The organism is Streptomyces sulfonofaciens, assembly GCF_014656295.1.
GTDB lineage: Bacteria > Actinomycetota > Actinomycetes > Streptomycetales > Streptomycetaceae > Streptomyces > Streptomyces sulfonofaciens.
In genome coordinates this window covers 111,716-226,120 of the sequence record NZ_BNCD01000015.1, presented here as the reverse complement: position 1 = coordinate 226,120, position 114,405 = coordinate 111,716, and the positions used below count along the sequence as shown (strand labels likewise).

The window sequence follows — 114,405 nt, the reverse complement described above, 5'->3', positions numbered from 1 at the left end:
GCGCCGGTCTCGGTCTCGCCATCGTCCGCGGCATCGTGGAGGCGCACTCCGGAAGCGCGGACGTGCGCAATGTGGCGGGCGGCTGCCGGTTCGACGTGACCCTGCCCCTCCCGCCCGGCGACCGGCACGGATCGGATCACGTCAGGCAACCGTAAGCACTGAGCGCCTGCCGCCCGCCCGGTGCCCGGACGTACGCTTCCGGCACTGGCCCCGGCCGCGGACGCATCGCGGACACCATCGCGGCGCACGGCATCGCGGGCGGGCCTGCGGACAGGCGTGCGGACGACGAGGCGGGAGCGGCCATGGGGAAGAAAAAAGCCATGCAGGGGGCCGGGAAGGGCGGGGCCCGTCGGAAAGGCGGCGAGCAGCCCGCGGACGCGGCCGCCGCGGCCGCGATCAGGGCGGCGCGTTTCGGGCGGCTCCCCAGCCGGGTCGAACCGTCGCAGATGGTCGAGGAGACCCCGGCGCAGGCGCCGCACGACCCCGACTTCGGCCGCAATCCGGAGAACGACTGGATGATCCGCTACTCGGCCGGATGAGCCGAAGCCCGACCGGGGGTGAGCCGGAGCCCGGCCGGGGAGAGCCAGAAGCCCGGCCGGGGTAAGCCGAAGCCCGGCCGGGGTGAGCCGGAGCCCTGCCGGGTGCTCCGGCTGCGGCCGCCCGGCGCACCCCGTGCATCGCGCCCCGGCGCCCCACGCGCCGCGCCCCGCGGAGACGGTCCGCGGGGCGCAGTCGTCGTCCGTGCGCCTACCCGTCGCCGTCCGCCCGCCGTCGCAGGACGCTCACGCCCTCGGGACGGCCGGAGCCGGTCCGCCTCGGCCACGGCCCCGGCGAGGGCCCCGGGCGGCCCCTCCACGAGCCCGTCCGGCGGCGGTCACGAGTACTCCTTGCGCATCCGGCTCAACAGGGCCCTGCTCTCCGCGGTGGAGGTCAGCAGCGACATCCGGTTGTGGGCTTCGAGGTGGGCGACCACGTCGGACCGCTGGTCGAGGTACATGGATCCGGACAAAATCTCCGTGTAGACGATGTCCGGCAGCTCCGGTTCCTCGAACCGGAAGTAGGTGAAGGGCGCGAACGCACCGACGTGGGCTCCCGCGTTGAACGGCACCACGTCGACGCTCACGTGAGCCAGCTCGGTGGCCTCCAGGAGCCGGTCTATCTGCTCCCCCATCACGCCGGGGCCGCCCACGGCCCGGTGCAGGACCGCCTCCTCCATCACCACCCAGAGGGTGGGCGCGTCGGGCCGCTCCAGCAGGCCCTGGCGGCGCAGGCGCAGGTCCACCCGGCGTTCGAGGTCCTCTTCGGTGTCGTTCGGGAACCCGGCGCGCAGCACCGCGCGCGCGTACGCGTGGGTCTGGAGCAGGCCCGTGACGTAGTGCGGCTCGTAGGTGCGCAGCGTCTTGGCGCCGGTCTCCAGGCTGACGTAGGCGGTGAACCACGCGGGCAGGACGTCGCGGTAGGGGTGCCACCAGCCGGGCTCGTTCGCCTTCTCCGCCATGGCGATGAACTCGTCGGCCTCCTGCCGGCCGACCCCGTAGGTCTCCAGCAGCTTCTCCACGTAGAGGATCTTGAGTCCGACCTCCGCCTTCTCCAGGCGGCGGATCGTCAGCGGCTTCACGCGCAGGGCCGCGGCCGCGTCCTCCAGCGACACACCGGCGCTCTGCCGCAGGTCCCCCAGGCGCCTGCTGAGGATCATGCGGAGGACGGTGGGACCACTGGCGCCCGGACCCGTACGGGCATCGCTCACGGCCAAACCTCCTGAGTGGCTGTCACGAGCCGGAGTGTGCCAGGTAGTTGGTGACGACACCAGATGGATATCGGCTTGTTGAAATTATCAGGAAGGAGCTTGCAGCTTGATTGCGGCAGCAAGCATAGTGGCAGCGTGACCGATCTCTCCGACCGCCAGGTCTCCGTCAACGCCGCACAGACAAAAGGAACTTGGCGTACCCCCACGGCGGAGATCGGGCATCCGCTCATGCTCCGTCCGAGCCCCGCACCGGCCCGCACTCCGGTACAGACGGCTCGCCCCCCTCTCCCCCTCGCACCACCCGTCCCCCGGCGGAAGGCGACAACCGTGCCCCCTCTCACCTCCCTGTCCTGCCCCCAGCTCCTGGGCGGTGACCGCACGGACCGGGTCCACTGGCTCGACCTCCCGGCCGTTCAGGCCGGGGTCGGTGAGGCCCGCCGTACCACCACCGAGAAGCTGCGCTCCTGGCGACTGCCCGAGAAGACGCTCGACGACGCGGTACTGATCCTGTCCGAGCTGGTCACCAACGCCATATGCCACACCCCGAGCGCCCGCATCCTGTGCTGCGTCGGCCTCACCACCGATCGGCTGGTCCACCTGGAGGTGCACGACTACGGCGGCACGCCGTGCAACCTGCTGCCGTGCACCCCCACCTTCGACGACGAAAGCGGACGCGGGCTGATGCTCGTGGAGCACATCGCCAAGGAGTGGGGGGTGGAGCGCTCCGCGTTCACCCGCGGGAACACGGTGTGGGCGGCTCTGGCGAGCGGCCTGTCACGCTTCGGCGCCGCCCCCTCCGGAGCCTGACGCACCACCTTCCGCACCCGCCACCGCCGGCCCCGACGGCCCACCCCGGCGAAGGGAACGGGGGGTTCCGGCGGAGGACTCCGGGAGATCTCGTGAACGGCCATCACGTAGATCCGGCCAGCGACAGTCGCGTACGGCGCGTTTTCGCTGGTCGGCGCGCCGAACTCGACGCAGGACGCCATATATAGCGACACGCCGGGCGTCGTGACCGGATGAAGAAAACACCGCCGTCCATTGATGATGCACATGCACATGCAGGGCGCACATGCCGATCGGCGTGCGCCGGCCATCAATGGAGGAACGCGATATGGACACGTCCAAGCGCCGGGTCGTCGTCATAGGCGGCGGCTACGCGGGAGTGAAAGTGGCCCGGGAGCTGGACGAGTTCGCGGAGGTCACGCTCGTCGACGGCAAGGAGGTCTTCTTCCACAGGATCGCCTCCCTGCGGGCGAGCGTCGACGACACCTGGACGACCGCGCCCTTCATCCCGTACAGCTCGCTGCTCAGACACGGACGCACGGTGCTGAACAAGGCCGTCGGCATCCGCACCGCGGAGCGTCTGGTGGTCCTCCAGAGCGGCCACCGGCTCGCCTACGACGTCCTGGTCCTCGCCTCCGGAGCCGACTACCAGGAGCCCGCGAGGTTCACCGGCACCACGGTCGAGGAGGCGGCCGAGTCCTTCCACGCCCACCAGTACCGCGCCGCCCGCGCGAGGAACGTGCTCATCGTCGGCGGCGGCCCCTCCGGAGTCGAGCTGGCCGCCGAGCTGCGCCGGGTCAGACCGGACGCCCAGGTGACGCTGGCGCACTCCGGGTCGTACCTGCTCTCCAGAACCCTAAGCCGCGGGCTGGGCCGCAGGGCCCGGTCCTGGCTGGAGGCCCACGACGTACGGGTCCACCTGCGCACCGTCATCTCCTCCACCGGGGGCGGCTCCAGCAGCCTGCGGGACCAGAACGGCACCCCGTTCGACGCCGAGGTCGTCTTCTGGACCACCGGCACCACGCCCAACACCCTGTGGCTGCGGCTGGCGGGCCGCGGCGACTGGCTCGACCCCAGCGGTCATGTGAAGGTGGACGACCATCTGAGGGTCATCGGCAGGCAGGACGTCTTCGCCGTCGGCGACGTCAACGACGTCTCCGAGGCCAAGCTCTCCCCCACCGCGATGGCGCAGGGCTCGGCGGCGGCCCACAACATCCGCGCCTACCTGGACCGCAACGGCAGGCACGGCAGCCAGCCCCGCCCCTACCGGCCTGCCCCGCTGCGGGCCTTCTCCGTGCCCTTCGGACCCGATGCCGGCGCCACCCTCCTCCCGATCCTGGGGCGCGGCACGGCCATCCTCGGCAACCGCGCGACCGCCCGCCTCAAGAGCCGGACCCTGGCCCTGCCCTACGCAAACGACCTCCTCAACCGCCCCCGCACCTGAGCACTCGCGGTCGGCCGACACACGGTCGGCCAACTCTCGGTCGGCCAACTCGCCGCGCTCATCCGGCTGCCGGGTCGTCGGAGAGGTACGCCCGCACGATGTCGTCGAAGGACTCTTCCGCGCTCAGACCCAGCCGGTGCGCACGGGGGGTGTGGAACCGCGCGGGCCAACCGCGCACGATGGCACCGGTCTCGGGGTCGTCCCTCCAGTCGATCAGCCCGCTCGTACCGGCCCCCGCCACCCGGTCGAGGGCGGCCGCCATCTCGCGGGGCGTGGTGGTGAGCGCGGGCAGGTTCATCGCGGTGCGGCTGCCCCACGAGGCGTCGTCGGCCGAGGCGGCGCGCAGGATGCCGTCCAGGGTCCGCCGGGGCGAGGACAGCGCGACGGGGGTGTCGGGCGGGACCGGGCACAGCGCACGCTCGCCGGCGAGCGGTTCGCGGATGATTCCGGACAGGAAGCCGGACACCGCCGCGTTGGGCCTGCCCGGCCGCACGGACACGGTCATCAGCCGCACGGAACGGCCCCGCACGAAGCCCTTGCGCGTGTAGTCGGCGACCAGTTGCTCGCCGATGAACTTCTGGATGCCGTAGCTGGACTGCGGCCGGGGCAGGGTGTCGTCGTCGACGCCGCCGACCGGCCCGATCGCGGGATCGCTGCCGAAAACGGCCAGCGAGCTGGAGAAGACCAGGACCGGCGGCACGCGGTGCCCCCTGGCGTACTCCAGCAGCGCACGCGTCCCGTCGACGTTGGTGCGCAGGCCGAGGTCGAAGTCCGCCTCGGCGGCACCGCTGACCACGCCGGCGAGGTGGAACACGGCGTCCGCCCCGCCGAGTCCGCCGAGCACCGCCGCGAGCTCGCCCGTGACCGCCCGCACCTCCTCGCGGGCGGCGAGGTCGGGCGGCGGCGGGGCCAGGTCGACCAGGACCAGCTCGCCGACCCTTGCTGCCGCACCGCCGCCCAGGACGACGGGGGCCGCCAGCAGACGGCGGGCCAGGAGCGAGCCGAGGAAGCCCGCGCCCCCGGTGATGACGACTCGTACGTCCGTCACGGGACCATCCCTTCTCCCGACCCCTGGGGCCGGGAGGCCGATTCCAGCCTTTCGATCACGTCCGCCAGCGCGTCCTCGTCGCCGACGTTCCCGGCGAAGACCACGTACGGCAGGCCCGCCGCGGGGCCGGAGACCGGTTCCCACAGCGACACGATCCCGGGCAGCAGGGAGCCGCGGGCCCAGGCCCGCCGGATGCCCAGCGCCCCGGTGGCCACGTCCGAGGAGGTGATACCGCCCTTCGCCACCACGAACGCGGGACGGCGGGCCGCCACCACCCGGCGGGCCGTCCGGGTGAGCGCGGCGCTCACCCGGCGTGCGATGTCGAGGCTGGACCCCTCGTCCGCGCCCTCGACCAGGTTCCGGGAGGTGCTCAGCACCACGAGGTCCTCGCCGAGGGCCGCGGCCGCGCGCTGCACGGCACCCCGGATGTGCTCCTCGGCGCGCTCGTCGTCGAGGACGGCCGGCACGTCGAGCTCCACCCCGACGAACCTGCGCCGCTCGGCGAGCCGGGCGAGCTGGCCGCTCGTCAGCGCCACGTGGGAGCCGACGACGACGAGCCCGTGCGCGCCGGCCCCCACCAGGCCCGCGAGTGTTCCGCGTCCGACGGGCGGCTGCGCCGCCTGGCCGACGCGCGCCCGCACGAAGGAGGGGCCGATGCGGTAGACGAACGAGGACCCGCCCCGCTCGGCGGCCAGGATCGCGAGGACGGCCGCGCGGAGGTCGTCGTCCTCCGCAGCGTCGAGCGCGACGACACGGCCGCCGTGCGTGCCCGCCAGGCGCTCGCGCAAGCCGTCCGTCGTGCCGCCCCGCAGGTCGTCGAGGGTCAGCTCGACGACCTCGCCCGCCGGGATGCGCCCTCCGCTCTTCTCGGCTGCCCAGTCGGCGAGCCTGGACGAGCGGTAGCCGAAGGTGGCGTCCCGGGCGAACTCGCTGTCCGCCACGGGGAGCAGCCCGCCGGCGGAGCGCAGCCAGTGCACGCCGCCGATCGTGACGCGTCCGGCGTCGACGTAGGCGGGCGCCAGCACGACCGCGTCGACGGTCCCGCCCCTCTCCGCGATCACCTCGCCGATCACGTCGGTCTCCAACGGGAAGTGGCCGCGGAGCGTGGAGTCGCTGCGGCTGGCGAAGGCGAGTGCCACCCCCTCGCGCCCTGCCGCCGCCAGGCACGCCTCGACGACGTCGCGGTCCCGGGCCGCGGCCTGCCCGGGCGTGAGGCTGCGCGTGTTGGTCAGCACGAAGAAGCCCGGCGTTTCACGGCGCAGCGCCCAGCGGACGTCGTCGACGCTCCAGCGGGTCAGCACGGGCAGGTCGCGGACGGTCTGCGTGCCGGTCGGGTCGTCGTCGAGGAAGACCACCCGGCGTGCTCCCGCCAGTGCCCGGCGCACCTGTGCCGCGGCCACCTGCCGGATGGGGGGCAGCGGCCCGGGGCGTGCCGGCGGGTCCTGCCCGGGCGCCGGGGCGTTCGGGGCGTTCACCGGACGCCGCCGGCTGACGGCAGCGTCCGCATGCGGTGCGCGGCGAACCCGATCGCGTCCGGGTGCGTGATCGTCCGACCGGGGCCGCGGCACGGGAGGCCCGCGCACGGGTCCTCGTACGGCGGCCCCCCACGGGGCGGTTCCTTGCTCATCGCCGGCTTCCTTCCTCCGCCCCGGCGGTCCCGTCGAGCGCGGTCCTGAGCGCGGGGGCCGCGTCGGGCGGTGCCGGCGCGGGGAGGCGGTCGCCGGGCACCCCGATCCCGACCGGTACCGGCGCCCCGGACGGTCTACCGCCGTCGCGGACCGCGGAAACCACGGACCGCCCCGGAGCACGGCGGACCGCCGGCCTCGGACACCTGCCCGGTTTTCGAACGAATCTTCAGTTGTTAAATTTTAAACTATGGAATCCTGCCTGGTCTACCAGGCCGGAGCATCCCGAGCCAGAATCGCAGTGCACGGAATCTGCAGACCGCTCCGTCACGTGTGCCCGAACAAGGCGCACCGGCCGGTGTGCGGATGGGGCACTTTTCGGCTGGTGAGCCGTCAATCACTGAGGCGGAGGTTGCGTGATGACGCCCGGTCCAGCGCGCGAGCCACAGGCTCGGGGCGGTCCGGAGGACGGGGTTCCACATGAGGACGGGGTTCCGCGCTGTGAGGACCTCGCCGCCGTCGTGGCCGACATGCCGACGCTCGGTCGCGTGGGCGACCTCGCGCTCTTATTGTCGCGGCTGCCGCAGCACATGCCGCTGGTGCTCGATGCGCACGTGCGTGCCGCCGAGGACGGCGCGGACGGCGCGTACACCGTCACCCCGCGTCTCGTCGACGTGGTCCTCGACGGGGGCACCGACTCCGCCCGCGCCGGAGTGGGGCTGCAACTCGGCATGGTCCTCATGCGCGCCGGCCTCGACGAGGGCGCCCAGGCCGACCTGGCCGGACGCCGGGACCTGCCACCGCGGAACGCCTTCGAGCGCGCCCGCCACCTCATCGACCGCGGGCACCTCCGGCAGGGGCTCACCGCACTCGCCGAGGTCCAGGAGTACATCAGCGTCCTTCTGGACTGGGAGACGGCCAGGTGGCTGGAGAACGGGGACCTGACCGACTCGCTCGGCATCGAGGCCCTGCGGGCCGGGCACACCGCCGATCGACTGCACGCACTCGCCGGGCAGATGCCGCGCTGAGCCGCCGGCGGCACGCGTCGAGCCGATCCGCAGACGGCGCACGTCGACGCGGACCCGCCCGCGGCAGGCGGCGCTCGTCGACGCGGCCCCGCCCGCGCGCACGCCGCGGCCGGGCCGCGGCACCACCCCGGGGCCGGCCGTCGGCGCCGCGCGCGGACCGGGCCGCGGGCGCCCACGTGGGAGCGGAGCCGTCAGGCTTTCAGATGGCCGCCGAGCCGCCGCCCTGGGCGCCGGAGCCGGCCGCGCCGCCTGCCGCCGGATGCACCGGCAGGGGCGCCGAACCGGTGCGCACGCGGTCCACGTCGAGGTCCAGGTTCTTCACGACCCTCGGCACCGCGAGCGCCGGCAGTAAACACTCCCACGCCTCCACGACCCGCCCGGGCAGGTCGACGCGCGCCGGCCCGGACTCCATGCTGGCCTGCAACTGCGCGCCGGTGCAGGCGTTCACCAGCAGCCTCGCCGTCCCCTGCATGTCCACCCCGGCACGCAGCTCACGCCGGCGCCGCGCGGCCAGCAGCGACGCCATCACCACTTCCGTCCACTGGGCGTGGGAGTTGAAGTCGTCGGACCCCTTGATGAAGTCGCCCTGCTCCCCGACCAGCCGGGCACCGGCCAGCAGGACCGGGTTGTCCACCATCTGGCAGGCCCAGGCGAGGGTGATGTCGATCAGGTGCTGGAGCCCGACGGCGGGCCCCTGCACCTGTACCGCGCCCGGCTGACCGCGCACGATCAGCTCGGCGAGTTCCTTCTTGCCACCCGGGTAGTGGTGGTACAGCGACCCCGTGGAACGGTCGGCCCTGCGGGCGATCCGGTCGACGCTGGCCCCTGCGTAGCCGTATCCGGCGAACTCGACGGCGGCCGCGTCCAGCAACGCCGCTCGGGTCTCCGCCGCCCGTTCCTCACGTGTCCCGGCCTGTCCCATGTCCCACCTGCCCCGGTCGTGCTCAAGCTGCGAGGACGACCTTACGTTCACGGCGGTCCCGGGGGACAGAGCCCCCGGCGGTACTCCGCGGCGCTCCGCGGCAGGTGCCGCTACGCGGTGCGGGCGACCGTCTCGGCCATGATGCCCGTTCCCGAGAACCCGGGGCCGACCCCTACGACCACGACTTCCTCGGCGTGCGCCGGTGCGCCCTCCAGACCGCGGCGGATGGCGTCCAGCACCGTCCCCCCGCCCTGGTTCCCGCCGTCGAGGTAGCTGTCCCAGGACGTCTGTATCTGCTCCGGGTTGCAGCCGAGGCCGGCGGAGATGGCCGGCAGGATCTTCGACGAGCCGGGATGGGCGTACACCCGGTCGGGACTCCACCCCGGATCGTCCTCGCCGAGGAGTTCGCGCCACATGAGCCGGATCACCTCCGGCACCATCCTGGGTGCCGAAGGATCGCTGTCGAAGAGCTGCCCGTCCCCTCCCGTGGTGAGCGTGTACTTGCCCGTCGTCCCCGGCACGGTGTGCGTCCAGCACTTCTTGACGACGAGACCCGGGCCGGACCTGCCACGACTCGTCTCCCCCCGGGCGAGGCCCTCCACGACACACGCGGCCGCGAGGTCCCCGTAAATCAGGTCATGGACGATCTGCCCGGGTTTCTTCGCCGCCCCGCGGTACACCGTGTGCAGGCACTCGCTGACGCACACGGCCACCTTCCTCCCGGGCTGTCCGGCCACGAGCTGTGCCGCCAGCGCGAGCGAGTGCACACCGCCCAGGCACCCCAGCTCCGTCATCGGGATGATCCAGGTGTCCCGCGGGAGGCCGAGACGCGTGATCCAGTGCTGCGCGGGTCCCGGCGTCCGAGGAGTCGTCGAGTGGCTGACGACGAGGCCGAATATGTCGGAGGGCAGGCAGTCGGCGTTGGCGAGGGCGTCCTGGAGCGCCCTCTCGCCCATGTCGACCATGGCTTCCACGGCGGGCTCGTTCCGCTCCTCGAACGTGCTCGTGGCGGACACCTCGCTGAGCGGCCTGGCCCAGTACCGCCGCTTGATCAGCGTGTTCCTGGCCAGGCCCTCGACACGGTCCGCCAGCCTCGGATCGTTCCTCCCGTTGGGGACCCCGATGGCACGTTTGAGGGTCTCGACGGTCTCCTCCATCGAGACCTCGTAGCGGCCCCGTACGGACGCCGGGCGGTGCACGTAGGCGAGGGACATGGCGAACTCCTATCCTCTGTCCCGGGCAGTGGGCGAAAAGTCGGTCCCGCGGGCACGCGAAGCCGCACACGGCGGCGCACCGCGCTACGGGAGGTACGGGATCAACTCGACGTGCGGGACACGGGGACCCGGGTGGAGCGCCGCTCCGCGAACTCGGCCGCCCGGGTGAGGAGGCCCAGGATCCCGGGCGGCTCCGTCCCGTCCAGGTGGCTCTGCTCGACACCCGCGAGGACCACGAGGCGCTCGGGCAGGGCGAGGTGGCCGTAGCGCCCCTCCGCCAGTATCGACGCCGCGGTGTCGAGCACCGACAGCCCGCGCCCGTGCGCCTCGTGGATGCGGTCGCGCACATACCGCAGATAGGCCGTGTACTCGCGCAGTGCGGCCGGTTCGGCGACCGGGCCGTGCCCGGGCACGATGACCTCGGGGGCGAGGGCGAGGATCCGCGCACAGGCGTCCAGCACCCGCGCGATGGGCCCGGCCCAGTGCACGGGGTGGTCCTTCAGGAAGACGATGTCGCCGGTGCACACGACGCGTTGCCGCGGCAGGTGGACGATCGCGTCGCCGGCGGTGTGCGCCGGCCCCACCTCGATCAACCGCAGTTCCGTCCCGCCCACGGTGACGGCGAGCTCCCCCGCGAACGAGCGGGTCGTCGGCGCGAGGGCCAGGCCGCTGAAGTCGAAGTGCCCGAAGTGCCGGCGCAGATACCGGACGAGGGGGCCGTCCCGGCCCGGCCCGTGGACCAGCGCCTGCATCTGCTCGGGCGTCGGGTCGCGGTGCAGGTGCTCCTGGCTGGAGCGGGTGCCGATGACGTGCGCGGCCCCGAACTCGGCCGAGGTGAAGGTGTGGTCGCCGTTCGCATGCGTGTGGATGATGGTGTCGACCACGGCGTCCGGGCGTACGCCGCCCATCGCGGCCATCATCCGGGACCGCATGAGCGAGGTGTAGGGCGTGTCCACGAGGGCGGACACACCGCCGTCGCCGACCACCATCGTGCAGTTCGCCAGTCCCCAGCCGCCTTCGGTCGATTGGGACCATACGTACACATCGTCTGCGGCGGTCCGTAATCCCGAAGTCGTTGTCATGGAATCATTGTGAGGCCGTGGCACCGGTGCGGGATACGGGTGCAGATCTACCGAGGCCGGTCGGGTGCGGGTAGTTGCCGCATTCGGGACAGAGGGGTCCACGATATGAAAAGCGCGCGGGCCCCCTGGGAACCGAGCGGTTGCGCTGCGCCGGCCCGCATCACACCCACGACTCCCGTTCTGGCGTGAACCATAAGACGGTGGGTGTTGTCGGGATGAACGTATGGATCCAGGTAACCCCTGTACAAAGGACCGAGTTCCGGGTGGTTTTCGACCTCCGCGGCGAGTTGCCGGAGCGTCCGGTCATGCGGATAGGCGTCCAGGGAACGGCTCAGTTGGGCCAGCGCCGGGCCCACCCAGTCCCTTTCCCGTTGCAGCGTGAGCGCCCTGCTGCGCTCCTCGGGAGGTAATCCGAGCATCCAGCGCATCATGTTCGCCGGCATTGCCCCGAACAGGTCCTCGGCGACGGAGTTGCAGTACACGACTTCCCAGCAGCGGTTCGACACATAGGCCGCCATCGAGCTGGACCGCACAACCTCCTTCCATATTCCGGGTATGTGCAGACCGGTGTCGGGCCTGAGCGACGCGGGCTCCCCCGCCCCGCCGTACATCGCGGCCCACAGCGCCCGCCACTGCTGGTCCCCCATGCGCAGGCCCTCGGCTATCCGCCGCAGCCGGTCCTCGTCGGGTGCGAAGCGGCCCCGTTCGATGCGTGCGTAGAGTCTGCCCACATCGGCATTCGGGGGGTCGGTGGGTCTTCTGATCTTGAGACCCATTTCATCCTGGCTGTAGTACTTGACGCGTCGGCCGCTGCCGATGCCCCGCGGCCCCAACCCGTAGCTTTTGCGCAGGTCGTGCAGCTCGGGGTCGTTGTCCGCGTCGGTCTGCCTGCGCGCCTCGAACATGATCGCTCTTACGCGTGCGGGGTTCCGGACTCTCCTCGCCCCCATGCCCTCTTCCGTCTCGGACGAACCCTCAGTAGTTCAAAATTGAACCACGCCATCGTGCCTGGTCCATTGAACACGCCCCGTCGCTACCAGAATCGCGACGCGCGGAATACGCAGACTGACATACGACCCGTGCCCAGGAAAGCATGCCGCGCCGAACGTGAGGAAAGTCCGGCCCATGCGCGCGGCACGGGAATTCACCCGGCACGATGGTGCAGAAGGCTGCCGGGAGGAAGTAATGCGCGCCGGCAGGGGCACCCGTATCACCGCTGCCGGCTCCCGCCGCACGGCCCATGCCGCCGGCTCGGGGGCCCGGAAGCGACCGCCGGCCGCGGACCCCGTCCGGGGCGGGCGCGTGCACCCGGCCCGGGACCGCCACCGCCGGTCCCGACAACGACCTGGTCAAGGCCCTGCGGCCGGGCCGCTCGGCCGCCCTCGACGCGCTACGGCCCCTCGACCGGCCGCTCGTCGCCCCACAGGCGCACCGGTCGGCCGCTGCCCGCGTCGAAGACGGCGATCGCCTCCATCGGGCACAGGGACACCGCCTCGACCAGGTCCGCGGACGCGGGAGCGACGGGACGGCGGGGCCGTGACTTCCCGTGGCCGTCCACCTCGAACTCCTCGGGCGCCACTCCGGCGCACATGCCGGCGCCCACACAGCGCGTCCGGTCGACGCGCGCCCGCAGTGCGGCCGGCAGCGGCCCGCCGCTCACCAGAGCACCCGCAGGCGCTGCGGGCTGCGCGTGGTGGTCCTGTGCCATTCGATCGCCCCGACCGGTTCGGCGAGCCGCAGGCCGGGCAGGCGGGTGGCGAGTCGCTCCAGGGACAGGTGCATCTCCATCCGGATCAGCCAGGACCCCAGGCAGTGGTGCGGACCGGCGCCGAACGCCATGGTGGGCGCGTCCAGCGGCGCGAACAGGTCACCGGGGTGTTCCGGCGGGAAGACCTCCGGGTCGCGGTTGGCGCTGCCGAAACTCACCGCGACGACGGAGCCCGCGGGAATCGTCACGCCCCCGACCCGCACATCGCTGACGGCCCGCCGGGTACCGCTCTCCTCGTCGCCCAGCGGGATGCGGTGGATCAGCCGCTCGGTAGCCACCCGGGCCCGCTCGGTGCAGGCCAGCCGGGGCCAACTCGTTCGCCGCTCGCTCAGCAGGTACACCACGGCGTTGCCGATCGCGGCAGTCGCGCTGTCGTTGCCTCCCGCGGCCAGGCCGCACACCAACTGGACGAGTTGCTCCTCCGGGATGCCGCCCTCCTGGTCGGCGGCCCGCACCAGGCGGCTCACCAGGTCGTCCCCGGGCTCCCGCCGCCGCTCGGCCAGCAGTCGGGCCGCGAACCGCCCGAACTGGGCCCGGGCCTCGGCCGCGTCCTTTCGGGAGTCGGAGCCGTCGGCGAACGCGTAGGAGGCCCAGTGGCGCAGCCGCGCCGGTTCCAGCCCCTCCAGGCCCATCAGAGTACTGATCACCGCGAACGGCAGCGGACGCGTGAACGAGGCGACCAGGTCCGCGGGCGCCCCCGTGTCCACCAGGTCGTCGAGCAACCGCTCCACCACCGAGGCCACCCAGGGCCGCCAGCGCCCGACGGCCCGTGGTGTGAACGCCTGTTGCACGGTACGGCGCAGGCGCAGGTGGTCCGGGCCGTCCTGGTTGAACATGGACTCGGGCGTGTCGGCCACGTTGGGAGTGCCGCTCGTCCGCGGGGCGTCCTCGGTGTACAACTGCGCGCGGCTGAAGCGCGGGTCCGTCAGCACCTGCCGGACGTCCTTGTACCGCGTCACCAGCCAGGCCGTCCCGCCGTCGGGACGGCTGACGGGACGGGGCCGGGCCGCCGCCGCGAACTCCAGCCGGTGCAGCGGCGGCAGAGCACCGGCCCGGGGGCCGTCCGGAGCGGCGTCGCCCCGGGGGCCGCCCGGCTCCCCGTCGTCGCGGGAGCCGTCCGGATCGCTGACGAGAGACATGGCACCTCCAGGCCCGCCACCACGGCGCCGCCGGGGCCTCCGCCCGCAGCGACGGCCCGTGCCCGCATGCACGGCCGTGCTCGCGTGCACGACCGTGCACGCGACCCCGCTGCTGGAGCGGGGTCGACCGGACGCCGTAATGCCCGCTGAATACTAACTTCTGCTATTCACAGGTGAATTGTCGGCTACACTGCTGGATGTCTGACCCGCCGTGTTCCGGGACGCGGAGACCGGTCCCGCCCACATCTTCGCCATGCGCCGCCGCATCGGATCCGCCCCTGTCCGATCCGCGAAAGACCGGACAGAAGGCCCCGGTGGCCGCAGCCGTCGCGGCGGCCCGCCGCGCAGGGCTCCCACGCCGGCCACCGCGTCGGACCACCGATCGGCGCGCTCCCGGCACCGACGCGACCAGGTGAGGAGCTCTCGTGGAGATCTCGAAATGGGTGGTGCGCGAGCACGTCCCCGGCGTGCCGGACGTCGACCGGATGTACCGGAAGGTGGTGGAGGACGTCGACGTCGTTCTGGGGGACGACGAGATGCTGCTCAGGACCCGGTACGTCTCCGTCGACCCCTACCTGCACGGCATCGCCCTGGACACCCCCCTCGGAGACCACATGGGCGCCGACTCGATCATGGAGGTGCTCCAGGCCGGGCCGCGGGCCGCGTTCGCCGTGGGCGACCTGGTCCAGGGATTCGGCGGCTGGCGCAGCCACGTCGTCAGCGACGGCCGGTCGAGGCCCTGGCAGACGGGGGCCTTCCCGATGGTCTTCCCCGCCTACCGCAGGCTCGATCCGCGGCACTACGACGACGTGCTGCCGCTCTCCACCGCCCTGGGCATCATGGGCGGGCCCGGCATGACGGCCTGGGGCACGCTGACGAAGTTCATGACCATCAGCTCCGGTCAGACGGTCGTGGTCAGCGGCGCTTCGGGCTCGGTCGGCTCCCTGGTGGGACAGTTGGCCCGCCGGGCCGGTGCCCGCGTCGTCGGCACCACCAGCTCACCGCGCAAGGCGCGCCTCCTGGAGGAACTCGGCTTCGACACCGTCCTCGCCTACAAGCACGGCGACGACGCCGACCGGGTGGCGGACGCCGTCCGGAAGGCCACCCCGAACGGAGTCGACCGGTACTTCGACAGCCTCGGCGGCGCCCTCACCGACGCCGTGTTCACCAGGCTCAACGTCGACAGCCAGGTCGCGGTGTGCTGGCAGTGGGCGAGCCAGGTCGGCCGCGACACCACGGGCCCGCGCCTCCTGCCGTACATCATGTTCCCCCGCACCACCATCCGCGGCGTCTTCTCCCTCGAATGGTTCACCGAGCCGAACTGGACGGCCCTGCACACCGAGCTGGGCGGCATGGTCCGGCGCGGCGAGATCGTCCACCACCAGACCGTCCACCACGGCTTCGACCGCATCCCGACCGCCTACCGGGACCTGTACACGGACAGCGCGGCCCATGTCGGCAAGGTGCTGGTGAAGCTCTGAGGAGGCGGGGCGTCCTTCGCTGGGCGCGACCGGTGGCTCGCACCCCGGCGGCGGACGCCGCGCCGGCCGCCGCGCCGCACACGCCGGAAGCCCGATGAGCCCTCGCGCATGGCCGGGCGCCGGGGCCGCCGTCAGGAGCCGGGCCGCGCCTCCAGGGTCTGCTCGGCCCAGATGGTCTTGCCGGTACCGGTGTGGCGCGTCCCCCAGCCGCGGGTCAGTTGCGCCACGAGGAGCAGGCCCCGGCCGCCCTCGTCGTAGGTGCGTGCGCGGCGCAGGTGGGGCGCGGTGCTGCTGGCGTCGGAGACCTCGCAGATGAGGTGCCGGTCGAGGATCAGCCGTAGTTGGATGGGGGCGTCGGCGTGCCGGATCGCGTTGGTGACGAGTTCGCTCACCAGCAGTTCGGTCACGAAGGCCACCTCGGTCAGGTGCCATGCGTCGAGCCTGTCGGACACCAGGGTGCGGGCCCGGGAGACGACGGCCGGATCGGCCGGCAGGTCCCAGGTGGCGACGTGGTCGGCATCGAGCGCGCGGGTGCAGGCGACGAGCAGGGCGATGTCGTCGGTACGGCGTTCCGGCGGCAGCGCGTCGACCACCGTGGCGCAGATGTCCTCCAGCCGGGCGGCGGGCCGGGCGAGCGCCCTGTGCAGCCGGGCGATCCCCTCGTCGACGTCCTCCTGGCGGGACTCGATCAGGCCGTCGGAGTACAGGGCGAGCACACTGCCCTCGGGCAGCGTGACCTCGGTGGCCTCGAACGGCAGACCACCCAGCCCCAGCGGGGGGCCGGCCGGCACGTCGAGGATGTCGACGCTGCCCTCGGGGGTGATCACCGCGGGCATGGGGTGGCCGGCGCGGGCCAGCGCGCACACCCGGGAGACCGGGTCGTAGACGGCGTACAGGCAGGTGGCGCCGAACCCCACGGTCAGCTCGGCGTCCTGGTCCGAGGGGGCCATGCCGTCGGTGTCGTCCGCCGAGAGGTGCACGACCAGGTCGTCGAGGTGGGTGAGCAGTTCGTCGGGGGGCAGGTCGATGTCGGCGAGCGTGCGGACGGCGGTGCGCAGCCGCCCCATGGTGGCCGCCGCCTGGACGCCGTGCCCGACCACGTCGCCGACGACCAGGGCGACTCTGGCGCTGGACAGCGGGATCACGTCGAACCAGTCGCCGCCCACTCCGGCCAGCGCGCCGGTGGGAAGGTAGCAGGAGGCGACCTCCACCGCGGCGTTGCGGGGCAGCCGCTGCGGCAGCAGGCTCCGCTGGAGCGCCTCCGCGGTGCTGCGCTCGCGGGTGTAGCGGCTGGCGTTGTCGATGGAGACCGCGGCCCGGTCGGTGATCTCCTCGGCGAGCAGGAGGTCGTCCTCGCTGAAGGACTCGGTCCACTGGTGGCGGAGGAAGATGGCCACTCCCAGCATGGCGCCCCGCGCGCGCAGCGGCACCGCCATGATGGAGTGGACGCCGAAGGCGCGCACCGCCGCCTCCCGGCTCGGGTGGCCCACCGACCAGTCGGTGTCCTTCGGGTCGTAGTGCGCGCGCAGCACCGCCTCCTCCGTGGCCAGGCACTCCGCGATCAGGGAGTCGGCGGCGAAGGCGTCCACGTCGCCGAGGGGGACGACCGCCTCGGGGGTGCCCGGGAACACCGACTGCTGGGCGACGCGGCGCAGCCGCACCGGTCCGCCGCCGACGGACCCCGCGGGGGCCGTCGACCCCGCCCCCGGGTCCGTCGCGCCGGCGTCGGAGTCGGTGGCGGAATCGGTGTCGGGGAGCAGGTCCACGATGGCGAAGTCGGCGAACTCCGGCACGGCCACGTCCGCCAGCTCCCCGGCCGTGCGGGCCACGTCGAGGGTGCTGCCGATACGCTCGTTGGCGTCGTTGAGAAGCTGCAACCGTTTGCGCGCCCAGTACTGCTCGGTCGTGTCGTGCGCCGTCAGCCCCACGCCGCACAGGGCGCCGTCCTCGTCCCGCAGCGGGTAGAGGTAGTTCGACCAGGAGTGCTCCCGGGTCTCGCCGACCACCCGCAGGTAGTTCTCCACGAACTGCGGCTCGCCGGTCCGCAGCAGCCGGACCATGGCCCGCTCGATCTTGTCGGCCCCCGGGAGGTCCCAGATCTCCGAGAGCCGCAGACCGCGCATCTGGTCGTCGGTGAGGTCCGCGGCGCGGCGCATGCTCCCGTTGGCCCGGCGCTGGCGCAGGCGCATGTCGAACACCGCCGTCGCGCAGGAAGGCGACTGCTCGAAGCTCCGCGCCGCGAGCGCCGCGTCCTCCGGGGAGGTGGCCGCACCCGTGAGCGGGGAGACCAGGAACCAGTCGAGGCCCTTGTCCCCGTCCATCCGGTGGTGGGCCAGCACCCAGACCTCCACCCGGTGGCCGTCCCGGTGCCGCAGCGGGACCGTGCCGTGCCACCTCGGCAGGGCCAGGATCTCGCGCAGCGTCCGGTCGGGAGCGTCCTCGTCGAGCAGGCGGGCGACGGGCTTGCCGACGATCTCGTCGGGCCGGTAGCCCAGCAGCCTCCGTGCGCCCTCGTTCCACTCCAGCACGGCGCCGTGCTCGTCGATGTTCGCCCTGGCCGTACGCGCCTCGTCGAAAACGTCGCCATGCACCCCCGGTTCGAGGTCGGGGGTGCGCCGCCGTTCCATCGCCGTCTCGCTTCCTCCAGGGTTCGGAGGTCCGCCGCCCGGCTGAGCCGCGCGAAACGGGCCCACATCTCCATACTGCTACAAACCAGGAAATAACGCGCTGTGTGGCCATTCCTGCCGTGCGCGTACCGCCCGGCCCTTCCGTTGCCGCCGGGCCCTTCCATCCCGCCGGGCCCGTCCGCTCCCCGGCAGGGCTGCTCCCCCGCCCGGCCCCGCAAGCCGAGCCCGGGGGGAGCCGCGCAGCGCAAGTGGGCCCTGACCGGGACTTTCGCCCTGGTCAGGGCCCACTTGGCAGACGAGTCGGGCTGTACGCCGGGTTCTGTGCCCCGGAACCTCGCGGTCGTCGGGGCGACGGCCATCCATCTAGGACCGGTGTTGCCACCGGCCTCCAGCGGTCTACCCGCGGACTCGGGCGGGCCGCCCTCGATCGTCCGCGCAGGGCCGCCTTCTCAGGCGGCCCCTCTTGACCTTGCTCCGGGTGGGGTTTACCTAGCCGCCTGGGTCACCCCAGGCGCTGGTGGTCTCTTACACCACCGTTTCACCCTTACCGGGGACCGAGGTCCCCGGCGGTCTGTTTTCTGTGGCACTGTCCCGCGGGTCACCCCGGGTGGTCGTTAGCCACCACCCTGCCCAGTGGAGCCCGGACGTTCCTCGGGGAGCTCCCCGGTGGGGGAGGACTCCACGCGGCCGTCCGCCCGGCTCGTCTGCCGTGCTGACCATGGTACCCGCCGCGCCGGTACGACCTGGCCGGCCTGCGGTGCCGCGGTGCCCGCCGCGAGCGCCCCGGCCGGTGCGGCCCCGGCCTCGGCGGCGCCGGGCGGGGCTGCCGGATCGCCCGGGCGGGCAGGGCCGTCCGGGCGGGTACGGCCGGGCCCGGCTGCCGCGCCGGTCTTGCGCGGCGCGGCGGTGGCCAGGAAGGAGCCCAGCAGGATGAGGGCGAAGGCGGCGAGGACGCCCGCGGTGAGCGGCTCGTCGAGGAGGGTGACGCCCGCGGCGACGGCCACGGCCGGGTTGACGTAGGTGATGACCACCGCGCGGGTCGGCCCCGCCTCGCGTATCAGTTCAAGGAAGCCGACGAAGGCCAGTGCGGTGCAGATGACGCCGAGGCCCACGAGCGAGGCCCACACCTGCGGGGCGGGAGCGCTCGCCGGGTGGTCGGCGAGTGCGGCGGGAGCGTAGACGAGGGCCGCCAGGGTCAGACAGGGCGCGATGAGCTGGAGCGTCGGCACCGGTCGGAGGTGGCGGGCGACGATCAGCGGCGCGATGGCGTAGCCGACCACGGTGAGCAGCACTTCGACGAGGGAGCGGGCGTCGGCGCCGGTGAGGTGGGGAGCGGTCAGTACAGCGACGCCCGCCACGCCCAGGCCCAGGCCGGCGCGGCGGCGGGCGTCGAGGTGCTCGCGCTCGCCGAACGCGCGGGCCAGGACGACGCCGAGGATCGGCACGGCGGCGATCAGCAGCCCTGCGGTGGAGCTGGAGAGCCGGCGTTCCGCATCGGTCAGCGTCCACCAGGGGCCGATGATCTCGGTGCAGGCGAACGCCGTCATCGGGCGCCAGTGGGCGCGCACCACCCGGACCAGCCCGCCCTGCCGGAGGGCGAAAGGCAGCAGCAGTACGGCGCCGAGCGCGCAGCGGGAGAAGACGACGCCCGCCGGGGACACCCCGTCGACCGCCACCTTGATCATCAGATAGGGGACGCCCCAGAGGACGCCCAGCAGGGCGAACAGGAACCAGCCGCGTGCAGTCATGCCGTCAGCTTCGGACGGTCGGCGCCGGATGTCTTGAACGGGATTGCGGGGCGGGCCGCGGGGAGCGCCGCCGCCCCGCCGCCCCGGGAGCCCGTGGCGCATTCCGCGCCCTCCGCGCGCTCTACACACTCCGCGCCCGCCACGCGCCCCGCGCGGGCGGCAGCCGACGGGAGGGCCCGTGGTGGTCGCGGGCGAGGGGATCCGACCGGGGCGCGGGGCGGCTCCTCGTCGGCGCCGCTGCGAGCGCTCACCGGCGCCCTCGGACCGCGGCCGCCCGCACCACCGCGCGGTACGCCGCCGGTGTGACGCCCAGGACCCGCCGGAACCAGCGGGTCAGATGGGACTGGTCGGCGAAGCCTACGAGTCCCGCGGCCTCTGCGGGGCGGTGTCCGGCGTCCAGCAGGGCGCGGGCGCGCGCCACCCGGTACTGGGCCAGCCAGGCGTACGGCGGCATGCCCATGGTGTCCCGGAAGGCCCGCAGCACCTGGTACCGGGAGAGACCGAGGCAGGCGGAGAGCTCCGCGAGCGAGGGCGGTGCGAGGAGTTCGTCGGCGAGCCGGTCGCGGACGGCGTGGGCGATGCGGCGCGCGCCGGGCAGCGCGTCGTCCACCGGGCGCGCGGTGCCGTGCCGCCGGGCCAGCGCGGTCAGCAGCCAGGGCAGCCGGCACTCGGTCTCCAGGGGGTCGGGAGACCCGACGGCACCGGTTCCCGCGGCGGGCGCGGCCCCGGAGCGCGCCGGGCCCGGTCCCGGAGGGACGGCGGGCGGGGGCGCGTCCGGTACGGGGCCGGGATCCCGCGGTGCGCTCGGCACGGGGCCGGCGGTCAGCTCCGTGTGGACGGTGCGCAGCGCGGCGGCGAGTTCGGGGTCGTCCAGGAGCGGTTCGCGGAAGTGGGGAAGCCCCCTGGTGCCCTCGCTGAGCAGGGGCAGCGCGGGGTACATCGCCCGGTACGCGTACCCGGTGGAGTGCGCCGGCCCTCCGGTGTGCGGCTCGCCGGGGCCGAGGACGACGATGGAGCCCGGCCCGGCGTACAGCTTCCCACCGCGGTAGTCGATGATCTCCGAGCCCCCGACGCAGACGCCGACGGTGAACTCGCAGTGGCTGTGCGGTGCGTAGCGGTGCTGGTCGAAGCGTGCGGTCAGCAGGTCGAGCGGCGGGCCGCCGCCGAGGTCGGTCCTGCTCCACACGGCGTGCTCCCGCGCCGCGCCCCGCGGTCCCCCGCCCCGCGAGCGCTCCCCCGCCGTTCCGTCGGCCACGGCCCACCTCGCCTTCCGCCCCGTTCGTCCCGTCAGGATGCAACACGCGCGGGGTGGTCGGGCATGCCCGCGCCCCGGGGCGGTGCCGCGTTCGCGGTTCGGGTCCCGCGCACACGCCCGCCGGGCGGACGCGGCGACCGGGCGGACGCGGCCGTCGGACGCACGCGGCCACCGGGGGACGCGGCTCACGCAGTGGCGGCGCGGTGCAGCGTGAACCAGAACGTCGGCACCGGGTTCGTGCCGGGTGTCACGTCGGCGAGCCGCCACCCCGCGAACCTGGCAATGAGTTCATCGGCGGTGACGCCGGAGATCGGGTCGTCGAACGCCTCGGGCCCGTAGCCGAACATCAGCAGTCGTGCGCCGGGGGCGGCACGCTTCGTGAGGCCGGCCGCGTAGGCGTCGCGGCGGTGCGGGGGGATCCCGCAGTAACAGCTCAGGTCGAAGAACAGGTCGTACGGGCCGGGCACGCCCACCTCGTCGAGTCGGGTGGCGTCCCCGCACAGCACCGTGACGTCCGCTCCCGCCGCGGCGGCCTTCTCCCTCGCCTGCCGGACCGCGCGCTCGACCAGGTCGACGGCTGCCACCCGCCAGCCGTGCCTGGCCAGGTGCACCGCGTTGGTCCCGGTGCCGCAGCCGAGTTCGAGGGCCTGGCCCGGCGCCAGTGCGTCCGGCCCCTCCGTCAGGGCCACGAGCTCGGGCGGGGTGACACCGCTGTCCCACGGCGGCCTGCCGTCCCGGTAGAAGTCCTCCAACGCACGGCGCACAGCAGCCTCTTGATCGAGCTCCGCAGCCGTCCGAGTCCCGCCCATCTCCACCCCTCCAAGAAATTAGAGTTCAGCTCTAACTACTAACTCTAGAGATAGACTCCCCCCATGGATGCGGTCAAGGGATCGGACGGAAGCGTCAAGCGCCCCGGCAAACGCCCCGACAAACGGGCCGAGCGCTCGCGGCGCACCCGCGAGAAGATCGTCGCGGCGGCGCGGGACCTGTTCGTCGCGCAGGGATACGGCGCGACAAGCCTTCAGGAGGTCGCGGATCGCGCGGGCGTGGCCGTCCAGACCGTGTACTTCGTGTTCCGCAACAAGCGCGCACTGTTCAAGGACGTCGTCGACACGTCCGTCGCGGGCGACGTCGAACCGATCGCCACGATGGACCGCGACTGGTTCCGCGCCGCGTGCGCCGAGCCCACCGCGGCCGGTCAACTGCGCGCCCACGTACGGGGCGTACGAGAGATCCTCGCCCGTGTCGCCCCGATCATCCCGCTGATCGCGGCCGCGGCGGCCACGGACCCGGAGATCGCCGCGCAGTGGCCCACCGACCCCGACCCGCGCTACACCGTCCAGCACGCCGCGGCGAGGGCGCTGACCGCCAAGCCCGACGCCCGCCCCGACGTCGACACCGACCGCGCCGCCGACCTGCTGTACGGGCTGCTCAGCCCGGAGCTGTACCTGGTCTTCGTCCGCGACCGGGGCTGGTCCCCCGAGAGCTGGGAGGAGTGGGCCCGTGCGACCCTCACCGCCCACCTCTGCACCGATCACGAGTAGGGCCCAGCCCTTCGGCGACGGCCCCCGAAGCAGTGCGGGCGCGGGACGCCGAAGGCCCGGCACCGTGCGGTGCCGGGCCTTCGGATCTTGCGGGCATCACCCGCGGACGTGACGTCAGGCCGCGTGGGCCGGGTCCGCGGAGCCGGATGGTTTGCGGTGGCGACCGCGCGGGGCCGCCTCCTCGCCTTGTGCGGATGGTGCGGATTGCGCGGACACGGGGCCGCGGTGCTTGCCCGGCCCGGTCGGCTGTTCGGCCTCGTGCGGCCAGGTCGTCGGCCAGGAAGCGGCGTCCGTACTGGCTTCGGTCATCGGAAGGTCACCCCGTCAGAAGATCCTTACGGTATAGCCGGGCGAGTCTAACCGGCGGCTCCCTGCCCGATGAGGGGGGCCTCCCGCAACGGGACGGGACGAAAGGCCGCGAACTCCCCCGCCGCACCGGCCGGTCCGCGCCCGCCGCCCGGCGCCGCGGCCGCCGCCGGGGCCCCCGGCGCGCTCCGGGCGGACGCCCCCGCCGGGCCGGGGCGCGCCGCACCGCTGCCGGGCGCACCTGCGGACGGCGCTGCCGCGGCCATGGCCCGCACCCACGCCCCGGCCACCGCCCGGGCGCCGGTCCTCGTGCCCGCCGCGGTCCCACGCGGGTCGCGGGTCGGCGGCCGCGCGGGACCGGGTCCGTGCGGGGGCGCGGGCAGACGGGCCAGGCCGCAGGGGACGGCACGGGTCGCGTACGGCAGGTGCAGGGTGCCTTCCCTGGTCCAGGCCCCGCACCCGGTCAGCCAGCCCTCCGGGGCGGGCACGTGGTGCAGGGTGCGTTCGGCGGGGCGCCAGATGCCGAGCCAGGTGCCCGCCACCCCGTCGATGCGCAGCGCGACGGCGCACCGCTCCGGCGTCAGCGCCTGCCCCGGCTGGATGGCGAACGGCGTGATCGCGCAGTCCGGCAGCCGCAGGCACTCCGGGAAGCGGACCGGCAGGGTGCCGCCCAGCACTCCCCAGGCGAGCCGCTCGTGGCCCGGCGAGGGGGCGTCGGAGCGGATCAGCAGCAGGCCGCTGTCGGGGTCGGCGAGCAGCAGCCGGTCGGTGCTGCCCTCGGTGATCTCCAGCAGCGGTGACACCGCGCCGCCGCGGCCGAGGTCCACCGTCACCGTCTTGGTACGCCCTTCGTGCTCCTGGTCGACGGCCAGCAGCCGGCCGGTGCGCTCCAGCCAACTGCCGCCCGTGCAGCGGCCGGGCAGTTCGGCGACCGCGCGGGGCGACGAGAAGCCGCCCGCCACCAGCCAGACCGCGGTCGACCGCGGTCCGACGGCCAGGGCGTACGCGCGCCGGCCGCCGGGCGGCGGTGGCAGCAGCCGGACCGCCGGGCAGTCCAGGTCGCCCGGCCCGTCCGGGGCCGCCGGGCAGTCCATCGAGCCCAGTGGGATCTCGCGCGTGCCGGGGCTGGTCGGGTGCAGCAGGGCGAAGACGTGCCGCCGGCCGAGGGTGCGGTGGATGAGCACCCGCCCGTCGCCCATCGGCAGCACCTCGCTGCCCTGCTGCTCGGGCCGCCGGGCCGGCAGCGCCACCCGGTAGGGCTCGGGGCCGTCCAGCGTCCAGCGCTCCGGGATCCAGTACGGGACGCCCCCGCCCCCCGGCGTGCGCTCGTCCCGCGCGAAACCCTGCCGCTGCGGTCCGCCGCGGCAGGCCGCGTCACGCGCGGCACCGGCCCGCTGGAACCCGTCCCGTACCGGTCCGCCCCGTACGAGCCGCGCCGCATAGGTCCCGTCCGCGGAGAGCGTGCACTCCGCGGACGGCCGGCGGAACGGTTTGTCGTCGCTCCCCGCCGAGACCTCGATGGCACAGACAGTCATTGCTCGGTCACCTCCGGTGACAGAAGCTACGTTTTTGTCGGCATGGTCGGGTCGGTCGGCCGCGGTCCTTCACTCGGACGGATGGCACCACTGCCGTTTCCCGGTGGATGGCGCGGTCCCTGTGCTGTGAGGCGGTCGGCGGCCGCGCACACGTGCCGCACGGCCGCCGGCGGGCCCGGGAACGGGCGGCTGCGGCAGTGGTTCGGCCGGGGGGAAGGTCCAGGTAGCCTTGCACCCGTGCCCCGTCTGTCTGAAGTCATCGCCGCGCTCGACACACTGTGGCCCCCAGGGCACGCAGAGGAATGGGACGCGGTCGGCACGGTCTGCGGCGATCCCGACCGGACGGTCTCGCGGGTGCTGTTCGCCGTCGATCCCGTGCAGGAGATCGCGGAGGAGGCGGTGCGGCTCGGCGCCGACCTCCTCGTCACGCACCACCCCCTGTACCTGCGCGGGACGACCACCGTCTTCGCGGGCACGTTCAAGGGCCGTGTGGTGCACACCCTGATCAAGAACGGCGTCGCCCTGTACGTCGCCCACACCAACGCCGACCGTGCCGACCCGGGCGTCTCGGACGCCCTCGCGGGCGCGCTCAGCCTGCGGGTCACCGGACCGCTGGTGCCCGACCCCACCGACCAGCACGGCCGCCGGGGCCTCGGCCGCCTCTGCGCGGTGGAGCCCGCGTTGAGCGTGCGCGAGCTGGCCGCCCTCGCCGCGGACCGGCTGCCGGGCACCGCCCAGGGCATCCGCGTGGCGGGCGACCCGGACGCCCTGGTGCGTACCGTCGCGGTGAGCGGCGGTTCCGGCGACAGCCTCTTCGACGACGTCCGGGCCGCGGGCGTGGACGCATTCCTCACCGCCGACCTGCGCCACCATCCGGTGTCCGAGGCCCGCGAACAGGGCCCGCCCGCCCTGCTCGACGCCGCGCACTGGGCCACCGAGTGGCCCTGGTGCCAGTTGGCCGCCGCACAGCTCGACCAGGTCTCCGAGCGGCACGGGTGGGGCCTGCGCAGCCATGTCTCGGCCACGGTCACCGACCCCTGGACCGCGCACGCCGCCCAAGCACCCGCCCGGCCCGCGCAAACCGTTCCTGTCCCCGGCGCGGCCGTGGCCGCCGCCGCTTCCGACGATGCATCTGGAGCCCCCAACTGAACGCCGCGCCCGCCGATCAGATCCGACTCCTCGACGTCCAGGCACTCGACGTACGCCGGCAGCAACTGGCGCACCGGCGGAATTCACTGCCCGAACTCGCCGAGATCGAGACGCTGCAGAAGGACCTCGCGCAACTGCGCGACCTGCTGGTCGCGGCGCAGACCGAGGAGAGCGACTGCGCCCGCGAGCAGACCAAGGCCGAACAGGACGTGGACCAGGTGCGCCAGCGTGCCGCCCGCGACCAGCAGCGGCTGGACTCGGGTGCCGTCACCTCGCCCAAGGACCTGGAGAACCTCCAGCACGAGATCGTCTCACTGGCCAGGCGCCAGGGGGACCTGGAGGACGTCGTCCTGGACGTCATGGAGCGCCGCGAGTCCGCCCAGCAGCGGGTCGCCGAGCTGACCGAACGGCTCGCCTCGGTGCAGGCCAGGATCGACGACGCGGCCGGCCGCCGCGACACCGCGTACGAGGAGCTGGACGGGGAGATCTCGTCCGTCGGCAAGGAGCGCGAGGTGATCGCCGCTTCCGTCCCGGCCGACCTGCTGGGGCTCTACGAGAAGCTGCGCGGGCAGCAGGGCGGCATCGGGGCGGCCAAGCTGTACCAGCGGCGCTGCGAGGGCTGCCGGTTGGAGCTGAACATCACCGAGCTGAACGATGTGCGCAGCGCCGCCCCCGACACGGTGCTGCGCTGCGAGAACTGCCGCCGCATCCTGGTCCGTACGGCCGAGTCCGGTCTGTGAGCGGTCCGGAGGTCTGATCATGCGTGAGCTCATCGTCGAGGCGGACGGCGGTTCCCGGGGCAATCCCGGGCCGGCGGGGTACGGGTCCGTGGTGGTGGACGCGTTGACCGGCGACGTCCTGACCGAGACCGCCGAGTACATCGGGGTGGCCACCAACAACGTCGCCGAGTACCGGGGCCTGGTGGCCGGTCTGCTCGCCGCGCACGCGATCGACCCCACGGCGCGGGTGCACGTCAGGATGGACTCCAAGCTGGTCGTCGAGCAGATGTCCGGCCGCTGGAAGATCAAGCATCCCGACATGAAGCCGCTCGCGGCACGGGCCGCTGCGGTGTTCCCGCCCGGCCGGGTCAGCTACGAGTGGATGCCGCGCGAGCAGAACAAGCGGGCCGACCGGTTGGCGAACGAGGCCATGGACGCCGGGAAGCTGGGCAGGGCGTGGGCACCGAGGACGCCCCCTCCCGCGGCTCCTGACGAGCCGGCGGCACCACCCGGCGACGCCGCGGCCGGCGCCGCCCGGGCCCGTGCCGCCATCGCCGCGCCCCGCGGCCGCACCAGCGGCTCCGCCGCACGGACCGCGCCTCCCGCGGAGGGCGGCGCGGGCGCCGGGCGCGCCGCCGACGCCCGGGCCGCGCGCAGCGTGGCGGAAGGGGGCGGGCAGGCCGGCAGCCGCAGGGCGACCCCGGCCGTCGGCTGGGCCCCCGCGGACCTCGGCGCACCCGCCACCTTCGTCCTGCTCCGGCACGGCGAGACCCCGCTGACCCCGCAGAAGCGCTTCTCGGGCAGCACCGGGAGCGACCCCTCGCTGTCCGCGGCGGGCCGGGCCCAGGCCGAGCGGGCCGCCGAGGCGCTGGCCGCCCGCGGCACCGTCCAGGCCGTGGTCAGCTCCCCGCTCGCGCGCTGCCGCGAGACCGCCGCCGTCGCCGCCGCCCGGCTCGGCCTGCCGGTCACGGTCGAGGACGGCCTGCGCGAGACGGACTTCGCGGCCTGGGAGGGCCTGACCTTCGCCGAGGTCCGCGAACGCCACCCGGACGACCTCGACGCCTGGCTCGCCTCGCCCGCCGCGGCCCCGACCGGCGGTGGCGAGAGCTTCGAGGCCGTCACCCACCGCGTGGCCGCGGCCAGGGACAAGCTGCTCGCCGCCCACGCGGGCCGCACCGTGCTCCTGGTCAGCCATGTCACGCCGGTCAAGATCCTGGTGCGCCTCGCCCTCGGCGCCCCTGCCGAGTCCCTGTTCCGCATGGAGCTCTCCGCGGCCTCACTGTCCGCCGTCTCCTACTACAGCGACGGCAACACCAGCCTGCGCCTCTTCAACGACACCTCCCACCTGCGCTGACCGGGCGCGGCGCGGGCAGCGCCCGGGACGCACGGCGGCAGGCGTCAGCCACCCGCCGCCGTGCCCCCGGCGGCCCGGGCGCCGCCCAGCGGCCCGGAGCTGGCCCGTACCGTCAGCTCCGGCGTCAGCAGGCCGACCTCGTCCGTGGGCTGCCCGGCGAGCTTGGCCACCACCAGCTCGACCGCCCGCCGCCCCATCTCCTGTGCGGGGATGGCCACCGAGGTGAGCCGTACCGACGCCTGCACCGCGACCTGTTCGGGGCAGACGGCCACCACGGACACGTCCTCCGGCACGGCCCGGCCCTGCTGGCGCAGCAGGGTCAGCAGCGGTTCCACCGCGTACTCGTTCTGGACGACGAACCCGCTGGTGCCGGGCCGCTCGTCGAAGATCCGGGCGAGCGTCGCGGCCATGGCCGCGTACCCCGGCTCGCAGGGCCGGTGCAGCACCCGCACGCCCAGTTCGCCGGCCCTGGCCCGTACCCCCTCCAGGGTCCGTACGGCGAAGCCGGTGTGCCGTTCGTACACCGCGGGCGCCTCGCCGATCACCGCAAGCTCACGGTGTCCCAGCGCGGCCAGATGGGTGACGCAGAGCGCGCCGGTGGCCTGGAAGTCGAGGTCCACGCAGGTCAACCGGTCCGTGTCGGCGGGCAGTCCGATGAGCACGGCGGGCCGCCGGCTCTCCCTCAGCAGCGGCAGCCGCTCGTCGTGGAGCTCGACGTCCATCAGGATCATCGCGTCGGCCAGCGCACTGCCGGTGACCCGCCGCACCGCCTCGGGCCCCTCCTCGCCGGTGAGGAACAGCACGTCGTAGCCGTGCCCGCGGGCGGTGGTGGCGACCGCCATGGCGATCTCCATCATGACCGGCACATAGAGGTCGGTGCGGAGCGGCACCATCAGCGCGATGATGTTCGAACGGCTGCTGGCCAGGGCGCGCGCTCCCGCGTTCGGGTGATATCCGAGCTGCCGGATGCTGTGCTCCACCCTGGCCCGGGTGGCCGCCGAGATGGACCGTTTGCCGCTGAGCACATAACTCACCGTGCTCGCCGAGACTCCGGCATGCTGAGCGACCTCGGCAAGAGTGACCATGTACGTCTCCAGGACAGGCAGGGCGGCGGGACAACCGAAACGTACCGGCCGGGCCGCCGGTGTCCCTCGGCCGGGCCGCCGGTGCCCACGCGGCCGGGCGGCGCGGCCGGGTGCCGGGCCACCGGGCCGGCCCGGGTCACCGGGGCCGTCCGGCAGCCGTCCCGGCGGCCGTGGAGCGGGCCCGGACGCGCACTCGCCCCCTGCCGCGCACTCGTCCTGTCATATTGCATGATGCGCAACGGTCTTTGCAGTCCGTGCAGGAGCAGGGGCAGGATGAGCCCATGACTTCTCTGCCTGCCTCCGTGCTCGACCTCGCCCCCGTCATCCCGGTCGTCGTCGTGGAACGCCTCGACGACGCGGTGCCGCTGGCCCGGGCTCTGGTCGACGGCGGTCTGACCGCGATCGAGGTGACGCTCAGGACCCCGGTGGCGCTTTCGGCCATCCGCACCCTCGCGGAGGAGGTGCCGGAGGCGGTGGTCGGCGCGGGCACGGTGGTCTCCCCGCGGCATGCGGACGAGGCGGTGGCGGCCGGAGCGCGCTTCCTGGTCAGCCCCGGCTCGACCCCGGCGCTGCTGGACGCCATGGAGGCGTCCGGTGCGCCGTTCCTGCCCGGGGTCTCCACGGCCTCGGAGGTGATGGGGCTGCTGGAGCGCGAGGTGCGGGAGATGAAGTTCTTCCCGGCCGAGGCCGCCGGGGGCCTGCCCTTCCTGAAGTCCCTGGCCGGGCCGCTGCCCACGGCCCGGTTCTGCCCGACCGGAGGCGTCACGCACGCCTCGGCGCCCGGCTACCTGGCGCTGCCGAACGTCGGTTGCGTGGGCGGTTCGTGGATGCTGCCCGCGGACGCGGTGTCCGCTGGGGACTGGCAGCGGATCGCCTCCCTGGCGAGGGACGCCGCCGCCCTGGGCACGGCCGGCAGCGAGTAGCGGCAACAGCCCGACGACCGTACGGGCACCGGCCGTCCCTCCGCGGCGACCGCCGTGCCCACCTGCGGGACCGGCTCAGCTCGACGAGACCCTGAAGCTGTTCGTGGTGAAGTCCAGGCCGCCGGGTGACGAGGTGATCTCGTAGCCGAGCTGCACGTCGCCGACGGTCTCGCCGTGCCACCAGCCCTGGCCCTCGATCCAGTCCAGGATCGGCAGGATGTTGACCGTGCCGGAACTGGAGTCCGAGATGCGCAGGAACGAGAAGACCTGGTTGGAGCCGTTGTCGCCCTTGTGGACCGTCCACTGGCTGCCGCCGAGCGACACGGTGCCCTGCTGGCTGCCGAGCGGGCCGACGGCGCCGTTGTGGTTGACCCAGAGCATTATCTCGTAGTCGTAGTCGGTGTCCCAGATGTCGTACGAGGTGTTGTACGAACCGCCGGACGGCACCGAGACGTTGTAGCCGCTGGTGAGCGTGCGCAGCGACGACAGCGGCTTGTTGACGACCTTCTTCGCGTTCGGGTACGACTTCACCCCGCCGGTCGCCGGGTGGTCCGCCGTCACGCCCCAGGTGCTGGAGGAGTCGGCCCAGATGGTCTGGGTGCCCGCGCCGGAGCCCCAGATGTTGTTGTACAGCGTGTACCCGTCGGACGTGGTGTAGGTGCCCCACTGGTCCGAGGACGTCCACGCGTGGGCCGCGGCGGGCGCGGCGGTGGCCTGGACGGGTGTGATGAGGAGGCCGGCCAGGGCGGCCCCCGCGGCGGCGGGGGCGAGCAGGAACCGGCTCAGCATGCGACGTGCCATGGTTGTCCCTTCCATGGTGCGGGGGATGACGCCGCGCTCCTGGACGGGGCGCGGAGGTGCCGGCCGTGCGGGTTCGTCCGGGTGCTCGGGACATCGGGCGCGCCGAGTAGTGAAGCGATTCGACGCGCTGCACGAAGGCCCGTGGTCTGGTGCCGGTCCTCCGCGCGGAGCCGTGCTCGACCGTGCTGAGGTGCGGCGACGGTGTCAGCCGGAGCCGGGAGCCGCCCGGGGGTGCGGGGTGAGCCGATCCGGAGCCCTCGGGGAGCCGCTCGGCGCCGAAGCCCTGTCGAAGCGCTTCGAAGACGCCTGTGAGAGTAGGGGAAGGTGCCTGGCGGCACAAGGGAACCGGGCGGAGTGGTGCAGGGGCCCCGGGCCGCCGCAGGCCACGGGCGGCGGGACCGGCCACCGCCGACGGATGCCGCCCGCGTCAACCGGCTGCGTCGAGACGACGGTGCGCGTCCGCCGGTGCGGCACGGCACCGCCCGCCCGCCGCCGCGGCGCGTCCACCGCGGCGACACGTCCGACGGCACGGCGCCGGTGCACCACCGCAGGCGGTCGCTGCGGCTCCGCCGGTCAGTGCACCTCCGTCACCACCACGTCCAGGGCCCACGGCCGCCCGGCCGCGCCGGGTGCGGCCACCTCGACCGTGAAACCGAGGTCCCGCAGCGTCTCCACGAGAGCGGACGGTGTCTTCGGCGCGGCTCCCGCGGAGAGCAGGCTCCGCACCAGCCGGCCCTTCGTGGCCTTGTTGAAGTGGCTGACCACGGAGCGCCGTTCCCGGCCGTCGACCACCTCGGAGTGCAGCACCCGCACGGTCGCCGTGCGCTCCGCGACCTCGCCCCGGGGCCGCCAGGCCGCGGCGTACGCCGACGACCGCAGGTCGAGCACGAGGCCGGAGGCCGCCGTCTTCGGCAGCACCTCGGCCATCACCGGCCGCCAGTACGCCCCGAGCGCACCGATCCCGGGCAGTCTGACGTTCATCGGGCACCGGTACGGCGGGATCCTGTCGGTCACCCGGACAGCACCCCACAGCCCCGAGAACACCAGCAGCGAGCGCGCCGCCCGCCGCTTCGCGCCCGCGTCCAGCGACGACAGGTCCAGCGCGTCGTAGAGCACGCCCGTGTACAGCGCGCCCGCCGGACGTGTGCCCGCCGTCAAAAGCGCCGCGTTCTTGGCCACCTCGCCGCGCTGGCCCTCGCTCAGCCCGAGCACCTCGCGGGCCTTCTCCCCGTCCCCCGCGCACAGCTCGACCAACGCGTCCAGCACGTCCTGCCGCGCCTCGCCCAGCCCCGGCGACGACAGCTCCTCCAGCTTCACCGGCGCACCCCGCCCGGAGGGCGCCTTGCCTTCGGACGGCGGCAGCAGCACGAGCACGATCGGGTCTCCTTGGTCGGTCCTCCACGGGGCGGGGCGCCCGGGGCCAGGGTACGGGGTGGCACTCGGCGCACCGGTCCGCGCCGCCGCACGGCCGGCGCGGGCCCCGACCCCGTTCATGAGCCACGATCGGGGGAAAGGCTCCCCATCCCGTGGACGGTTGATCACCGATGCCCGACTCTGGCAGGCGACCAAGGAAGGAGCGCGACATGACGGCCGTGCCGCACGAACCCCTTACGCAAGCGGAGGTCCTGTTGGACGGCTTCCTGGCACTGGACACGCCAGAAGGCTTCCGGGCCGAACTGATCGAGGGGGAGATCGTCGTGACACCGCCGCCGGACGGAGACCACGAGGACTGCATCGGGTTGATCGTGGACCAGGTGACCAGGCAGTCCCGAACCCGTATGCAGTTCGCCGGGACAAAGGGGCTGAGACTCCCGAGCGCGGGCCCCTGCCCGGATGTCCGCGTCGTCCCGGACGCCACCTTCGCCCCGTACGATCTGCGGCTCTTTCGCGGCGCGGAGGCGTGGACGCCCCCCGGCGGCGTCGCCCTCGTCGTCGAGGTCGCCTCCGCCAGGCCGCTGAGGGACCGGGAGGACAAGCGCCGCTGCTACGCGCGCGGTGACATCCCGCTGTACCTCCTCGTGGATCGTCAGTCGTCCTCCCTGAGCCTGTTCGGTGAACCTGACGGCGACGACTACCGGCAGCAGTGCACCATGCCCTTCGGCAAGCCGCTGCCCTTCCCCGAACCCTTCGCGTTCGAGCTGGAGACCTCGGAGTTCCTCTGAACCCCGGCCGGGCCCTGCCGGGTGGGACATTTGTCCTGCCGGACTCCGTACACGCGCGTCTGTCGAACGTTGTTCCGCGGTTCCTACAGTCGTGGGCATGACGACGACATCAGGCACCGCCGCCGCGACCGCACAGGGCGCGGCGCCGGCGGTGTCCTTTTCGGGGGCGGTCAGGACCTTCGGCGCCGTGCGGGCCGTCGACGGTGTCGACTTGGAGATCACACGCGGCGAGACGGTGGCGCTGCTGGGCCGCAACGGCGCCGGCAAGTCCACCGCCATCTCGCTGCTGCTCGGGCTGGACGACCCGGACGCCGGGACCGTGCGCCTCTTCGGCCAGGAGCCCGAACGTGCCGTGCAGGCCGGACTGGTCGGGGCGATGTTGCAGGAGGGGCGTCCGGTGCGCCGGGTCACGGTGCGGGAGCTGGTCACCTTCGTGGCCCGGCAGTATCCCGCGCCGATGCCGGTCGCCGAGGCCCTGGAGCTCGCGGGCATCACGGAGTTGGCGGGACGGCGCGCGGACCGGCTGTCGGGCGGGCAGACGCAGCGGGTCAGGTTCGCCGTGGCGCTGGTGGGCGATCCCGCGCTGATCGTGCTCGACGAGCCGACGGCCGCCCTGGACGTCGAGGCACGGCGGGCGTTCTGGGCGTCGATGCGGGCCTATGCGCGGCGCGGCCACACCGTGCTCTTCTCCACGCACTATCTGGAGGAGGCCGATGCGCACGCCGACCGGATCGTGGTCATCGACCACGGCCGGATCGTGGCGGACGGCAGTGGCGACGAGCTGAAGCGGGCGGCGGGCGGCAACCTCGTCTCGTTCGACCTGGCCGGGCACGGCACCGAGGGCCTGGCGCGGTTGCCGGGCGTTCTCGCGGTGGAGGTGCGCGGGGACCGGGCGCTGCTGCGCTCGGAGGACTCCGACGCCACGGTGATCGCACTGGCCGAGCGCGGCGCGATACGCGGCCTGGAGGTCACCGCGGCCTCGCTGGAGACCGCGTTCCTCGCGCTGACCTCGTCCGACGCCGCCTCGGACGGCACCCCGGCCGGCGCCCGAGCACCTGCCGCACCGCACTCGGCCGCGGCACGGCGCCCGGCCGCCGCGGAGCACCAGGCCGCCGCGGGCGATCGGTGCACCGAGGATCCGCCCGCCGTGGATCGGGCCGCCGAGGAACCGGCCGCCGACGCGGCAAGGGAGACGGTGTGATGTTCGACTACCTCGTGCTGGAGGTCCGCAGGACCCTCCGCGACACCGGCTTCGTGATCTTCGGCATCGGGATGCCGGTGCTGATGTACCTGCTGTTCACCAACATCGGCGACGACGTCGGCGGCAGGTGGAGGACCGCGTCCATGGTCGGCATGGCGGCGTACGGAGCCCTGGGCTCCGCGCTGAACACCGGCACGGGCGTCGCCGAGGACAAGTCGATCGGATGGCTGCGGCAACTGCGCATCACGCCGATGCGGCCGCGCAGCGTGGTGATCGGACGGGCGCTGACCGGCTCGGTGGTCGTGCTGCCTGCCATCGTCGCGGTGCTGCTGGCCGGCGGCGTGGTCAACGGGGTGCGGCTGGCCGTGTGGCAGTGGGTGCTGGTCGCCGTGCTGCTGTGGCTCGGCGCGTTCCCCTTCACCCTGCTCGGGATCGGCAACGGCTACCGGCTGACCGCGCAGACCACCGGCGTGGTGAACGTGGCGTGCAACCTGGGCATGTCCATCGTGGGCGGCCTGTGGTTCCCTGTGGACCTCTTCCCGGGCTGGCTGCGCTCGCTGTCCTCGTACACGCCGACCAACCGGTTCGCCGAGCTGGGCGTGTCGGCGACCGAGAAGGCCGCGCCGGGCTTCGGCACCGTCGCCGTGCTGGGGCTCTGGATGCTGGTCTTCGGCTCCTACGCCGTGTTCTCCTACCGCAGGTCCGCCCGCACGGTGTGACCGGCGGGCCCGCTCCCCTGCCCGTGCTCCGCCCTGCCCGCTCGCCCGCCCCACCGGGGCCCCGAGCGGCGTGACAGGAGGCCCGATGTCCTCGAAGAACGACCCGACCACCGCCACCTGCACCGGCCCGGCGGAGCCCGGGGCCGGACGGCTGCGGTGCCGGCGGGCCGGGCGCAAGCCCGAGGCGGTGGGCCCGCCGAACGGTTTCGCCCTGCTGCCCTGGCTGCTGATGGGGATGGGGGCGGTGTCCAACCTGGTGCGCGGCGAGACCCCGCAGCCGTGGGTCGGAGCCTTCGGCCTGCTGGTCTTCAACTCGCTCTACGTCTTCGTGGTCTTCCGCGCCTTCGACAAGCAGCGCCGCGAGGCGCGCTCCACCCGGTGGGTACTGCTCGCGATGACCGTGATCGCCGTGGGCCTGGCCGCGGGCTACGGCGGCACTTGGCTGGTTTTCTACCCACTGCTCGCGCTGGCCGCGGGCTCGGTGCTGCGGGGGCGGGCAATGGGCCGGGTGATGTTCGCCCTGACCGCCCTCGCCGCGGTGACGGCGGCGCTGCGGGACGGCTGGGACGCGGTCGGCTTCGCGTACGGAACGTTCATCTCCGGTATGGTCACCGCGGCGATCATGGCGCTCTCCGAGACGGTCAAGGAGCTGCGGGCCACCCGCGAGGAGCTGGCCCGCACGGCGGTGGAGCGCGAGAGGTTGCGGTTCTCCCGCGATCTGCACGACCTGCTCGGCCACACCCTCTCGGTGGTCGTGGTCAAGGCGGAGGCCGTCCGGCGGCTCGCGCCGCGCGATCTGGACGCCGCGCTCTGCCAGGTCACCGACATCGAGTCGGTGGGCCGCCAGGCGCTCACCGAGATCCGCGAGGCCGTCACCGGCTACCGCGAGGGCAGCCTCACCACCGAGCTCGACCGGGCGCGCTCCGCGCTGACGGCCGCGGGCATCGAGCCGGTGATCCAGCAGTCGGGCCCGCCGCTCACCGCGCAGCAGGAGGCACTGCTCGGCTGGGTGGTCCGCGAGGCCGTCACCAACGCGGTGCGGCACAGTGCCGCCGACCGGTGTGAGATCACGGTCACCGGCAGCGGGGAACGGGTGCGCCTGGCGGTCGGCGACAACGGCCGGGGCCGGCCCGCCGGCCCGGGGCAGCCCACGCCCGGCGGCGCGGCAGCCGGCGGGACCGGGTTGAAAGGGCTCACCGAGCGGCTGGCGTCCGCGGGCGGCACCCTGGTGGCGGGTCCCGCACCGCGCGGTGGCTTCCTGGTGACGGCGGAGCTCCCGGTGGAGCCGGTCCCCGCGTCCGCCGGGGGCGAGGGGCCCCTCGCCCCCGGCGGACGCGGCAGGACCGCCGAACCGGCTGCGGCCGGACAGTGACGGCGCCGCCGTGCGGGATCCGGGCGCCGGTGCCATGCTGAAAACGTGAGTGCACCGGTCACCGCCCGGCCGCGGCGGCCGCCGATGAGACGGCGGGTGGGCGTCCTGCTCCGCTTTCCCGCCGGCATCGCCCTGGTCACCTGGCGCTACGTCTGGCGCGTCACGGCACTGCACCGCACCGAGGCGCGCGGTGACCGGAGCGATCTGCCGGCGCCGCTGCCGCCGGAGCTCGTGGACGAATGCAGCAAGCTCCTGGCCGACGGCGCGGGCCCCCTGTTCCACCGGCGGTTCACGGTCCGCGTCGAGGGCAGCGCGATGGCACCCGAGCAGCTTATGTCCGCGGTGGCGGCCGACGTGAACCGTGCGGCTCCGTCCGCCGCCGCGGTGTTCCACAAGACGGCGGGAAGGCCCGGCACGGCGGAGGTCGGCGACGAGTACCGCGTCCAGATGCCGGGCCCCTGGGACGGTCCGGTGCGCGTGGTGCACCGGGACGCCACGTCGCTGCGCTTCGCGACGCTCCAGGGACATCTGGAGGCCGGGCAGATCGAGTTCCGCACGGCCGCCGACGACGACGCGCTGGTCTTCGAGGTGGAGGCATGGTCGCGCGGCGGGGACCGGTGGGCCGACCTGCTGTACAGCAGGCTCAAGATGGCCAAGGAGATCCAGTTCAACATGTGGGTGCACTTCTGCCTGCGGGTCGCGAAGTTCTCCGGTGGCCGGACGCGGGGCGGGGTCACCGTCGTCACGCGCGCGATCCCCGAGAGCTTCTGCCGCGCCGCCACCGGCTGCTGAGGTGCGGGGCCGGGGTGAGGAGGTGCCGGGCCGGGGCGACGGCGACGCCTGGGTCGCCCGGCACGGTCTCCACCCGGGCGGCGGGCGCGCCGTGCAGCTCGGCGTGGACCAGCCGGCACAGGCGTTGCGCGGCCGCCCGCAGGAACCGGTGCTGGGTCGACCGGCCGAACATCACGAAGCCCAGTCTGACCAGGGGGTTGGCGATCGGGGCGCGGCGCGAGCGGCCGGTGATGCGGAACTCGACCTCTCCGCTGCCCAGGTGCTTGACGACCAGGTAGGTCAGCTCGCCCTCCTCGAGGTGGCCCTCCAGGGTCTGGTACCCCCAGCCCCATACGCGCCGGGCCGCCGCGCCCGAGCCCTGCGTCCCGTCGACCAGTGACGTGACCCGGACGCCCATGTCGAAGCGGAGTCCCAGGAAGCGCCCCTCCAGCAGCATGTCACGGCCCGGCAGCGCATCGCCGCGCCGGTAGAGGGCGCGCAGGATGCGCGGCTCCGCGAACTGGTAGTCGTGCACGAGACGGCAGGCGATCTCCCAGGCGCCGCCGGGGACGGGGGCGCCCGGTGGCTCCCTGGCCACCGTGCACCGCAGCTCGTCCAGGCTCCAGCCGGCGTTCCAGGACGGCGCGGGCCCGGTCGGCGGAGCGTCGTTGACGTCGAGCAGGGCCAGGGCGCGCAGGGCCTCGGCGGCACGGGCGCGGTACAGACGGCGCTCACGCAGCATGCGCCCGCCCCCTCGGCGGCGCGCCGCGGCCGCTCGGGAAACCGCAGTACGTCACGGCGGGCCGCGCGGGCGGCTACTCGTACTCCGCCACGGACTGGCCGATGAGCCAGAACATGGGAGGCCACAGACCGACGAAGAGCGCACGGCGCTCGGCGTTGCCGCGCTCGTCCTGGTCGTGGCCCTTGGCCCTGGTCCAGAAGCCGATGCACAGCAGCACCGAGCCGAGCGACGCCATGTGCAGGTGGTTGCTGCGCACCCCCGCCCGGTGCAGTGCCTCCACGACCCGCATACCGACCTCCCGCAGCGCCCGCGTGTACGCCTGCCCGCCGCCGGCGACGCTCCACCGGTACGAGCAGGTATCTCCGGTATTGAGGAGCATAGGCCAGAAATGTTCGCTCGGCGCCCCGAACGGACGGCGATCCGGCCGGGACGCCGGACGGCGCGGCGGCACGGCGGCGCGGCGGCACTAGGGGCGCGGCGGCAGGGCGGCCACGTACGGGACGTCGGCGTGCGGGGCGGCAGGGGACGGCGGGAGGACACGACAAGCGCGAGGGTACGGCGGCAGACGGCACGCGGGTTCCACGGCAGACGACACGGGGCTCCGCCGCAGACGGCACGCGGGTTCCGCCGCAGACGGCGGGGTGCGGCGGCAGACGGGTTCGCGGCGCGTGGGCCGCGTCGTGGTGCGGGTGCCGGGCGAGGCGTGGCCCGAGCGGCGCCGCCCCGAGCACCCCGCCGTACCCTCTTGCCCATGACCGCCCATCCGCCCGGGGACTCCGGCGTGCGACGTACGAGGGTCCTGCTCGCCGAGGACCAGGGGATGATGCGCGGCGCGCTGGCCCTGCTGCTCGGGCTGGAGGACGACATGGAGGTCGTCGCGCAGGTGGCCGCCGGTGACGCGATCGTGGCGGCAGCGGCCCGGGAGCGGCCTGACGTGGCGCTGCTGGACATCGAACTGCCCGGGTGCAGCGGTCTGGACGCGGCGGCGGAGCTGCGCACGGCGTGCCCGCAGTGCCGCGTGCTGATCCTGACGACGTTCGGGCGGCCGGGTTACCTGCGGCGGGCCATGGAGGCGGGCGCGGCGGGCTTCCTCGTCAAGGACGGCCCGGTGGAGGAGCTGGCCGCGGCGATCCGTCGGGTGCTCGCCGGCGAGACGGTGGTCGACCCGGCGCTGGCCGCGGCCGCGCTCAGTGCGGGCCCCAATCCGCTCACGCCCCGCGAGCGCGAGGTGCTGGTCGCCTCGGCGGACGGTGCGACGGTCGCGGATGTCGCGGCGAAGGTGCACCTGTCGGAGTCGACGGTGCGCAACTACCTGTCGTCGGCCATCGGCAAGACCGGTACCCGCAACCGGATGGAGGCGGTACGGGAGGCACGCCAGCAGGGGTGGCTGTGACGCGGGATCCGCTCAGGCCCGCCGGGGCCGCCTGACGCACCGGCGCGACCGGACACCACCGGGCGCGACCGGAGGCCGGCGGACGACCAGGGGATCACCGGCGAGCCGGTGCCCGACGCCGCCGCATGGCTCGGCCCGGCCGCACCGCCCGGTCCCCGTCCGGGAGACCGGGCACCGGCCGGCTCGGCACCACCCGGCGCGGCACCGGCCGGGTGGTGCCGGGCGGCGGCCCGCTGGACTACTCCGTACCGACCTCGCCGGCCGCCGCCGGGTGCTGGGTGCGCCGCGGCATCCAGAGCAGCATGACGAGTGCCGAGGCGACCAGGATCACGGCGGCGCAGCGGAAGGCCAGGGCGTAGCCCGCGGTGAGGGCCTCGGGATCGGAGCCGCCGGCCGTACGGGACGCCGCCACCGTGGACAGCACGGCGAGGCCGATCGCGCCGCCGAGCGTGCGGGAGCAGTTGACCAGGCCGGAGACCAGGCCCGCGTCGTCCGGGTCGGCGCCGGAGGTGGCCAGCGCGGCGAGCGGGGTCGTCGAGAGGCCCGCGCCGAACATCATCACGATGCCGGGCAGCAGGATCGAGGTGGTGTACGAGCCGTCCGCCCGCATCGTCGACTGCCAGGCGAACCCGACCACGGCGACCAGGATGCCCAGTACGGCGACGTCCCTGGCCCCCAGTGCCCGCATCAGCCGGGGCGCCGCCTTGGAGCCCACGATCACGCTCACCGAGCTGGGGACGAGGGCGATCCCGGCGTCCAGCGGGGTGTAGCCCAGGACGTTCTGGGCGTACAGCGTCATCAGGAACCACATGCACACCATGCCGGCGCCGCAGATGAACATCACGGCATTGGCGGCGGCCACCGACCGCAGCCTGAACAGTTGCAGCGGCATCAGCGGCACCCGGGTGCGCCCCTCCACCAGCAGGAACACGGCGAGCAGCAGCGGTCCCGCGATCAGCGGTACCAGGGTCGCGGGGGCCGTCCAGCCGGCCGCTTCGGTCTGCACGATGCCGTACGCGAGTACGGCGGTGCCCGCGGTGACCAGCACCGCGCCCGGCAGGTCGAGGCGGCGGGTACCGCCTGCCCTGCTCTCGGTCACCCAGCGGGCGGCCCCGGCCAGTACCAGCGCGCCGACCGGCACGTTGATCAGCAGCACCCAGCGCCAGGACAGCGTCTCGGTCAGCAGCCCGCCGACCAGGCCGCCCGCGGCGCCACCGCCCGCGCCCACCGCGCTCCACGTCGCGATCGCGCGTGCGTGCGCCGGACCCTCCGGGACGGCGGAGGTGAGGATGGTCAGCGTGGCCGGCGCGAGCACCGCGGCGCCCAGGCCCTGGGCCGCGCGGGCGGCGAGGAGCTGCCAGCCCTCCTGGGCGAGACCGCCCGCGAAGGAGGCCAGCGTGAACAGCGCGAGTCCCACGAGGAACATGCGCTTGCGCCCGAAGACGTCGCCGGTACGGCCGCCGAGCAGCATGAAGCCCGCGAAGGCGATGGAGTAGGCGTTCACGACCCACTGGAGCCCTGACGCGCTGAGCCCCAGGTCCGCCCGCATGGAGGGCAGCGCCACGTTGACCACGGACACATCGAGGACGACGAGGAACTCCCCCGCGCAGGCGGCGAGTACGACAAGCCACGTCGGGGCTGGAGTGCGGTGGGTGAGTGGGGGGGCTTCAGCGACTCTGAGCATGCGGGTCATGTTTGCACGGGCCTCAGGACCCCCGTCGGGATTTCGCCGTATGAGTGACGACCTGTCTGCCCCGGTCCCCCACCGGCCTCGAAAGTCATACGACACACCTCCAGACTCACCCGCACCATCCCTCATCGCAACCGCCGGCCGCGGTGCGCGCCGACCAGCGGTGCACCCGCTCGGGCCCGGACCGGCCCGCTCTCCGAGTGCCATGCAAACCCCCGCATACGACGGACCGGAGTGTCACGAACAGGTCAAGATTGGTGTTCGTACGATGTTCCTCGGAATATGGCACGGCGCAGGTAAGTTCATGTGCCACGTACCGCCGCGCGTCCCGGTCGCACAGCACAGGGCCGCGCCGGGCGCACGCACGAACCCGCGGGACCGCACCGGCCCCGCACGCCACGGCAGCGGGCGCGCGACCCCGCGGGCACCGCGGCCCGCGGCGCCGAACCGCCGCAACCCGACGACCGACCGCACGACCGACCGCTCCGCGCCATCCGGCGTCAGCCCTCCCACTCCTGCCCTGGAGGCCGCACAGAATGACCCCGACGACCGACCAGCACCCCGGAACGGCGGCCCCCCTGACCGCCGTTCCCGTGTCCGGACTTCCCGAGGACCCGGGGAAGCACCGGGACGGCCGCGGCGGCATCGTCCCCGTCCTCGCCTTCGCCGGCATCACGGTCGCCGTGATGCAGACGCTGCTCGTGCCGGTCATCAAGGACCTGCCGACCCTGCTCAGCACCTCGGCGAGCAATGCCACCTGGGTCATGACCTCCACCCTGCTCGCCGGCGCCGTGGCCACCCCGATCATGGGCCGTCTCGGTGACCTGTACGGCAAGCGGCGCATGCTGCTCGCCAGCCTCGCCGTCATGGTGATCGGCTCGCTGATCTGCGGTTTCACCGACCAGCTACTGATCATGATCGCCGGCCGTGCGCTCCAGGGCTTCGCGATGGGCGCGATCCCGCTGGGCATCGGCCTGATGCGGGACGAACTGCCGCGCGAGCGGCTCCCCGGTGCGATGGCGCTGATGAGCTCCTCGATCGGCGTCGGCGGTGGCCTGGCGCTGCCGGGTGCCGCGCTGGTCGCCCAGCACTTCGACTGGCACGCCCTGTTCTTCACCGCCGCCGGGCTCGGCGTGCTGGCGATCCTGCTCACGCTGCTGATGGTGCCGGAGTCGGCGGTGCGCGCCCGCGGCAGGTTCGACCTGGCGGGCGCCCTCGGGCTCTCCGCCGGCCTGATACTCCTGCTGCTGCCCGTCACCAAGGGCAGCGACTGGGGATGGGGTTCGCCGACGACCCTCGCCCTGTTCGGCGCCTCCGTCGCGGTCCTCCTCCTGTGGGGCCTGATGGAGCTGCGGATGAAGGCCCCGCTGGTGGACCTGCGCACCACGGCACGGCGCGAGGTGCTGCTGACCAACCTGACCTCGATCATGGTCGGCGTGGCCTTCTACGCAATCTCGCTGGTCCTGCCGCAGTTGCTCCAACTGCCCAAGGCCACCGGCTACGGCCTCGGCCAGTCCATGGTGGTCGCCGGTCTCTGCGTGGCCCCGCTCGGGCTGACGATGATGCTCACGGCGCCGCTGTACGCGAAGCTCTCAAGGGCCTACGGGCCCAAGATGTCGCTGCTCCTCGGCATGCTCGTGATCGGCATCGGCTACGGCGCCGGGCTCGGCCTGATGAGCGAGGCATGGCAGACCGTCGTGATCTCGGTGGTGGTGGGCGCGGGCATCGGGCTCGCGTACTCCTCGCTGCCCGCCCTGATCATCGGTGCGGTGGACCCGTCGGAGACCGGCGCCGCCAACGGCCTCAACGCCCTGATGCGCTCCATCGGCACCTCGGTCTCCAGCGCCGTCATCGGCATGGTGCTGGCCCGTACGGCGAACGTGACGCCGGACGGCATCGCGGTGCCGACGATGCACGGCTTCCGGGTGTCGTTCCTGATCGCCACCTGTGCGGTCGCCGGCGGTCTGGTCCTGGCGGTGTTCCTGCCGTCCCGCCGCCGGGTGGCCCCGCAGCCGCACCTGCGCGCCGCGTCGGACGACACCGCGGTGCCCGGCGCCACCGGCACCGCCGCGCCGCAGCCGGTACCCGCGGCCGCCTCCGTCGCGGCTCCCGGGGCGCAGGTCGGCGCCGTGCCCGTCCGCACCGCGCCGCACGCCGCGGACACACGGCCGGCCTCGGACGTCCCGCGCCGCGGAAGCTGCGGCTTCCACGGCCGGGTGCTCGACGCCGCGGGCTCGCCCGTGGCCCGCGCGAAGGTGACGCTGATCGACGGCCGCGGCCGCCAGGCGGGCGCCGCGCTCACCGACACGGCCGGCCGCTACGTCCTCACCGTGCCCGCCCCCGGCCCCTACGTGCTCGCCGCGACGGCGGGCGGTCATGCGCCGCGCGCCTCCGCGGCCACGTACTCGGGCCACGCGGGCCCCGTGGAGGTCGACCTCCCCCTCTCGGCCCTGGTCCCCGCACCCCGCCAGGAGGCCGCCGCCACGCTCGAACGTCCCCGCAGCGGCTCCTGAGCAAGGGCCGCGGGCGCCCCGGGCCACCGTCAGGCCCGGCCCGGGGCCGGCCCCGCGGCTCGTGCGGGTGAGCGACGCGCAGCCGCACGCCACGGCCGGCCGCCAGGCCCCTGACATGACCGCGGCCGGCGGTCGGCGGTCGCGGTCGGCGGTCGGCGGCTGCGAGCGCACCGCCTTCCGGTGAGTCCACCGCCGCGGTCCTGACCCGGTGCACCCGGGCCTGACGGGCCGTCCCGCGAACGGAACGGTCAGCCGGTGATCCTCATCAGGCCGATCCGGTCCCCCTCGACGATGAAGGCGAAGTCGGAGGGGCCGTTGAAGCCGCTCCCGCCGACCTGGGCGCTGACGGTGACGGTGTCGCCGTCCGCCCGGGTGCCGGTGATGTCCAGGGTCACCTGCTTGCCGATGAACTCCTCGTCGCTCCAGCCCCGGATGGCGTCGTGCCCGCGGAACTCACGTCCCCAGTCGTTCACCGCGCCGTCCTCCGCGAAGGCGGCGAGGAACGCGTCGGTGTCCCCGTTGTTGGCGGCGTCGACGGCCCGGCGGACGGGGGCGGGCAGGGAAGCGGTGGCCATGGGTCTCTCCAGGTCGTGCCGGTGGAACACGACCGTCCCACAGGTGGCACACCGACACTAGGCCAGGGCCCGCGCCGCCGCATCCGGAGCCTGCCGACCGCGCTCGCCGCCCTGGCCGGACTCGCCCTCGCCGCCCTCGGCCCCGTCCAGACAGCCGCGGCGAGCGGTGCCGCGCCCGCCGCCACCGGTCTGCACATCAGCGGTGGCAAGCTGGTCGAGGGCAACGGCAGCGCCTTCGTCCTGCGGGGCGTCAGTGCCGCCCACGCCTGGTACGCCGACAGGACCACCCAGTCGCTGAAGGACATCAGGGCCCTCGGCGCCAACAGCGCCCGCATCGTGCTGAGCACCGGCGCCCGCTGGACCCAGAACAACGCGAGCGACGTCTCCAACATCATCGGCCAGTGCAAGCTGAACAAGCTCATCTGCATCCTCGAAGCCCATGACACCGCCGCCGGCTCCCGGCCCGGCCGTCCGCCGCGCCACGCCCCCGCCGCCACCGGCCGCGGGAGCGTACGGCAGCATGGGCGCGGGCCTGCGCAACGGGCGCAACCGCCCGTGCCGACGTACGCCCCCGAGCTGGAGGAACCCATGGCCGTCGAGCCCGCGCCGGTGTCCGAGCGGCCGGTGCACGCTCCGCCGGCACCCGTGCCGCACCCCGCGCCGCAGGTGCTCGCGGCCTTCGAGGCGGCCAAGGGCTTCATGCCCCTCGACGAGGGGCTCGCCCTGTACGCGGCCGCGTGCCGGGCCGCGGCGCTGGGGCTCCCGCTGCTGGAGGTCGGCACCTACTGCGGCCGCTCCACCCTGCTGCTGGCCGACGCGGCCCGTGCCGCGGGCGTCACCGCGGTCACGGTCGACCACCACCGGGGCAGCGAGGAGCAGCAGCCCGGCTGGGAGTACCACGATCCGGAGCTGGTGGATCCGGATCCCGGGGTGGGACGCATGGACACCCTGCCCGTCTTCCGGAGGACGCTGTTCAAGGCCGGTCTGGAGGACCACGTGGTGGCGGTCGTGGGCCGTTCGCCGCAGGTGGCGCGCCTCTGGCGGGCGCCGCTCGGCCTGGTCTTCATCGACGGCGGCCACACGGACGAGCACGCGAGGGGCGACTACGAGGGCTGGACGCCGCATCTCGCACCGGGCGGCCTGCTGGTCATCCACGATGTGTTCCCGGATCCCGCGGACGGCGGCCGGGCCCCGTACCGCATCTACCGGCGGGCCCTCGACTCCGGTGCCTTCGCCGAGGTCGCGGCGGTCCGCTCGCTGCGCGTGCTGCGCACCGCCGAGCAGGCGGCCGGGGCCGCGGTCTAGAGTCGGACCGTGTCCCCCATGAGTCCCGGCCGCGATCCTTACGGGGCCGACGGCTCCCGTCCGCCGCGGCGTGCGCCGGCCGTGGCGGTGGCTGCGCTGCTGTCCGTGGCCCTGGTGGGCTGGCTCGTCTGGCGGGCCGTGGACGGACCGGCGCCGCACGGCACGCCCGCGGACGGCCCCCCGCCGAGCGCCGCCACCGCGCGGAGCGCGCCCGGTACGCCCTACGGCGACCGCGGTCCCGGCCGGGCGTACGGCAAGCCCCCCGCCGGCGCTCCCGGGCACACGGCCGCGCGACCCCTGGCCGGCAGGGTCGTCGTGATCGACCCGGGCCACAACCCGGACAACTACCGGCACCCCGACGAGATCAACCGCAAGGTGGACGTCGGCACCGGCACCAAGGAGTGCGACACCACGGGCACGGCCACGAACGCCGGATACCCGGAGGCCCGGTTCACCCTCGACGTCTCACGACGGGTGCGGGCGCTGCTGGAGGAGCAGGGCGCCGAGGTCGTCCTGACGCAGGACGGCGACCGCGCCTTCGGCCCCTGCGTCGACGAGCGGGCCCGGATCGGCAACACGGCGCACGCGGACGCCGCGATCTCCATCCACGCCGACGGCGCCCCGGCCGGGGACCGCGGCTTCCACGTCATCCTGCCCGCGCCGGTGCACGAGGGCCGGGCGGACACCCGGGCGATCACGGGGCCGTCCCGCGAGCTCGGGGAGCGCGTCGCCGGCCGTTTCGCCCACGCCACCGGCAGCGCCCCCTCCAACTACATCGGCGGCGGCACCGGCCTCGACGTCCGCGCCGACCTGGGCGGGCTGAACCTGTCCCGGGTGCCCAAGGTGTTCATCGAGTGCGGCAACATGCGCGACACGCACGACGCCGCCGAGGTGACGAGCGGCGCGTGGCGGCAGAAGGCGGCGCAGGGCATCTCTGAGGGAATCATGAGTTTCCTGCACGGGTGAGGTCACAAGCCCATGACCGGGCAGACACCTTCACCATGATGACGATAGTGTCGCCCCTACGATGGGGGGCCACCCCCGCGCTTCGCAACCCCGCGGCCACCGCAGTCCCCCGAGACCTGCCACCGCGAGTGACGAGCGACAGCGACGCCCACCAGCGACCGATGAGACGACTGACGAAGGACCTGAAGTGAATTTCCGCTCCCTCAAGCGAGGCGACGGCGTGGTGATCGCGGCAGCGGTGTTGCTGTTCATCGCCTCGTTCCTCGACTACTACTCGGCACCCTCGGGCTACAGCGGCGACGTCCCGAACGCGTGGGACGGTCTGGGCAACGGCCTCGGTGTCTACATGGGCGGTGTCATCGGCGCGGCACTGATCGTCGTGAGCCGTTCCCTGCCCCAGCCGCGGAAGGTCGCGGGCCTGGAACTGGGTCAGCTCGGCGTCGGGTTCACCATCCTGGTGGCGTGGGTGATGTTCTGGACGATCGTCGACCTCGACAACGTGGACGCCGGTGCCGGTCTCATCCTCGGTCTCATCGCCGCCCTGGTCCTCGCCGCCGCCGCGGTCGCCACCCCGCTGGTCGCCGCCCTCCAGGCGCCGCTGACCGGCGCCCCGCGCCCGGTCAGCGCCCCGTACGGCATGCAGCCGGGCGCCGGGTACGGCTACCCGGGCGGCCCCCAGCCCTCGTACGGCGGCCAGCCGGGCCCCGGACAGCCGCAGCCCTACGGTGCGCAGCCCCAGCCGCAGGGTGCGCAGCCGCAGCCCCAGCCGCAGGCCCAGGGCCAGGCCCAGGCCCCGCAGCAGACGCAGGGCGCCCCCTCCCCCGGTGACTTCTCGCCGTTCTGGTTCGCGGTGCCGGTGCAGCGCCCGCTCTACGCGGAGGACGGCTCGCCGACCCCGATCGCCGAGCTGGCGCCCGGCACCTGGTACCTGGCGGTGGAGCAGCGCGGCCCCGGCCTGGTGGCGCAGACGCAGGACGGCCGTCGCGGCGTGCTCCAGGACACCACAGGCATCCAGCGCGGCTGAGTCCGGATCGACCGGGCTCCGTCCGCCGCGCGGCCGGAGCGTCCCGTCGCCGGCGTCCTGTCGAGAGCGCTTCGGCCCCCGTTCCCCGGAACGGGGGCCGTGCTCGTGTGCGGGTCCGCGCGGTGACCGGGCGTCAGGGTTTCGCCCCGCGGGGGCGGGCAACCCTCATGTTCATGTCTAGATATCGTAACGGCTCGGACCAGGCGGGGACGGTCATAGCGATCATTGCGGACGTCTTCGCCCTCATACTCGGTCTGTGGATCCTGATGTACCTGCTGGACGCGAACCGCGGCAACGACCTGGTCCAGCTCGTCCGTGAGTCCGCGAACTGGCTCGCGGGCTGGTCGCACGACCTCTTCACGTTCGACGAGGCATGGGCGCGCGTGGTCGCCGGCTACGGCCTTGCGGCCGTGGTCTACCTCTTCGTGGGCCACGCGGTCGCCCACCGCCTGCACCGCCACCGGCACTGACCGCACCGGCGCGCGCCGCGGGCCCTGCTCTCGGCGCACGGCGGCCTGCGCCGGCGCGTGTCCCGGTGCACCCGGGCGGCCCGGCGGTTCAGCCGTCCGGGACACCCTGCGCGCAGCACTGGGGGTCGAGTCCGGCCGGCAGGTCCGCGCCGCCGAAGACCGCGCAGGTCGCCTCGTCGCCACCGAGTGCGGCGACGGCGAGCAGCACGGCTCCCGCGGTCCAGGTGGTCAGCTCCTCGGGCCACACCGCCTGGTCCGCGTAGACGTAGCCCGTCCAGTACAGGCCCGAGGCCGGGTCGCGCAGGTGCCGGATCGAGCGCAGGATCTCCACGGCGCGCGCCGGCTCGCCCATCGCCCACAGCGCCAGGGCGAGTTCCGCGGACTCGCCGCCGGTCACCCAGGGGTTGGGCACCACGCAGCGCACGCCGAGGCCGGCGACGACGAAGCGGTCCCACCCCTCCGCCATCCGGGAGCGGGCCTCGGCCCCGCTCAGGGCGCCGCCGAGTACGGGGTAGTACCAGTCCATCGAGTAGCGGCCCTTGTCCAGGAAGTGCTCCGGGTGGCACCGCACGGCGTGCCGCAGCGCGCCCACCGCGAGCTCCCAGTCGGGCTGCGGCTCGCCGCGCTGCCCGGCGAGGGCGAGGGCGCAGCGCAGGGCGTGGTGGATCGATGCGGAGCCGGTGAGCAGCGCGTCGGTGCAGGCGCTCCCGTCCGGCTCCCGCTTCCAGCCGATCTGCCCACCGGGCTGCTGGAGTTCCAGCACGAAGGAGACGGCGGCGCGCACCACGGGCCACATCCGGTCCAGGAACCGCTCGTCCCCGGTGGCCAGGTAGTGGTGCCAGACGCCGACGGCGGGGTACGCGCAGAAGTTGCTCTCCCGGCCGTGGTCCGCCACCTCGGTCGCGTCGCCGTCGGCATAGGCCGCGTACCAGGAGCCGTCCTCGTTCTGGTGCCGGGCGAGCCAGTCGTAGGCGCGGGCGGCGGCGCCGTGCTCGCCCGCCGCGTCCAGGGCCATGGCCGCCTCGGTGTGGTCCCAGGGGTCGAGGTGGTGGCCGCGGAACCACGGTATGGCGCCGTCCGGGCGCTGGACGGCGAGGAGGGCGCGCACGGTGGCGGCGGCCTGCTGCCCGGTGAGCACGCCGGGCAGTGCCAGGCGCTCGGTCTTCTCGGGCCGGCGCACCGCGCTCACACCCCGGTGTCGGGCAGGTGCGGCTTGGTGGCGTAGGCCACGAAGCTCTTGCCGACGACCGGGTTGAGCAGTTGCTCGGCGAACCGCGTCGCCAGCGGCTTCTTCATGATGTCCCAGACCAGCAGCCTGTGGTACGCGCGCACCGGCAGGGCCTTGTCGTTGTCCACCCCGAACGCGCACTTCAGCCACCAGTACGGCGAGTGCAGCGCGTGCGCGTGGTGGGTGCCGTAGGGCTTCAGACCGGCCTCGCGGATCCTGCCGAGGAGTTCGTCGGCCTTGTAGATGCGGATGTGGCCGCCCTCGACCTCGTGGTAGGCGTCGCTGAGCGTCCAGCAGACCTTCTCGGGGCCGTACCGGGGCACGGTCACGGCGATCCTGCCGCCGGGCCGCAGGACCCGCACCATCTCCGCGAGCACACCCTTGTCGTCCGGGATGTGCTCCATCACCTCGGAGATGATCACGACGTCGAAGGACTCGTCGGGGAAGGGCAGCGCGAGCGCGTCGCCCTGCATTGCGGTGGCGGTGGCGCCCGCCGGGGCCTCGCCCGCCTCCTTCATCGCCGCGAACCACGAGGCGACCTCGCGGACCTCGTCCGCGCTGCGGTCGAGTGCCACCACGCGCCCCCCGCGCCGGTAGCACTCGAAGGCGTGCCGTCCCGCGCCGCAGCCCAGGTCGAGCACGCGGTCGCCCGCGGCGAGCGGGAAGCGGGTGAAGTCGACGGTCAGCATGAGTGGTTGCTCCCGGAGGGCGTCCCGGTGGCCGCGGGACGGCCGGAGTCGGTGTGGGGGTGGGCGGGGGCCGGCTGGACGGCGGCGGGCTGCGCCGGCCCCGCCCGCCCGGCCGCGGAAGCGGGCGGCTGCGGGACGCGGGGCCGGACTGGGCGGGCCGGACCGGAGCGCTGCGCGGGGTGGACCGCGCGCGACGACCGTCCGGCGGCCGCGCGGTCCATCGCCTCCCGGTAGCGCTCCACCGTGCCCTGTGCGGCGCGCGCCCAGGTGAACCTGGCCAGCACCCGGGCGCGGCCCGCCGCGCCGAGCCTGGCGCGCAGCCCGGCGTCGTCCAGCAGCCGGCCGAGCGCGGCGGCGAGCGCCGGCGCGTCGCCGGGCGGCACCGCGAGGCAGGTCTCGCCGTCCGGTCCCGCGACCTCCGGGATGGCGCCGCCGGTGGTGGCGACCAGGGGGGTGCCGGTCGCCATGGCCTCGGCGGCGGGCAGGGAGAAGCCCTCGTAGAGGGAGGGCACGCAGGCGACCTGGGAGCCGCGGATGAGGTCGGCCAGCTCCTCGTCGGTGATGCCCTTGACGAAGCTGACGGCGTCCTTGAGGCCGTACCGCTCGATGGCACCGGCCACCGGGCCGTCCTCGGCGCGCTTGCCGACCACGACCAGATGGGCCGCGGGGTGCTCGGCGCGGACCTCGGCGAGTGCCTCGACGAGGTGGACCAGGCCCTTCAGCGGGACGTCCGCGCTGGAGGTGGTCACGATCCGGCCCGGCACCTGCGGCACCGAGGGATCGGGCGAGAAGCGGTCGGTGTCCGCGCCGATGTGCACCACGCTGATCCGCTCAGGACGTACGCCCAGGTGCTCGACGATCTCCTGGCGCGAGGACCCGGAGACGGTCAGCACGGACGGCAGCCGCCGCGCGACCCGGCCCTGCATCCGCGTGAACGCGTACCAGCGGCGCACCGAGGCCCGGCGCAGCCTGCTGTCCGCCGCGTCCAGCTCAAGGCGCCGGTCGACGGTGATGGGGTGGTGGATGGTGGTGACGAGCGGTGCGCCGAGGTCGCCCAGCAGGCCGTAGCCCAGCGTCTGGTTGTCGTGCACGACGTCGAAGTCGCCGCGGCGGGCGCGCAGATGGCGGCCCGCGCGCAGGGAGAAGGTCAGCGGCTCGGGGAAGCCTCCGGTCTTCATCGTCGCGACTTCCAGCGTGTCGATCCAGTCGCGGTACTCCTCGCGCGCGGGCGTGCGGAACGGATCGGGCTGGCGGTAGAGGTCGAGGCTGGGCAGCCTGGTCAGGGTCGGCCCACCCGCGCCGGTCGCCCCCTCCACGCGGTCGAGCACGGGGTACGGCTGCGCGCCGATGACCTCCACGCGGTGGCCGAGGCGGGCGAGTTCACGCGAGAGGTGGCGCACGTACACGCCCTGGCCGCCGCAGTAGGGGTTGCCCTTGTAGGTGAGGAGCGCGATACGCAGCGGGCGTCCGCCGTCTGCCGCCGGGCCCGGCCGGGGGCCGTCCTGCGCTCTCCCGGACGCCGGAAGCCCCGCCTCATCGGCGTCAGCGGTCACTCCTGGCCCCCTTCTCATGGCACTCCACGGCGAGACTACGCGTGGGCGGTAATCTAGAACAAGTTTCAGACTTGATCGTCCGGCCCAAATCTACCGGCAGGTAGGCCCGTCGTCCCGGGGCGGCGGCGGTGATCCGTGCCACGGCCGCGGGCCCGGCGCGACCGGCGCGGCGAGGCCGGGGCGCGCGACGCGTGCGCCGGGTGGCAGCGCGGGGGCGCAGGCCGTGGATACGTTGACGGAGCACAGATCCGGGAAGCGCCGCCGCGTGCCCGGATGACCGTCGAGGACCGTCACGGAGCGGGACATATGACAGCGGAGGCAGACACGGTGGCCGCGGCTCCCGCGCCGCTGACCGAGCGACAGGCCGCGCGGCGCCGCCGCATCCTCGGCGCCAGTGCGCGGCTGGCCGGGCTCGGCGGCTTCGACGCGGTGCAGATGCGTGAGGTCGCCGAGGAGTCCGGAGTGGCGCTCGGCACCCTCTACCGCTACTTCCCGTCCAAGGTGCACCTGCTGGTGGCGACCATGCAGGACCGCCTCGACCAGTTGCACGCGGCGCTCCGACGGCGGCCGCCCGGCGGCGGGAGCCCCGCGGAACGGGTCGCCGAGACGCTGATGCGGGCCTTCCGGGCGCTACAGCGCGAGCCGTACCTCGCCGACGCCATGGTCCGCGCGCTCACCTTCGCGGACCGTTCGGTGAACGCCGAGGTCGACCAGGTGTACCGCAGGACCACCGCGATCATCCTGGACGCGATGGGCGAGGAGCGCGACCCGGCGCCCGGCCAGCTCTCCGCGGTCCGGGTCATCGAGCACACCTGGCACGCGGCCCTGATCGCCTGGCTCTCCGGCCGTGCCGCGACGGCCCAGGTCCGCGCCGACCTGGAGACCGTCTGCCGGCTGCTCGCCCCCTCCGAACCGGCCGGCCCGCAGCGGGGTTGAACCGGGCGCCGTACGGCCGCCGCACGGGCCGCCGGGCCGGGTGCCGCACAGGTCGTCCGGCACGGCCGCCACCGCACGGGCCGCCGGGCGCGGTGGCGTCCGGGGCGTGCACGCGCGCCGCCCGGCCGGGTGCCCGGAGGCTGCCGGTAGAGTGGGACGTCGTCCTCACGCCGGGTGAGGGGGCGCCGGTACGTGTCCGGCGCCGGCCGTTTCCCGAGCGCCCGGCTCCGCCCGGGCGGGGAAGACGCCGATCCGTGCGCCGCCACGGCGGTGGGCCGGACCGCCTCGCCCGGCCGTGACCGGCTCGTGCCATCGGTCCCCCGGTGGCCGGCACCGTCGAGGTTCACGGAGCCGGAGCACGGGTGCCGCAGCGCCCGGGCGCCCGGCTCCCCGCAGGGAGGGGCCCCGCCGACATGAACGTTCGCCGCAGTGCCGCGGTCCTGGCAGCCGCCGTCGCGACCGCGCTGCCCGCCGTCCCGGCCGCGGTCGCCGACGACGCGCCGCCGTCCGGCGCCACGTCCGCTCCACCGTCGCCGCCGGCCGGGCTGTACGGCCGTTCCGATCCGACCTACGACGGGGTGTTCCGGCAGTCGTACGCGCTGCTCGCGCAGCACACCGCCGGGGTGCGGCCGGCGGCCGGGGCGGTCGGCTGGCTGACCGGGCAGCAGTGCGCGGACGGCGGCTTCGCCGCGTACCGGAGCGACACCGGCCGGGACTGCACCGCGAAGACGGCCGTGGACAGCAACTCCACGGCGGCCGCGGTCCAGGCGCTGGCCGCGCTCGGCGGGCACCGTGCCAGCGTCGAGGGGGCGGTGCGCTGGCTGCGGTCGGCGCAGAACGCGGACGGCGGCTGGGGCTACACGCCCGGCCTGCCCAGCGACGCCAACTCCACCGGCATCGTGGTCGGCGCGCTGGCCGCCGCCGGCGAGCGGCCCGCGGACGTGCGGTCCGCCAAGGGCGGCAAGTCCGCCTACGACGCACTGCCCGCGCTCGCCCTGCCCTGCGCGAAGGGCGGCGGCTTCGGGCTGCGGGACGCGCAGTCCGGCAAGCTCGCCGCCAATGCGGACGCCACCGCGGCGGGCGTGCTGGGCGGGTTCGGCCGGGGACAGGTGGTGAGCGGGGGCCCGGCGGCCGCGCGACAGGGGACCGGCTGCAAGGACGGCAGCGCGCTGACGGCACGTCAGGCGGCTGTCAACGGCGCCGGCTACCTGAGCGGTCTGCTCAGGCGCACCCCGCACCTGGTCGCCTCGCTGGCGGGCGCGGCCGACAGTCCCGACTACGGCAACACGGCGGACGCCGTCGTGGCCCTCGCCGCGGCCGGCCGGACCGGTACGGCACGCCGGGCGGCCGACTGGCTGGCGGAGCACGCGGGCACATGGGCGCAGCGGACCGGCCCCGCCGCCTACGCCCAGCTCATCTTCGCCGCGCACGCCACCGGCACCGACCCCCGGCACTTCGGCGGCACCGACCTGGTGCGCGCCCTGAACGCGACCGGCCCGGCGCCCGCGGAGCCCGCCGCGGGCCCCGCGGGACACTCCCGCGAGCCGGCGGGCAAGAGCGGCGCGGGCGGCCCGGGAACCTGGTGGGTGGTCGGGGTCTGCCTGGTCGCCGGCATCGGCGGCGGCCTGCTGCTCAGCACGCGCACGAGGCGCAGGCCATGACGCCGCGGGCCGCCGCGCACCCGACCGGTGCCCGCCTGCTGCTCCTGCTCGCCCTGCTCGGCTCGCTGGCCGCCGCGGGCCTCGCGGACGCGGGGGCGGCGCGGGCCGCCGGGTACCGGTACTGGTCGTTCTGGGAGCGGGACGGCGGCGGGTGGACGTACGCCGCGCAGGGGCCGTCGGTGACCCGCCCCTCGGACGGCGACGTGCAGGGGTTCCGGTTCTCGGTGAGCGAGGACTCGCAGAACTCGGCGAAGCCGCGCGGCGCGGGCGGCTTCGCCGCGATCTGCTCGGGGACGCCGGCGAAGCCCGGAACCAAGCGCGTCGCCCTCGTGATCGACCCCGGCACCGCGGCCGACGCGCCCGCGGGCGAGACGCCGCCGGCGCCGCGCACCGCATGCGCACGGCTCGGCCCGGACGCGACGAGCGCCGAGGCGCTGGCGGCGGTCGCCAAGCCGCTGCGCTACGACAGCCACGCGCTGCTGTGCGCGATCGCCGGCTATCCGCGCTCGGGCTGCGGCGAGCAGGTCCCCGCCACCAGGCCGGCCGGCGGGCCGCGTGCGCATCCGTCCTCGTCGGCTGCGGCCGCATCCGCGCCGGGCCACCACATACCGTCCGCAGGTGTCGTCGTCGGTGTCGGCGCCGTGGCGCTGCTGGGCGTGGCCGCCGTCTGGCAGGCCCGCCGGCGGCGCGACTGACCGGGCGAGGGTTGCGGTCATGACCCGCTCCACCGGACGTGTGCAGGCCGCGCGGGCCGCCACCGGGCACGCCGAGCGCGCCGGGCGGCCCCGGGCGGGCGCACGCGGCCGCCCGTCCGGCTGGCGCCCGTCCGCGGCGCACCGCGGCAACGCGCTGCACCCCGGGGCGTGGTGGCTGTGGGCCATCGGCCTCGGCACCGCAGCCTCGCGCACCACCAACCCGCTGCTGCTCGGCCTGCTGGCGGCCGTCGCCGGGTATGTGGTCGCGGTACGCAGGACCGCTGCCCCCTGGGCCCGTTCGTACGGGGCGTTCGTGAAGGTGGCGTTCGCGGTGCTGGCGATCCGGCTCTTCTTCGCCGTCTTCCTCGGTTCGCCGATCCCGGGCACGCACGTCCTGCTGACGCTGCCGCAGGTGCCGTCGCCCGGCTGGGCACAGGGGGTGCGGATCGGCGGGCGGGTGACCGCGGAGGGGCTGCTGTTCGCGCTGTACGACGGGCTGAAGCTGGCCACGCTGCTGGTGTGCGTCGGCGCCGCGAACGCGCTCGCCAGCCCTGCCCGGCTGCTCAAGTCGCTGCCTGGCGCACTGTACGAGGTGGGGGTGGCGGTGGTGGTGGCGATGACCTTCGCGCCGCACCTGGTGGCCGACGTCCAGCGGCTGCGGTCCGCGCGGCGGCTGCGCGGGCGGCCCGACAGCGGGCTGCGCGGGCTGCTCCAGGTGGGGCTGCCGGTGCTGGAGGGCGCACTGGAACGGTCCGTGGCGCTGGCCGCGGCGATGGACGCGCGCGGCTACGGCAGGACCGCCGCGGTCTCGGCCGGCGTCCGCAGGACCACGGCCGCGCTGACCCTCGGCGGGCTGCTCGGGGTCTGCGCGGGCACCTACGGGCTGCTGACCGCCGAGGGCGCGGGCTATGCCCTGCCGGTGCTGCTCGCCGGGGTCCTCGCGGCGCTCGGCGGGCTGTGGCTGGGCGGGCGCCGCTCGGTGCGCACCCGCTACCGGCCCGATGCCTGGGGCGCCAGGGCCTGGCTGGTGGCCGGGTCGGGCGCGGTGGTCGCGGCCCTGATGATCCGCGCCGCCGCACTCGATCCGGGCGCGCTCGCTCCCGGTGTGGTGCCGCCGGCCGCGCCCACCCTGCCGCTGTGGCCGGCGGCGGCCGTGCTCCTCGGTCTGCTCCCCGCGGCCGTCGCCCCGGCGCCGCCCCCGGCCCCGGCACCACCCGCGGGTCCGGCGCCCGCCGCCGACGGCCCCGCCGCCGATGTGCCCGCTCCCCGGAAGGAGAGACCGTGATCCGGTTCGAGGACGTCTCCGTCCGCTACGACGGCGCCCCGGCGCCGGCCGTCAGCGGGGTCGACCTCACCGTGCCCGAGGGGGAGCTGGTGCTGCTGGTCGGCCCTTCCGGGGCCGGCAAGTCCACGCTGCTCGGCGCGGTGAGCGGGCTCGTGCCGCACTTCACGGGCGGCACGCTGCACGGCCGCCTCACCGTGGCCGGGCGCGACACCCGCACCCACAAGCCCCGTGAACTCGCCGACGTGGTCGGCACCGTCGGGCAGGACCCGCTGGCGCACTTCGTCACGGACACCGTGGAGGACGAGCTGGCGTACGGCATGGAGTCGCTGGGCCTCGCGCCGGACGTGATGCGCCGGCGGGTGGAGGAGACCCTCGACCTGCTGGGCCTGGCCGCCCTGCGCGAGCGGCCGATCGGCACGCTCTCGGGCGGGCAGCGGCAGCGGGTGGCGATCGGCTCCGTCCTGACGCCGCATCCGGCGGTGCTGGTCCTGGACGAGCCGACGTCCGCGCTCGACCCGGCCGCCGCCGAGGAGGTGCTCGCCGTCCTGCAACGCCTCGTGCACGACCTCGGCACCACCGTGCTGATGGCGGAGCACCGGCTCGAACGCGTGGTGCAGTACGCGGACCAGGTCATGCTGCTGCCGGGGCCCGGCGCGGCCCCGGTGCTGGGGCCCCCGGCAGAGATCATGGCCCGCTCGCCGGTGTTCCCGCCGGTGGTCGGCCTCGGCCGGATCGCGGGCTGGGACCCGCTGCCCCTGACTGTGCGTGACGCGCGGCGCCGCGCGGCGCGGCTCAGGGAGCGGCTGGCCGCCGCGGCGGGGGCGGCCGGCGGCGCGGCGCGGACGGGCCGCAGGCCCGCGTCGGCCGGCGGCACGGCACCGGGGCCCGGTACGGCACCGGATGCGGCCGCCTGCCCCGGCACGGCCACGGGCGGGGCCCTACCGGCGCGTTCCGGGACGGCGCGTGAGACCGGGACCGCCCGCACCGCGGACGGCCGCGGTGCGCGCCCTGGAGCGGGCCGCTTCCGGCTGCCGGGCCTCGGCAGGGGCCGGCCGGGTCGTGATCCGTCGAGGGAGGTGCCGGCGCAGCGCCGGGTGGCCGACGTCGACGGGCTCGTGGTGCGCCGGGGGCGGGTGGAGGCACTGCGGGGCGTGCACCTGTCCATCGCGCCCGGCGAGACCGTCGCGCTGATGGGGCGCAACGGCGCCGGCAAGTCGACTTTGCTGTCCGCGCTGGTGGGACTGGTCGAGCCGGCGGCGGGCTCGGTGCGCGTGGGCGGCCTACGGCCGGACCGCACGGGGCCGGGCGAGCTGATCCGGCACGCCGGCCTGGTCCCGCAGGAGCCGCGCGACCTGCTGTACGCGGACACGGTGGCGGCGGAGTGCGCGGCCGCGGACCACGACGCGCAGGCGGCACCGGGAAGCTGCCGGGCGCTGGTGTCGGAACTGCTGCCCGGCCTCGCGGACGGCACCCACCCGCGGGACCTGTCGGAGGGGCAGCGGCTCGCGCTCGCCCTGGCCGTGGTGCTCACCGCGCGCCCGCCGCTGCTGCTCCTCGACGAGCCCACCCGCGGCCTGGACTACGCGGCGAAGGCCCGCCTGGTCCGGGTGCTGCGGCGGCTGACCGGGCACGGCACGGAGGCGGGAGGAGGGGCCCCGCCCGGCGGCCCCGGGCAGGCCGGCACCGTGCACTCGGTCGTCCTGGCCACGCACGACGTGGAACTCGCCGCCGAACTCGCCGACCGTGTGGTGATCCTGGCCGACGGCGAGGTCGTGGCCGACGGGCCCACCGCCGACGTCGTGGTGGCCTCCCCGTCCTTCGCCCCGCAGGTGGCCAAGGTCCTCGCCCCGGGGCCGTGGCTGACGGTGGCCCAGGTCGCGGACGCGCTCATATGACCGGCGCGGCGGACCGTCCAGGGGGCCACGAGCGCCCTGGACGCCCTGACCGCGGGGAGCGGACGGCGCGGACGGCGCGGACGGCGGGTGACGCGCGCCCCGCGCACGGACGGCGGGTGACGCGGGGCGGCGCGCCGCGGCCCCGGGTGGTACGGCTGGGACCGCGGTCGGTGGCGGCACTGGTGCTGGTGACCGCGGTGGGGGTGGCCGGGTTCGGGTGGCCCCTGCTCGCCGGGCCCACCGCGCAGGTCAACGCGCATGCGCAGGACGCGCCGTGGCTGTTCGCGGCCGTGCTCGTGCTGCTGGTCGCGGTGGTCGCGGCCGCGATCGCGGAGAGCGGGCTCGGTGCGAAGGCGGTGGCGATGCTGGGCGTGCTGGCCGCGACGGGTGCGGCGCTGCGGCCGCTCGGCGCGGGCACCGCGGGGATCGAGCCGATGTTCTTCCTGATGGTGCTCAGCGGCCGGGTCCTGGGCCCGGGCTTCGGCTTCGTGCTCGGGTCCGTGACGATGTTCGCCTCCGCGCTGCTGACCGGTGGCGTCGGGCCCTGGATGCCGTTCCAGATGCTGTCGATGGGGTGGTTCACGATGGGCGCGGGCCTGCTTCCGGCGCCCGACCGGCTGCGCGGGCGCGGTGAGCTTGTGATGCTCTCCGCCTACGGCTCGCTCGCCGCCCTCGCCTACGGCACGATCATGAACCTGTCGGGCTGGCCGTTCATGGGCGCGCTCGCGTCGGGCGTCGCCTTCGACCCGGCTGCCGGGCTCGGTCGCAACCTGGCCCGTTTCCTCGCCTACTGCGCGGCCACCTCGCTCGGCTGGGACCTGGGGCGTGCGGTGCTCACGGTCGTCCTCACCCTGACGCTCGGCGGGCCCGTCCTCAGGGCGCTGCGCCGGGCCACCCGCCGTGCGGCGTTCGAGGCACCGGTCGCCTTCCGGGACCCGGCGGCCGGGGAGCCGCCCCACGCCCCGTGACCCCGTAGCCCGCGGGGTCACGGCCCCGCGGCCCCTGCGGCACCGGCACCGTGTGCCCACGCCCCGTCGCGTCCGCGGTCCGTCGCGTCCGCGGTCGTCGTCCCCCCAGTCCCCCGGTCCGTCGTCCCGGTCCGTCGTCCCTCGCCCCCCGGTCCGTCGTCCGCGTGTCCGTCGTCCGCACCGCCGCCGTCCACGTGCCCTGCCGCCCCACGTGCCCCGCCGTCCGCGGTGCGCGTAGCCTGCGTTGCGCGCGTTTGATGACGGCCCGGTCGCCGCCGTGGGCACCATGGCGGGCGGCCCGTCCCCGACCCGGAGGCTGCCGCATGCCCACGTCCGCGCCGGACGAGGAGCCCGAACCGCACGGCCGGCGGCCGGGCGGGAGCGGGTCAGCACCGCACGACGGCCCCGGCGCACGGGGCCCGCGGCTGCTACCGGTGCTGCTGGCCCTGACCGTCGTCAGCGGCATCATCGACGCGGTCAGCTATCTGGCGCTCGGTCACGTCTTCACCGCCAACATGACCGGCAACGTGGCGGTGCTCGGTTTCGCGGCGGCCGGTGCCGCCGAGTTCTCCGCGGCCCACGCGCTGGTCTCGCTCGCCGCGTTCCTGGCCGGCTCGGCGGCCGGCGGGTGGGCGGGCCAGTTGTTCGCGGGGCGGGCCCGGCGCACCTGGCTGCGGGTGGCCTTCACCGCGGAGGCGGCCCTGCTGGGTGCCGCCTCCGCCGTCTCGGCCCTGGCGCCCGACTCGTCGGAGGGCACCGAGTACGCCCTCGTCGCGGTGACCGCGCTCGCCATGGGCGTGCGCAACACGACCGTCCGCAGGCTGGGCGTGGCCGACATGACGACGACGGTGCTGACCATGACGCTCACCGGCCTCGCCGCCGACTCGCCGCTCGGCGGCGGCCGGAGCGTACGGCCGGTACGGCGCCTCGGCTCGGTACTCGCGCTGCTGGCCGGTGCGCTGCTCGGCGGCTGGCTGGTGCTCCATCACGACCTGTGGCTGCCGCTGCTCATCGCGGCGGCGATGACCGGGGCTCTGGTGCCGACGGTGTCCGGGCGGATGTGACGGAACCCTCAGCCGGGGCGGCCCGGGCGGGCGGGGCGGGCGGGTTCGCCGCCGGTTCCCCGACAGCCTCCGGGGCAGGAGCCGGCGCGGCCTGCACCGCCGTGGCGGGGCCCTCCGGGACCGGGGCCCCGGCTGGTCGCGTGGCGGGCCCCCGGACGGTGTCCGAAGTGCCCGCGGCCTCCGTGGCTCCCCCGACGCCCGCGGCTGCCAGGACTCCCCCGGCTCCCCGGGCCCGGCCGGCTGCCCCCTCGACGGGGTGCGTGCTCCTCGGCCCGGACAGCAGGTACGTCAGCCCGAAGCCCGTGCCGACCACCAGCGCACCGCCCACCGCGTCCAGGACCCAGTGGTTGCCCGTGACGACGATCGAGCAGACGGTGAACAGCGGGTGCAGCGCGCCGAGGGCCTTCATCCACCACCTGGGCGCCATGATCGCGATCATGATGCCGCACCACAGCGCCCAGCCGAAGTGCAGCGAGGGCATCGCCGCGTACTGGTTGGTGACCGCGGTCAGCACGCCGTAGTCCGGCTTGGAGAAGTCCTGGACGCCGTGCACGGTGTCCACGAACCCGAGCGTCGGCATCAGGCGCGGCGGCGCGAGCGGGAAGAGCCAGAAGCCGAGCAGCGCCAGCAGTGTGGCCAGACCGAGGCTGGTGCGGGCCCACCGGAAGTCGACGGGGCGGCGCACGTAGAGCACGCCGAGCACGGTGAGCGGCACGCCGAAGTGGAACGACTCGTAGTAGAAGTCGAAGAAGCCGCGTGCCCACGGCACGCCGACGACCGTGTGGTTGGCCCAGTGCTCGATGTCGATGCCGAGGGCCCGCTCCGCGGAGTGCACCCACAGGCCGTGCCGCTCGGCGGCGGCCCTGCCGCCGCGGGCCGCCTCGCGCACGTAGTCGTAGCACGAGTAGCAGACGCGGATGAGCAGCAGCTCCAGGAGCAGGTTGGGGCGGGTGACGACACGGCGCCAGAACGGCAGCAGCGGCACGTGCCGCCAGCGGGAGCGCACCGCGGGCGCGTACTCGGTGGGGACGGGCGTCTGGAAGTAGGGCGAGGTGCGGGACAGGAAGGGCACCGCGCAGGCCGCGGCGAGCGCGGCGATCAGCACCGCGTTGTCGCGCAGGGGGAACAGGAACGACTTGTTCGGCAGCAGCATGTGGGCGGGCAGCGTCATCACCAGGACGACGGCGACCGGCCACAGGTAGCGGTCCGCGGTGCGCCTGCCGACCCGGCCGGTGAGCGCGAGCAGCACCCACAGCAACTGGTGCTGCCAGGTCGTCGGGGAGACGGCGACGGCGACGCAGCCGGTCACCGCCACCGCGAGCAGCAACTGCCCGTCGCGCGCGTAGCGGACGGCGCGGGGCAGGGCGAGGCAGACCACCAGCGCGCCCAGGGTCAGGAACAGCGCCACCTCCAGCGGGCCGGTGCAGCCGAGCCGCAGCAGGGCGCCGTGCAAGGACTGGTTGCCGAGGCTGTCCGGACTCGCGCCGAGGCCCACGCCCGCGAGGTGGTGCACCCAGTACGTCCACGAGTCACGGGGCATCGCGGCCCACGCGAGTGCGGTGCAGGCGGCGAAGGTGGCGCCGGTGGAGACCGCGGCCCTGCGCCGTTTCGTGCACCACAGCAGCACCGTGAAGAGCAGTACCGCGGGCTGGAGCGCGGCGGCCGTGCCGATCAGCAGTCCGCCGGCGCGCTGCCCGCGCACCGTGAAGCAGCCCAGCAGGACGAGCAGGACCGGGATGATGCTGGTCTGGCCCAGGTAGAGGGCGTTGCGGACCGGCAGCGACAACATCAGCAGGCAGATCGCGACGGGCGCGGCCAGCAGCGAGGTGCGGCGTGAGACGGGGTGCGGCAGCGCGCGTGCGGCAACGGTGCCCAGCAGTACGACCAGCAGCAGGGTGCCGAACGTCCAGGCCAGGCCGAGCGCGTTCTCCGCGGACGCCGACAGCGGCTTGAGCACCAGGCCGGCGAAGGGGGTGCCGGTGAACTGGTCCGCGTCGTAGAGCGAGCCGTTCACGTGCAGCACGCCCTCGGGGCCGATCCAGGTCTCCAGGTCGGTCAGGCGCTCACCGGGCGGCTGGAGTTGGACCGCGACCACCTGCCGTACGACGAGCACGGCGGCGATCAGCCACAGGCCCACCCGGACCATGCCGAGTCGCACCTGTGCGGTACTGCCGGCTCCTGGCCCCAAGACCCGTCCTGGTCTGGTGTGTTCCACATTCGCCACGCCCCGTCGGCCCTCCCGTCGCGTTCATCCCTCGTACACGGCTCGCACCGGTGGTGTACCGGTGTGGTACCGACTCTATGAGCCCGGCACTCGTACCTGTGGGTGAGACGCGGTCCACCTCCGCCATATCTGGTGTCCGCGTCCGTCTTTGACCGGATGTCGATGGCCGGCGGCCCCCTTCGCGTCACTGGTCGTGTGCCGCGGCGGACGGACGCCCATGGAATGCCCGGGTACCCCCGCGGACGATTACGTATCCTCCCCGTTTCCGGTCCGTTTCCTCCTCTGTTTTCCAGGGGTGGGGATCTGTTTCCGGACCGGGGGGCGCATTCTGGCCCGTGGACGGCGCTGTGCCGTCGCGCGCTCCGCGGCGGACGACTCGCTCCGGGGGTGCCGCCCGCCGTTCCGCGTCCTTCGCGACATGGATCACAGCCACCACCCGCGGCCGCGGCCTGCCGGGGCCCCGTCCGGGCTGGACAGCGGCCGGATGAGCGCACAGCGCCATCCGGCGTGCACCGTCCGCACTGTCCGCGAGACCCCCGCTGCGCCCGTACGGTCGTCATGGGGCCGCCCGCAGGGGCGGCCCGTTCGCTGCGGCGCCACCGCCGGCACCGCGCCCCGGCAGCCGCGCCGCCCGCGCGGGCGGCACCGGCGCCACCGTCCTTGTCGTCGACCGAGAGGCAGGCGAGCAGAACCGTGCCGACCGCCCCCCGTGCCGCCTTCCGGGTACCGGCCGTGTCCGCCCCGGTGCCCGGCTCCCACCCCGGCGCCACCGTCACCGACCCCGCGCTGGTCAGGCGCGCGGTCAAGGCGGTGGCGCTCGGCAACGCCATGGAGTGATTCGACTTCGGGGTGTACGGCTACCTCGCCGTCACGCTGGGCAAGGTCTTCTTCCCGTCCGGCAGTCCGACCGCGCAGTTGCTGTCCACCTTCGGCGCGTTCGCGGCAGCCTTCCTCGTGCGTCCGCTCGGCGGTCTGGTCTTCGGGCCGCTCGGCGACCGGGTCGGCAGGCGGAAGGTGCTGGCCATCACCATGATCACCACGGCGGCCGGCACGTTCGCGATCGGCCTGCTCCCGCCGTACGCGGTGCTCGGCACGGGTGCGCCGGTGCTGCTGCTGGCGGCCCGGCTCGTCCAGGGCTTCTCGACGGGCGGGGAGTACGCGGGCGCGTCGACCTTCATCGCCGAGTACGCGCCGGACCGCAGGCGGGGCTTCTTCGGCAGTTGGCTGGAGTTCGGCACACTGGCCGGTTATCTCGCAGGTGCGGGCCTGGTGACGCTGCTGACGGTGCTGCTGCCAGCCGGGGACCTGACGGCCTGGGGCTGGCGGGTGCCGTTCCTGGTCGCCGGGCCGATCGGCCTGGTCGGCCTGGTCGGCCTGTACCTGCGGCTGCGCCTGGAGGAGACACCCGCCTTCACGGCCCAGGCCGGGGCCGGGCGGCCCGGACGGCGGCCGCGGGTGCGGCTGCGCGAGACGGTCACGGGCCAGTGGCGCGCGCTGCTGCTCTGCGTGGGCCTGGTGCTGGTGTACAACGTCTCGGACTACCTGCTGCTGTCGTACATGCCGAGCTGCCTCACCGGCGAACTGCACTACGGCGCGACGCAGGGGCTGCTGGTCGTACTGGGGGTGATGGCGCTGATGATGGCCGTCCAGCCGTTCGCGGGAGCGCTCACCGACCGGGTGGGCCGTCGACCGGTGATCGCCGCCGGCTGCGCGGGCCTCCTCGCCCTGTCGGTGCCGGCGCTGCTGCTGATCCGGCACGGCGGCCTGCTCGCGATCGCGCTCGGCACGGGGGCCCTGGGCATGCTGCTGGTCTGCTTCACGGCATCGATGCCGACCGCGCTGCCGGCGCTCTTTCCCACCCGGGTCCGCTACGGCTCGCTCTCGATCGGCTTCAACGTCTCCGTGTCCCTCTTCGGCGGGACGACGCCGCTGGTGGTGACGGCGCTGATCGGGATGACCGGGAACGCCGTGCTGCCCGCCTACTACCTGATGGCCGCGGCCGTCGTCGGCGCGGTCGCGGTGTGGCTGATGCCGGAGTCGGCGGGCCGGCCCCTGCCGGGCTCCGCCCCCGCCGCCGAGCCGCCCGCTGCCGCCGCCGCTCGCCTGCGCGGCGGCCGGCGCGGCGGCCGGCGCGCACTCAGCCCGCGCCTCCGTGCCCGTTAGACTACCCAAAGTGAGCGCGGGCGCACCGGACGGACGGAAGAGGCACATGGGCGAGCAGCAGTTGTGGACCGGCGTCGACGAGTACCTGACCGCCCTCCTCGCCCCCCGCGACGAGATCCTCGAAGCCGCACTGCGGGAGAGCGCCGCGGCCGGCCTGCCGGACATCGCCGTCGCCCCGAACCAGGGCAAGCTCCTCCACCTGCTCGCCCTGACCCAGGGCGCCCGGCGGATCCTGGAGCTCGGCACGCTGGGCGGCTACAGCACCATCTGGCTGGCCCGCGCCCTCCCGCCCGGCGGCCGTCTGATCACCCTGGAGTACGAGCCGCGGCACGCGGAGGTGGCCCGCGCCAACCTGGCCAGGGCCGGCCTCGACAAGGTCACCGACGTGCGCACCGGTCCCGCGCTGGACTCCCTCGCCGCCCTCGCCGACGAGGGTGCGGACCCCTTCGACCTGGTCTTCATCGACGCCGACAAGGGGAACTACCCGCGGTACCTGGAGTGGGCGCTGCGCCTGACCCGCCCCGGCAGCCTGATCATCGGCGACAACGTGGTCCGCGGCGGCGGTGTCGTCGAGGCCGACAGCGACGACGAGGCCGTCCAGGGCGTGCGGCGCTTCCTGCAGATGACGGCCGACCACCCGAAGCTGACCGCGACGGCCGTGCAGACCGTGGGCAGCAAGGGGCACGACGGGTTCTCGCTGGCCCGGGTGCTGGCCTGACCGGCCACGGGCCCCGCAACGCACCGCCGCGGCACCGCGCCGCACCGCCCCGCCGTATGGCCGCCGCGCACCCCGCCGCCGTGTCCCGCCGCCGGCTCCTGACCGGCCGCGGCGGCCGCCGGTCGGTGCTCGGGCGGGCGCCTCACGGCTCGTGGTAGAAGCCCACGTTCACCGAGCGTGCCGCCAGCCGGTCGTGGATGACCACCTCGCCGGACCCGCCCGCCGGTATCCGCCAGTAGCCCCCGTACGGCATGGCCTGCGCGGCGCCGTCCGCCACCACCTGCACGTCCGACGACGGCTCGGCCTGCGAGCCGTGCAGCCAGGTGACCGTCCAGAGCCCGTCGGGACCGCAGCGGAACTCCAGGTGGACGCGGGAGACGAACAGCCATCCGTCGGGCGGCGCCAGGCGGCAGACGTTCCGGTCGCGGCCCACGCACAGCACGGCGCCGGGTTCGCTCGGCGCGTCGGCCATCAGCATGCCTGCCGTCGCGCCTTCCTCAGCCTCCGCCACCGAGGCCATCGTGAGCTCCAGCACTTGTGCTCCTTACCGTTCGCCGGGTGATGCGGGCGGCCCGGCCGGCGTCGCGGGCCCGCCGGGCGCGGCACCGCGCCGCCGCATGATAGGTCGCGGCCGCGCCCCGGCGCGCGCGGAAAGCCCTCCTGGGCAGCGACACGTGACACAGGACACAGCCCCTCCCGCGCGCCCTTCCCGCGCACCCTTCCCGCGCGCCGCGCCCGGCGGCGCCCGTTCGAGCGGGGGGCGCGGAAAGCGCACTCCCCGGCCGGCGGTCCCACGCCCCGTACGGCCCGCCTGCTCTGCGACAATGGGAGGCATGACGGAGCGCAAGCCCCCAGGCGTCAGCTTCGAGTCGTGGATCGACAAGCAGATCCGTGAGGCGGAGGAACGCGGCGCGTTCTCCGGCCTGTCCGGTGCGGGCAGGCCCCTGCCCCGCGGCACCGACCGCACCTACGACGAGCTGTGGTGGGTGAAGCAGAAGATGGCCCAGGAGGGCCTGTCCGTCCTGCCGCCGACCCTCGCCCTGCGCAAGGAGGCCGAGGACGCCCTCGAAGCCGCGCGCCGCGCCCCGTCCGAGGCCGCCGCCCGGCGCATCGTCACCGCCGTGAACGCGCGGATCAGGGAGGCGATGCTGAAGCCGCCGCCCGGCCCGCCGCTGGGCAAGAAGCCGTACGACGTCGAGGCCGTCGCCCGAGAGTGGCGCGATCTGCACCCCGGCTGACGTCCGCCGGTGCACGCCAGGCTGCGGGCGCGCCCGGACCCGCGGCCACGCCCCCGCACCGTGCCGCACGCCCCGCACGCCCGCGCACCGCGCGTCCATGCACCGCACACGCCGCCGGCCGCGGCCGACCGCGCCGGATGACGAGGGCTCCGGTCCCCGTCCGCGGCCGCAGGGGCGGATGCCGACCCGGCACCGCCTGGAACCGAGGGAAAGCGCCCAGTAATGGATCACCTCTTCGCCGATGTCTCGATGTCGCTCGACGGTTTCATCACAGGACCGGACGCGGGCGCCGAGCATCCGCTGGGCGTCGGCGGCGAACGCCTGCACCAGTGGGTGTACGGGCTGGCGAGCTGGCGCCGGCGGCACGGACTGCCCGGCGGCGCCGTGGGACCGGAGTCCGATGCGCTGGAGGAGTCCTTCGAACGGGCCGGCGCGTTCCTCATGGGCTACGGGATGTACCTGTCGGGCAGCGCCGCCTGGGGTCCCCGGCCGCCGTTCCGCAAGCCGGTGTTCGTGCTCACCCACACCCCGAGGGAGCCCGACGTACGGGCCGGCGGCACAACCTTCCTGTTCGTCGCGGACGGCCTGGAGAACGCTCTCGCTCGCGCCAGGGACGCGGCGGGCATGCAGGACGTCTCGCTCACCGGCGGCGCCGACGTGATCCAGCAGGCGATCAGGGCCGGACTGCTGGACGAACTGCGGCTGCACATCGTGCCCGTGCTGCTCGGCTCCGGCACCCGCCTCTTCGAGCACATCGGCGCCGAGCACGTGGACTGGGAGGCCGGCCGGGTGAGCGGCGCGTCCGGCACCGTGCACCTCACCCTGCGGCCCCCCGTCCACCGGCGAGGGGGGCACCGCGCGTGACGCACAGGGGCCAGAGCGCCTGCGCCCCCTGGGTGATCGCCGCCGAGCCGCCGGGTGCCGAGGCCGCAGCGGCCCTGTGGCGGGCCTACTACACCGAGGTCAGCGACCGCTGGTACCTGCTGCACGAGGGCCGCGGCACACCGCGGGAGGAACTGGCCCGTGAGATCGCGGCGAACGACGGCGACGGCCTGCTGCCGCCCACCGGCCTCCTCCTGGTGGCCCGGTACGGCGGCGCGCCCGCGGGCACGGCGGGCGTACGCCTGCTCGACGCGGCCACGGCCGAGCTCAAGCGGGTCTTCGTGCGCAAGGAGCTGCGCGGACGCGGCGGAGGAGCGGCCCTCCTGGCCGCGGCCGAGGAGGCGGCCCGGGAGCTGGGCGCCGGCCGTCTGGTCCTGGACACCCGTCATGACCTCACCGAGGCCAGGGCCCTCTACGCCCGGTACGGCTACCGGGAGACCCCGCCCCACAACACCGAGCCGTACGCCGACCACTGGCTCGCCAAGGACCTGCGGCCCCCGGCGGCCCTCTGATCCCGGAGCCGCGTCCCTGCTTGCGCGGGCGTGCGCGCCGCCGGCGCGGGTGCGCGGTCGGCCCGGCCCCCGCGCGGACACCGGGCGCCCCGCACGCCCCACGGGCCCACAGGACCCACGCCGCAGGACCCGGCACGGGGCGAGGCGCGGGAGCGGGGCTAGGAGCGGGCGCGGGGCGGGGCGCGAGAGGGCGAGGCGCGGGAGCGGGGCGGGCGCGACCCCGTGCGCTCTCAGCCCACTCCCCGCCGCTCCTCGCGCGGCGTCGGATCGCGCGGCCGCTCCCGGTCGGACCCGCACATCTCCTTGCTCAGCTCCCGCACCAGCTCGTTGAGGTCGGCCGAGCGGCCGGCCCGCCACCAGTCCCCCAGCAGCTCCGCGAAGCACCCCTCGCGTGCCTCCTCCAGCCGCTCCGTGACCTCCTGTCCATGCCGCGTCAGGACCAGCGCCAGCCCCTTGCGCACCGCCAGCCCCCGCCCTTCCACCTGTCGTGCCGCGGCGGTAAGCACGGACAGCGGCACGGTACGGCGGGCGGCCAGCACGGCGGGGTCCGCGGAGCCGTACCGCCGGATGCGCAGCAGCAGCCACGACGAGGCGGGCAGCAGGTCGTAGCCGGCCCGCTCGGTGATCCGGGCGTAGATCTGCCGGCGTCCCTCCCTGGTGCCCAGCAGCGACAGTGCCCGCGCCGCCTCGTCGTGGGAGGAGCGCTCCACCGGGTTGCTGGCCACCGTCTCGCTGCCGTCGGGCGCCCGCACGGACGCCCGCAGCCGGTCCTCGCGCAGGAAGCACGCGAGGACGAAGGCGAGCAGCGCGACGGGCGAGGCGTAGAGGAAGACATCGGTGATCGCGGACGCGTACGCGTGCACCACCGGTGGCCGCAGGGCCGGCGGCAGCAGCCGGATGCCGCGCGGGTCCGCCTCCAGCGCCCCCGCGCTCACCCCCGACGGCAGCGGACGCCCGGCGAGCGCGGAGGCGAGCTGGGAACCGAGCCGGCTCGTGAAGACGGTACCGAAGATCGCCACGCCGAAGGACGCGCCGATGGAGCGGAAGAACGTGGCGCCCGAGGTGGCCACGCCCAAATCCTCGTACCCGACGGAGTTCTGCACGATCAGCACCATCACCTGCATGACCAGGCCCAGGCCCAGGCCGAACACGAAGAAGGTGAGGCTGAGTACGGCGGTGCCGCTGAACTCGTCGAGCCGGTGCAGGAGCAGCAGCCCGGCGGTGGTGACGGCGGTGCCCGTGACCGGGAAGACCTTCCAGCGTCCGGTGCGGCTGACGATCTGACCGGAGACCGTGGAGGACAGCATCAGCCCGAACACCATCGGCAGCATGTGCACGCCCGACAGGGTCGGCGAGATGCCCTGGACGACCTGGAGGAACGTCGGCAGGTAGGTCATCGCGCCGAACATCGCGAACCCCACCACGAAGCTGATCACGGCGGCCAGGGTGAAGGTGCGGATGCGGAACAGCTTCGGCGGCAGCACCGGTTCCGCGGCCCTGCGCTCCACCACCACGAACAGCACGGCGAGCGCGGCGCCGAGCACCGCGAGGCCGATGATCTGCGGGGAGTCCCAGGGCCACGTGGTGCCGCCGAGCGAGGCGACGAGCACCAGGCAGGTCGCGACGGAGGCGATCAGCGCCGTGCCCGGGTAGTCGATCGTGTGCCGCCGGGTGCGCGCGGGGGTGTGCAGCGTGGTGGCGATGACGACGAGTGCGACGATGCCGACCGGCACGTTGACGTAGAAGACCCAGCGCCAGCTCAGGTGCTGGGTGAACACACCGCCGAGCAGCGGTCCGAGCACGCTGGTGGTGCCGAAGACCGCGCCGAAGAGCCCCTGGTAGCGGCCGCGTTCGCGGGGGGCCACCAGATCGCCGACGATCGCCATCGACAGCACGATCAGACCTCCGCCGCCCAGCCCCTGGACCGCGCGGAAGACGATCAGTTCGGGCATGTTCCGCGCCACGCCGCACAGCACGGACCCGATGAGGAAGATGACGATCGCGGCCTGGAAGAGCCGCTTGCGGCCGTACTGGTCGCCGAGCTTGCCCCAGAGCGGGGTGGCCGCGGTCGACGCGAGCAGGTAGGCGGTCACCACCCAGGACAGATGTTCGAGTCCGCCGAGGTCGCTGACGATGGTGGGCAGTGCGGTCGCCACGATGGTCTGGTCGAGGGCCGCGAGCAGCAGGCCCATCAGCAGGGCGCCGATGGAGGCCAGGACCCCGGGCCGGCGGGCCTCGACGGGCTCGTCCCCGCCGTCCTCGCCGCTCCGGTGACGAGGCCCGCGGTACGGGTGGGCATGGCGGAGCTGCCGGTTCCTCCGGGGGCTCCGGTGGCTGCGGTGGCTGCGGTGTCTCTGGCGGCTTTCGCGGCTCTGGTGGAGGTGGTGTCTTCTGTACCGGAGGGATCTCCGGTACCGCGGGTGTCTTGGGTGCCTCCCGTTGTGCCGGCGTCTGAGGAGTCACCCGTTGCGCCGGTGTCGCCCGTGTCACGCGTGTCATCTGTGTCACCCGTGTGGCTCGTGCCGCCCGTGCCGCGTGCGGGCCCGTGCGCGGCCGCCGCGGCGTCGCGGGATCCGCTCGGCCGGGAGTGTGACGGCCCGTCCGCATTCCAGGACGAGCCGTCCGCATGGCGGGGCATGGGCACCTCCCGCGACCTCGGCGGCGAAATTTCGGCCCTTCACATTGCCGGAGTAACCCGTTATGGCCGGTTGAGTCCTAAGGGCGCCTGTGCCCGCCGGCAGCCGGGCCGTATACGGTCTGCATAATCTCTCGGTGCAGGTTTCAGGAGAGGGCCCCCCACGGTGACCGCACAGCACTGTCCACATTGCGGAACAGAGCACACCCCCACAGGCGCACCGGCATGTCCGTGCGCCGACCAGTTCCCGGCTCCGGCCGTCGACGGCTCGGTGCGGCAGACGCCGGACCGGCTGCGGAGGGGTGCCGCTTCCCCTGCGGACGGTGCCCCTGCGGGGGCGGACCGCCGCCGTGCGGAGGTGGACGGCGTCCACACGAGGACGGACGAGTTCGAGCCACCGCGCCTGCGGCCCTATGTCTCGCTGCGGGACCCCGACGCCGCAGCGGAGGCGGGTTCGGCCACGGAGGCGGGTTCGGCGGTGGAAACGCCTGACCGGGAGGGCCCGGACGGGGACGCCCTGGACACCTACGCGCTCCTGGGCCCGAACGGTCCGCTGGGCTGGAGCATCGAGGACATCTGGGGACCACGCGAGGACACCGCCGAGGGTTCCGGGGGCCGGGACCGGGCGGCGGGCTCGGCGGGCGTACCCGACCCCGAGCGCACGGGCGCTGCCGCACCGCCCGCCCACGCCCCCGCGGACACCTCCGGTGCACCGCACACCACCGCGTTCCCGGACGATACGGAGAAGGCCGCCGGATCCGGCCGCACCCTGGACGCGGCCGTGCCCGGACCGGGCAGCGCACCCGCACGGCACGCCGGCCGGAGGGACCGGGGCCGCACCCGCGCCATGGTGGGCGGCACGGGCGCCACGGCGGGCACAGTCAGCACGGCGGCCACAGGCCACAGGGCGGACACGGGCACCACGAGCGCCGCGGGCGGCACCGGCGGCACCGGCGGCACCGGCGGCACGGACACCGTACGCACGCCGGCCGCTCCCGGCGGTCCGGGCGCGTGGAACGACGGTCCGGGCCCGTGGAACGACGGCCCGGGCCCGTGGAGCGGTGCGGACACCATGCGCGTGCCGGGTTCACCGAAGACCCCGGACGGTCCCGGCGGCCCGGGCCGCCCGGGCGGCGAGGAGGACCAGGACGCCCTGGCAGGCCCCGGCGGGCCCGGGCACCCGCGCAACCGCCGCCGCATGGCCGTCCTGGCCGTGGCCGGTGCCGCGGTCGTCGCGTGCGTGGTCCTGCTCACGAGCGGGTCGTTCTCGGATCAGAAGCCGTCGCGGGACGCAGCGTTGCCGAGCACCGAGAGCGCGTCGAGCGCGCCGGACAGCACGGCCACGGAGCCCGCGACGACCGGTTCCGCCTGGGGCGGCGCACCCGCCGCCCCCGGGCAGCCGCAGGCCACCTCGGCCGGCAGGGGTCCGTCACCGTCGGCGTCGCCGCCTGGTTCCGCCGCCGCGACGGCCCCCGTACCCCCGCCCAGCGCCCCCGGCGCTCCCCCGCCGCCCAGCGGCTCCACGTCCCCGTCTCCGCCGGTGGACTCGGGGCCCGTGATATTGCGCCCCGGCGACCAGGGTCCGGAGGTGGAGGAGCTGCAGCGGCGGCTGCGGCAGCTCCTGCTGTACCTGAGCAGGGCGGACGGCGTCTACAGCAAGGACCTCGAGAAGGCGGTCGGCCACTACCAGGACACCCGCGGGATCGACGGCGACGAACACGGCGTCTACGGCCCGGCCACCCGCAAGAGCCTGGAGTCCGAGACCTCGGAGCCCTAGGCGTCCCGTCCCGGGGCGTGCGCGGGCTCAGCCCACGTGCAGCAGGATCTCGCCGCCCACGGCCTCGACCCGCACCTCGGTGAGGTCGCGGACCAAGGCCGTGGGCCCGTACGCGCCGGCGCGCGTGCCGACGCCCACGACCCGCATCCCGGCGGCGCGGGCGGCCGCGATGCCGGCTTCGGAGTCCTCGAAGGCGATGCAGTCGGCCGGCTCGATGCCCAGCTCCGCGGCTCCCTTGAGGAACCCCTCCGGGTCGGGCTTGCTGGCGCCCACGCTCTCCGCGGTGATCCGCAAGGCGGGCATCGCAAGCCCCGCCGCGCCCATACGGGCGGTGGCCAGGGCCTCGTCCGCGGAGGTCACCAGCGCGTGCGGCAGATGGGCGAGGGACTCCAGGAACGCACCGGCGCCGGGGATTTGCACGACGCCCTCGGTGTCGGCGGTCTCCTCCGCGAGCAGCAGGGCGTTGTCCGCGAGGTTCTCCGCCGCCGTGCGGTGCGGCAGCAGGATCGCCATGGACGCATGGCCCTGGCGGCCGTGCACGACCCTCATGACCTCGTCGGCGTCCAGGCCGTGCCGCTCGGACCAGCGGCGCCAGCAACGCTCGACCACGGCGTTCGAGTTCACCAGGGTGCCGTCCATGTCGAGCAGGAGGGCACGGGCGGTCAGAGGGGTGGGACGGGTGGCCGACATCGGCAGGCTCCGTAACACGAGGATCGTCCGGGACGGGCGGGCCCCGAAGGCCAAAGTGTCCCGCCCGCCGGTCAGGCAGCGGACGGGTCACTTTGTTTCCACAACATACAAAACGGCGGCCATCCCCGCTACCCGTCGCGCTCACATGGTGGACACGGCGCTCCCCTGCGCTCGACACGGTTCGTACCCGCGCGGGGCGGGGGCACGGCGCACGGCGCGCGCACCGACCTGCGGCCGTCCGCCCTGACGACGCCGGAGGCGCACGCTTGTGCCCCGGCGCCAGGGGCGCGCTTCCACCTTTGCCACCGAGGGCGCACTTTCGCCCTGGCACCGCGGACGCGCGCTCCGGGGACGCGCGCTCCGGGGATGCGCGCTCCGGGCTCGCCGTTCAGGCCACCGCCGCCTCGTAGAGGCTCCACACCCCGAGTGCCGCCATCACCAGGGCCGCCACCCTGGTGATCAGCCGCAGCGGCACCCGCTTCATCAGGGCCCTGCCGCCGACGATGCCGAGCCCGGCGACCGCCCACAACGCCAGGACGGCCCCGATGGCGACCGACACGGGCTGGCCGTAGCGGGCCGCGAGGTTCGCGGTCATGATCTGGGTGAGGTCACCGAACTCCGCCACGAGGATGAGCCCGAACCCCGCACCGGCCACCCGCCAGAAACCCTGGTCACGCGGTTTGCGGATCTCGCCTTCCGCCTCCTCGCCCTTCTGGAGGAAGAGCATGGCGGCGCCGCCGAGGAAGAGCGCGCCCGTCACGGCGTGCACCACACGGTCGGGGAGCAGCGTCAGCACGCTGCCCGCCGCGACGGCCAGCGCCACGTGCACGGCGAAGGCGGCGGCCACACCGGCGAAGACGTAGGACGCGCGGTACCGCGTACCGAGGACGAGACCCGCCAGCGCGGTCTTGTCGGGCAGTTCGGCGAGGAAGACGACACCGAAGACCAGTGCCGTCACGCTGATGCTGAACAAGGTTCCTCAATCGGTCGGGGCTGCCCCGCCGAGAGTGCGCGCTCCTGTCCGACACCCCGGCACGGCAGCGCACTTGCCGTACACGGCCGTGTACGGTGCACTGCTTGCCGAAGGTCTCGCTGGCCGACCGTGGACCGGTCCGCCTCCGGGCGCCGGCTCAGACGAGCTGAGCAGTATGTCGACGGTCCGGCGAAGAGCTACTCCCCTTCTGCTCCGGCCATGCTACGCGACGCGCGGACCACGGACCCGGAGGCGGGCGCGAGCACAGGCACAGGCCCGGGCGCGAGCACGGGCGCGGGCACAGGCCCCGAGGCGGGAACGGGCCGCAGGTCCGGAGGCGGGAACGGGCACAGGCCCGGAGGCGGCATATGCCGCAATCCCCCTCCTCTCGCACACCAGTTGGGGACATGAGTGCGACAGATGTCTTGATGTGACGTGCCCATGACGCAACTCTGTTACCTGACGCCTGCCTTCCGGAAACCCCAGGGCGCCACCATGACCGGGCCCCTCCGGTCCCAACCCCCACACAGGGAGTTTCACATGTCCGATGTCTACGCGCGTCGACGCGGCGGGCTCCGCCGCCGGCTGAGCATGCTCGGCGCGCTGGTCGCCTCCATATCCGCCTGCGCCCTGCTGAGCGGACCTCCCGCCCAGGCATCTCCCCCCACCCCGATCGCCGTGTCGACCGCCCACACGTACCTCTCCGAGCTCACCGTGTCCACGGAGGGCTCCATGACGGGTTACAGCCGGGACAAGTTCCCGCACTGGATCACCCAGTCCGGCACCTGCGACACCCGCGAGGTGGTCCTCAAGCGCGACGGCACCAACATCCAGCAGGGTTCCGACTGCTACCCGACCTCCGGTAGCTGGTACTCCGAGTACGACGGTGCGACCTGGACCGCCGCGAGCGACGTGGACATCGACCACATCGTGCCGCTCGCCGAGGCATGGACCTCGGGCGCCAGCGGTTGGACCACCGCCCAGCGGCAGTCCTTCGCCAACGACCTGACCCGCCCCCAGTTGATCGCCGTCACCGACAACGTCAACCAGTCCAAGAGCGACCAGGACCCGGCCGAGTGGCTGCCGCCGCGGGCCGCGTACCACTGCATGTACGCCCGTATGTGGATCCAGGTGAAGCACTACTACGACCTGACGGTCGACTCCGCCGAGAAGACCGCCCTGCAGTCGGTGCTCAACGGCGAGTGCTGAATCGATTGTTCTGCGGTACGCGCCGCACAGGCCCGCCGGGTCCGCCCCGGGCCCACCCCACGGCACGCCCTGCCGCCCGGGCCGACGGCCGCACTGACCCGCACTGACCCGCACTGACGACCGCCTCGGCGCCGCACGCAGAGCCGTTCGACTGCCGCGGAGGACAACACGGCAGAGGAGGACAGCACAGCAGACGGCACGGCGGACGGCACGTCAGGCGGCACGGCGGACGGCACGTCAGACGACACGGCAGACGACCGCAGACGACCGCAGACGACAAGGCAGACGGCAGACGGCGCCTGAACGGCCGTCACGTCCTCCACGAGCCGTCGGCGGCCGCCGGATCCGGGCATGCGACCGGATCCGACGGCCGGCCGGCGGCTCGTCGGCGTCCGCGGACCGCCCCCTTCGCCGGGCGGGCGGTTTCACCGCACGGCCACGGCCACGGCCACGGTCGTGGTCGTGGCCGTGGTCGTGGTCGGCGCGCCCGCCGGGGTCCGGCACACGCACGCCGCGCGACACCCCTCGCCGGGCCGCCCGCCCCGCACACCGCATCGGCGCCCCGGCCGCACCACGCGCCCGACCTCCCCTTCCGCGCGCCCTGCCGCACTGCCCGATGGACCCGGCCCCGCCTTCACCGGCCCCGCCTTCACCGCCCCCGTCCACCGCCTCGCGGGCTCTCCGCCACCCATCACGACCCTCCCCACCCATCGCGACCGGCTCGCGCCCCTTCGCGGCCCTCCCCACTCTTCACTCTTCGCGGGCTCCGCTCGCACGCCCACTCCCAGATCACCCGTCGCCCTTTGAACAGACGCCCGCCCAGGCGCGTATGAACCCGTACACGCGCCCCGCCGCCGCCCGCCACATGTTTCGGGAGCGGCGGCGGACGGCGGGTGCGCAGGCTGCGGACGGTGCCGGAAGGGCCGTCCGAGAATGGCTAATGTTGAACTTGCAAGTACTAGTTAGGTACACCTAACCTCTCAGCACTCACGTGGTTCCGCCGCTGATCCGCCGTCCCCAGACCGAAGGAGTCCCCCACCCATGTCCGGACGCCTCGACAGCACGCGCCCGTACGCGATCGGGCTGTTCCGCATCGTCGTCGCCCTGCTCTTCGCCTGCCACGGCGCCAGCACCCTGTTCGGCGCCTTCGGCGGGCAGAGCCAGCCCGCCGGCGCCTGGCCCGGCTGGTACGCCGCCGTGATCCAACTGGTGGGCGGCCTCCTCGTGCTGGTCGGCCTGTACACCCGGCCCGCGGCGCTCATCTCGTCGGGCTCGATGGCCTTCGCGTACTTCAAGGTCCACCAGCCGCACGCGCTGCTGCCGATCCAGAACGGTGGCGAGCCGGCGGCCATGTTCTGCTGGGCCATGCTCCTGCTGGTCTTCACCGGTTCAGGAGCCTTCGGGGTGGACCGGTTGTTCACGGCTCGCGGCGGGACCGGCGAGCAGATGTCCGCGGCCGAGCAGGAGCCGGTCACGGCCTGACCGGTGGCCCGGGACCGGGGCCGGCGCCGGTCCCGGGCCGCCCACACGGCGAAGGCGCCCACCCCCGGACGGGGATGGGCGCCTTCGCTGGTACGCGGCGGTTCCGGACCCCCGAAGACCCCTGCGGGTCGGCATGCCGCGCCCCGAGCGCGCGCCCGCCGCCGGAGCCCGGCGGCCGCTCGGTCGTCAGCCTCCGCCCACCGCCCCGAAGGGCACGGTCAGACAGGCGACCCGGGCCCCTTTGCTGCCCGGTTCGTCGTGCAGGACGACCGAACGGGCCTGGCCGCTGCGGAAGCCCCAGGTGTGATGGGCACGCGCCTCACCCGCACCGTGTGCGTCAGAGGTGAAATCAAGCCACACCTCATTCTGCGGATTGACGTACTCCGGATCGGTCGACGGCTGCACCGGGTCGACACGGTTCTGGTAGTGACCGCCGGCCGCGGCCGGGTCCTTCGCACACGGCTTGGTGTGCACGTGCGCGCCGAACGCGTAGCCCGGCCGCACCCCCGACACGTGCAGGCTGACCGTCGTCCCCCTCCTGTCGCTGTTCTGCTGGACCTCGATCCGGGCGCCCGGAGGCACCAGATCCTTGTCGTAGGTCAGGGCGTGCGACGGGACCGTCGCGGACGGCGGCGAGAAGTGTGCCACCGTCCGCAGCTCGAAGGAGTCTCCTCCACCCGTCCCACCGCCCTCTCCACCGGCCGGCCCGCCACCGACGGCCGCCAGCACGGCCGTCGCCATGGCGCCGGCAAGCATTCCTGCCATCATTGCCGTTCCGCTCCTCGCCTCGGGGCGCGACCCTGTCGTCGTCCATCCGGTCGCGTCGTATGAGGAATTGCTACGCGACTGCGGAGGTCGGCGCCGAATCAGACGCGGCAAACGGGTGAACGTGGCGTTCCGGTGTGGTTCTGGTGATATGACGATCAACGCCGGCCCAGGAGGGACCGGTGCGCACAGCGGCCGCGTACGCTGTATGGCTGTCACCACGCCGCACCATGCCGCTTCGCGCGACGAGGCGGCGTGCCATGCGGACGGGGGGGAGTTCGAGTGCTGGAGAGTCTGGGGTCGCTGACCGGCAGTCCGTGGATCTATGCGGCGGTGGCCCTCTCCGTGCTCTTCGACGTGTTCCTGCCCGTGCTGCCCAGCGGGGTCCTGGTGATCACCGCGGCCACGGCGGCTGCCGCGGGTTCCGGGGCCACCACCGGAGAAGTGCCGCACAATGTGCCCGACATCCTGTTCCTGATCCTGTCCGCGGCCACCGCCTCGGTGCTCGGCGACCTCGTCGCGTACGGACTGGCCTGGCAGGGCGGCGAGCGCATGGCCCGCACGATCGCCCGCTCCCGACGGCTGACCGCGGCACAGGAGCGTCTCGGCTCGGCGCTCTCCCGTGGCGGCGGCATCCTCGTGGTGATAGCCCGGTTCGCACCGGCGGGCCGCTCGGTGGTCTCGCTCGGCGCCGGTGCCGCGCACCGCAGGGTGCGCGAGTTCCTGCCCTGGTCCGCCCTTGCGGGCGTGGCCTGGGCGGGCTACAGCGTCGGCCTCGGCTACTTCGGCGGTCAGTGGCTGGGCGCCACCTGGGTGGCCACGGGCGTCTCGGTCCTGGCGCTGTTCGCGGCCGGCGCCGGGGCGGCGTTCGTCATGCGCCGGCCTTCGCCGGAGATGGGGGGCGCCGCGATGGGCGAGCCGGTGGTGTGAGGGACGAGCGTCGTGGGGCCGCGGGGGGGGCGGCGCGGGGGTGGTGGCGGAGGTCCGTCCACCGTCCACGGCCGCTCAGGAAGGCCGGGGGCCGAAGGACCGGGTTGCGGGGCGGAGCCGGACGGCTGGAGCCGGAGGACGGGCCGGAAGGCCGATGCCGCTGGGCCGCAGCCGGGCCTGGGCGAAGGGTCTGCGCGGAAAGCCGGGAGCCGAACGGGGGTCGAAAGCCGGGAGTCGAAAGCCGGGAGCCCGCAGTCCGCAGCCGGAAGGCGTGAGCGCAGGGCCCGGGCGGAGGGCCCGGGCGGAGGGCCCGGGCGGAACGGCGGAACCCCAGGAGCCGGAAAGCCGCGAGCCGAAAGCCCGGAAGGTCGGAGCCGGCCCGTCCACGAGCCGAAGGCCGGGAAGCCTGGAAGGTCGGAAGCCCGGAAGGTCGAAGCGGGCCGTCCACGAGCCGAAGGCCCGAAAGCCCAGCACGTGCATCCACGCGCCGTCGGCGCGCAACCTTTTACGGCCGGCCACCGTGCTGGGCAGTGGCGTCCACGGTCCTGCTGCCACGCACTTCCAGGCCGGCGAGCAGATCGGCGGTGGCCCTGGCCACGGTGTCGACGGCACGGTCGAACACCTCACGGTTGTGCGCGGCCGGGGCGCGGAACCCGGAGACCTTGCGCACGTACTGCAGCGCGGCGGCCCTGATCTCGTCCTCCGTGGCCTGTTCCGGGAGCGCGGGCGGACGCAGCGTCTTGATGCTTCGGCACATACGGACAGTGTCCCTCACCCGTCCGGCCGACGCGCAGTGCCGCACCCCCGGCCACACGGCGGGGCTCCTGGCCCTCCGCGGTGCCGGTGCGACCGCGGCTGCTTCGGGCTGAACGGCGCGTGCGCGCCGCCGCGCGCCCGCCGGGCCAGGCACCGGCGGCTGCGCCCGCCCCGGCCGGCTCCTGCCCCGGCCCCTACCCAGCCGGCTTCTCACCCTGCCGGCCCTTACCCTCTGCCCCTCTTCACGCCCTGCCCCTTCTCGCCACCCTCTCCCCCTGCCCCCCTCTTCCCCTGCCCCTCTCACGTCCTTCCCCTTTGCCACTACCCCGCCCAACGGACCCGTCAGTGTGTCCGCCCGGGCCCCGCGGTCACCGTCCCGTGGCGGGTTGGGTGAAGCGGAGGAGGTTTCCGGAGGGGTCCCGGAAGGCGCAGTCGCGGACGCCGTAGGGCTGGTCGATCGGCTCCTGCACCACTTCGGCGCCCGCTGCGCGGATCCGCTCGAACGTGGCGTCGCAGTCGTCGGTGTGGAAGATGACCCCCCGCAGTACGCCCTTGGCCAGCAGTTCGGCCATGGCCTGCTTGTCGGCCGCCGAGGCGTCCGGATTGGCGGCCGGCGGCTCCAGGACGATGCTCACGTCCGGCTGGGACGGCGCTCCGACGGTCACCCAGCGCATCCCCTCGAACCCGACGTCGTTGCGTACCTCCAGGCCGAGCGCGTCCCGGTAGAAGGCGAGCGCCGCGTCATGGTCGTCCACGGCGATGAAACACTGCGAGAGCTTGATGTCCATGGGCCGACGCTACTGCCGGGGGCCCACTCGCGCCTCTCCGTTCCTGACCGGCCGCGTCAGCGCCTTCGCGACGCACGCGGGAATGGCGGCCCCCGCCTCGTGCCCGCGGGCGCGGTACGCGCTCGGACTCTCCCCGACCAGTTCCGTGAAGCGCGAGCTGAACGACCCGAGCGAGGTGCACCCCACCGCGAAGCAGACCTCCGTCACGGACAGGTCACCACGGCGCAGCAGCGCCTTGGCCCGCTCGATCCTGCGGGTCATGAGATAGCTGTAGGGCGACTCGCCGAAGGCGGCCCGGAAACTGCGGGAGAAGTGCCCCGACGACATGAGCGCGGCCCGCGCCAGCGCCGGAACGTCGAGCGGTGCGGCGTAGTCGCGGTCCATCAGGTCACGCACCCGGCGCAGCCGGACCAGGTCCTCCAGATCCACAGGACACAGCATGCCACCTGCCGGCGACACGCCGACGGCCCGCCTGACGACACCCTCCGCCCGTGTGCCGCAGGGGCTCTCACCCTCTCCACGCGTCGTCCCTCCAGGAACTCGCATCACAAAATCGAACAGGCGTAGCATTGCGCCGTGGCTGCGACTCATGACTTCCCGAGCGATCTCCTCGCTGGTCAGGAGGAGCTGCACCAGGTACGGGCCGAGCTTCTGGCCCTGCTGAAGCGGCTCCCCTGGTCGGTGGACCCCCTGGACGGCTTCAGCGACGAGGGCGGCTGGCGCAAGATAGAGCGCCCCGCGTCCCCCGGCTGGACCGCCGACGAACAGGCCGAGGTGGAGAAGCTCCGCGAGCGGGAGCGCGAGCTGGCCGTGTTCGTCACCTGCCACCGCTACTGGTCCCAGCTCCCCGCTACCGACCGTGTCGAGGCCCGCACCGCTCTGAAGCACACTCGGGAAGGGGCCGAGGAGGACTGAGGGAGCCGAGAGGGCCGAGGGGGACTGACCGGACGCACGGACGAACGGCTCAGCGAGCGGAGCGAGCAAGCCGGGGCGGGCGAACGGACGGACGAGCGGACGAGCGGACGAAAACACTGAGCACACCCTCGCCGCCCCCGGCGCCCACCCCGGCCCTCTGACACCCGACACCCGGCACCCGGCACCCGGCACCCGGCACCCGGCACCTACAGCCGACGTCCAGGGAGTGCATCGGAACCCAGCCCGGGGACGTGCGCCCGAGGCCACCGGATCACCGGCCCATCGGGGTCCACATCGGCAGTGGCAGCCGGCAGTTCCCGCCGACCCGGGGATCCTGCCGCACGGACCAGCGCACGGACCAGCAGACGGACCCCGACCCGGACGAACCCCGACACAAGGGAAGCCGTCACCTGGCTGAACACCACCACCCGCACCCCAGCCCGAACCCCCGCCCCATGGAAGTCGGACGCGGCAGACCCTTCCGTATGACGCTACATGTACATGACACTAGCGCAGTTCGAGTTCCACCGACCCGCAACCCATGCCCCATGCCTCACGCCCGCGCCCTACGTCTCATGACCCGTGTTCCACATCTCATGACCCATGCCCCCTGACCAGTCCATGGACCCACACATGGGCTTGGACTCGTCCGAGGACCCGGCCGCGGCCCCACCCAAGGCCCCGCCCCTGGACCCGTTTCGCGAGAGGACGAAGATGATCTCTTCCCGTTCCTTCAACCGCCGTACCGCCCTGCGCGGAACACTGGCCGCCGGTGTCGGTGCGGTGTTCGGCCCCACCCTGCTGACAGGCGTCGCCCAGGCGTACTCCTGGTCACGCACCCTGAACCAGGGAGCGACCGGGGCCGACGTGACCGAACTGCAGATAAGAATCGCGGGCTGGGCCGCGGACAGCCCCAGCCACAGCCTCGTCAGCATCGACGGGGATTTCGGCCCCGGCACCGCCGCAGCGGTGCGCCGCTTCCAGGCGGCCTACGGTCTCACCGTCGACGGCAGCGCGGGCCCGGCGACACAGACGCAGCTCAACGCCCTGGAGCAGTCGGACGGCTCGACCGCGCACTTCGACTTCAGCGAGTTCACCGACCGGGTGAGCGGCACCTTCTCCGGCGGCAAACTGAGCGCGACCGCCACCAAGGAGAACGCCCGGCGCGCGATGTACAAGCTGGAGGCGCTGCGCAAGAAGCTGGGCAACGTGCCGATCACGGTCAACTCCGGCTTCCGCAGCATCGCGCACAACGCCGAGGTCGGCGGTGCCAGCGACAGCATGCACCTCTACGGCACCGCCGCCGATCTCGACGTCCCCGGCGTGAGCAACCGCACCGTCTACCAGAAGGCCGAGACCTGCGGCTTCTCCGGCCTGGAGACCTACACCGAGGACCACCAGCACGTCGACAGCAGGGCCGATCTCGGCCGTGCCTGGTGGTGGCAGGACGGCACCATCTGACCCGCCCCCTCCCGCACCACCCGTCCGCACCGAACGGGCACGACGCCCCGAAGGCTCCTCGCCGGCGGAGCCTTCGGGGCTCGCCCGTCCGCCGGGCCCGCGCAGGTGTCGGGAGCGGGCGCGATCCATGGGCGTCACCTCAGAGCCGGGCGTGCCTCCGCCCGTGCGGGCAGGCCCCTGGTCCGGCGCCACTCGACACGACCCCCTTCTCGACACGACCCCCTTCTCGGCACGGCCCCTTCTGCACGACCCCGTTCTCGGCGGACTCAGGAACCGAAGGGCAACTGCCGTGCCCGCTCTCGCGCCGCGGCCCTTATCGCCTTGAGGCGAGCGTGGAAGCCGTTGTGTCCGTTCTGATCGAGGTTCAGCGGAAGGTCGAGCCGGGAGATGAGGTGCGACTCCAACACCCACGGTTCGTCGTGCTCCAGCCAGCACACCCGGGCGTTGTCCGCCATCCACTGGCACAGGACCGCTTCCCCGGCCTTCCCGAACGTCATACGCCCGGTGCTCCCCACGCGCCGCAACTCGAGCCCGAGCAGGCAACCGAGCGTCAGCCGCAGCGTCGACCCGGCCGCATTGCCGCGGAAGTGGTATCGGACCCGCTTGCGCAGGTTCTGCTTGCTGACCCGGTTCGCCATGAACCGCGGTGCTATGCCGACGTAGAGCAGCCGTCCGGAGGGCAGGTCCGGGTGGGGCGCCCTCGCGAAATGCCATCCGTACACGCCCGCCACCGGCGGTACGGGACTCGGCCGAACCAGAACCTCTTCTGCCGACCACAGACGATCAGGACGGGTGAACACGGCAGCGTCCACAGAACCTCCCAGCAGGCCCACCACCACTCGTCGCAGGCTACCGACCGGCACTGACAGCAGAAGGAACGGATGCGGCATCGATTGGGGTCCACGGGAGTGCGCGCCGCGAAGACAGGTACCTGATCCGGCACCGTCAGAAGCCGCTGTCAACGCAATCATGGGGCGCGCCGCTGTCAGCGCAGGCACACGGACGGAGCCGACCCGCCCACTCACACCCCGGCCCCGAGCAACCAGTGCGGCTCCGTACGGGCACCCGGGATTCCCGGAGCTGCCATAATGCGTGAATGGATTGGCGGCTACTGCTCGATTACATTCGCGTGCTCATCTGGCCCGTCATCGTGGGCACCCTGGGCATAGTTTTCAGAAAACAATTGGCGAGCATCCTCAAGAATATTCAATCGATAGAAACACCGATAGGGACGCTAGCATTTCAGAACCAGGCAGATGCGATCGAACGCGAGGCTTCGGCGATCGAAGCGGAAATCGCAGCGGACATCGGAGGAGCCGGCGGTGCACAGACTCCCGACGCACCTCTGGGATCCGACGGCGCAGAGAATCCGCCGCCCGGAAGACAGGAAGACCGCGCCCTAATTCTCGAAAAACTGATGCCACTGGCGCGAACGGACCCGACTGCGGCTGTTCTGGCCGCATGGCGGGAGATAGAGCACACGCTGAAGAACGCAGCCGCCACCTCTGGACGCCGCCGGCAGACGGTGCCGTACCTGCTGGCCCAGGCCGTCGAGGAGGATCTGCTGCCTCCTGCGCTTGCCCAGCTCACCCTCGATCTGCGGCAGCTCAGGAACCGTGTGGTGCACGACGAGCGATCACCCCTTGCGCCCGGCGGTGCCACCTCCTACGTTCTCGCGGCGGAGCGGGTGATAGAGACGCTGCACCTGGCCACCACTCCGACAGCCCGCCACGCCCGCTACGAGCAGGACGTCCACGACGCGCTTTCCCGTCTGGGCTTCACGGTGCGCAAGGCCCTGGGCGACAGCTCGTACGACTTCCTCGTCGGCGACCAGAACACCATGGTCGGCGTCGAGGCGAAACACCGCAGCCGCTTGTTCAGCGCGGCCGATCTGGACAAGGAGAAGAAGAGGAATGCAGTCGAGTCGGCACTTCCTGCCCTGGTGGTGACCAACGCACCCCTCGCCGACACCGTTGCCCGCTTCAACGGGACGGAGGCGGAGAAGACCGGCACCCGTCTCCGCGAGGTCGTCCAGTGGAAGGGGCCCCAGGACGACGATATCCTGGTGCGAGCCCTTGTTCGGTCTGGAGCCGTTCTTTTTTAGCATTCCCATGCCGAGGTCGGCGGAGCGGCTTTGAACCGGAACTGCTGCGGCAGGAGCAATCCGGCCCGTTCCGCCGACCCGCGAGTCGGGTAGGACCCTCCCCCGCCCGCGAGTGCCCGCTCCGGGGCCCCGTTCCTCGGGTCTCACGCCAGAAGGGCTGCCGGAACACGGAGCCGACCGGCCGAACCAGACGTATCCCCACATCAACCACCGGTCGAGCGGATACAGGAACCCCGAGGCGGCTCACCCGACACGCCAACGGCACGGCACCCTCACCCTCACCAGCACCAGCACCAGCACCAGCACCAGCACCAGCACCAGCACCAGCACCAGCACCAGCACCAGCACCAGCACCAGCAAGACCAAGGCCCAAGTCACCGGATACAAACCGGCTGACCTGGGCCTTCTCCATCCCGCAAGCCTGGTGGGCGCGGACGGTTTCGAACCGCCGACATCTGCCTTGTAAGGGCAGCGCTCTACCGCTGAGCTACGCGCCCGGGATGATCCGACAGCCTACCCTGCCTGCGCCCCTGCCTCGCAAACCCGTATACAGCACCTGGGCCGGGGGTTATCCCCCCTACGGATCCGGTAGCGGCCCGGATCCCCCGGCGGCCCGGGGCTCCGTACGGTCAGGGGTGCCTGAGGGTGAGGCCGGGAAGGCAGGCCCGGGGCGGTGGCACGGGGGCCGGTGACGGCTGGACTGCGTGCCGCCGCGGCCGCCGTGTGCCGAGCCGAGAGCCGAAGCCCACGGGTTCCGACCCGCCCATCGTTCCGTTCCCAGGGGGATCGCCATGACCGTCCGTGTTCGTCGCCCGCGCCACCGGGGTCTGCGAGTCCTCGTCGCCGCCTGCTCGGCGCTGGCCGTCGTCTCTCTTGCAGGCGGGTGCGGTGCCGGGGACGACAACGATCCCGACCACCGTGCGTTCACCCTGCACGGCACCGCTCTCACCATCGACACCGACAACTCGGCGCTGGACGTGGTGCCGGTGAAGGGCAAGCAGGTGCGGGTCACCCGCTGGTTCAAGGGTCGGATCGTGCTCGGCGGAGATCCCAAGGTCTCCTGGGCGTGGCGGGACGATCGGCTCACCTTGCGCGTGAGGTGCTCCGGAGTGGTCGCCGTCTGCTCTGCCAAACACCGGGTGGAGGTGCCCCGCGACGCCGCCGTGTCCATCCTCAACCAGGACGGCAGGGTGACCGCCCATGGCTTCCACACCGCGTTGAAGATCCGCAACGACGACGGCTCGGTCCAGGTCGACGACTGCTCCGGGCCCCTGGACCTGCAGAGCTCCGACGGCAGGGTGCGCGCCGACGGCATCACCGCGCACCGGGTGCGCGCCACCACCGGGAACGGTTCCATCCGTCTGGGCCTGACCCGCGTGCCCGACCAGGTCACCACCCGCAGCGACAACGGCTCCACCACCCTCACCCTGCCCCGTACCGGCCCCGACGGATCCACCGTGGGCTACCAGGTGAGCGCGTCGACCGACAACGGTGGCGTCGACATCAGCGTTCCGCGCGACGATCACAGTCCGCACAGGATTTCCGCGCATACCAAAAACGGCAAAGTCACGGTGCGGAGCGCGAACTAACAGCCCTGTGTGTTCGTCCCTACCGGTGGGACAATGACACCGGGCAGGGCGAACGACAGCACGGGAGAGGGATGTGACGGCGACACCTACGCAGCCGTACACGCCGTATGCGCCGGACGGACTGCGCGCTCGTCGTCGCGGTTTCACGGCGGCCCTGCAGCGTCTGGGGGCCCTCGCACTCATGCCCCGCACGGGCCGGCCCGACGGGAGGCCCACGCGCCTGGCCCCCTCTTCCGCCGTCGGCCGTCCGTCCACCCACTCCCTTCCGTCCCCTTCCGCCCCCCGCGCGGCCCCGGCCGGCCGTCCTTCGACCGGGCGCCCCGCAGCCGTCTCCTGCCGTGCCGCCGCCGTGGATCTGCTGCTGCTCGTGGCCCTTCCGCTGCCGCTGCTGGCCGCGACCGCTCTGCCCGCGACCTTCGCGGGAGGTGGTACGAGGCGGTGGTTCGGCGGACGGGCCGAGAGCCAGCGGGCCGAGGCCCAGGCCGCCAAGGACGCCGCCGCGGCCGCGTTCTACGAGTTGGACACAGCCCAGCGCGATCTGCAGATCTCCGTCGAGACCATCACCGCGGTCGACGACTCTCCTGCGGCACGGCGGGTGGTCTCGGACTTCGCCGAGTTGGGCCGCCGGATCGACGAGGTCAGCCACCGGTACATCACCGTGGTCGACGCCCACGACCTTGACCGCGACGATCTGGATGCCGCGGCCGCGACCCGCGCCAGAACCCAGCTGGCGCAGGCCAAGGACGAGCTGACCAGAACCAAGCAGGACCTCGACCGCTTCGCCCAGGGGCTGGAACCGCTGCTCGGCAAGGCGGAGACCCAGTTGGCCCGGGTCGCGCCAGGAGTGGAGCGGGCCCGACAGGCGCTGCTCGGGGCGAGCAACGCGCTCGACACCGCCCGCGGCTCCGGCCTGCGGGCCGACGACCTTGCCGCCCGGCTCGCCGCCCTCGGCCCGGAGCTGACCAAGCTCAATGAGGGCGCGGGACGGCATGGTGTACCGGAGACGCTGGAGCGGGCGGAGCGGGTCGCGCGCGAGGCGGAGGCCGTACGAGTACAGGCGGAACGGTTGCCGGAGCAGGCGGCCGAGATCGACCACCGGCTGGTGTCGATGCGGACGCGCGCTCAGGCGCTGACGACCCGGGCGGGCCAGGTCGAGCCGATCCTCAGCGAGCTGCGCAGGCGTTTCACCGCGTCCTGCTGGCAGGACCTGCAGAACGTTCCGGCACAGGCCGCGGAGAGTGTGCGCCAGGCAGAGCAGAAACTGAAGGAGGCGCAGACGGCCCGCGATGCCCAGCGCTGGCCGGACGCGGTCGCCCAGCTCTCCACGGCGCGGGCCTTGCTGAACACCACGGACGACGCGGTCTCGGCCGCCGGCGACCGGCTGCGTCGACTGAACGCCGTCGCGAAGGATCCACAGCAGGAGATCGAACGTACGAGGTTCGCCATCAGGGATGCCCAGCGTCTCGCGATGGCGGGCCGCCAGACGCCCGATCCCCGGCATGCGCAGCCGCTTGACGACGCGGTGGCGAGGCTGGACCGCGCGGTCGGAGCGCTGGAGGGCGTACACCCCGACTACTGGCACTTCCTCACGGAGACCGATGCCGTACGGCAGACGGTGACGCGCGTGGTCTCCCGGATCCGCGAGGAGCGCGGCACCAGCGGGTGAGGCTGTGACCGGCGGATCCACGCCGGGGGCGGGCGCGGAGCGGGCGAGCACCAGTGTCCCGACCAATGACAGCACCTCCCTTCCGAGCACTATTAATTGTTAAATAACCAGAACATATGCGAGTCTGGAACCGAACAGCGTCAACGTTCCCACGCCCGCTGTCGGCGCCTGTCGAAAGAGCCGGGACGCACCAGCCGGCCGTCGGGGCCTCGGGGCCGAGTGCGCTCCTTCGGGAAGGGATCCCTCAGTGAAGATCACCCGTGTCGAGACCTTCCTGGCACCGCCCCGCTGGCTCTTCGCCCGGGTCGAGACCGATGAGGGGGTCGTCGGGTGGGGCGAGCCGGTCGTGGAGGGACGCGCGGAGGTGGTGCGGACGGCGGTGCAGGTGCTATCCGAGTACCTGATCGGGCAGGACCCACTGCGGATCGAGGACCACTGGCAGGTGATGACCAAGGGTGGCTTCTACCGAGGAGGTCCTGTCCTTTCGTCCGCCGTCGCCGGGCTGGATCAGGCGCTGTGGGACATCAAGGGCAAGACCTATGGGCAGCCGGTGCACCAGTTGCTCGGTGGCCCCGTCCGGGAGAGCGTCCGCGCCTACGCCTGGGTGGGTGGTGACGAGCCGGCGGAGATCCGTGAGGCGATAGCCGCTCAGACCGAGGCCGGATTCACCGCGGTGAAGATGAACGGCACCGGCCGTATGGGCCCGCTTGCCTCACGAGCCGATATTCGTGCCTGCGTCCTGCGGGCCGAGACCGCGCGGGAAGCGTTGGGCGACAGCAGGGACTTCGCCGTTGACTTCCATGGCCGCGTCTCCCCCGCCAATGCGCGCCGCCTGTTGCCGCTACTCACCGACTCCGCCCCTCTCTTCGTCGAGGAACCTGTTCTCCCCGCCCATCATCACGCCCTGTCCGACCTGGTGAGTGCCTCCAATATCCCTCTTGCTCTCGGTGAACGTCTCTTCGCTCGAGAGGAGTTCCTCGCTCCGCTTCAGGCCGGGGTCGCCGTGGTGCAGCCGGATATCTCGCACGCCGGTGGAATCTCCGAGCTCCGGCGCATCGCGGCGCTCGCGGAGGCGTACGGGGCTCAGATCGCGCCGCACTGCCCGCTGGGTCCAGTGGCCCTAGCGGCCAGCCTTCAGGTGGCCTTCACCACCCCGAACTTCCTGATCCAGGAGCAGTCGATCGGCATCCACTACAACAAGGCCGCCGAGTTGCTGGACTATGTCGCCGACCCCGAGCCGTTCCGCTTCGTCTCCGGTTCCCTGCTCCGCACCGACCGGCCCGGCCTGGGCGTGCAGGTGGACGAGGCGGCGATCCGCGCTGCGGACCGCAACGCGCATGCGTGGCGCAACCCGGTATGGCGTTTCGACGACGGGACCTTCGCCGAGTGGTGACCACGAGCGGAGTCCCCCGCCCTGCGGCCCGTCCCTCACCGTCCCGTCCCTCACGTTCCCGTGCACCAGGCTCTCCGACCGAGAAGGATGAAGCACTATGGATTTCATGACTGCCCTGCGGCAACAGCGGTTGGTCGCCATCGTCCGCGGCTCGGATGCCGAGGCGTCCTTCCAAACGGTCATGGCCCTGGCCGAGTCGGGCATTGCGCTGGTGGAGGTCTCACTCAGCGGTACAGGGGCTCTGGACGTCATCCGGCGCGCACGGGCGGAACTGGGCACCGACGCCTGGCTCGGTGCGGGAACCGTCCTCACCGCACAGGACGCGGAGCAGGCGGTGGACGCAGGCGCCAACCTGGTCGTGACCCCGGGGCTCGGTGCGGGTGTGCAGGAGGCACTGCGCCTGGGACTGCCGGTCGTCGCCGGTGTGCTGACGCCCACCGATGTGATCGCCGCACGCGCCGCCGGCGCAACCGCCCTCAAGATCTTTCCAGCGTCCACCGTCGGTGGTCCTTCCTATCTCAAGGCCCTGCAAGGCCCGTTTCCCGATGCGCCGTTCGTTCCGGTCGGCGGCGTGGACGTGTCCGCCGCCAAGGACTACCTGGCCTTGGGTGCCGCCGCCGTCGGCGTGGGGTCGCCGCTGGTGGGCGATGCCGCGGACGGTGGTGATCTGGCCGCGCTGCGCAAGCGGGCCGCGAACTTCAGGGCGGTCTGCAAATGACCGCACGGCAGGCGCCGGGCCCTGTCGTACCGGCCGCCACCGGAGACGACGTCCTCACCTTCGGCGAGACCATGGTCGCGCTGCGCGGCAGCGGCCCCCTGAAGCTGGGCGGCTCGATGGAGGTGTCCATTGCCGGGGCCGAGTCGAACGTCGCCATCGGTCTGGCCCGGTTGGGGCACCCGGTCCGGTGGGCGGGCGCGGTCGGCGACGACGAGGCGGGCGAACTGGTGCTGCGCACGCTCCGCGCCGAAGGCATCGACCTCTGCGACGTGGTACGCGACCCCGAGGCGCCGACCGGGCTGATCCTTTTCGAGCCCCGACTGCCCGACGTCACGCGCGTCCACTACTACCGCGCGGGCTCCGCCGGTTCGCGGCTCGACCCGGGCGCCCTGGAGCGTGCCTTCACCACGCGTGCCCCCCGGATCCTGCATCTGACCGGTATCACCCCCTCCCTGAGTCCTTCCGCCCTCGCTACGACCCGGCGCGCCCTGGAACTGGCCCGCGCACACGGCAGCCTGGTCTGCCTGGACGTCAACTTCCGCTCCCGCCTCTGGAGCGCCGAGTCGGCTTCCGCCTTCCTCAGCACCTGCGTTCCTTATGTAGATGTCCTCATCGCCTCCGACGACGAGCTGCCTCTGTGCCTGCCGCCGGAAGCGGGAGACGAGCACAGGCCCGCCGATGCCACCACCGGTACCGCGGCCGGTACCACGGATCTGGCGAAGCGGCTCCTCGCCCGGGGCATCGACGAGGTCGTGGTGAAGCTCGGCCCCGAAGGGGCCGTCTCACACACCGCCCATGGCGACCTCCACCGCCCCGCCCGCCCCGTACGGGCCGTGGACGCGGTGGGAGCCGGCGACGCATTCGTGGCGGGGTACCTCTCCGCGCTCCTGGACGGCGAGGACGCCGAGGCACGTCTGGATCGTGCCGTCACCACAGGTGCCTTCGCCGTCGCCTCCCACGGCGACTGGGAAGGCGCCCCCACCCGCAGCGAACTGCGCCTCCTCGCCAGCACGCCCGGTACGGTCGTGCGGTGACACGGCGGGCGTCCCGGGGTGGTGTCTCGCACAGCGCGGGCGGGACCCGGGTCAGCCCCTTCACCTGGAGACTCCGCGGGCTCCAGCCGATCGGCCACTGGCTGCGGCCCCCGGAGCCGGACCTCAGGAGTGGGATCTCCGTCAGCCCGGCGACCACGCTCCCGCGAGGTGCTCTGTCCCGGCGCGCCTTCGCCGGTTAACCTATGGTCATGCCTCGCTATGAGTACCGCTGCCGCAGCTGCGGCGACACATTCGAGCTGAACCGCCCGATGGCCGAGTCCTCGGCGCCGGCCACCTGCCCGGCCGGACACGACGACACGGTGAAGCTGCTGTCGACGGTAGCCGTCGGCGGCGCCGCCAGCCCCACGAGCAGTAACCGGGGCGGAGGCGGGGGCGGCGGCTGCTGCGGCGGGGGTTGCTGCGGCTGAGTCAGGCGGTCCGCCGCTGAGACAGCCTATTTCCTGCGGGCAAGCGTCAGCCCGTCCGCCACCGCCAGCATCACCGCCTCAACACGCTGGTCCTGCCGCACATGGTCGTTGAACTCCTTGATCGCTGCGGCATGCCCCTCGGCTTCCGGGTGGACGACCTCTCCGTGGAAGAAGACGTTGTCCACCACGAGAAGTCCACCCTGGCGTATACGAGGCACCAGCGCTTCCCAGTACGCGATGTAGTTGATCTTGTCAGCGTCGATGAAGGCCATATCGAACGCCTGCTCCTGCGGCAGGCTCTCCAGAGTCTGCCGCGCGTCACCGATGCGCAGGTCGATCCGGTCCGCTACCCCGGCCTTGGCCCACGCAGTGCGGGCGCGCTCGGTCCACTCCTCTGAGATGTCGCAGGTCAGCAGGGTGCCACCGGCAGGCAGAGCCTGGGCCATGGACAGCGCGGAAAGGCCCGTGAACGTTCCCACCTCGACGATCCGGCGGGCTCCCGTCAGGCGCACCAGAAACGCGAGAAGCGGTCCCTGTTCCTGTGCCACCTGCTTGCCCGCCACGAGAGGCAACTCGGTGTGCGTGACCTCGACGAGCATCCGCTGCACGGGGTCCAGCGGTGGATTGTGCCCGAGCATGTAGGAGTACAGCTCATCGGTCAGCCGAGTGCTGTTGTTCCTGGCCATTCGGCCTCCTTATTCGGTACCGAGATACCGCAGCACGGCGAGTACCCGGCGGGAGTAGCCCCTGCCGCCGGGCAGGTCGAGTTTGTCGAAGATGGCGTTGACGTGCTTCTCCACGGCGCTGAGGGAGATATGCAGTCGCTGTGCGACCGCGGCGTTGGTATGCCCCTGGGCCATCTCGGCCAGGACGCCCCGCTCCCGCTCGGTGAGGCGGTCCAGTGAGTCCTTGTGCGGGCTGCGCCCCAGCAGTTGCCGCACCACCTCCGAGTCGAAGGCCGCCTGCCCTTGGCCGACCCTGTCCAGGGCATCAAGGAACTCGTCGACCTGGACGACACGATCCTTCAGCAGATAACCGACCCCCTCCGACTCACCCGTGAGCAGCTCCGTCGCATATCTCTTCTCCACGTACTGTGACAGCACCAGAACACCCACGGCCGGCCATCGCTTCCGGATCTCCAAGGCCGCCCGCAGCCCCTCGTCGGTGTGGGTCGGCGGCATGCGCACATCGGCCACGACGACGTCCGGCACCTCGGTGGCCACCGCGTCGAGCAGCGCCTCCGCATCACCGACCGCGGCAAGGACCTCATGCCCTTCCTCGGCCAGCAGACGGAGCAGGCCCTCACGGAGCAGCGTGGAGTCCTCCGCCAGGATCAACCGCATGGCAGCTCCGCTCTGATCACCGTGGGCCCTCCGCCCGGACTGCTCACGTCGAAGTGTCCATCCAGCGCGGCCACACGACGAGCGAGCCCGATGAGGCCGCTGCCCCGGGGATCCGCGCCTCCTGAACCGTCATCTTCGACGCAGACCAGCAGGGATCCGTCCTTCTGCCCTTCGATCATGACTCTTATCCGGGTGGCCTGCGCATGCTTGACCGTGTTGGTGACCGCTTCCGAGACCACGAAGTAGGCAACCGCGGCGACCGGGCCCCGTGGCTCCTCCCTCACCTTGAAATCCAGGTCCACCCGCACGGCCGACCGCTCGGCCACGGTCTCCACGGCGGCTCTGAGCCCTGCCTCGTCGAGGGCCGTCGGATAGACCCGCCACGCCACCTCCCTCAGTTCGGTGAGCGCCTGCCGGCTCTGCTGATGGGCCTGGCCGAGAAGCTCGTCCATGTGTTTCCGGTCCTGACTGCGCAGGGCGCGGCCGAGCAGCATTCCCAATGCCACGAGCCGTTGCTGCACCCCGTCGTGCAGGTCCCTTTCGATACGGCGCCGCTCTTCGTGCACGGCCTCCACGATTCCGGCGCGGCTGGTGAAGAGCTGCTCGATACGGCGCCGCAGCTCGTCCTGCTGGCTGGGGCCCAGGAACCGCCGGGCAAGTCTCCGCTCCAGGGTGCCGACACCGATCGCCCCCTGCATCGCCATGAACAGCAGCAGGAGACCGGCGGCACTGGCCACGACCAGGTCAAGAGGGTGCCGCACGTCCGTCACCAGCCAGCCGATGATGAACGACAACGAGTATCCGCCGCCGATGAGCGCGCACAGCAGCACCACCGCGCCGAGCAGGCCCAGCGGCCAGCGCCACGCGAGATACGTGAGGGCGCGTTCATCCGTGTATGCGGAGGAGCACTTTATCCGCAGCCACGCTGAGAGCCTCGCCCGCTCACGCTCAGCGAGCCATCGACCGGCCGATCCCACCGACCGCAGCACCGCCTGCCGCCCCAGCGGCCAGGCCTGTACGAGCAGCAGGACCAGACCGGACAACAGCGTGAAGGCGAACTCGACGACTGCCGTGACAGCGCCGAGCACGATTCCGATGGCGAGTCTGAATCCGTTGCGTTCCTCTGCGTCCACGATCGATCACGCTAGCCGGGCGACGACGGCCGACGCATTGCGGAAAACCGCAGTTCTTGACTGCGGCCCACACCACCGAAACCGTGCGGTGGACCTCAATGCGCCGCCGGTCGAGGATTTCTAGCCTTGTCGGCATGATCGAGAAAAGCACACCACGCCTGTTCCACGCACCTCACAGGCTCGCCGACCGGAAAGCGGGCCGCGGCCGGCTCCGCCACCGACGCCGCGTTCTGCGCGGACACGGCCCGGCGGCTGTGCAGGCAGGACACGGGGGCCTGCCTCACGGGCATACCGCGCCCGGCAGGGTGATCCTCGCCCACGCAGCTGACGTACGAGCACAGGAAAGTGCGGTGCGCCCCGCAGACCGGCCCGGTACCCGATGTACCACCCGCCCGGGTGCGGGCGCGCGGATCCACACCGACCTCGCCGTCCGTTCCCTCCGAGCGGCTCGGGACTCATGCCGTCCGACGGACGAGTGCGTGCACGAAGCTTCGAAGGATCCGCTCGCCCGCTTCGACGCCCCTCTCGGGAAGAGCCGTGAGCTGGGGGACGCTCCATCCCGTCTCCGCAAGCTCGCCGTGGCCGGGCCGCCAGGCCAGATCCGCCGCGAGCAGCAGGTCCGCATCGAGCAGGGAGTCTCCGGCGGCGAGCACGAGGTCCGCGCCGGCCCTACGCGCGACCTCACGCACGGCGGCACTCTTGGTCAGAGGACTCGGCACGGCATAGATCTTGCGACCTTGCAGAGACACCTGCCATCCGCGGGGCTCCGCCCAGTCGGAGAGTTCCTTCACCCACTCGTCGGGGAGCAGCGACCGCTCGACGACGAGGTAGGCGAAAAGGTCTTCCGCGACTCGTTCCTTGAGCACCCAGGCCGGGTCGGCGGTGCGCACCAGATGGGATCGGATCTCTTCCAGTGGCGCCGAGTGCATGGCGAGCCGGGCGGTGACCTGCCGGTGCCATCCGCTGTCCGAGACACCGTCGACCAGCAGATGGCCTCCGTTGGCACAGATCGCAAACCGGGGAGCAGGCCCCGGCAGGTGGATCCGTGCGTACTGCTCACGGCTGCGGGTCGTGGTGGGGACGAAGACCGAAGCGCGGGTGAGCTCCTCAAGCAGTACAGCCGCGGCCTGGGTCATGTACGAGAGCGGCTTGCCCTCGTAGACCTCGACACACAGCAGCCGCGGCGCCTCCGCGTCGGGCATGCGCAGGGCCAGTGCCGGGGCGGAATAGATGAGCGTGCGATCGAGATCGCTGGCAACGAGGACGGTGCTGCCGGTGGGCGTGGCCGTCGCGTTCATGGACCGACCACCGCCCGGCCGTCGGCTCCGGTGGCGCCGCGGGTGAAGCGCGGGTGGATCAGTCCGACACAGATGTAGGGAAGGTCGTCCGCTTCCTCGATGGGAACGCCTCGCTGTTCCGCGAGCAAGCGAATGTGATCGAGGTCGGTTCCGGTTCCGCGACGCGCGAGGACCCTCCAGGGCACCCGGCGCAGAAGTACTCGGGTGGTCTCACCAACTCCCGGTTTGACGAGGTTCACATCATGAATGCCGTATGCCTTGCTGATCCGCTCGACGGCGGCCCAGCCCTCCCAGGTGGGGGCCCGGTCGGCGGACAGAATCTGCTGCACGCGCCGGTCGACCGCGTCGCCGCTCTCGTCGAAGCGCGCGGAGACGGCGTCCAGGAAGTCGTGGGACACATCGGCGGAGGACAGCTCGCGGTAGAACTTGGCGCCGTGGAAGTCGTCCGGCCCCACGAGGTCTGCGCGGAGCACGGTGCGCGAGACCAGCCCGGAGACCGTCGAGTTGAGGCAGGCCGAGGGAATGAGGAAGTCCTCCCGGGTGCCGTAGGTTCGCACGCAGGAGCCGGGGTCGGCGAGCACCGCGACCTGCGGGTCGAAGACGATCCCGTCGCTCTCCCTGAACGCGTCGAGTGCCTCGGCGAGTTCACGGGTGATGGCGCCCTTGCCGGTCCAGCCGTCGACGAAGACGACGTCCGACGGATCGTGGTGGGCGGCAAGCCAGCGCAGGGCATTGGCGTCGATGCCTCGACCGCGCACGATGGAGACGGCGTAGTGCGGCAGATCCAGGCCGTGGCGGTGCCGGGCCCAGCGCCGCATCAGGATTCCGACCGGGGTGCCCGCGCGGGCGAGCGACACCAGTACGGGACGCCGAGGGGGCCCGCCTCTTCGCCCGTTTCCCCGCCCCCCTCGGGCCGGAAGCTCGGCGAGCACGGTCTCGGTGACGGTGCCGACCGCCTCGGCGATCCGGGCGGCCGAGCCTCCAAGCGCCGCATGGAACAACTGCTGGTAGGCGGCGCTCGGCTGGTACTCGACGGGCAGCGACTCCGCGTAGTGGGCGCCGCCCTGCTGAATGGCCTCCTCGCGTTCTTCGGTCGGGGCCTCAAGTTCCGTGTCGGAAAGGTCCTGGAGAAGCCATCCGACCTCGTCGGGCGCGTACGAGGAGAAGTCCGGGCCCCGCAGTGGCTCCGGCAGCGCGGAGAGTGTTCCGGCACGGAACGCCGGAGCCGGAGGCGAGGTTGCGGTTGCGGTTGCGGTTGCGGTTGCGGTCAGCGTCGGGACGTAGGAGGGGATGACGACCAGCAGGACGTGCGGGGTGTGGGTGGCGAGCTGGGCCAGGAGCCCATGGGTGGCGTGCAGGGCCGGGGTGTCGGCGGCCGAGTCGACGACGGCCACCACGGCGTCGAAGCCCGCTCCGGCGACGTTGTACGCGTACCGCTCGCCCGGGCCGTCGTCCGGGTTGTCGTGGGCGGGGAAGACAAGACGGCTGCGGATGGCGTAGCCGGGGTCGTCGACCGCCAGGACCGGAGAGCGGGTGGTGGTGGAGAAGCGGATGTCGGCGTGGAGGTGTGCCTGGAGGGCGACGGCCAGCCTGAGCGGGGCGTACATCAGTTCCTCGAAACCGAGGACGAGGACGCGCGGACGCGGCGAAGCGGTCCGGCTCCCCCGCGGCTCCGCCTTCGCCCGGGCTTCGGCCGCTCCGAGGACATCTCCCGCCGGCCCGGCTCCACGCGGGTCTCCTCCAAAGGCATCCTCCAGCGCACCGGCCAGGCGCCTCGCCATCCGGGGCAGCGCGGCTTCCAGTGCGGTGCGGTGGCGAGGGCTGAAGCCGTGCCGGCCACCGTCCGGAACATCGCCCGGCCACTCCAGGTCGACCCGGACGACGCCTTCTGTCCCCAGTACGGTCCCGTCACGCCCCGTCGTCCCGTCGCCGCGCACCAGGCCGGTGCCGGACAACTCCCGATCGTCCGAGCCGGCCCCCGTGCCTCCCGGGGCCTCGTCGGCCCCACGCGCCGCCCCGTCCCGCTCAGGCGTCTCATGCCGGGCGACAAGGGCCCGGCCCGCCTCCAGTACGCCGTCAGGAAGAAGCACGGTGCCGCGGGCCGCGGCGATCAGATCCACTCGGGCGTCGATCTCCCGGGCGAAGTGGGCGAGTTGCACCCGGTCCTGCGGGGATCGCATGTCCACAAGGGCGACGATCATGTACCGGGTCCTGGGGAAGCGCTGGTGGAGGGCGCGCATGGTGTTCAGGACGGTATTGCCCGTCGAGAACTCGTCGTCGACGAGCACCAAGGGACCATCGCCCGCCAGGAGGGCGGGATCCTCGGGGAGCAGCAGGTGCGAGGTGGCGTGCGAGTGTGCTTCTTCGAATCCGCCCGCGCTTGCGAGGCCGGGCACGGAGCGGCGCGTCGAGTGCAGGTACGGGGCCAGGGCCAGGCCGTCCGCCACGGAGTGGCCGAGCCCGGTGGCCGTCTCCGCGTAGCCGAGGACCACCGCCCGCCGGGCCTCGTCCTCGCCGAGAAGATCGCGTACACGCAGTCCGAGCTCGTAGCCGTGCCGCCAGACGACGGTGGGGTCCTGGGGGACGTGCTTGCCCAGGACGTTCGAGACCAGCAGATGCGCCCGCTTGGGGTTGCGCCGCACCGCGAGCCCGAGGAGTTCCCTCAGCCGTGCGGTGGAGGGATCGGGGTCCGCCCCGACCCCCGGCAGCTCGCCCACTGCCCGCTCCACGCCATCCGCACCCGCACCCGCACCCGCACCCGCACCCGCACCCGCACCCGCACCCGCAACATCGCAGGTGGGACGCCCATGGCTGCCGACTCCCGTGCGACGGCCGGCCCGGATGCCGCCGTCAGGTCCAAGGGCACCGTCAGCTCCCACCCCGCCGTCAGCTCCCACGGCGCCGCGGGCTCGGACGCCGCCCCGGTCCGCCAGGGCATCCTCAGCGCCCACAAGCCGTATCCCGAGCCGCTCCGCGACCCATCTTCCCGACCACACCACGGTGTTCATCCGTCCCTGGGTTCAGCCGGCGAGACCGGCGGTGAGCAGTTCCACGAAGCCGACGTTCTCCTTGGCCACACCGAAGACCTCGGCGCGCTGGACGGTGCGCTCGGCCCAGGCGCGGTGCGGCTTCACCTCGTTCATCTTGTTGGTGTACGTGGACCGCAGGACGCCTCCTCCCTCCGGGCCGGAGCGCAGGATGTCCTGGGCGTCGCTGAACTCCTCGTGGCTGACGACGGACAGAGCGTGCACGGGCAGCACATGCGAGGGGTGGATACAGGTCTTGCCCACCAGGCCGTTGGCGCGGTCGAGTGCGACCTCGCGGAGCAGGCCGTCCAGGTCGTGCTCGATGAGGGCGGTGCGAAGGTTCTCGGCGCGGCCGAGGAAGGGGCTCTGGCGGAGCTGGGGCTTGAACATGCGTTCCTGGAGGCGGAAGTACTCCCAGACGGGTCCGGTGACGGTGAAGCCGGTGCCGTCGGCGCGGCCCAGCATATTGACGACGTCGCCGATCACCGCGGCCACGATCTGTACGTCGTAGGCGGTCATGTCCGGGGGCCGCCGCAGGCCGTAGGCGGAGCAGAAGTCGGTGACGCCGAGCCGCAGGGCGAGTACGCGGTCACGGTATTTGTCGACGGTGCGGGCGATTCCGATCAGGGTCTCGGCGCGGGTTTCCAGGTGCAGGAGTTCAGGTGATTCGAGCACCGGCATGGCGAAGAGCCGCCGTTCGCTGGCGGACTCGGCGGAGGCCAGCGCCTCCAGGAAGGGGGCACCCGTCTCCTCCGTGAATTTGGGCAGCACGAATCCGGAGAGCAGCCGCACGGCGGGGCCGAGGCGGTGTACAAGATCGGATATCTGGTCGGGGGTGCGAACACGGATGAAGAGCAGCGGCAGATCGGCGTCCGGGGTGCCACGGGCGGACCCGGCCAGACGGGCCGACCCCGGGGACGGGGCGTCGTCGCCCGAGCGGGAGCCTCCTGGAGTGCGCCTCGTGCCGGGGGCCGCGGGTGCTCCGGGAGCCGGGGTACCGGTGTCCGCCGAGCGTACCCACAGGGCCCTGAGCTGTTGGATCACGTTCTCCTCAGCAGCGTCGACCTCTGCGTCGTCGATGGAGTCCTCCAGGCAGAGCACCATCGAGATCACGCCATGCCTGGTCTGCTTGATGATGTCGTCGGCCAGCCGGGGCCGTGTGGCGGGACTGTAGAGGGTCGCGCCAAGCGCCATGGCCAGGACGGGAGCCGGGGCTTCGGCGGTGAAATGCCGCGGTTGCCTGTGGAAGAGATGCTCACGCATCTCCGGGGCAATGTGCCCGAAGTGACGCATAGGAGTTCCCCGTATCGCCAAGGCTTGTCGACGTAATGTGGCCGGTAATAGTACGTAGGGGCACCTGTCAAGGGTTCCCGTAGCTCAGGAAAATCAGGTAACCCTGCCGTATCCCCGCTCTTCGGGGGTCTCATGTACAAGGGCTCGGCACCCTTCGGGCGACCTCGGGCCCCGCGTTGTCCTCACCGGAACCGAGCAGGCAGGATGACCGTATGACACAGGCGATGCTGAAGGGGTCGAACGTTCCGCTGGAGGCCCCGGCGGTCCGTGCCGTACTGCGCTGGACGCCGGGGCGGAGTGTTCCCGATGTCGATGCCTCCGCATTGCTGTTGGGTTCCGATGGACGAGTGAGGTCCGACGAGGACTTCGTCTTCTACAACCAGCCCCGCCACCCCTCGGGTGCGGTCTGGCGGCTGGGCAAGAAGCGGGATGCCGAGGGGCTGACCGACACCATTCAGACCGACCTCACCGGCGTGGCCCCCGAAGTGCACCGGGTGCTGCTGGTGGCGTCCACGGACGATGTCGCCTTCGACCGCGTGCAGAGCCTTCGCATACTTCTCTACGACGCCACCTCCCCCGCCGGTGAGCCGTTGGCCTACTTCGACGTCACACCCGAGACCGGCTCCGAGACGGCGTTGATCTGCGGTGAGCTGTATCGGCGGCAAGACGCGTGGAAGTTCCGGGCGTTGGGCGAGGGATACGCGAACGGCCTGGTGGGACTCGCGACCGACTACGGGATCTCCGTGGACGAGTCGGAGGCCGCAGCCGATGCGGCTGTGCAGGAGCCCGCGCCGCCACCGCAGCCGGCCACCGCCGCGACCTCCTCCGTGCCGCCGCCCGCCTACGGCTATCCACCCGCTGCCGCCACCCAGGCGCCTGCCGCTCCCGGCTACGGCTATCCGCCGGCCGCGCCCACCCAGGCACCCGCGGTGCCGGCCATGCCCGCGGTTCCCGCGGCCCCGGCCTACGGTTACCCCGGTCCTCCGCCGGTGGCCGCGCCCACCCAGGCCGTGCCGCCCGGTCCGGCGCCCGCGTACGGCTACCCGCAGCCGGTGGGCGGGCATGAGGCGGCGTTCACGCTGCCGCCGCAGGGCCCGCAGTTCGTGTCCCGTTGACGGACGGCAGGACGGAACGGTGCCGGGGGCACACGGCCGTGCTCCCGCCCGGTGCGGACGATCGGGCCTTGGGCGGGGTCAGCGTCCGGTCTTGGACTTGTAGCCGCGCCCCCATTGGAGTCCCCAGCCGTACAGGCGGTCGAGTTCGGCCTGGAAGCCGTAGACGAACTTCACCTCGCGGCGCACGATCAGTTCGTCCTTGACCTTGTCGACGGAGAAGACGGCGCAGGAGCGGGCCTGCGGTGCCCGTTCGTCGAGGCCGATCTCGATGCGCGGGCCGTTGCTCGGGTAGAGGGTGACCACGGCGTGGGTGCGGTCGAAGGCCGGTGTCTGGTCGTAGATGTAGACGAACACCAGGAGCCGCTTGATCTCCTCGCGGTGGTCGAGGTTGATGAAGATGGTCTCGCCGGAGCCGGAGCCGAAACGGTCGTCGCCGCTGAGCTTGATGTAGGGCGGGGCGTTCAGCTCGCCGAAGAAGTCACCGAGCGGCTGGACGACGCCCTTGGTGCCGTCGGAGAGTTCGTAGAGGCAGCCCAGGTCGAGGTCGACGTTGACCATGCTCTGTGTGTGCGCCTGCACCACATCGGGCTTGAACAGCTTGGACGGGTGCCGCAGCAGGCCGCCGTGTTCCGGGCTGCCGAAGTCGGACGTCCGCATGCGCCAGGAGAGGTTGACGCGGAGGTTGCCGCTGGCCGCGCCCTGTTTGCTCAGCGACACCGCCGAGTGGCGCTTGGTGAGTTCGATGGAGTTGCTCGCCGCGCTGCCCGACTCGAACTGTGTCGCGCGTCCGCGCCAGAGACCGTCCCAGAAGGACATGCCGCCCCCAATGCCCTGAATGATCCATGCGGGAACCCTGACCGGGGGCGGGCATGAGGGTGATGCCTCATGACCGCCCCGCAGTGAGCGTTCCTCACTCCGCCTGCTGTCACACCGGTGGAACCGGTCGAGTCAGACCCCGGACGACACTTCGGCCGCGTCATCCGAGGTCGCGTCTTTTCCCTCGGCCGCTGCCAGAGCGCGGTTACGGCGCACGGACGACCAGAACGACCAGGCGATGAGGATGACGCCGACCAGGCCGGTGATGACCTCGTTGATCTGGTACTGGATCGTCACGAGCAGGAGCACCGCCAGCGCGCCGATCGCGTAGTGCGCGCCGTGCTCCAGGTAGACGTAGTCGTCGAGGGTGCCCTGGCGGACCAGGAAGACGGTCAGGGAGCGGACGTACAGGGCGCCGATGCCGAGGCCCAGCGCCATCAGGACGATGTCGTTGGTGATGGCGAAGGCGCCGATGACGCCGTCGAACGAGAAGGAGGCGTCCAGGACCTCCAGGTAGAGGAACATGAAGAAGGCGGCCTTGCCGGCCAGCTTCACCGCGTCCACCTTGGTCCCGGTGCGCTTGGCCTTCTCCTCGGCCTCCGCCTCGCGTTCCTCCTCTTCCTCCAGCCGGTCCTCGAAGAAGCCTGAGAGACCTCCCACGATCATGTAGGTGATCAGGCCCGCCACGCCGGAGATCAGCACGGTCTGGCCCTTGTCGGCATGCATGCCGCCGTGCTGGTGCGCATGGGCGGCGACGGTCATGGAGGCGATGAGGAGCACCACGAGGGAGATGCAGACCGCGAGCATGTCGACCTTGCCGAGCTTGGCCAGCGGGCGCTCGATCCAGCGCAGCCACTGGATGTCCCGGTCCTCGAATATGAAGTCGAGGAAGATCATCAGCAGGAACATCCCGCCGAAGGCGGCGATCGCCGGGTGGGCGTCGGTCACCAGGTGCTGGTAGCGGTCCTTGTCCGTCAGGGCGAGGTTGACCGCGTCGATCGGACTGAGCTTCGCCGTGATGGCGACGATCACGACGGGGAAGATCAGGCGCATCCCGAAGACCGCGATCAGCACGCCCACGGTGAGGAAGATCTTCTGCCAGAAGGCGTTCATCTTCTTCAGGACACCGGCGTTGACCACCGCGTTGTCGAACGACAGGGAGATCTCCAGGACGGACAGGATCGCCACGATCCCGAATGCCTGCCAGCCACCGTAGATCACGGCCACGGCCAAGCCGAGCACGGTGATCGCAAAGGACCAGCCGAAGGTTTTCAGAACCACTTGCTACCCAATCGTGAGGATCCCCCCGGACGGAGTCTGGGGGACGTTCTCCCCCGCGCCGTACCCGGCTTTACGAAACATTGACCCCGAAGTCTAGAGCGATACCCCGCAAGCCGGACGCATACCCCTGGCCGACCGCGCGGAACTTCCACTCACCCTGGTACCTGTACACCTCGCCGAAGATCATCGCGGTCTCCGCCGAGGCGTCCTCCGAGAGGTCGTAGCGGGCGAGTTCCTGGCCGTCCGACTGGTTGACCACGCGGATGAAGGCGTTGCTGACCTGGCCGAAGGTCTGGCCGCGGTTGTCCGCCTCGTGGATCGACACCGGGAACACGATCTTGTCGCAGGTCGCCGGGACCAGGGAGAGGTCGATCAGGATGGACTCGTCGTCGCCGTCGCCCTCACCGGTGAGGTTGTCGCCGGTGTGCTCCACGGAGCCCTCGGGGCTCTTGAGGTTGTTGTAGAAGACGAACCACTCGTCGCCGAGGACGCGGCCGCCGCTGCAGAGCAGGGCGCTGGCGTCCAGGTCGAAGGGGGCTCCGGTGGTGGAGCGTGCGTCCCAGCCGAGCCCGACCATCACCTGTGTGAGGTTGGGTGCGGCCTTGGAGAGGGAGACGTTGCCTCCCTTGGCGAGCGTGACGCCCATGATCGTGGTCCTCCCCGAGTGATGGAACTGCACTGAGCACGTCCGGCGCCGCACGCGGTGGTGCGACGCCGGACGGACGAGCTGACGTCTGGTGTTTCCGTGCGCTCCGGCCGCCAAACGCAGTCGGCTCCCGGGCGCCGGGGCGGTCAGACGTTGACGCCGAAGTCCTGCGCGATGCCGCGCAGACCCGAGGCATAGCCCTGGCCGATGGCGCGGAACTTCCACTCGGCGCCATGGCGGTAGAGCTCACCGAAGACCATGGCGGTCTCGGTCGAGGCGTCCTCCGAGAGGTCGTACCGGGCGATCTCCTGCTGGTTGGCCTGGTTGACCACGCGGATGAAGGCGTTGCGCACCTGGCCGAAGGACTGCTGGCGGTTGTCGGCGTCGTAGATCGAGACCGGAAAGACGATCTTGTCGACGTCGGCCGGCACCCCGGCGAGGTTCACCTTGATCTGCTCGTCGTCACCCTCGCCCTCACCCGTGAGGTTGTCGCCGGTGTGCTCCACCGAGCCGTCCGGGCTCTTGAGGTTGTTGAAGAAGACGAAGTTCTGGTCACTGCTGACCTTGCCCTCCGTGTTCGTCAGTATGGCGCTGGCGTCCAGGTCGAAGTCCGTACCCGTGGTGGTACGCACGTCCCAGCCCAGCCCGACCGTGACGGCGGTCAGGCCCGGTGCCTCCTTGGTCAGCGATACGTTGCCGCCCTTGCTGAGGCTGACTCCCACGAGTCCTCCCATTGGTTTCAGGGGCGGGGAGCCCCGTCGTGCACTGGCATCGGATCAACGTGTGGATCCTAGTGACGGGTTCCCGGCCGCCGCAGACCTTGACGCCCTGGATTCACAGTGTGTCGAGAGCCCGGATGTACTCGTTGAGGTCGCGGGCGTCCGGGAGGGCGTTCACCACCGTCCAGCGCACCACACCCTCCTTGTCGATGATGAAGGTGCCGCGCACGGCGCAGCCCTTCTCCTCGTCGAAGACCCCGTACGCGCGCGAGGCCTCGCCGTGCGGCCAGAAGTCGGACAGCAGGGGGTAGGAGAGGCCCTCCTTCTCGGCGAAGACGCGCAGGGTGAAGGGCGAGTCGTTGGAGACGGCGAGCAACTGGACGTCGTCATTGACGAACGTCGGCAGCTCGTCGCGGATGGCGCACAGCTCGCCGGTGCACACACCCGTGAAAGCGAACGGGTAGAACAGCAGCACCACGTTCTTCTCTCCGCGGAAGTCGGAGAGGCGCACGGTCTCGCCGTGCTGGTTCTTCAGCTCGAAGTCCGGGGCCTTGGTGCCGACCTCGATCGCCATGATCACGCTTTCCTTCCCTGGGGTGGTTGGGGGCCACCAGACTACGCAGTGATCGCCGCCCGCCGGGACGGGTTCCGGCATGCCTCCGCCCGCGGTCCGGCAGGGCCCTGCCCGGTGGCCCGGCTGCCCGGTGGCTTCGTGGCCCGGTACGGCAGTGGCCGCGGGCCACTCGCCGCACGAGGCTCGGGGCCGGTGATCGGGTACCGGTCGGCCGTGGCTGCTCGCGCAGGTCCCCCGCGCCGCTACCGGGGCGCCCCCGGCCCGGAAAAGGCCCCCGCAGCCCGGGAACGGGACCCCGCAGCCCGGGAACGGAGCCGGACGCCCAGAGGGGTCGAAGCACAGGTCAAAGCCTGGCCACGCTCCGTGACCGAGGCGCGGGCAGCCGGTGTCACCGGCCTGCGGGAGCCGGGCATGCGCGAGGCCCCCGCCGGGGCCGGAGCCGGCAGGGGCCTCAAGGTACGCCCGTGGAAGAAGCGGCTGCGCCCGCGCAACGAGCGGCGCCCGGGGCCGGGGCGCCGCTCAGCGCTTCTTGGCCGCCGCCTTCGGCGTGACCAGACGGCTACCGCTCCAGTCCTTGCCGGCGGCGATGCTCTTCGTCTGTGACAGACCCGCGGTCTGCGCGGCCTCGTTGATGTCGCTGGGTTCGACGTAGCCGTCGCGGCCGGTCTTGGGCGTCATCAACCAGACCGGGGAGCCCTCGTCGATCAGCGTGGTGGCGTCGACCAGCGCGTCCGTCAGGTCGCCGTCGTCCTCTCGGAACCACAGCACCACGGCATCGGCGACGTCGTCGTACTCCTCGTCGACGAGCTCGCTGCCGATGTTCTCCTCAATGGCCTCGCGGAGCTCCTGGTCGACGTCGTCGTCGTAGCCGATCTCCTGGACCACCTGCCCGGGCTGGAAACCCAGCCTGGCGGCAGGGTTGGTCCGCTCCTCCGCGTGGTCCGCGGTCGCGCTCACGGATTGCCTCCTGATCATGTTCGGACAGTGTATGCAGCGTATTCGGGTATTTCAGCCACGCGCGTGCGCGAAGCGTTGGCCGTAGTCCACACGGGCGGGACCGATCGCGCAAGTACCCGGCCGTGGAGACCGCCGAAACGGTGACGTTCCGGGGCGCCTCGTCGCAACTCCACGCACCTCACCACCGTAGTCGGTGCAGGCACTACATCGATACACCCGATATGCCTGCCCTGCACCCCTCCAGGATGCCTCGGCTGTCGAACGGTTTTACGAAACGGCTGCGGCAGGCGGGCGTATCGTTGCGGTGTGGCGGGCGAGGCGGGACCCCTGCGCGAGGAGCGTGACGGGTGCCGAGCGACAGGCTTCGGACAGGGGCCAGGGCCGGCCTTGACGGAGCGCGACCGCACAGCGCGGCCGCCCGGATCCGCCCGGGCGCGGCACCCACCGCCCGGCACCGCGGTCGCGGCGGGCACGAAAGCAGCGGGTTACCCGTCGGTAGAGATGACGCGCCCGTCCCCTAGGTACACGATGGACTGCGGCGAACACCAGCGAAGTGCCGGCACAGACGACCCGGCCGGGCCACCCGGACGGTGCGCACAGCGTTCATGAACCGAACAGCGTCTCGAAAGTGAAGGAACAGCGTGGTTTCCGGATCCGATCGCAACCCGATCATCATTGGCGGTCTGCCCAGCCAGGTCCCGGACTTCGACCCCGAGGAGACCCAGGAGTGGCTCGACTCCCTGGACGCCGCCGTCGACGAACGGGGCCGTGAGCGCGCCCGTTATCTGATGCTCCGGCTGATCGAGCGGGCCCGCGAACGGCATGTGGCCGTGCCCGAGATGCGCAGCTCGGACTACGTGAACACGATCGCCACCAAGGACGAGCCGTTCTTCCCCGGCAACGAGGAGATCGAACGCAAGATCCTCAACGCGACCCGCTGGAACGCGGCCGTGATGGTCTCGCGCGCCCAGCGCCCCGGCATCGGGGTGGGCGGCCACATCGCCACCTTCGCCTCCTCCGCCTCGCTCTACGACGTGGGCTTCAACCACTTCTTCCGCGGCAAGGACGGGGACACCTCGCGGTCCGGCGGCGCGGAGAGCACAGGGGGGAGGGGCGGCGACCAGATCTTCTTCCAGGGGCATGCGTCGCCGGGCATCTACGCGCGCGCCTATCTGCTCGACCGCCTCACCGAGGACCAGCTCGACGGTTTCCGCCAGGAGAAGTCGAAGGCGCCCAACGGCCTGTCCAGCTATCCGCACCCGCGGCTGATGCCGGACTTCTGGGAGTTCCCGACCGTCTCCATGGGCCTGGGGCCGCTCGGCGCGATCTTCCAGGCCCGGATGAACCGCTACATGCAGGCGCGCGGCATCGCCGACACCTCCGGCTCCCACGTCTGGGCCTTCCTGGGCGACGGCGAGATGGACGAGCCGGAATCGCTCGGTCAGCTCTCGATCGCGGCGCGTGAGGGGCTCGACAACCTGACCTTCGTCGTCAACTGCAACCTCCAGCGGCTCGACGGCCCGGTGCGCGGCAACGGCAAGATCATCCAGGAGCTCGAATCGCAGTTCAGGGGCGCCGGCTGGAACGTCATCAAACTGGTGTGGGACCGCTCCTGGGACCCGCTGCTGGCCCAGGACCGCGACGGCATCCTCGTCAACAGGCTGAACAACACCCCGGACGGCCAGTTCCAGACCTACGCGACGGAGACCGGCTCCTACATCCGCCGGCACTTCTTCGGGGACGACCAGCGGCTGCGTGCCATGGTCGAGAACATGACCGACGACCAGATCCTGCACCTGGGCCGCGGCGGCCACGACCACCGGAAGATCTACGCGGCCTTCTCCGCCGCCAAGGCGCACAAGGGCCAGCCGACCGTGATCCTGGCGCAGACGGTCAAGGGCTGGACGCTCGGCCCGAACTTCGAGGGCCGCAACGCCACCCACCAGATGAAGAAGCTGACGGTCGACGACCTGAAGCGGTTCCGTGACCGGCTGCACCTGCCGATCAGCGACCGGCGGCTCCAGGAGGGCCCGCCGCCGTACTACCACCCCGGGCGGGACTCGGAGGAGATCCAGTACATGCACGACCGCCGCAGGGCGCTGGGCGGCTACGTACCGACCCGGGTCGTGCGGTCCAAGCCCCTTCGGCTGCCGGGCGACAAGACGTACGCGACCGTGAAGAAGGGCTCCGGCCACCAGTCCATCGCCACCACCATGGCGTTCGTCAGGCTGCTCAAGGACCTGATGCGGGACAAGGAGATCGGCAAGCGCTTCGTCCTGATCGCGCCGGACGAGTACCGCACCTTCGGCATGGACTCCTTCTTCCCGAGCGCGAAGATCTACAACCCGCTCGGACAGCAGTACGAGTCGGTGGACCGTGAGCTGCTGCTCGCCTACAAGGAGTCGCCGACCGGCCAGATGCTGCACGACGGGATCTCGGAGGCCGGCTGCACGGCCTCGCTGATCGCGGCGGGCTCGGCGTACGCGACGCACGGCGAGCCGCTGATCCCGGTGTACGTCTTCTACTCGATGTTCGGGTTCCAGCGCACCGGTGACCAGTTCTGGCAGATGTCCGACCAGCTCGCGCGGGGATTCGTCCTGGGCGCGACCGCCGGCCGTACGACCCTGACCGGTGAGGGGCTCCAGCACGCCGACGGCCACTCGCAGCTACTGGCCTCCACCAACCCGGCGTGCGTCGCCTACGACCCGGCCTACGGCTACGAGATCGCGCACATCGTCCAGGACGGCCTGCGGCGGATGTACGGCGGGTCGCAGGAGCATCCGCACGGCGAGGACGTCTTCTACTACCTGACCGTGTACAACGAGCCGATCCAGCACCCCGCCGAGCCCGAGGGCGTGGACGTGGAGGGCATCCTCAAGGGCGTGTACCGGCTCAGTGCGGGCGACCAGGGCAGCGTTCCCGCCCAGGTGCTGGCCTCCGGGGTGGCGGTGCCCTGGGCGCTGGAGGCGCAGCGGATCCTCGCCGCGGACTGGGACGTCAGGGCGGACGTCTGGTCGGCCACGTCCTGGAACGAGCTGCGCCGTGAAGCCGTCGAGGTGGAGCAGCACAACCTGCTGCACCCCGACGAGGAGCCGCGTGTTCCTTATGTCACCCGGAAGTTCCAGGGCGCGCAGGGGCCGTTCGTGGCGGTCTCGGACTGGATGCGGTCCGTGCCGGACCAGATCGCCCGCTGGGTGCCCGGGCGCTACCAGTCGCTCGGCGCGGACGGTTTCGGCTTCGCCGACACCCGCGGCGCGGCCCGTCGTTTCTTCCACATCGACGCGCAGTCCATCGTGGTCGCGGTGCTCTCCGAGCTGGCGGCGGAGGGCAAGGTGGATCGGTCCGTGCTGAAGAAGGCGATCGACCGGTACCAGTTGCTGGACGCCTCCGCGGCGGATCCGGGGGTTGCCGGGGGTGACGCGTAGGGCGTACCTCCCGCGGGCCGCGGCCGGCTCGACCGCGCGGTGCCCGGCGGCCGGCCCCGCGGCCCGGCCCCGGGCAGCCCGGCGGGCCGGTGGCCCGGTCGACACCGTGAGCGCGTCCCCGCCCGCCGGTGGGCTCCTCGGCCCGCACGGGTGCGGGTGGGCGCGACGGTGGCCGGGCGCGGGCGCGTCTCGCTGGTCGCGCGGTCCCCCGGCCCCTGCCCGTGCCCCTGTCCCCGCCCCTGCCCGGGTGCGGGGAGGCCGGTGTGGGCCGGTTGGTTCCGTGGGTGTGTCGGGGGGGCGCCGTACGATCCGGCCCGGGCCGTGACCTCGTCCGGACACGTGACCGGGGGTTCAGCGCACGGTGGCCCCGCCCGTCATCACTTCCGCTCCCGGGCGGGCCGGTCCTCGGCACCTGCAGGCGGTCGGTGCCGACGACCTGCCCTGCCCGGGCTTGTCGATGCGTGTACCCCGCCTCACCGCTCCCAGACCTTGAAGGCGCGGACGAGATACGGGGATTGCGGAACCCAGGTCCCGCCGCCCGGGTAGGTCTCGAACTCGCCGGTCTCCGCGCACTCCTTGGACTGGTAGGTGGTGACGGGCCGTCCGGTGCGGTTGGCGAGGGCCTGGGCGGTCGTGCCCTTCGGCAGCGGGACACAGCTCTCGATGGGGACGCCGGACAGTTCGTACACGTGCCGGGCCCCCTTGAACTGCTGCTCCTCCCACAGGCAGAGCTGCCCCGCGGCGCACTGCCCGCTCGCCGGGTCGGCGGCGGCCCCGACCGGCACGGCGAACGCCACCACCGCCGCTGTCGCCACCACCGCCGCCGTCGCCACCAGTGCCACGGCCGCCAGCACCGACACGCCCGCCGTCACGCGCACCACGGCCCGCCCGGCACCGTGCCCGCCCCGCCCCCGTCCGCCCTCGGGCACCTGTCCGCCGTCGTACCCTTGCCCACCGTCGCGCGCCCGTGCGGCGCCGGTTGCCCCGCTCCGCCCGATCGCCCCGCGCGCCGCGCCGCACGGCGCCGTCCCGCGCGCCGTCCCGCGCGCCGGGCCCGCGCCTCGCGCGCCCCACGTCCGGCCCGTCTTCCGCGCCTGGCCCGGCCGATGGCCCTGCTGCCTCTCGTCCATCCGCAACACCCCCGTGTCGTACCGTTCGTCTGCCGGCACCCTGACCCGCAACCACCGTCCGACAAAAGGGGGTCGGGGCACATGCCACCCTGATAGGGGAAAACCACGGCTTGTGCCCACGACCGGTGCGCCCCGCTCCGGGGCCCGTGCTCAGATGTGGCCGGCGCCCATGCCCGCCTCCGCGTTGCTGCCGCGCTTGGTGAGCACGGCGACCAGGGCGGCGACCACGGCGACGATCCCGGCGACCGTGAAGGCGAGCCCCATGCCCGAGATGAAGGTGTCGTGGATGACGCCGCTGATCCTGGCCAGGACCTGCGGGGTCATGCCCTCGGCGGCGGCCACCTGCTTGGGCACGATGCCGACGGTGGCGGCCTTGTCCAGCCCGGGGGGCGGAACGGCGGGGAGGCCGGCGGCCTTCCAGTTGGCCGCGAGGTCCCCGCTGACCTTGTTCGACATCACGGCGCCGAGGACCGCGGTGCCGAGGCTGCCGCCGACCTGCATGGCCGCCTGCTGCAACCCGCCCGCGACCCCGGAGAGCTCCAGGGGCGCGTTGCCGACGATGACCTCGGTGGCGCCCACCATCACGGGCGCGAGGCCGAGACCGAGCAGGGCGAACCAGAGGGACATCGGCAGCGTGCCCGTCCCGGTCGACAGGGTGGTCATGCCGAACATGGCCACGGCGGTGCACACCATGCCGCCCACCAGCGGGACCCGCGGGCCGAGCTTGGTGATGAGGGCGCCGGCGAGCGGTGAGGACACGATCATCATGCCGGTCAGCGGCAGCAGGTGCAGACCGCTGTCGACCGGGCTCATGCCGTGCACGTTCTGCAGGTAGAAGGTGACGAAGAACAGGCCGCCCATGAAGGCGAAGGCCATCAGCACCATGAGGACCGTACCCGCGGAGAGCGGGACGGAGCGGAACATGCCGAGGGGTATGAGCGGCTCGGCGACCCGGGTCTCCCAGAAGGCGAAGACGGCGAAGAGCACCACGGAGGCGGCCAGGAACGACAGGGTCCTGCCACTCCCCCAGCCCCAGGCGTCACCGGCCTTGATGAGTGCCCAGATGAGCGAGAACATCGCGGCCGACAGCAGGACGATGCCCGGCATGTCGAAGGAGCGCGGGGCGTTTTGCGCACGGTGGTCCTTGAGGATGAGCAGGCCGAGGACCAGCGCGACGACGCCCACCGGGACGTTGATGAAGAAGACGGACTGCCAACTGACGTGCTCGACGAGCACGCCGCCGAGTATCGGTCCGCCGGCGGTCGAGGCACCGATGACCATGCCCCAGATGCCGATCGCCATGTTGAGCTTCTCGGCCGGGAAGGTGGCGCGCAGCAGGCCGAGGGCCGCAGGCATCAGCAGTGCGCCGAACAGGCCCTGCAGGACGCGGAACGCGATCACCAGGGCGACGCTGCTCGAAAGGCCGATGGCCCCCGAGGCGACCGCGAAGCCGGCGACGCCGATCAGGAAGGTCTGCCGGTGGCCGAACCGGTCGCCCAGCTTGCCCGCCGTGATGAGCGACACGGCGAGGGCGAGAAGATAGCCATTGGTAATCCACTGGACATCAGCGAGCGAGGCGTTGAGGTCATCCTGGATCGCGGGGTTGGCAATGGCCACGATGGTGCCGTCCAGGGCCACCATCATGACGCCGATCGCGACGGAGAAGAGCGTCAGCCAGGGGTGGCCGCGCAGCCCCTTGGTCTGAGGCGGTACGAACGTGACCGACGCCTCATCGGCAGGGTCCGTCGTGTCGACGGTGGTCTGACTAGTCATACTCGGAGGCTAATGTCAGGCGCTGACAGTTGACAAACCAATTCACAAGCCGGTAACTGTCAGGTTGCTCACAGCTAAGCTGAACAGGCAGGAGAGGCAAGCCAGGCGAACCTGACAGAGCCCGAGATATCACGTGAAAGAGGCACATGGCGTGACGGCGCCCCATCCAGGACTGCGCGAACGCAAGAAGCAGCGCACCCGCGAGGCGCTGCTGCGCGCGGCGCTCGAACTCTTCGTCAGCCAGGGGTACGAGCAGACCACCGTCGACGAGATCGCCGAGGCCGTCGACGTCTCGCAGCGCACCTTCTTCCGGTACTTCGCGGGCAAGGAGGATGCCGCGTTCGCCGTCCAGGCCATGACGGAGTCGCACTTCGTCCGCGCGCTGCGGGCCCGGCCCGCGGACGAGCCCCCGCTGGAGGCGCTGCGCCGTGCCGTGCTCGAATCGTGGGACACCATCGGCGACGCCGTCGAGCAGGCCGTGCCGGTGGAGCTGCACGTGCGCACCTACCAGTTGATCGAGTCCACGCCCGCCCTGCTCGCCGTCCACCTGCGCCGCTCCGCCCATCTGGAGGAGGAACTGGCGCGCGTGGTCGCGGACCGCGAGGGACTGGACGTGGCGTCCGACCCGCGCCCGAGGATCGCCGTCGCCGCGTTCTGCGGGGTGATGCGCGTCACGGGACGACTGTGGGGAACGGGCGGCGACAGCAGCATCGCGTCCCTGCGCACGCTCACCGAGTCCTACCTGGACCACGTGGGCCCGGCGCTGGCCGCCAACTGGCAGGGCAGAGCCGGCGCGGCCCGGGAGACGACGGCCCCCGCACTCAAGGCCGCGCCTCCGACCCGCGACACGGCGGCCACGACCCGCGACACGACGGCGTCCGCCCGGCACACGGCGGCCTCCGGCGCCGCCGCACCCCAGCGGCGCGACTCCCACCCGCACTGACGTCCGCGCCCACACCCGGACGAGCCCCGAACCCGCACCGCGGCAGACCACGCCACCGGCCCGGCGGCAGACCACGCACCCCGCCGGCGGACCAGGCCCGCACCGCCGGGCACCGGACAGCACAGGGCGCTGAGGCCGGCGCGGGACCGGCCGGCAGTCCGCCCGGCGGTCCGTACCGGACTTCGTCCCTACATAATGTGAACACATGACAGCACTTGTGTCCGCTTTTGGCCTAATTACCACGCCGAAAACGTGAAGTCCCTCACCCGTTGCACGGCTTTCAGCCCGGGTCTCCTAGGGTGTCCCGCAGTGACTTCCTTCGACACCTCTCCCCAACTCAACGCGTGGCGCGCACTCCTCGCGCTGGCCGTCGTGTTCATCATGCTGGCCACCACCGGATGGACCGCGGTGCACCAGCACCGGGAAGCCGCCTCGCCCGTCGACGCGGCGAGATCGGCCTGGAGCAAGGGCTGGATCGAAGGGCACCGGCTGCCCGACCCCACCGGGCCGCCCGCCGCGCTGGCACGCTTCTTCGCCTCGCTCACCGCCCAGCAGCGCCACCGGCTCGCCGCCCGCTACCCGCTCGCCGTCGGCAACATGAACGGCGCGCCGGTGGGCCTGCGCTACACCGCCAACCGCCACGCCCTCCAGGCGGCCCGTCAGGTCGAGCGGCGCCGTATGCACGACAACCGTCTCTCACCGGACGGACAGCAGGACGCGAGACGGCTCATGCAGCGCTACGAGTCGCTGCTGCTGCCGGACCGGCAGGTGCTGGCCTTCGACCCGATGGGCTCCGGGCGGATCGCCGAGGTGATGGGGAACCTCGCCGCCGCCCGCCGGGTGTCGGTGGTGGTGCCGGGCGTCGACACCGACGTGCTCACCTTCCAGCGCACGGACCACCGGTACACCGCGCCGGTCGGCATGGCGGACGCCCTCTACGACGCCGAGCGCAGCGCGGCACCCCGCGCCCGTACCGCCGTGATCGCCTGGGCCGACTACACGGCCCCGAGCGGCATCGGGGTGGACGCGGCCACCGCCGGGCGCGCCGAGGACGGTGCGGTCCGGCTCAACGCCCTGCTCGAAGCGCTGCCCGGGCGTTCTTCCGTGGCGCTGTACTGCCACAGCTACGGCTCCGTGCTGTGCGGGGTCGCGGCCCGCCGCCTGCCGGAGCGGGTCACGGACATCGCGGTATCCGGCAGCCCTGGGATGCGTGCGTCACACGCCTCGCAACTGGGCACCGACGCCAGGATCTGGGCCATGCGGGACAGCGACGACTGGATCCGGGACGTGCCCAACCTGGAGGTGGGCGGGCTCGGGCACGGGGCCGACCCCGTCTCCTCGGGCTTCGGGGCGCGGGTGCTGTCGGCGGACGGCGCCCGCGGGCACGCGGGTTACTTCGCGCCCGGCACCGACAGCCTCGCCAACTTCGCCGAGATCGGCGTTGGCGCATATCGCGCGGTGCGCTGTGCCCACGAGGTCGTGACCTGCCGAAGCGGTTTGCCTGGCACGGCGCCTGCCTGACGCGCGTAGAAGGAGAGAAATCCAGGCTCGTCGCGGGAGGCGACGCAGAAGCGTACGCCGCATACGATGAGTCGCATGGGTGATGTACTGGCCGGATTTCACGCCGCCTGGGAGTTCGAGTCGGACTCCGTGCTCATCCGCTTCGAACGGGGGATACGCGCGCCGAAGCTCTTCCAGGCACTCGGCGAGCGCCGCATTCCCCATGAGGCGATCGCGGCGCTCACGGTGGCTCCTGGCAAGCGCGGCACGGTGGTGCTGCACGCCGTGCCGAGACCGGGCGCCGACCCCCTGATGGACGCCGCCGCGGGCCAGCTCAAGGAGAGCAGCGACCCCTACCGCCTGGTGCTGCCGGCCGAACGCGGGACGCTCGCCGACCACTACGCGAACGAGCTGCGGCCGCTCGTCTTCGGCGACGGCGACGAGGCTCCCGAGCGCTATCTGGTCCCCGCGCCCGAGGCCCCGATGCAGTTCAAGGCCTACGACGGCAAGGCCGCCTTCGACGGCAAGACCGTGTCGTTCCGGTGGTTCTGGACCGGCGCGTCGTCCGCCAAGTGGAAGGCGGGCGACCAGAGCTTCCTGGTCTCCGACCTGGCCGGGGTCGAGTGGCGCTCGCCCGAGCTCTTCGAGGGGCATCTGCGGCTGCTGCGCCGCGATCCGCCCGGCGCACCGCCCGCCCAGGCGGACCAGGATCCCGCCTCCGTCGTCTTCGGGCTGGGCTACGGTCCGGTCCACGAGTCGCTGCCGTTCGCCGCGGCGGTGCTGGGTGCGCTGCGCTCGGCGCCCTCCCCCGCCGCCACCGCCGCCCTTCCGCGGCACGCCGGCCCGGCCCGGCGCGACCCCGCGGACATCGCCGACAGCATCCGGCACCTGGGCGAGCTGCACGAGGCGGGCCTGGTCACGGACGAGGAGTTCAGCACCAAGAAGGCCCAGCTACTGGCCGAACTGTAGGCCCGCGCCACCGCCCCGACCGACCGGCCACCGGTCCGTACGGCCACCGGTCCGTACGACCGAGGGGCCCCTCACCGGCCGTCCGGTCACCGCCCACGGGTGCCCGGGCACCGTCCGCCGGCCGCCCGGACGCCTTCCAACCGGCCGTCCGGTCACCGCCCACGCCCGGAGCGGCCCGCAGCGCGGGCACACGGGCAGGGGCGCGGC

General features: G+C 73.0%; 100 protein-coding genes, 1 tRNA gene, 1 other RNA gene and 2 pseudogenes (1 of these 104 running past the window's edge). 53 read left to right on the top strand and 51 right to left on the bottom strand.

The window, feature by feature from the left end:
• On the top strand, positions 1-155 hold the end of the coding sequence (locus IE313_RS24005) for a sensor histidine kinase (RefSeq protein WP_189935646.1). The gene continues 991 nt to the left of window position 1, outside the view; the window shows 155 of its 1,146 coding nt (coding positions 992-1,146); its start codon lies off the left edge, out of view; its stop codon occupies positions 153-155.
• Between the two features lie 147 nt (positions 156-302).
• Positions 303-539 carry a hypothetical protein gene (locus tag IE313_RS24000; protein ID WP_189935695.1) on the top strand — a complete coding sequence of 79 codons (237 nt, stop codon included), beginning with the start codon at positions 303-305 and terminating at the stop codon, positions 537-539.
• A 335-nt stretch (positions 540-874) separates the two neighbouring features.
• Here the strand turns inward: IE313_RS24000 and IE313_RS23995 are convergent, their stop codons facing one another.
• The gene (locus IE313_RS23995; RefSeq protein ID WP_189935644.1) at positions 875-1,747 is read right to left on the bottom strand and encodes a Sco1979 family transcriptional regulator; all 873 of its coding nucleotides are present in this window, start codon (positions 1,745-1,747) and stop codon (positions 875-877) included.
• Between the two features lie 327 nt (positions 1,748-2,074).
• Between IE313_RS23995 and IE313_RS23990 the strand changes: the two genes are divergently transcribed.
• Both IE313_RS23990 and IE313_RS23985 read left to right on the top strand, forming a co-directional pair.
• Complete coding sequence (locus IE313_RS23990; RefSeq protein ID WP_229924893.1) at positions 2,075-2,554, top strand: ATP-binding protein; 480 nt, start codon at positions 2,075-2,077, stop codon at positions 2,552-2,554.
• Between the two features lie 307 nt (positions 2,555-2,861).
• Positions 2,862-3,977, top strand: a complete 1,116-nt coding sequence (locus tag IE313_RS23985) for an NAD(P)/FAD-dependent oxidoreductase (RefSeq protein WP_189935640.1) — start codon at positions 2,862-2,864, stop codon at positions 3,975-3,977.
• 58 nt (positions 3,978-4,035) lie between these two features.
• On the opposite strand, the gene denD is transcribed toward IE313_RS23985, so the two are convergent.
• Complete coding sequence (denD, locus tag IE313_RS23980; RefSeq protein ID WP_189935638.1) at positions 4,036-5,025, bottom strand: D-erythronate dehydrogenase; 990 nt, start codon at positions 5,023-5,025, stop codon at positions 4,036-4,038.
• On the bottom strand, positions 5,022-6,425 hold the full coding sequence (locus tag IE313_RS23975) for a four-carbon acid sugar kinase family protein (protein WP_229924892.1): 1,404 nt from the start codon (positions 6,423-6,425) through the stop codon (positions 5,022-5,024). Before IE313_RS23975 ends, denD begins: the two co-directional genes overlap by 4 nt.
• Before the next feature lie 755 nt (positions 6,426-7,180).
• Here IE313_RS23975 and IE313_RS23970 point away from each other — a divergent pair.
• Positions 7,181-7,678 (top strand): hypothetical protein, encoded by a 498-nt coding sequence (locus tag IE313_RS23970; protein ID WP_189935636.1) that lies wholly within the window; start codon positions 7,181-7,183, stop codon positions 7,676-7,678.
• A gap of 199 nt (positions 7,679-7,877) precedes the next feature.
• On the opposite strand, the gene IE313_RS23965 is transcribed toward IE313_RS23970, so the two are convergent.
• The 6 genes from IE313_RS23965 to IE313_RS23940 all read right to left on the bottom strand — a co-directional run bounded on the left by IE313_RS23965 (position 7,878) and on the right by IE313_RS23940 (position 13,803).
• Complete coding sequence (locus tag IE313_RS23965) at positions 7,878-8,651, bottom strand: TetR family transcriptional regulator (protein ID WP_229924891.1); 774 nt, start codon at positions 8,649-8,651, stop codon at positions 7,878-7,880.
• 59 nt (positions 8,652-8,710) lie between these two features.
• The gene (locus IE313_RS23960; protein ID WP_189935634.1) at positions 8,711-9,814 is read right to left on the bottom strand and encodes a beta-ketoacyl-[acyl-carrier-protein] synthase family protein; all 1,104 of its coding nucleotides are present in this window, start codon (positions 9,812-9,814) and stop codon (positions 8,711-8,713) included.
• Between the two features lie 101 nt (positions 9,815-9,915).
• A complete protein-coding gene (locus IE313_RS23955; RefSeq protein ID WP_189935632.1) occupies positions 9,916-10,896 on the bottom strand; it encodes an MBL fold metallo-hydrolase in 981 nt (326 codons plus the stop codon).
• A gap of 47 nt (positions 10,897-10,943) precedes the next feature.
• Entirely contained in the window at positions 10,944-11,846 is a 903-nt protein-coding gene (locus IE313_RS23950; RefSeq protein ID WP_189935630.1) for an MmyB family transcriptional regulator, read from the bottom strand.
• 440 nt (positions 11,847-12,286) lie between these two features.
• Positions 12,287-12,556: a ferredoxin gene (locus IE313_RS23945; RefSeq protein ID WP_229924890.1), complete on the bottom strand. Its 270-nt coding sequence runs from the start codon at positions 12,554-12,556 to the stop codon at positions 12,287-12,289.
• Positions 12,553-13,803 (bottom strand): cytochrome P450, encoded by a 1,251-nt coding sequence (locus IE313_RS23940; RefSeq protein WP_189935626.1) that lies wholly within the window; start codon positions 13,801-13,803, stop codon positions 12,553-12,555. The genes IE313_RS23945 and IE313_RS23940 overlap by 4 nt, the downstream gene beginning before the upstream one ends.
• Positions 13,804-14,228: 425 nt before the next feature.
• On the opposite strand from IE313_RS23940, the gene IE313_RS23935 reads away from it, so the two are divergent.
• Positions 14,229-15,284 carry an MDR family NADP-dependent oxidoreductase gene (locus IE313_RS23935; protein ID WP_189935624.1) on the top strand — a complete coding sequence of 352 codons (1,056 nt, stop codon included), beginning with the start codon at positions 14,229-14,231 and terminating at the stop codon, positions 15,282-15,284.
• A gap of 131 nt (positions 15,285-15,415) precedes the next feature.
• Here IE313_RS23935 and IE313_RS23930 read toward each other — a convergent pair whose 3' ends face one another.
• From IE313_RS23930 to IE313_RS23910, 5 genes and pseudogenes are all read right to left on the bottom strand, one after another.
• Positions 15,416-17,911 (bottom strand): SpoIIE family protein phosphatase, encoded by a 2,496-nt coding sequence (locus IE313_RS23930; RefSeq protein ID WP_189935622.1) that lies wholly within the window; start codon positions 17,909-17,911, stop codon positions 15,416-15,418.
• 292 nt (positions 17,912-18,203) lie between these two features.
• Positions 18,204-18,614: RNase P RNA component class A (rnpB, locus tag IE313_RS23925), an RNA gene on the bottom strand.
• A 160-nt stretch (positions 18,615-18,774) separates the two neighbouring features.
• Positions 18,775-19,659 (bottom strand): annotated as a pseudogene (locus IE313_RS23920) (DMT family transporter); the annotation flags it as partial.
• A 247-nt stretch (positions 19,660-19,906) separates the two neighbouring features.
• Positions 19,907-20,914: a helix-turn-helix transcriptional regulator gene (locus IE313_RS23915; protein WP_189935620.1), complete on the bottom strand. Its 1,008-nt coding sequence runs from the start codon at positions 20,912-20,914 to the stop codon at positions 19,907-19,909.
• Between the two features lie 185 nt (positions 20,915-21,099).
• Entirely contained in the window at positions 21,100-21,678 is a 579-nt protein-coding gene (locus IE313_RS23910) for a class I SAM-dependent methyltransferase (RefSeq protein WP_229924889.1), read from the bottom strand.
• A 108-nt stretch (positions 21,679-21,786) separates the two neighbouring features.
• Here IE313_RS23910 and IE313_RS23905 point away from each other — a divergent pair, with 108 nt between their 5' ends.
• On the top strand, positions 21,787-22,458 hold the full coding sequence (locus IE313_RS23905; RefSeq protein WP_189935616.1) for a TetR/AcrR family transcriptional regulator: 672 nt from the start codon (positions 21,787-21,789) through the stop codon (positions 22,456-22,458).
• Between the two features lie 356 nt (positions 22,459-22,814).
• On the opposite strand, the gene IE313_RS35420 is transcribed toward IE313_RS23905, so the two are convergent.
• Complete coding sequence (locus IE313_RS35420) at positions 22,815-24,299, bottom strand: hypothetical protein (protein ID WP_229924887.1); 1,485 nt, start codon at positions 24,297-24,299, stop codon at positions 22,815-22,817.
• 237 nt (positions 24,300-24,536) lie between these two features.
• Here IE313_RS35420 and IE313_RS23895 point away from each other — a divergent pair, with 237 nt between their 5' ends.
• The 3 genes from IE313_RS23895 to IE313_RS23885 are packed head-to-tail and all read left to right on the top strand — an operon-like array spanning position 24,537 to position 27,521.
• Positions 24,537-25,448 carry a Nif3-like dinuclear metal center hexameric protein gene (locus tag IE313_RS23895; RefSeq protein ID WP_189935613.1) on the top strand — a complete coding sequence of 304 codons (912 nt, stop codon included), beginning with the start codon at positions 24,537-24,539 and terminating at the stop codon, positions 25,446-25,448.
• Complete coding sequence (locus IE313_RS23890) at positions 25,445-26,188, top strand: zinc ribbon domain-containing protein (protein ID WP_189935689.1); 744 nt, start codon at positions 25,445-25,447, stop codon at positions 26,186-26,188. The genes IE313_RS23895 and IE313_RS23890 overlap by 4 nt, the downstream gene beginning before the upstream one ends.
• A gap of 19 nt (positions 26,189-26,207) precedes the next feature.
• Positions 26,208-27,521: a bifunctional RNase H/acid phosphatase gene (locus IE313_RS23885; protein ID WP_189935611.1), complete on the top strand. Its 1,314-nt coding sequence runs from the start codon at positions 26,208-26,210 to the stop codon at positions 27,519-27,521.
• Between the two features lie 44 nt (positions 27,522-27,565).
• Here IE313_RS23885 and IE313_RS23880 read toward each other — a convergent pair whose 3' ends face one another.
• Positions 27,566-28,606, bottom strand: a complete 1,041-nt coding sequence (locus tag IE313_RS23880) for a LacI family DNA-binding transcriptional regulator (protein ID WP_189935609.1) — start codon at positions 28,604-28,606, stop codon at positions 27,566-27,568.
• A gap of 281 nt (positions 28,607-28,887) precedes the next feature.
• Between IE313_RS23880 and IE313_RS23875 the strand changes: the two genes are divergently transcribed.
• On the top strand, positions 28,888-29,529 hold the full coding sequence (locus IE313_RS23875; RefSeq protein WP_189935607.1) for a bifunctional 4-hydroxy-2-oxoglutarate aldolase/2-dehydro-3-deoxy-phosphogluconate aldolase: 642 nt from the start codon (positions 28,888-28,890) through the stop codon (positions 29,527-29,529).
• 75 nt (positions 29,530-29,604) lie between these two features.
• Here IE313_RS23875 and IE313_RS23870 read toward each other — a convergent pair whose 3' ends face one another.
• Positions 29,605-30,330 (bottom strand): GH12 family glycosyl hydrolase domain-containing protein, encoded by a 726-nt coding sequence (locus tag IE313_RS23870; RefSeq protein WP_189935605.1) that lies wholly within the window; start codon positions 30,328-30,330, stop codon positions 29,605-29,607.
• Between the two features lie 573 nt (positions 30,331-30,903).
• The gene (gene yaaA, locus IE313_RS23865; protein ID WP_189935603.1) at positions 30,904-31,704 is read right to left on the bottom strand and encodes a peroxide stress protein YaaA; all 801 of its coding nucleotides are present in this window, start codon (positions 31,702-31,704) and stop codon (positions 30,904-30,906) included.
• Between the two features lie 209 nt (positions 31,705-31,913).
• Here yaaA and IE313_RS23860 point away from each other — a divergent pair, with 209 nt between their 5' ends.
• The 5 genes and pseudogenes from IE313_RS23860 (at position 31,914) to IE313_RS23840 (ending at position 36,576) form a co-directional block, all read left to right on the top strand.
• Entirely contained in the window at positions 31,914-32,492 is a 579-nt protein-coding gene (locus IE313_RS23860; RefSeq protein ID WP_189935601.1) for a Uma2 family endonuclease, read from the top strand.
• Positions 32,493-32,643: 151 nt separating this feature from the next.
• Positions 32,644-33,510 (top strand): annotated as a pseudogene (locus IE313_RS23855) (ABC transporter ATP-binding protein); the annotation flags it as partial.
• A gap of 182 nt (positions 33,511-33,692) precedes the next feature.
• Positions 33,693-34,412 (top strand): ABC transporter permease, encoded by a 720-nt coding sequence (locus tag IE313_RS23850; RefSeq protein WP_189935599.1) that lies wholly within the window; start codon positions 33,693-33,695, stop codon positions 34,410-34,412.
• A gap of 85 nt (positions 34,413-34,497) precedes the next feature.
• Positions 34,498-35,784, top strand: a complete 1,287-nt coding sequence (locus IE313_RS23845; RefSeq protein WP_189935597.1) for a sensor histidine kinase — start codon at positions 34,498-34,500, stop codon at positions 35,782-35,784.
• Positions 35,785-35,829: 45 nt separating this feature from the next.
• Positions 35,830-36,576, top strand: a complete 747-nt coding sequence (locus IE313_RS23840) for a DUF1990 family protein (protein WP_229924886.1) — start codon at positions 35,830-35,832, stop codon at positions 36,574-36,576.
• Here the strand turns inward: IE313_RS23840 and IE313_RS23835 are convergent.
• Both IE313_RS23835 and IE313_RS23830 read right to left on the bottom strand, forming a co-directional pair.
• Positions 36,527-37,297 carry a DUF1990 family protein gene (locus tag IE313_RS23835; protein ID WP_189935595.1) on the bottom strand — a complete coding sequence of 257 codons (771 nt, stop codon included), beginning with the start codon at positions 37,295-37,297 and terminating at the stop codon, positions 36,527-36,529. The two genes, IE313_RS23840 and IE313_RS23835, sit on opposite strands and share 50 nt — an antisense overlap.
• Positions 37,298-37,370: 73 nt before the next feature.
• Entirely contained in the window at positions 37,371-37,676 is a 306-nt protein-coding gene (locus tag IE313_RS23830; protein ID WP_229924885.1) for a hypothetical protein, read from the bottom strand.
• Between the two features lie 372 nt (positions 37,677-38,048).
• On the opposite strand from IE313_RS23830, the gene IE313_RS23825 reads away from it, so the two are divergent.
• Entirely contained in the window at positions 38,049-38,690 is a 642-nt protein-coding gene (locus tag IE313_RS23825) for a response regulator transcription factor (protein ID WP_189935593.1), read from the top strand.
• 238 nt (positions 38,691-38,928) lie between these two features.
• On the opposite strand, the gene IE313_RS23820 is transcribed toward IE313_RS23825, so the two are convergent.
• Complete coding sequence (locus tag IE313_RS23820; protein WP_189935591.1) at positions 38,929-40,374, bottom strand: MFS transporter; 1,446 nt, start codon at positions 40,372-40,374, stop codon at positions 38,929-38,931.
• A gap of 542 nt (positions 40,375-40,916) precedes the next feature.
• On the opposite strand from IE313_RS23820, the gene IE313_RS23815 reads away from it, so the two are divergent.
• The gene (locus IE313_RS23815; RefSeq protein ID WP_189935589.1) at positions 40,917-42,893 is read left to right on the top strand and encodes an MFS transporter; all 1,977 of its coding nucleotides are present in this window, start codon (positions 40,917-40,919) and stop codon (positions 42,891-42,893) included.
• A 248-nt stretch (positions 42,894-43,141) separates the two neighbouring features.
• On the opposite strand, the gene IE313_RS23810 is transcribed toward IE313_RS23815, so the two are convergent.
• Positions 43,142-43,468: a nuclear transport factor 2 family protein gene (locus IE313_RS23810; RefSeq protein ID WP_189935587.1), complete on the bottom strand. Its 327-nt coding sequence runs from the start codon at positions 43,466-43,468 to the stop codon at positions 43,142-43,144.
• A 588-nt stretch (positions 43,469-44,056) separates the two neighbouring features.
• Between IE313_RS23810 and IE313_RS23805 the strand changes: the two genes are divergently transcribed.
• The 4 genes from IE313_RS23805 (at position 44,057) to IE313_RS23790 (ending at position 47,233) form a co-directional block, all read left to right on the top strand.
• Positions 44,057-44,773, top strand: coding sequence for a class I SAM-dependent methyltransferase (locus tag IE313_RS23805; protein ID WP_189935682.1), 717 nt, complete (start codon positions 44,057-44,059; stop codon positions 44,771-44,773).
• Between the two features lie 18 nt (positions 44,774-44,791).
• Positions 44,792-45,739 carry an N-acetylmuramoyl-L-alanine amidase gene (locus IE313_RS23800; protein ID WP_189935681.1) on the top strand — a complete coding sequence of 316 codons (948 nt, stop codon included), beginning with the start codon at positions 44,792-44,794 and terminating at the stop codon, positions 45,737-45,739.
• A 187-nt stretch (positions 45,740-45,926) separates the two neighbouring features.
• Positions 45,927-46,763, top strand: coding sequence for a DUF5336 domain-containing protein (locus tag IE313_RS23795; protein ID WP_189935585.1), 837 nt, complete (start codon positions 45,927-45,929; stop codon positions 46,761-46,763).
• Between the two features lie 173 nt (positions 46,764-46,936).
• Positions 46,937-47,233: a hypothetical protein gene (locus tag IE313_RS23790; protein WP_189935584.1), complete on the top strand. Its 297-nt coding sequence runs from the start codon at positions 46,937-46,939 to the stop codon at positions 47,231-47,233.
• A gap of 88 nt (positions 47,234-47,321) precedes the next feature.
• Here the strand turns inward: IE313_RS23790 and IE313_RS23785 are convergent, their stop codons facing one another.
• The 3 genes from IE313_RS23785 to IE313_RS23775 are packed head-to-tail and all read right to left on the bottom strand — an operon-like array spanning position 47,322 to position 50,703.
• Positions 47,322-48,413, bottom strand: coding sequence for a prenyltransferase/squalene oxidase repeat-containing protein (locus tag IE313_RS23785; RefSeq protein WP_189935680.1), 1,092 nt, complete (start codon positions 48,411-48,413; stop codon positions 47,322-47,324).
• A gap of 5 nt (positions 48,414-48,418) precedes the next feature.
• Positions 48,419-49,150: a class I SAM-dependent methyltransferase gene (locus IE313_RS23780; RefSeq protein ID WP_189935582.1), complete on the bottom strand. Its 732-nt coding sequence runs from the start codon at positions 49,148-49,150 to the stop codon at positions 48,419-48,421.
• Positions 49,144-50,703 carry a glycosyltransferase family 4 protein gene (locus IE313_RS23775; RefSeq protein ID WP_229924883.1) on the bottom strand — a complete coding sequence of 520 codons (1,560 nt, stop codon included), beginning with the start codon at positions 50,701-50,703 and terminating at the stop codon, positions 49,144-49,146. The genes IE313_RS23780 and IE313_RS23775 overlap by 7 nt, the downstream gene beginning before the upstream one ends.
• 306 nt (positions 50,704-51,009) lie before the next feature.
• Here IE313_RS23775 and IE313_RS23770 point away from each other — a divergent pair, with 306 nt between their 5' ends.
• The 7 genes from IE313_RS23770 (at position 51,010) to IE313_RS23740 (ending at position 59,207) form a co-directional block, all read left to right on the top strand.
• The gene (locus IE313_RS23770; RefSeq protein WP_189935578.1) at positions 51,010-51,639 is read left to right on the top strand and encodes a TetR family transcriptional regulator; all 630 of its coding nucleotides are present in this window, start codon (positions 51,010-51,012) and stop codon (positions 51,637-51,639) included.
• Positions 51,640-52,052: 413 nt separating this feature from the next.
• Entirely contained in the window at positions 52,053-53,300 is a 1,248-nt protein-coding gene (locus tag IE313_RS23765; RefSeq protein WP_189935576.1) for an SCO2321 family membrane protein, read from the top strand.
• A complete protein-coding gene (locus tag IE313_RS23760; protein WP_189935575.1) occupies positions 53,297-53,995 on the top strand; it encodes an SCO2322 family protein in 699 nt (232 codons plus the stop codon). Before IE313_RS23765 ends, IE313_RS23760 begins: the two co-directional genes overlap by 4 nt.
• Before the next feature lie 19 nt (positions 53,996-54,014).
• Positions 54,015-55,280: an energy-coupling factor transporter transmembrane component T gene (locus tag IE313_RS23755; protein WP_189935573.1), complete on the top strand. Its 1,266-nt coding sequence runs from the start codon at positions 54,015-54,017 to the stop codon at positions 55,278-55,280.
• The gene (locus IE313_RS23750) at positions 55,277-57,175 is read left to right on the top strand and encodes an ABC transporter ATP-binding protein (RefSeq protein WP_189935571.1); all 1,899 of its coding nucleotides are present in this window, start codon (positions 55,277-55,279) and stop codon (positions 57,173-57,175) included. Before IE313_RS23755 ends, IE313_RS23750 begins: the two co-directional genes overlap by 4 nt.
• Entirely contained in the window at positions 57,172-58,143 is a 972-nt protein-coding gene (locus IE313_RS23745; RefSeq protein ID WP_189935569.1) for an ECF transporter S component, read from the top strand. Before IE313_RS23750 ends, IE313_RS23745 begins: the two co-directional genes overlap by 4 nt.
• Before the next feature lie 323 nt (positions 58,144-58,466).
• Entirely contained in the window at positions 58,467-59,207 is a 741-nt protein-coding gene (locus tag IE313_RS23740; RefSeq protein ID WP_189935567.1) for a YoaK family protein, read from the top strand.
• Here the strand turns inward: IE313_RS23740 and IE313_RS23735 are convergent.
• The gene (locus IE313_RS23735) at positions 59,152-61,431 is read right to left on the bottom strand and encodes a bifunctional glycosyltransferase 87/phosphatase PAP2 family protein (protein ID WP_373317047.1); all 2,280 of its coding nucleotides are present in this window, start codon (positions 61,429-61,431) and stop codon (positions 59,152-59,154) included. The genes IE313_RS23740 and IE313_RS23735 overlap by 56 nt on opposite strands.
• A 693-nt stretch (positions 61,432-62,124) precedes the next feature.
• Here IE313_RS23735 and IE313_RS35415 point away from each other — a divergent pair.
• Genes IE313_RS35415 through IE313_RS23725 form a run of 3 tightly spaced genes read left to right on the top strand, consistent with a single transcriptional unit; the run spans position 62,125 to position 64,312 of the window.
• On the top strand, positions 62,125-62,268 hold the full coding sequence (locus IE313_RS35415) for a hypothetical protein (RefSeq protein WP_229924882.1): 144 nt from the start codon (positions 62,125-62,127) through the stop codon (positions 62,266-62,268).
• A 12-nt stretch (positions 62,269-62,280) separates the two neighbouring features.
• A complete protein-coding gene (locus IE313_RS23730) occupies positions 62,281-63,594 on the top strand; it encodes an MFS transporter (RefSeq protein ID WP_229924881.1) in 1,314 nt (437 codons plus the stop codon).
• Positions 63,595-63,640: 46 nt separating this feature from the next.
• On the top strand, positions 63,641-64,312 hold the full coding sequence (locus tag IE313_RS23725; protein ID WP_189935677.1) for an O-methyltransferase: 672 nt from the start codon (positions 63,641-63,643) through the stop codon (positions 64,310-64,312).
• A 142-nt stretch (positions 64,313-64,454) separates the two neighbouring features.
• Here the strand turns inward: IE313_RS23725 and IE313_RS23720 are convergent, their stop codons facing one another.
• The gene (locus IE313_RS23720) at positions 64,455-64,847 is read right to left on the bottom strand and encodes an FHA domain-containing protein (RefSeq protein ID WP_189935564.1); all 393 of its coding nucleotides are present in this window, start codon (positions 64,845-64,847) and stop codon (positions 64,455-64,457) included.
• Positions 64,848-65,145: 298 nt separating this feature from the next.
• On the opposite strand from IE313_RS23720, the gene IE313_RS23715 reads away from it, so the two are divergent.
• From IE313_RS23715 to IE313_RS23705, 3 genes are all read left to right on the top strand, one after another.
• Entirely contained in the window at positions 65,146-65,550 is a 405-nt protein-coding gene (locus IE313_RS23715; RefSeq protein ID WP_189935562.1) for a DnaJ family domain-containing protein, read from the top strand.
• A gap of 222 nt (positions 65,551-65,772) precedes the next feature.
• Positions 65,773-66,414 carry a dihydrofolate reductase family protein gene (locus IE313_RS23710; protein WP_189935560.1) on the top strand — a complete coding sequence of 214 codons (642 nt, stop codon included), beginning with the start codon at positions 65,773-65,775 and terminating at the stop codon, positions 66,412-66,414.
• Positions 66,411-66,944, top strand: a complete 534-nt coding sequence (locus IE313_RS23705; RefSeq protein ID WP_189935558.1) for a GNAT family N-acetyltransferase — start codon at positions 66,411-66,413, stop codon at positions 66,942-66,944. The genes IE313_RS23710 and IE313_RS23705 overlap by 4 nt, the downstream gene beginning before the upstream one ends.
• A gap of 230 nt (positions 66,945-67,174) precedes the next feature.
• On the opposite strand, the gene IE313_RS23700 is transcribed toward IE313_RS23705, so the two are convergent.
• The gene (locus IE313_RS23700) at positions 67,175-69,136 is read right to left on the bottom strand and encodes an MFS transporter (RefSeq protein WP_189935556.1); all 1,962 of its coding nucleotides are present in this window, start codon (positions 69,134-69,136) and stop codon (positions 67,175-67,177) included.
• Positions 69,137-69,937: 801 nt separating this feature from the next.
• Between IE313_RS23700 and IE313_RS23695 the strand changes: the two genes are divergently transcribed.
• The gene (locus tag IE313_RS23695) at positions 69,938-71,356 is read left to right on the top strand and encodes a peptidoglycan-binding protein (protein ID WP_189935554.1); all 1,419 of its coding nucleotides are present in this window, start codon (positions 69,938-69,940) and stop codon (positions 71,354-71,356) included.
• A 27-nt stretch (positions 71,357-71,383) separates the two neighbouring features.
• Here IE313_RS23695 and IE313_RS23690 read toward each other — a convergent pair whose 3' ends face one another.
• Both IE313_RS23690 and IE313_RS23685 read right to left on the bottom strand, forming a co-directional pair.
• On the bottom strand, positions 71,384-72,046 hold the full coding sequence (locus IE313_RS23690; protein WP_189935552.1) for an HAD-IA family hydrolase: 663 nt from the start codon (positions 72,044-72,046) through the stop codon (positions 71,384-71,386).
• A gap of 388 nt (positions 72,047-72,434) precedes the next feature.
• A complete protein-coding gene (locus tag IE313_RS23685) occupies positions 72,435-73,019 on the bottom strand; it encodes a TMEM165/GDT1 family protein (protein ID WP_189935550.1) in 585 nt (194 codons plus the stop codon).
• Between the two features lie 540 nt (positions 73,020-73,559).
• On the opposite strand from IE313_RS23685, the gene IE313_RS23680 reads away from it, so the two are divergent.
• Both IE313_RS23680 and IE313_RS23675 read left to right on the top strand, forming a co-directional pair.
• On the top strand, positions 73,560-74,228 hold the full coding sequence (locus IE313_RS23680; protein ID WP_189935548.1) for an HNH endonuclease family protein: 669 nt from the start codon (positions 73,560-73,562) through the stop codon (positions 74,226-74,228).
• A 1,041-nt stretch (positions 74,229-75,269) separates the two neighbouring features.
• A complete protein-coding gene (locus IE313_RS23675; RefSeq protein ID WP_189935546.1) occupies positions 75,270-75,710 on the top strand; it encodes a DoxX family protein in 441 nt (146 codons plus the stop codon).
• A gap of 186 nt (positions 75,711-75,896) precedes the next feature.
• Here the strand turns inward: IE313_RS23675 and IE313_RS23670 are convergent, their stop codons facing one another.
• Positions 75,897-76,478, bottom strand: coding sequence for a superoxide dismutase family protein (locus IE313_RS23670; RefSeq protein WP_189935544.1), 582 nt, complete (start codon positions 76,476-76,478; stop codon positions 75,897-75,899).
• Positions 76,479-76,757: 279 nt separating this feature from the next.
• On the opposite strand from IE313_RS23670, the gene IE313_RS23665 reads away from it, so the two are divergent.
• Positions 76,758-77,405: a DedA family protein gene (locus IE313_RS23665; RefSeq protein WP_189935542.1), complete on the top strand. Its 648-nt coding sequence runs from the start codon at positions 76,758-76,760 to the stop codon at positions 77,403-77,405.
• Between the two features lie 505 nt (positions 77,406-77,910).
• Here the strand turns inward: IE313_RS23665 and IE313_RS23660 are convergent.
• The 3 genes from IE313_RS23660 to IE313_RS23650 all read right to left on the bottom strand — a co-directional run bounded on the left by IE313_RS23660 (position 77,911) and on the right by IE313_RS23650 (position 79,378).
• Positions 77,911-78,162, bottom strand: a complete 252-nt coding sequence (locus tag IE313_RS23660; protein WP_189935540.1) for a DUF2277 domain-containing protein — start codon at positions 78,160-78,162, stop codon at positions 77,911-77,913.
• A 367-nt stretch (positions 78,163-78,529) separates the two neighbouring features.
• Positions 78,530-78,949, bottom strand: a complete 420-nt coding sequence (locus IE313_RS23655; protein WP_189935538.1) for a VOC family protein — start codon at positions 78,947-78,949, stop codon at positions 78,530-78,532.
• Between the two features lie 9 nt (positions 78,950-78,958).
• The gene (locus IE313_RS23650; RefSeq protein ID WP_189935536.1) at positions 78,959-79,378 is read right to left on the bottom strand and encodes a helix-turn-helix domain-containing protein; all 420 of its coding nucleotides are present in this window, start codon (positions 79,376-79,378) and stop codon (positions 78,959-78,961) included.
• 147 nt (positions 79,379-79,525) lie between these two features.
• On the opposite strand from IE313_RS23650, the gene IE313_RS23645 reads away from it, so the two are divergent.
• Both IE313_RS23645 and IE313_RS23640 read left to right on the top strand, forming a co-directional pair.
• Entirely contained in the window at positions 79,526-79,864 is a 339-nt protein-coding gene (locus IE313_RS23645) for a DUF8825 domain-containing protein (protein ID WP_189935534.1), read from the top strand.
• Positions 79,865-80,578: 714 nt separating this feature from the next.
• Positions 80,579-81,325, top strand: coding sequence for a D-Ala-D-Ala carboxypeptidase family metallohydrolase (locus tag IE313_RS23640; RefSeq protein ID WP_189935531.1), 747 nt, complete (start codon positions 80,579-80,581; stop codon positions 81,323-81,325).
• Between the two features lie 266 nt (positions 81,326-81,591).
• On the opposite strand, the gene IE313_RS23635 is transcribed toward IE313_RS23640, so the two are convergent.
• Positions 81,592-82,047: a GIY-YIG nuclease family protein gene (locus IE313_RS23635; protein WP_229924880.1), complete on the bottom strand. Its 456-nt coding sequence runs from the start codon at positions 82,045-82,047 to the stop codon at positions 81,592-81,594.
• Between the two features lie 374 nt (positions 82,048-82,421).
• Here IE313_RS23635 and IE313_RS23630 point away from each other — a divergent pair, with 374 nt between their 5' ends.
• Positions 82,422-83,429 carry a hypothetical protein gene (locus IE313_RS23630; RefSeq protein ID WP_189935529.1) on the top strand — a complete coding sequence of 336 codons (1,008 nt, stop codon included), beginning with the start codon at positions 82,422-82,424 and terminating at the stop codon, positions 83,427-83,429.
• Between the two features lie 243 nt (positions 83,430-83,672).
• Here IE313_RS23630 and IE313_RS36025 read toward each other — a convergent pair whose 3' ends face one another.
• Together IE313_RS36025 and IE313_RS23625 are read right to left on the bottom strand one after the other, a co-directional pair.
• The gene (locus IE313_RS36025; RefSeq protein WP_268256723.1) at positions 83,673-83,795 is read right to left on the bottom strand and encodes a hypothetical protein; all 123 of its coding nucleotides are present in this window, start codon (positions 83,793-83,795) and stop codon (positions 83,673-83,675) included.
• A 56-nt stretch (positions 83,796-83,851) separates the two neighbouring features.
• A tRNA-Val gene (locus IE313_RS23625) sits at positions 83,852-83,926 on the bottom strand.
• A 294-nt stretch (positions 83,927-84,220) separates the two neighbouring features.
• On the opposite strand from IE313_RS23625, the gene IE313_RS23620 reads away from it, so the two are divergent.
• From IE313_RS23620 to IE313_RS23595, 6 genes are all read left to right on the top strand, one after another.
• A complete protein-coding gene (locus IE313_RS23620) occupies positions 84,221-85,018 on the top strand; it encodes a DUF4097 family beta strand repeat-containing protein (protein ID WP_189935527.1) in 798 nt (265 codons plus the stop codon).
• Between the two features lie 73 nt (positions 85,019-85,091).
• Positions 85,092-86,684, top strand: a complete 1,593-nt coding sequence (locus IE313_RS23615) for a hypothetical protein (protein ID WP_373317046.1) — start codon at positions 85,092-85,094, stop codon at positions 86,682-86,684.
• Positions 86,685-86,931: 247 nt separating this feature from the next.
• Positions 86,932-88,077 carry a galactonate dehydratase gene (dgoD, locus tag IE313_RS23610; protein ID WP_189935525.1) on the top strand — a complete coding sequence of 382 codons (1,146 nt, stop codon included), beginning with the start codon at positions 86,932-86,934 and terminating at the stop codon, positions 88,075-88,077.
• 97 nt (positions 88,078-88,174) lie between these two features.
• Positions 88,175-88,795: a bifunctional 4-hydroxy-2-oxoglutarate aldolase/2-dehydro-3-deoxy-phosphogluconate aldolase gene (locus tag IE313_RS23605; protein WP_189935523.1), complete on the top strand. Its 621-nt coding sequence runs from the start codon at positions 88,175-88,177 to the stop codon at positions 88,793-88,795.
• Positions 88,792-89,829 carry a sugar kinase gene (locus IE313_RS23600; RefSeq protein ID WP_189935521.1) on the top strand — a complete coding sequence of 346 codons (1,038 nt, stop codon included), beginning with the start codon at positions 88,792-88,794 and terminating at the stop codon, positions 89,827-89,829. The genes IE313_RS23605 and IE313_RS23600 overlap by 4 nt, the downstream gene beginning before the upstream one ends.
• Positions 89,830-90,038: 209 nt before the next feature.
• Positions 90,039-90,257 carry an FmdB family zinc ribbon protein gene (locus IE313_RS23595; RefSeq protein WP_189935519.1) on the top strand — a complete coding sequence of 73 codons (219 nt, stop codon included), beginning with the start codon at positions 90,039-90,041 and terminating at the stop codon, positions 90,255-90,257.
• 26 nt (positions 90,258-90,283) lie between these two features.
• Here IE313_RS23595 and IE313_RS23590 read toward each other — a convergent pair whose 3' ends face one another.
• The 6 genes from IE313_RS23590 to IE313_RS23565 all read right to left on the bottom strand — a co-directional run bounded on the left by IE313_RS23590 (position 90,284) and on the right by IE313_RS23565 (position 98,350).
• Positions 90,284-90,943 (bottom strand): O-methyltransferase, encoded by a 660-nt coding sequence (locus IE313_RS23590; RefSeq protein ID WP_189935517.1) that lies wholly within the window; start codon positions 90,941-90,943, stop codon positions 90,284-90,286.
• A gap of 9 nt (positions 90,944-90,952) precedes the next feature.
• The gene (locus IE313_RS23585; protein ID WP_189935515.1) at positions 90,953-91,600 is read right to left on the bottom strand and encodes a response regulator; all 648 of its coding nucleotides are present in this window, start codon (positions 91,598-91,600) and stop codon (positions 90,953-90,955) included.
• On the bottom strand, positions 91,591-92,733 hold the full coding sequence (locus tag IE313_RS23580) for a sensor histidine kinase (RefSeq protein ID WP_229924878.1): 1,143 nt from the start codon (positions 92,731-92,733) through the stop codon (positions 91,591-91,593). The genes IE313_RS23585 and IE313_RS23580 overlap by 10 nt, the downstream gene beginning before the upstream one ends.
• A 455-nt stretch (positions 92,734-93,188) precedes the next feature.
• Positions 93,189-94,031 carry an HAD family hydrolase gene (locus IE313_RS23575; protein WP_189935513.1) on the bottom strand — a complete coding sequence of 281 codons (843 nt, stop codon included), beginning with the start codon at positions 94,029-94,031 and terminating at the stop codon, positions 93,189-93,191.
• The gene (locus tag IE313_RS23570; protein ID WP_189935511.1) at positions 94,028-96,760 is read right to left on the bottom strand and encodes a phosphoribosyltransferase; all 2,733 of its coding nucleotides are present in this window, start codon (positions 96,758-96,760) and stop codon (positions 94,028-94,030) included. Before IE313_RS23570 ends, IE313_RS23575 begins: the two co-directional genes overlap by 4 nt.
• A 291-nt stretch (positions 96,761-97,051) precedes the next feature.
• Positions 97,052-98,350, bottom strand: a complete 1,299-nt coding sequence (locus IE313_RS23565) for an HpcH/HpaI aldolase/citrate lyase family protein (RefSeq protein ID WP_189935509.1) — start codon at positions 98,348-98,350, stop codon at positions 97,052-97,054.
• A 212-nt stretch (positions 98,351-98,562) separates the two neighbouring features.
• Here IE313_RS23565 and IE313_RS23560 point away from each other — a divergent pair, with 212 nt between their 5' ends.
• Positions 98,563-99,465 (top strand): TerD family protein, encoded by a 903-nt coding sequence (locus tag IE313_RS23560; protein WP_189935508.1) that lies wholly within the window; start codon positions 98,563-98,565, stop codon positions 99,463-99,465.
• 78 nt (positions 99,466-99,543) lie between these two features.
• On the opposite strand, the gene IE313_RS23555 is transcribed toward IE313_RS23560, so the two are convergent.
• From IE313_RS23555 to IE313_RS23530, 6 genes are all read right to left on the bottom strand, one after another.
• Positions 99,544-100,281: a TerD family protein gene (locus IE313_RS23555; protein WP_189935506.1), complete on the bottom strand. Its 738-nt coding sequence runs from the start codon at positions 100,279-100,281 to the stop codon at positions 99,544-99,546.
• 132 nt (positions 100,282-100,413) lie between these two features.
• Positions 100,414-101,562, bottom strand: a complete 1,149-nt coding sequence (locus IE313_RS23550) for a DUF475 domain-containing protein (RefSeq protein WP_189935504.1) — start codon at positions 101,560-101,562, stop codon at positions 100,414-100,416.
• A 70-nt stretch (positions 101,563-101,632) separates the two neighbouring features.
• On the bottom strand, positions 101,633-102,208 hold the full coding sequence (locus tag IE313_RS23545; protein WP_189935502.1) for a TerD family protein: 576 nt from the start codon (positions 102,206-102,208) through the stop codon (positions 101,633-101,635).
• Positions 102,209-102,354: 146 nt separating this feature from the next.
• On the bottom strand, positions 102,355-102,930 hold the full coding sequence (locus IE313_RS23540; protein ID WP_189935500.1) for a TerD family protein: 576 nt from the start codon (positions 102,928-102,930) through the stop codon (positions 102,355-102,357).
• Between the two features lie 112 nt (positions 102,931-103,042).
• Entirely contained in the window at positions 103,043-103,501 is a 459-nt protein-coding gene (locus tag IE313_RS23535; RefSeq protein WP_189935498.1) for a peroxiredoxin, read from the bottom strand.
• 519 nt (positions 103,502-104,020) lie between these two features.
• Entirely contained in the window at positions 104,021-104,458 is a 438-nt protein-coding gene (locus IE313_RS23530) for a DUF3052 domain-containing protein (protein WP_189935496.1), read from the bottom strand.
• A 641-nt stretch (positions 104,459-105,099) separates the two neighbouring features.
• Here IE313_RS23530 and aceE point away from each other — a divergent pair.
• Entirely contained in the window at positions 105,100-107,883 is a 2,784-nt protein-coding gene (aceE, locus tag IE313_RS23525; protein WP_189935494.1) for a pyruvate dehydrogenase (acetyl-transferring), homodimeric type, read from the top strand.
• Positions 107,884-108,356: 473 nt separating this feature from the next.
• Here aceE and IE313_RS35410 read toward each other — a convergent pair whose 3' ends face one another.
• Entirely contained in the window at positions 108,357-108,761 is a 405-nt protein-coding gene (locus IE313_RS35410) for a peptidase inhibitor family I36 protein (RefSeq protein ID WP_373317048.1), read from the bottom strand.
• Between the two features lie 402 nt (positions 108,762-109,163).
• Positions 109,164-110,786 (bottom strand): MFS transporter, encoded by a 1,623-nt coding sequence (locus IE313_RS23515; RefSeq protein ID WP_189935490.1) that lies wholly within the window; start codon positions 110,784-110,786, stop codon positions 109,164-109,166.
• 133 nt (positions 110,787-110,919) lie between these two features.
• Between IE313_RS23515 and IE313_RS23510 the strand changes: the two genes are divergently transcribed.
• The 3 genes from IE313_RS23510 (at position 110,920) to IE313_RS23500 (ending at position 114,198) form a co-directional block, all read left to right on the top strand.
• A complete protein-coding gene (locus IE313_RS23510) occupies positions 110,920-111,729 on the top strand; it encodes a TetR family transcriptional regulator (RefSeq protein ID WP_444546255.1) in 810 nt (269 codons plus the stop codon).
• Positions 111,730-112,038: 309 nt separating this feature from the next.
• Positions 112,039-113,250 carry an alpha/beta hydrolase gene (locus IE313_RS23505; RefSeq protein WP_189935488.1) on the top strand — a complete coding sequence of 404 codons (1,212 nt, stop codon included), beginning with the start codon at positions 112,039-112,041 and terminating at the stop codon, positions 113,248-113,250.
• Between the two features lie 66 nt (positions 113,251-113,316).
• Positions 113,317-114,198 (top strand): DUF4429 domain-containing protein, encoded by an 882-nt coding sequence (locus IE313_RS23500; protein WP_189935486.1) that lies wholly within the window; start codon positions 113,317-113,319, stop codon positions 114,196-114,198.
• The last annotated feature ends 207 nt before the right edge of the window (positions 114,199-114,405 follow it).

What these genes read in the sequence shown, in the direction of transcription:
- IE313_RS24000 (WP_189935695.1), top strand. Translation starts at nt 303, where the DNA reads ATGGGGAAGAAAAAAGCCATGCAGGGGGCCGGGAAGGGCGGGGCCCGT.
- IE313_RS23985 (WP_189935640.1), top strand. Translation starts at nt 2,862, where the DNA reads ATGGACACGTCCAAGCGCCGGGTCGTCGTCATAGGCGGCGGCTACGCG.
- IE313_RS23970 (WP_189935636.1), top strand. Translation starts at nt 7,181, where the DNA reads ATGCCGACGCTCGGTCGCGTGGGCGACCTCGCGCTCTTATTGTCGCGG.
- IE313_RS23960 (WP_189935634.1), bottom strand. Translation starts at nt 9,814, where the DNA reads ATGTCCCTCGCCTACGTGCACCGCCCGGCGTCCGTACGGGGCCGCTAC.
- IE313_RS23955 (WP_189935632.1), bottom strand. Translation starts at nt 10,896, where the DNA reads ATGACAACGACTTCGGGATTACGGACCGCCGCAGACGATGTGTACGTA.
- IE313_RS23950 (WP_189935630.1), bottom strand. Translation starts at nt 11,846, where the DNA reads ATGGGGGCGAGGAGAGTCCGGAACCCCGCACGCGTAAGAGCGATCATG.
- IE313_RS23940 (WP_189935626.1), bottom strand. Translation starts at nt 13,803, where the DNA reads ATGTCTCTCGTCAGCGATCCGGACGGCTCCCGCGACGACGGGGAGCCG.
- IE313_RS23930 (WP_189935622.1), bottom strand. Translation starts at nt 17,911, where the DNA reads ATGGAACGGCGGCGCACCCCCGACCTCGAACCGGGGGTGCATGGCGAC.
- IE313_RS23905 (WP_189935616.1), top strand. Translation starts at nt 21,787, where the DNA reads ATGGATGCGGTCAAGGGATCGGACGGAAGCGTCAAGCGCCCCGGCAAA.
- IE313_RS35420 (WP_229924887.1), bottom strand. Translation starts at nt 24,299, where the DNA reads ATGACTGTCTGTGCCATCGAGGTCTCGGCGGGGAGCGACGACAAACCG.
- IE313_RS23885 (WP_189935611.1), top strand. Translation starts at nt 26,208, where the DNA reads ATGCGTGAGCTCATCGTCGAGGCGGACGGCGGTTCCCGGGGCAATCCC.
- IE313_RS23880 (WP_189935609.1), bottom strand. Translation starts at nt 28,606, where the DNA reads ATGGTCACTCTTGCCGAGGTCGCTCAGCATGCCGGAGTCTCGGCGAGC.
- IE313_RS23875 (WP_189935607.1), top strand. Translation starts at nt 28,888, where the DNA reads ATGACTTCTCTGCCTGCCTCCGTGCTCGACCTCGCCCCCGTCATCCCG.
- IE313_RS23870 (WP_189935605.1), bottom strand. Translation starts at nt 30,330, where the DNA reads ATGGCACGTCGCATGCTGAGCCGGTTCCTGCTCGCCCCCGCCGCCGCG.
- IE313_RS23860 (WP_189935601.1), top strand. Translation starts at nt 31,914, where the DNA reads ATGACGGCCGTGCCGCACGAACCCCTTACGCAAGCGGAGGTCCTGTTG.
- IE313_RS23850 (WP_189935599.1), top strand. Translation starts at nt 33,693, where the DNA reads ATGTTCGACTACCTCGTGCTGGAGGTCCGCAGGACCCTCCGCGACACC.
- IE313_RS23845 (WP_189935597.1), top strand. Translation starts at nt 34,498, where the DNA reads ATGTCCTCGAAGAACGACCCGACCACCGCCACCTGCACCGGCCCGGCG.
- IE313_RS23835 (WP_189935595.1), bottom strand. Translation starts at nt 37,297, where the DNA reads ATGCTGCGTGAGCGCCGTCTGTACCGCGCCCGTGCCGCCGAGGCCCTG.
- IE313_RS23830 (WP_229924885.1), bottom strand. Translation starts at nt 37,676, where the DNA reads ATGCTCCTCAATACCGGAGATACCTGCTCGTACCGGTGGAGCGTCGCC.
- IE313_RS23825 (WP_189935593.1), top strand. Translation starts at nt 38,049, where the DNA reads ATGACCGCCCATCCGCCCGGGGACTCCGGCGTGCGACGTACGAGGGTC.
- IE313_RS23820 (WP_189935591.1), bottom strand. Translation starts at nt 40,374, where the DNA reads ATGCTCAGAGTCGCTGAAGCCCCCCCACTCACCCACCGCACTCCAGCC.
- IE313_RS23815 (WP_189935589.1), top strand. Translation starts at nt 40,917, where the DNA reads ATGACCCCGACGACCGACCAGCACCCCGGAACGGCGGCCCCCCTGACC.
- IE313_RS23810 (WP_189935587.1), bottom strand. Translation starts at nt 43,468, where the DNA reads ATGGCCACCGCTTCCCTGCCCGCCCCCGTCCGCCGGGCCGTCGACGCC.
- IE313_RS23805 (WP_189935682.1), top strand. Translation starts at nt 44,057, where the DNA reads ATGGCCGTCGAGCCCGCGCCGGTGTCCGAGCGGCCGGTGCACGCTCCG.
- IE313_RS23800 (WP_189935681.1), top strand. Translation starts at nt 44,792, where the DNA reads ATGAGTCCCGGCCGCGATCCTTACGGGGCCGACGGCTCCCGTCCGCCG.
- IE313_RS23790 (WP_189935584.1), top strand. Translation starts at nt 46,937, where the DNA reads ATGTCTAGATATCGTAACGGCTCGGACCAGGCGGGGACGGTCATAGCG.
- IE313_RS23780 (WP_189935582.1), bottom strand. Translation starts at nt 49,150, where the DNA reads ATGCTGACCGTCGACTTCACCCGCTTCCCGCTCGCCGCGGGCGACCGC.
- IE313_RS23770 (WP_189935578.1), top strand. Translation starts at nt 51,010, where the DNA reads ATGACAGCGGAGGCAGACACGGTGGCCGCGGCTCCCGCGCCGCTGACC.
- IE313_RS23765 (WP_189935576.1), top strand. Translation starts at nt 52,053, where the DNA reads ATGAACGTTCGCCGCAGTGCCGCGGTCCTGGCAGCCGCCGTCGCGACC.
- IE313_RS23760 (WP_189935575.1), top strand. Translation starts at nt 53,297, where the DNA reads ATGACGCCGCGGGCCGCCGCGCACCCGACCGGTGCCCGCCTGCTGCTC.
- IE313_RS23755 (WP_189935573.1), top strand. Translation starts at nt 54,015, where the DNA reads ATGACCCGCTCCACCGGACGTGTGCAGGCCGCGCGGGCCGCCACCGGG.
- IE313_RS23745 (WP_189935569.1), top strand. Translation starts at nt 57,172, where the DNA reads ATGACCGGCGCGGCGGACCGTCCAGGGGGCCACGAGCGCCCTGGACGC.
- IE313_RS23740 (WP_189935567.1), top strand. Translation starts at nt 58,467, where the DNA reads ATGCCCACGTCCGCGCCGGACGAGGAGCCCGAACCGCACGGCCGGCGG.
- IE313_RS23725 (WP_189935677.1), top strand. Translation starts at nt 63,641, where the DNA reads ATGGGCGAGCAGCAGTTGTGGACCGGCGTCGACGAGTACCTGACCGCC.
- IE313_RS23715 (WP_189935562.1), top strand. Translation starts at nt 65,146, where the DNA reads ATGACGGAGCGCAAGCCCCCAGGCGTCAGCTTCGAGTCGTGGATCGAC.
- IE313_RS23710 (WP_189935560.1), top strand. Translation starts at nt 65,773, where the DNA reads ATGGATCACCTCTTCGCCGATGTCTCGATGTCGCTCGACGGTTTCATC.
- IE313_RS23700 (WP_189935556.1), bottom strand. Translation starts at nt 69,136, where the DNA reads ATGGGCCTGCTGCTCGCGGCCCTCGACCAGACCATCGTGGCGACCGCA.
- IE313_RS23690 (WP_189935552.1), bottom strand. Translation starts at nt 72,046, where the DNA reads ATGTCGGCCACCCGTCCCACCCCTCTGACCGCCCGTGCCCTCCTGCTC.
- IE313_RS23680 (WP_189935548.1), top strand. Translation starts at nt 73,560, where the DNA reads ATGTCCGATGTCTACGCGCGTCGACGCGGCGGGCTCCGCCGCCGGCTG.
- IE313_RS23675 (WP_189935546.1), top strand. Translation starts at nt 75,270, where the DNA reads ATGTCCGGACGCCTCGACAGCACGCGCCCGTACGCGATCGGGCTGTTC.
- IE313_RS23670 (WP_189935544.1), bottom strand. Translation starts at nt 76,478, where the DNA reads ATGATGGCAGGAATGCTTGCCGGCGCCATGGCGACGGCCGTGCTGGCG.
- IE313_RS23660 (WP_189935540.1), bottom strand. Translation starts at nt 78,162, where the DNA reads ATGTGCCGAAGCATCAAGACGCTGCGTCCGCCCGCGCTCCCGGAACAG.
- IE313_RS23655 (WP_189935538.1), bottom strand. Translation starts at nt 78,949, where the DNA reads ATGGACATCAAGCTCTCGCAGTGTTTCATCGCCGTGGACGACCATGAC.
- IE313_RS23640 (WP_189935531.1), top strand. Translation starts at nt 80,579, where the DNA reads ATGATCTCTTCCCGTTCCTTCAACCGCCGTACCGCCCTGCGCGGAACA.
- IE313_RS23630 (WP_189935529.1), top strand. Translation starts at nt 82,422, where the DNA reads ATGGATTGGCGGCTACTGCTCGATTACATTCGCGTGCTCATCTGGCCC.
- IE313_RS23620 (WP_189935527.1), top strand. Translation starts at nt 84,221, where the DNA reads ATGACCGTCCGTGTTCGTCGCCCGCGCCACCGGGGTCTGCGAGTCCTC.
- IE313_RS23605 (WP_189935523.1), top strand. Translation starts at nt 88,175, where the DNA reads ATGGATTTCATGACTGCCCTGCGGCAACAGCGGTTGGTCGCCATCGTC.
- IE313_RS23600 (WP_189935521.1), top strand. Translation starts at nt 88,792, where the DNA reads ATGACCGCACGGCAGGCGCCGGGCCCTGTCGTACCGGCCGCCACCGGA.
- IE313_RS23595 (WP_189935519.1), top strand. Translation starts at nt 90,039, where the DNA reads ATGCCTCGCTATGAGTACCGCTGCCGCAGCTGCGGCGACACATTCGAG.
- IE313_RS23590 (WP_189935517.1), bottom strand. Translation starts at nt 90,943, where the DNA reads ATGGCCAGGAACAACAGCACTCGGCTGACCGATGAGCTGTACTCCTAC.
- IE313_RS23585 (WP_189935515.1), bottom strand. Translation starts at nt 91,600, where the DNA reads ATGCGGTTGATCCTGGCGGAGGACTCCACGCTGCTCCGTGAGGGCCTG.
- IE313_RS23575 (WP_189935513.1), bottom strand. Translation starts at nt 94,031, where the DNA reads ATGAACGCGACGGCCACGCCCACCGGCAGCACCGTCCTCGTTGCCAGC.
- IE313_RS23565 (WP_189935509.1), bottom strand. Translation starts at nt 98,350, where the DNA reads ATGCGTCACTTCGGGCACATTGCCCCGGAGATGCGTGAGCATCTCTTC.
- IE313_RS23560 (WP_189935508.1), top strand. Translation starts at nt 98,563, where the DNA reads ATGACACAGGCGATGCTGAAGGGGTCGAACGTTCCGCTGGAGGCCCCG.
- IE313_RS23555 (WP_189935506.1), bottom strand. Translation starts at nt 100,281, where the DNA reads ATGTCCTTCTGGGACGGTCTCTGGCGCGGACGCGCGACACAGTTCGAG.
- IE313_RS23545 (WP_189935502.1), bottom strand. Translation starts at nt 102,208, where the DNA reads ATGGGCGTCACGCTCGCCAAGGGAGGCAACGTCTCCCTCTCCAAGGCC.
- IE313_RS23535 (WP_189935498.1), bottom strand. Translation starts at nt 103,501, where the DNA reads ATGGCGATCGAGGTCGGCACCAAGGCCCCGGACTTCGAGCTGAAGAAC.
- IE313_RS23515 (WP_189935490.1), bottom strand. Translation starts at nt 110,786, where the DNA reads ATGACTAGTCAGACCACCGTCGACACGACGGACCCTGCCGATGAGGCG.
- IE313_RS23500 (WP_189935486.1), top strand. Translation starts at nt 113,317, where the DNA reads ATGAGTCGCATGGGTGATGTACTGGCCGGATTTCACGCCGCCTGGGAG.